Below are 115,343 nucleotides of genomic sequence, written 5' to 3' on the forward strand. Positions count from 1 at the left end.
AGGCTGTGCTCGACCAGCGTTCGCCCGTCGGGGCCGGAGGCGTCGGCAGGCGTGACCGACCACCGAACGGCGGGAGGCTCAGCGGGATCCTCGGCGGCTCGCGCCGGCGACGACGTCATGACGGCGAGCGCGAGCCCGCACATGAGCGCCAGCGCCAGGAGTGCGCGCAGGGATGCGCGCGGGCGAGAAAGCAGGTGAAGCACGGTGGGTCCAGACGTCGGGGTCGGGGCCGCCTACACGGCCCCGACCCGTTTCAACAGAGAATCAGCTGCCGGCCGATCAGTACGCGTCTTCCCACAGCGTGAGGGTCAGCGTAGCCGAGTACGCACCGGGGGCGACGTCCTTCGGAGTCTTCAGGAACAGGTCGGCGTCGGCCTGCCACTCGCCGACGGCGTGCGCCTCGCTCGAATCGAGCGCGAGCGCGAGCAACTCCTCGCCGACGAGACCGACGTTGTTCGCCGAATCGCCCGAGCCCTGCGTCGGCTCGTCGAGCGAGGTGACGACCTCGTCACCAGGAGCGACTTCGCCGTTGCCCTCGGTCAGCAACCGAGGCACCCAGCCGAGCTTGTCGGCACCGATGTCGGGCACGCCGGAGGCACTGAACGCCGACGACTGGCCGGTCACGTACCAATACACACCCGACGGCACGTCCTCACGATCGTCGGTGACGGTCACGGTCGGCAGCACGCCGTTGAACTGACGGAGCTCGGGGTCGGTGCTGGCGCCCTCGGTCAGACTCGTGGTGTTCTCGGCGACGCTCATCGTCAGCGCGCCCACGGGCGGCAGCGCGTCGATCTGCACGTCGACCGTGACATCCGAGCCGTCGATCTCGTCGGCGATCGCGGCTCCCGCTGCGCCGATGAGGAGCATCCCGCCCAACGCACCGGCTGCGGTGCGGGCGAGCAATCCCTTCGTGTTCATTCCATGTCTCCATTCCCGGCCGGCGCGATGTCCGAACCGACTGCGAGCGACCGGACCATCCGATCGTCGGGTCTCGCCGAGTTCAGCCGAAGGCGACTGTTCCTGGCATCCACTCCCACTGCCGTGCGGCGCGGGGTGAGGTATCGGCCACCGTCGCCCGCGCCGCGGATCGCGGCCGCAGCGGGCGGTTGGACATCGTGAGCATGTTGGCACCTTTGCTCTGGATCCCATGGTGGATCGACTGGCTCGAGTTCATGTTAGCGCGCACTGTTAGCGGAAACAAGAGTCTCAGTCGCAGGTGACGGCCGGGTACTCGACCGTGAGCGTGCGAGTCACGGGCGCCCCGTCGACCGTGGCACCGGCCGCGACCGAGACCGATCCCGCATCGATCGACGCGAGCCTCGTCATGAATGCCTGCGACGAACTCTTCCCCGCAGCGAGCGCCGTGACGTTCCGACTCCCGAACTGGCCGTCTACGGCGAAGTCCACCGTCACGTCGTCGACATTCGAGACGGTCGTCGTGACCACCGCCCTGCCCGCCACGCATCGAACGGCCGCGACCGCCGACACGTCGAGCGTTGCGACGTCGGCGCGCACGATCTCGATGCGATACGTCACTGTGGTCGTGTGATCCTGCGCGGCCGATCGCAGCGTCAGCACCGTCGGCTCGTCGCCTTCGGCGAGGGCGATCGTTCTGGGCAGCGTGTCGTCGATCAGCACATCATCCGCGTAGACGAGACCGCTCGGCACTGCCGGATCGGCATCGAACGTCGCCGCCGTCGCGTCGGCGGGCACCGTGGCGATGTACGCATACGTGTCGTCGGTCAGTTGCGGCGACAGCTGTCCGTCTGTGAACGACAACTTCGTCAGATCGGCGTCCGTCCCATACGTCGTCTTCGTCGTCGTGTAGACCCCGTAGACGCCTCCGACGTAGCTCGTGCCATTGCCCTGGAATCGCACGGTGACGACCGGGATCCTCTCACCGTCGTCGTCCAGAACGTACTCGCCGTTCTGGTCGCGCTTGTAGCTGTCGGCCGCGGGAATGCCTGCCAGGACCGACGCCGGGATCCGGTCGTACTGCACGTACCAGCTCGAAGCGCCTGCCGCGCCGGTGATGCGCTCGTGCTTCAGCAGCACATCGTTCACGAAGACGTCGAACGTCCGGCCGTTGTCGCCGCCGAAGTAGCGCGCGCCGAGGAAGTTCTCGGTCGCTGCCGGATCGACGATCATCTCGTACTGGAAGTACGCATCCGCAGCCCTCTGCCCGTCGCGGTATCCCTCCCCCAGGTGCACACCGACCGACGACTTGTTGTATGCGTAGTTCTTGTCGGCCTCGCTGTTGTTGTTGTCGAACGACGTGAGCGAATCGATCGTGGTCTCGGCGATGCGCAGTTGCTCTTTGCCCTTCAGGATCAGCTGCTGCGCCTCTTCCGAGTCCGGTTCAGTCAGGTTCATGTAGATGGCATAGCGGGCACCGTAGAGGCTGTAGTACGGCTCGAACGTCAGTGCGGCGGATGCAGGGTCAGCGCCTTGGAGCTTGAACCGCATCGTCTCGAGCCCGTTGGCGTTCTCACCGTCCGCCACCCGAACGAGATTGGCGCCGATGTCGGCCTTCCAGCTCACAGCGTCGTCGACCACGACGCTGTTGCTGACGGACTTGTCGGCGACGCTCATGCGCACGAGCACACCGGCCACGTACGTCGCGTCGACATTCGTGCGGTTGAGCTCCGTTGCCAGCAGCACCGGACCGTACTTGAACGCGACCCAGTTCGGGTTCTCGGTGTCGTCGTCGACGACGACCTCTGCGGTCAGCACGTACGTGATCTCGTCACCCGCGGCGACCGGCAGGTCGATATAGCCGTCGGACTGGAGGGACGCGACATCCGACGTCTCGCCGTTCACCGTGAGCGTCGGCGTCTCCGCCACCCAGTTCGGAATGCGCAGCCGCAACGACGTTCCATCAGCGAGTGCCCCGCCGTCGAGTGCCTCGACCGTGAGGGTCACGGTGTCGTCGGCGGGCACGTCGGCGACCTGCACGAGCCTCAGGTTGTGCTCACTCGACGTCAGCTCCGACGACCGGAACTGGTTGACGTAGACCGCCCGGTCCTTCGTGAAGTAGAACGAATCGCCGAGCTTCGTGAAACTCTCAGTGGCGGTGCCGTGGTCGCACCAGAACTCGTCGAAGGGACGCCCGAACACCTTCGCGTAGCCCGCGGTCATCGGCTGGAAGTACGTCATCATGCCGGTCTCCGGGTTCTGTGACGCGAGGATCGTATTGATGTAGGTGGATTCGTAGAAGTCGGCATACTTCACGTCGGGGTCGACCTGGAACAGCGCCCGCGAGAGCTTCAGCATGTTGTATTCGTTGCAGCCCTCCGACGTCGAGTTCTCGCCGTATCCCGAGGTCGTGCCGTTCGTGGCGTGCTCGTACAGCGTGCCCGGTTCGTGGAAGTGCTCGGAGTGGCTGTTGCCGCCGTTGGCATAGGAGTGGTCATCGACGACCATCTGCCAGAAGTTCTCGGCGGCATCGCGGTACATCCCGAGTTTCGCCTTCTCTGCCTCGGTGAGCGTCTCGAAGAGGTCGGGGTTCTCGGTGAAGACCGTGTACCGTTTGAGCGCGCCGATGAGCTTCGGGATCGTCGTGTTGGCGTGCTTGCCGTTCAAGACGTCGTCGCCGGCCGCGAGTTGCTCGAACAGCGACACCTCGTCGAAGTACTCGGCTGCGCCCTTGTGCACCGGATCCTCGGTGATGCTGTAAAGCTCGTACAGCGCCTCGTTCATGCCGCCGTACTCGGTGTTGAGGATGCTCGCGGGGTTCGCCTGCCGACCCGCCCAGTCGTGGACCCAGGTGCCGAATCCATCGGCGACCTCGAGCGCCTTCGCCGAGACCTCGGCCGGAGCCTGCTGATGGGCATCGAGCAGACCGGCGAGTACCTTGTGGAGGTTGTAGAACGGCACGAGCAGGCCGCTACCGCCGCTCGGGAGCAGGCTCACCGAGAAAGGTGAGACATATCCGGCGTTGGCCGGATCCTTCACCGCGTAGGCGTCTTGCGCACGGTCGAGTCCGTCGACCGCCGTCGTGAGCTTCGCAAGGAGCGCGGCCTTCGTCGGCTCATCCGTCGTCGTGGCGTACGCCTGCGACAGCGCGGAGATGTAGTGCCCGAAGAAGTGGCCCTGGAATCTCGTTCCGCTCGTGCGCTCCCAACCGCCGTACGGCTCGGCGCTCGTCGGCAGACCCGCCTCGGTGGCGAAGGCGTACAGGAACCGTTCGGGGTCGAGACTCAGGAGGTACTCGATCATCTTCTGGTTGCTGTTGACCAGGTACGGGTCCGCGAGGAGGACCTCGCTCAACTCCGTCTCCTCGAGGGAGATCGACGTCGACGCTCCGCTCCGCGGCACGGTGATCTCGAAGGTCTTCGACACAGGCTCGCTTCCGCCGTACGCGGCCGTCGCGGTGAGCGTGACCGCGGCCGCAGCGGACTCCGGGCGCGTCACGGCCGCCTGCCCGTCGTCGACGGAGATGATGTCGGGGTGCGACGACGACCAGTCGACGTGCGTGCCGTTCGCGGTCTCGGTCGGCAGTTGGAATGCAGTGGTTGCGCTCGAAGGGATCGACAGCGCCTCGAGCGCAGCCAGGGCCACGGCCTCGGGGGCGAACGACGGGTCGTTCCGCTTGGTGAGCTCGACCACATCGTCGATCGTCGCGACGGCCCTGTAGAGCTCGTAATCGTCGAGCAGTCCTCTGACGTGCGCACCGTCGTACAGCGGGCCGTTGTAGCCGAGGGTCTTGACGGTCGTGCTCTCGGATTCGATCACTCCCGTTGCCGTGCCCGTCGCCGGGTTCTTCACGGTGGCGACCTGGCGCACACCGTTGCGATAGAAGTCGACCTTCTTCGTGGCCTTGTCGAAGGTCACCACGACGTGCGTCCACTGCCCGGCCGGGAAGAACCCCGCGCGGGCGGTGTCGACGGCCACCTTGTACGGCTGCCCCGTCGCGGGCCCGACAGACAGGACGAGCGGAGAGGCATCGCTCTCGGAGGTGAGGTACCAGCCGGCCGAGTTGTAGGCCAGCTTGCTCCACGCGAAGACCTGCTCGCCGGTCATCGCCCCGTGCGGCTTGTACCAGAACGACACGGTCAGGTCGGCGGGCTGCAGAGCGGCGTCGGTGCCGAGCCGGACGGCGTTCGTCCCGTCGAAGTCGAAGGCCTCGCCGTCGATGCCGGCTCCGTAGGCTTCGCCGCCCTTCTGCATCGTGACGGATGCCGCGTTCGGCCCCGCATCCGAGAGGTTGCCGTCGAAGCTCAGGTCCAGCACCTTCGCCTCATCGATCGACAGCGGCGCAGCCACGGCCGCCGCCGGAACACCGATCGCGAGGGCACCGGCGGCGAGCGCCGCCGCCGTACCGAACGCCACCGCACTGCGGATGCTCTGCATGGGATGCCGATCTCTTCGGATCCTCGCGTCGGCCATGATCGCCATCATGAGTTCGATCAATCGCTTCTTCGCCATTGCTCCGTGGGCCCCTTTGCTCAGGTGATCTTCGTCACGTCGACGTCGTCATGTGGTTTCACTCATACGTCATGTGGTTTCACTCATACGCCGATTCTGTTACCGCTATCAGATTGAGCTCGTCCATTCTTGGAGCAATCCTCGTCAGGAGTCAAGGGTTTCGTCGCAAACCGCCTCCATCGACGACATCTCCGGATCCAATCGACCGAAGTGCTTGCCCATTCGAAATAGTGAGCGCTAACATGCTGTCGCGTGCACGCCACCGCGGCGTCCTGCCATCCGGCCGCGCCTCAGCAAAGGAGCTGGAGTGGATTCCACTGCTCACCAGATGCCCCATCATCAGATGCCCCGCAGGAACCGTCGCACCCGCGGCCTCCGCGGCGGGTTCGCCTCTGCCATCGGCGCGGCGCTCGTGCTCACCGCCATCGTTCCGGCACACCCCGTGGCCGCGGCGGAGCCGACCCCGCCGGCCGACGGGCTCGTGGCCGCGTATGACTTCGGGCAGACGACCGGCATCAGCGTCCCGAACTCCGCGACCGGCGCCGCCCCTGGCCCGGCCACAGTCGTCAACGGCTCCGATGCCCACTGGACCGGTTCGTCGCTCGAGCTGACCGGCGGGGCGAAGAACGGCGCCGGCAACTGGGTACGCCTGCCTGACGGCATCCTCGGCGGTGCGACCTCTGCGACCGTCACGATCGAGGCGAAGCTCGACGCCTCGATGAAGAACAACTGGAACTTCCTCTGGAACATCGGCAGCGACTCGACGAGCCAGTACTACTTCGCCTCCGTGCGCGACAACCCGCGCACCGCGATCACGACCTCGGGCGGCGGCGGCGAGGTCAACGCGCGCTCCGGTACGGCGCTCAGCGCCGACCGCTGGTACAGCCTCACTTCGGTGATCGACGCAGCGGCCGGGCGCATCACCTTCTATGTCGACGGCGTCGAGGTGGCCTCCACGCCGACGACGCTCACGCCCGCATCCATCACCGACCAGAGCCTGAACGCGATCGGCCGCGGGCCCTACCCCGACCCGCTCTACACGGGCGAGGTCTCGACCTTCCGCGTCTATGACCGCGCCCTCACCGCCGCTGAGGTCGACGACGTCTCGGTCGCCGACGCGGCGATCCACACGGAATCCCACGAGCAGGCCGCTGCTGCCATCCTCGACTCCGTCGAGCCGGTGACCATCGACGACACCGTGACCAGACTGCCCGACTACGGCGAGAAGGTGACGTGGGCCTCCGACGACCCGGCCCTGGTCATCGGTGACGACGGCCGCACCGTGATGGCCGAACAACCCGCCCCCGGTGCCGAGCCGATCTCGACGACGCTCACCGCGACCGCATCCGTGCGCGGTGCCAGCGCCTCGCGCGAGGTGGCCGTCACCGTGCAGCCGCAGGCCGAGGCCGGCGACCCCTACGGATACGCCATGGTGCACTTCATCGAGGACTCCGCCGGCTACGCCGAGAAGATCTATCTCGACGTGTCGCGCGGAAACAACCCCGAGCAGTGGGACCCGCTGAACGGCGGCGAGCCGATCCTCGCATCGGATCTCGGCACCACCGGCATTCGCGACCCCCACCTGAGCTACAACCCCGAGACCGAGACCTACTACATCATCGCCACCGACCTGCGGGTCTTCGGCGGCGACCGCGGCGCAGACGGATGCCTCGACTGGTGCCACTGGAGCTCGCAGGGCAGCACGAAGCTGAACGTCTGGGAGTCGAAAGACCTCGTCAGCTGGAGCGAACTGCGCCAGTTCGACGTCGCGACGTCGGTGGATGGCACCGAGCTCGTCGAGCTCGGCATGGCGTGGGCACCGGAGGCGACCTGGGTCGACGACTACCACGAAGACGGTCGCGGCGCGTTCGTTCTGTACTGGTCGTCGAACGTGTACGACGACGCGCAGCACTCCGGCGCGACGTACTCGCGCATCCTGTGGGGTGCGACGACCGACTTCACGCAGGAGACGTACGAGTACGGCGGGGTGTTCATCGACGCCGGCGGCAACACGATCGACACCACGATCGTGCAGAACGAGGGTACGACCTATCGCGTCACGAAGGACAACTCGCAGGGCAAGGGCATCTACATGGAGTCGTCGCCTGCCGCCCGCTGGTGGGAGCCCGCGGCCGCGTGGACGCAGGTCCAGGCGCGCATCGGTGCCGAGTGGGCGGGCGGCAACGCCGGCGGCGTCGAGGGCCCGGCGGCGTTCAAGGTACACGAAGAGGACGCGTGGTACCTCTACGTCGACGTGATCCCGTCGACCGGCTACCGCCCCATGCAGACCACCGATCTCGACACCGGGTGGTCGCAGCTGGAGAGCAGCGACTTCGCCATGGCGCCGAGCACCAAGCACGGCGGCATCGTCGGACTCACCCGCGACCAGTACGACACCGTGCGGGCCTCAGATGCGACGGGCGCCGTGGCGGACGACCTCGGTTCCGTCGAGGTGCCGGCCGGTGCCGACGAGTCGGCGGTGCGCGACGCGCTGCCCGACTCGGCCGAGGTGACGCTCGCGTACGATCGCGGCACCGCGACCCAGCCGGTGGACTGGGAGCTGTCGGATGTCGCGACCGACGATCCCGGCACCTACGAGGTGACCGGCACCGTGCGCACCATCGGCGCGAACCTCAACCAGTGGGTCGGCACAGGCGGATCAACGGCCTGGGATGCACCGGGCAAGCAGCAGTACAGCTCGACAGCGATCACTGTGACTGCCGAGGTGGTCGTCACGCCGGGAGAGCCGTCGCTGCCCGTGTCGGTCACGGCCGACACCCGGTGCGTCGCCGGCAAGGTCGTGCTGACCGTGCGCACGGAGAACGAGCACGACGCCGCCGTGCGTGCCGTGGTCGACACGGCCTACGGTTCCAAGACCATGACGGCGATCCAGCCAGGCAAGAGCACGTCGGCGGCATTCACGACGAGGCAGACCTCTATCGCCGAGGGAACGGTCGATGTGACCGTCACCGCGGGTGACGACAGCACCGAGGCATCCGCCACCTCTGCGGCGGCAACCTGCGGCTGATCCCGCCCCGCTCGAGCGCCCCGCCGGGTGTTTCACCGGTGGGGCGCTTCGCATGACGGCCAGCGGCCGGTTCAGCTCACCCGCAGGTGAGGATCGGATACGCGATCTGCTGCTCGGCTGTCACGGACTCGACGGTCGCGTTGACCCCGATCGTCCCGGCGGGGACCGCGGCGAGGCGGGTGGTGAACGAGGCCGAAGCGCTCTTGCCCGGTGCGAGCGCGGCGAACGTCTTCGCACCGTATGCCCCCATCGCGGTGACGGTCACCGGCACGTCGTCGGCGTTCGTCACGGTCAGCACCTGCACGACCTTCCCCGCGACGCAGCGGCTCGCCACCGTAGCCGTCACTTCGGGCCCGGCGGAGCCGGTGACCGTCACCGTCGCCGTCACCGTGCGGTTCGACGGCGCGAGCCACTCGGCATCCGTCATGTCGAGGACAGGGCTGTCGTCCTGGCGGAAGTACACCATCCTGGCGCCGGCGTCGCGGGTGCCGTTCTGGGTGAGTTTCGCGTGGAAGATGTTCAGCAGATTTCCGTCGTCGTCGTACGTGTACGAGTTGTGGCCCGGACCCCAGTTGTCGGTGAACGCTCCCTCGTAGTGCCAGATGGGATAGTCGCGGATCGCCCAGGTCGCCGGGTCGAGCAGATCGGCACCGGACGCCGCGGTCGCGAGGCCGACGGCATAGGTCCAGTCGATGTTCGAGCCGGAGAAGGTGATCATGATCTTGCCGTTGCGCTTGATCACGAAGGGGCCCTCCACCACCTCGGAGGTGTTGGCCGACCAGCCGCGGTCCGGGAACGCGATCGTCGAACGGTCGCCGATCAGCTGCCACGCTCCGGTCTTCGACGGTGCGACCTTCGCGATCTTCAGCACGGCCGGACCGTTGCCGCTCGAGGGGACGTTCCGCTCGGACCACACGACGTAGTCGGTGCCGTCGTCCTCGAAGTGCGTCATGTCGAGGGTGATTCCGGTGCCGTACGACGTCAGCGGCCGGCCCGCCGCGTCGACCACACGCTGCGGAGCCTCCCAGTCGGCGCGCACGATCGGGTTGCCACCCGGCTTCAGGCGCATCGTGTAGGACTGCACGCCGTTCCAGGCGTTGACGCTGTCGGCGTTCGCGGCGAACAGGATGTACAAGTCGCCGTCGACGAGGTGCAGTTCCGGTGCCCACAGCTGCGCGTTCGTCGCGGTTCCAGAGAGTCCGAAACCGAGGATCCGGTTGTCCGGGGCACTCGCGATCCCCGCGATCGTGTCAGCTTGTCTGATGAAGAACTCGTCCTGCCCGTTGTCGTCGGTGGCGATGAACAGCCACGTCTTCTCGCCGCTCGGTAGCGTGTACCGCAGCACATGCGGGTCGGCGCGGCGCGCGATCAGCGGGAAGATCGTCTCGGTGCGCTGGAGAGTGCCCGTCACGGTGTACTCCCCGGGCGTGGCGGTATCGACCGCCGAGGCGTCCCAGTCCACCCGGAAGTCGTGGGTGCCGCCGTCGGAGTAGTCGGCGGTGACCTTCTCGGGAAGCTCGAGCTCGCCACCGGCGGCGAGCGTGATGTCGTCGGGCGCCTGCAGACCGGTGTTGTGCACGCGGCCGAGCAACTGCTCGGCCGAACCAGCCTCAGCTGCCGTGACCGGAACGATCGTCGCAGTCTCGGCATATGCCACATCGATGCTGCCCGACCGGCCGCTGGGCTGCTGCCCGGCGCCGAGCACGTTCAGCGTCTGGAACTCCGTCGTGCTTCCGGTCAGTGCCGAGCCGGCCGGGCTGGTCCACACCACGCGGTAGGCGTCGATCCGGGAATCCCACTCGGCCGACACTGCACTGGTCGCGCCCTGGGCCGGAAGGGGCAGCAGGCCGATCTCGGTCCAGTTCACCAGGTCCGGTGACGTGAAGACGACTGCACCGGCCGTCTCCGCGGCGCCGGACGCAGTGGTGCGGCGTGCGATCAGACCGAAGCCCTCGTCGCCCTGCAGACGGAACAGGTACGGGCCGGCGAGGTAGCGCTTGGTGCCGTTGACCTGCTCGGTCATGCCGGTGACCGTGGGGAAGACGACCCCGGCGCCGGAGTTCAGCGCGGTGTACGAGGTGCCGTCGGAGCTGAGTGCGAGGTGCCCGGCGCGGGTGACCTCGGGGTCATCTCCGCCTCGGGTGTTCTTCGACGTGGTGTACGCGGCCAGTCTCGAGGCGCCGGCCTCGGCGATGCGCACCTCGATGTCGGTGGTCGCGGCATCCGTTCCGGCGCCGACGACGGCCCGGAGGGTCGCCGCCGCGAGCCCGTCGTCCGGGGCAGAGGCGATCGTGCCGCCGGAGACGGAGCCGGCCCCGGACACGTGCGACCAGACGACCGGCAGGCCCTGCGCGGTGGCCGGGAGGACGTAGCCCTCCTCGAGGACCGACGGCAGCAGCAGGGCTGCGGCGGCCTTGGCTGCCTGCTCGGCGCGACTCGGCGTCGGCACGACCGTGACCGTGAAGTCCTTCGTCGCGCTCTTGCCGCGCACGCTCGAAGCCGCGGTCAGGGTCACGGCGGTCGAGGTGGCCGGTCGGGTGACCTTGCCATCGGCTTCGACGATGCCCGACGGCGACGAGGTCCAGCTCACGCCGCCGTCGGTCGGCAGCACGAGGTCGGTCTCGACCGCATCGAGGTTCTGCGCGTTGAGCGCGGCCAGGTCGATGCCCGCCACGACCTCGGCCGCCACGGCCGTGGCGTCGCTGTCGGACGCCGCGGCGATGTCCTGCGCCGAGAGAGCCTCGTTGTAGACCCGGAACGACGAGACGCCGCCCTGGTAGCGGGAGTCGCCCGCGTAGGCGCTCCTGCCGATGAAGTTCATCGTGTGGGTGGTCAGATCGCTCAGATTCACCGTCGAGTCGATCTTCTGGGCGACCTGGGCGCCATCGATGTACAGCCGCAGGGTCGAGGTGGTGCCGTCGGCATTCTTCGCGATCGTGGCCGCAACCGACTGCCATCTGCCGTCGGCGAGCCTGGTCGCCGAGGTGACCGACTGCTCGCCGGACCAGTTGGTCTTCGAGATCGCCACGCGCGGGGCCACGGGCTGGAGGAAGAACTGGCCGGTCGACGAGTCGCCCGAACCGCCGATGTTCCACAGGAATTTCGCGCCCGTCAGCGCGACGGGGCTGGTCTCGATGACGATCGTCGCCGCGCTCTGCCCGGACAGCAGGTTGTCGGGCAGTTGCACATGGTTCGCGCCGTTGAACTGCATGGTGCCGCCGCGCCACGCCGCGCCGCCCACGACGGTGCCGTCGCGACCGGCGCCGGAGACGTCGTGCAGCACGGTGCCGCTCGTCTCGGAGAAGTCGTACGACGCCAGCAGCGATGCCGGCTCGGCAGCGCCGGCCGCCACGGGACCGGCCAGACCCGCGATCAGGGCGAAGCCCAGGGCACCGGAGAGCATCTTCGTCCACCGCGATCTCCGTGCGGCGTGCGGAGCCTGCGCGACCACTCTGTCTTTTCGATACATTGCGCTTCTCTTTCTGTTGGGCGTCTGCGCTCAGCCGCACACGACCGCGGGATGCGATGCCGACACGATCGGATGCGTCATCCGCAGCTCGCCGCCGCGAACTCCACGTTCCGCGTCGACGTGACTGGCTCGCCGTCGATCGTGGCCTGAGCCGACACCTCGACGGTCCCGGCGCCGATGGCGGGCCGACGGCTGCTGAGCGCGTGCGACACGCTCTTGCCTGCCGCGACCGATGCCGTCGTTCTGGTGCCGTACGGCGAGGTGCTCGTCACCGACATCGGCACGTCCTCACCGTTCGTCACCCTGACCGTCTGCACGACCTTGCCGGCCACGCAGCGGGACGCCACGACGGCCGAGACTTCCAGCGACTCATCCGGAGTCACGGTGACGGTGACCGACACCGTGCGGTTGTCGGGCGCGATCTCTTCGTCGGCCTCCATGTCGAACACCGGCAGGCCGTCGGCCGCCCAGTGCACGCGGCGCACGAACGTATCGCGACCCGTGAGTCCGTTGTCGTCGGTGCGGGCATGGAAGACGTAGAGCAGGTTGTCGTCTTCGTCGTGCGACCACATACCGTGGCCGGTGCCGAGCTGCCAGTCGCCGTTGAAGAGCCCCGACTTCTGGATCGGGTAGTTCAGCTTCGTCCAGACAGCGGGGTCGGTCAGGTCGACGCCCTCGCCCGCGGTCGCCGTCACCAGACCCGTGGTGTACGTGTCGCCGACGGTCGAGCCGGAGTAGATCAGGTGCAGCACGCCGTCACGTACATGCACGTTCGGCCCTTCGGCGATGGTGTTGTCCCACGCGTACTCGGGCACCGCGATGCGCACCGGGTCCGACGTGAGTCGCGTGGGGTTCTGCGGGTCCACCTTCGCGATGAAGATCGCGCCCAGCATCTGCCAGGAGTAGTACGCCTGGCCCGAGTCGACGAAGTAGGTCATGTCGAGCGAGATCTGCTGGATGGGGTTCAAGGTCGACCCGTCGGCGCGCAGCACCTTCTCGGCCTTCGACCAGTTCGACGGCACCGCAGGGTCGAGGTCGTCGCCCTGCGCGTTCTGTTGCAGCTGGATGATGCTCGCGCGCCCCGTCCACATGTCGGGCCGGCCGTTCGAGCCGTTGTAGCAGGGCATGAACATGATCGACAGCACGCCGTCGATCACATGGAACTCCGGCGCCCAGAAGCAGCCCGTCATCACGCCGCCGTCGGCGTCGGTGTCGCCCGCGACCAGCAGGTCGACCTCGACGTTGCGGCCGGCGGCGATCGCCTCATCCGACAGGTCTTCGATGTTGTCGGCGATGCGCATCGGCATGTGCGCGCCGTTCGCCGGATCGACCGGGTTGAGGTTCAGGTCCTCCGTCGCGATCATCAGGAACCTCGTCTGCCCGTTCCAGTCGAAGCGGAAGATCGACGGGTCGGCGCGCTCGTCGGCGAACGGGGTGGCGTACTCGGGTGCTTTGATCTGGCCGGTCACCTCGTAGGCACCCGGCGTCGACGTGTCGACGTCCGCCAGCGACTCGGCGCTCCACTCGATCGCGCGTGTCGCGGTCGATCCGTCGTTGTAGGCCAGTTCCGCCCGCTCGGGCAGGGCCTCGACCTCGAGCGCGGAGCCCGCTTCGACGCTGACGTCGTCGAGTGCGGCGACGCCGGTGTTGACGATGCGGCCGAATCGCACCTGCAGCGCGCCGGCGACCTCGTTCGAGACGGCCAGCGCGTTGCCGCTGCCGTAGTCGTCGACGCCTGCATCCTCGCTTCCGGCGGTCGCCGCGACCGCGCCGCGCTGCGCGTCGGTGCGGGTCGAGTCGTCGGCGAGGTCAGCGAAGGTCGTGTACATGGGCGCACCGGCATCCGAGGTCCACGTGACCATGTACCGGCCAGATGCCGAGTCGTAGACGGCGGCTGGCTCATTCACGCCGCTGGTGACACCGAGGTCGACGAGCCCGATCTCCTGGTACGTGCGCAGATCGTCGCTGCGCGCGTACAGCACGCTCGACGCCTGCGTTCCGTCGGATCCGCCGCCGCGCGCGGTGCGGGTGGCGACGACGCCGTACCCGCCGTCGGCGAGCGCGAACACGTGCGGGTCGCGCAGACTTCGGAGAATCCCGTCATTCGTGCCCGCCGCCGGCACCGGCTCGGAGGTCTGCGCGAAGAAGATGCCGTAGTTCTCGTTGAGCGGGGTCCACCCGTCGGCGCCATCGAGCGCGAGGTGCATACTGAGCGCGGCATCCGCATTGTTCGCCTCGGCCGCGGAAGTGGGCGTGCGGTGGTAGGCGAGGAGTTGCGACGTGGTCTCGCTCGGCAGAACGCGCACGTCGAAGGCGCGCAGCACTGCGACGTCGGTCGACGTGTCGGTGACACGCACCTCGATCGCGGCATCGATCGCGGTCGTCGATGACGAGAAGATGGTGCCGTCCACGACCTCGGCACCGCTCACCGCTGTGACGCTGACGGTGGTGCCGTCGGGCGCGGGCGGAAGCGCAGCGCCCGACTCGACCACCGGCTGGATGACGAAGCGCTCGGCGAGGCGTTGCGCGCGTTCATCGGCGGTTTCCGAGGAGGGCAGCACGGTCACCGTGATGGTCTGGCTCGAGCTGAAGCCCCGCACCGCGGCGGCCGCGGTCAATTGAACCTGCTCCGCGGGTTCACCGGTGAGCGGCGGAACGACCGTACCGTCGGCGGCGACGACAGTGGGATCGCTCGACGTCCAGATCACCCGGCCGCCGGCGGTCGGCAGGTCGACATGCGTGTCGGTATCCAGATCGGCCAGCCCGAGCTCGTCGAGGATCGCCTGGGCCCGCGCTCGCAATTCATCGGCGTGGACCTGGGCGTCCGCGGCGGACACGTCGGCGATCTCTTCGGCCGTCAACGCGCGGTCGTACACGCGGAACGCCGAGATCGCGCCCTGGAACAACGGGTCGGGCCACGGTGCCCGGCCGATGGTGTTCAGCGACTGGTCGATCACGTCTGCCGGCGTTGACCCGACCGGGCCGGAGCCGGCCGGCACGCCGTCGAGGTACAGCGATGCCGTGCCGGTCGCTCCGTCGACGACCGAGACGACGTTCACCCACTGATCGGCCATGACGCCGCACGAGCTCGCCTGCATCAGCTGCTCGACGCCACCGGCCTTGATGCCGACGAGCGGAGACCGGCCCGATGCGCAGTTCAGCGACGCGAAGAAGTATTCGGTCGCGGCCGACTCGTTTCCGATGTTCCAGAGGAAGTGGAACCCGTTCAGCATCGCGCTCGACGCCTTCACCTCGGCCACGACCGTGGCGGACTCCGCTCCGGCGAGAATCGCATCGGGAAGTTCCACCCAGTTTCCGGTCGAGGTCATGGCCCCGCCGCGCAATGTCAGCGAGGTGCCGGTCCAGTCGGATGCCTGCACGTTACGCACGGTTGCAGACCCGAACTGCCCGCCGGGCGCGCTGTTCGGCACCGAAGTGCCGCCGGACTCGTCGAAGACGTACTCCGCCACGAGCCCGGGTTCGGGAACCGCAGCGCCGGCGCCGCTCACCCCCAGCCCGAGGACCATCGCGCTGATCGCGGCGAGCGCCAGCGAGGCTGTTCGAGTCGGGGATGATTCGCGCATTCCACTCTCCATCAAGCGGGGCCGATCGGTGCCGGCCGGTGTCGTCGTTCATGTTAGCGCTATCGGAATTCCATCCACCACTTCCAATGTGAGCGCTAACGCTGTACATTGACGCTCGTCGCCCGCGCGCTTCCGCGTGGGCGCAAGCCGCAATGGAGAGGGTTGATATGACGAAGACGTCATGGCGGCGAGGCGGACTGGCGGGGGCTGCGATCGCAGCACTCGCGGCGGGTCTGCTCGCGCCGACGACAGCGTACGCGGATCCGGTTCCGGAGGATCCGAACCTCGTGCTGCACTACGACTTCAGCCAGTCGGGTGCAGTGACGGATGTCTCGGGCAACGGGAACGACGCAGCGATCGTGGGCACCGGGGCGAGTGTCGTCGACGGCGAGCTGACCCTGCCGGGCGGCGCATCGAACAGCGGCGCCGGATACGTGCGCCTGCCCGCCGGGATCTTCGACGGCGAGGACACGCTCACGATCTCCACCTGGCTGCGCAACGAGACCGCGGCCGGCAACTACGCGGCCATGTTCTTCGGCTCCGGCACCGGCACCACCCCGGCGCAGTACTGGCTCCTCAACCCGAAGAATCCCGCGGGCCGGTTCAAGTCGGTGATCACGAACGGCAACGCACCGAGCGCTCCCTGGAGCACCGAGTACGGCATCTCGCCGACGAACTCCGCACAGGGCGTGGCCGGGCCGGTCACCGGCACCGAGTGGGGGATGTACACGACCGTCATCACGCCGACGTCGATCTCCGGTTACCACAACGGCACCCTCGTGGGCGAGGTGGCGACGACCCGCACCGTCTCACAGTTCGGCACCGGCCTCGTCGGCTACATCGGCCGCTCGACCTACCCCGACATCTCCTACAAGGGCAGCGTCGACGACGTCATCGTCTCGGCCTCCGCCTACACCCCTGCCCAGGTCTCCGAGCTCTACCACCGGAGCGATCGGGTCTCACCCGAGCAGACGCTCGAGGCCCTGAACACGGATGCCGACGCGATCACGCTGCCCGGCGAGGCGATCGCCGATCTCGAGCTGCCGCTCGCCGGCGCGAACCACTCGAGCATCGCGTGGGAGTCGTCGCAGCCGTCCGTCATCGGCACCGACGGCGGTGTGACGCGCCCAGGGCAGGGTCAAGACGACGCGGTCGTCACGCTCACGGCGACCTTCGCCCTCGGCGGCGAGTCCGTCACGCGCAGGTACGAGGTGACCGTTCCGGCGGTCGACGCCCAGCGCGACCTCGAGCGCGCGGCCGCCGCATTCGACCTCGGAATCGAGGTCGTGACGGGCGACATCGCGCTCACAGGCGCACTCGACGACATCGCGGTCTCGTGGTCGTCGTCGCATGCCGACGTCATCGGCACGGATGGCGCGGTGACACGCCCAGTCGCCGACACCGACGTCGAGCTGACCGCGACGTTCACTCGCGACGGTCGCACCGCCACGCGCACCTTCGCCGTCCGAGCGCTCGGCCAGGACGCCGGCCAGCTCGTCTCGTACGTGCACACCGGTGACACCGCGAAGACCGAAGTGCTGCACCTCGCGGCCGCTGCCGACGGCGACCCGCTCGTCGCCCTCAACAACAACAAGGGGGTGCTCTACCCGACGTACGGCACGGGCACGTCGCGCTTCGCCAACCCGACGCTGTTCCGTCATCCCGACGGCAGCTACGGCATGGTCGCAACGGACAACGCCTCCAACGGACGGATCTTCGTCTACCGCTCCGACGACCTGGTGACCTTCAGCGAACAGCAGTGGGCGCTCACGAACGCCGAGGGCATCATCGTCTCCCGCGCGGACGTGACGTACGACAACGGCATCCGTGCCTACCGCGTCGTGCTGCGCACGCCTGCCGGCAATGCATACGAGGTCACCACGACCGACTTCTCGACCTTCAGTGCTCCGGTCGCCGTAGTGCCGCCCGCCGTGCCGAGCGTGACGGGCCTGCCGAGCGGTGCGATCGAGGCATCCGCATTTCGTGTCACGGCCGACGAGCTCGCCGGCCTGCAGCGCTCACTCGGCCGCATCGTGAACACCTCGGTGGACGCGGGTGACGACGTCGAGGTTCCCGTCGACGGGCAGCTCGAGCTGCCCGAGCGGGTCGCGCTCGGCTACTCCGACGGCTCGTCGAAGCAGCTCGGCGTCGAGTGGGACACGAGTGCCGTCGACCTGTCGACGCCGGGCACCTACGAGGTGACCGGCACGGTGAACCAGCCGGTGTACGGAGACGAGAAGGGAATCCTCGTGCCCGAGCGTGCGGACCCGTGGGTGTTCCGCGATGACGCGCGCACGGGCGAGGCCGAGTACTACCTCACCGGTTCGTACCCGACCACACAGGCGAACCCGGGCGTCGGCTACGACCGCATCGTGCTTCGCCGCGCGGATTCGATCAACGGACTGACCTCGGCGCAGGAGCAGGTGCTGCTCTGGTCTCGCAACTCGGCCGCCCCCGACACGTCCAACGGGTCGACGATCGCGCAGGGCGCGTACCGGTACTTCTGGGCTCCCGAGTTCCATCGGATCAACGGGGACTGGTACATCCTCTTCACCTCGAGCCGCAGCGGGAGCGTCTGGGACATCCGGCCGGCGATCATGCGAGCACCGGGCGACAGCGACCCGATGGTCGCGTCGAACTGGGAGGAGCTCGGTTACGTCGAGGCCGCGCCGGGCGACTCGGCCGCCTTCGCGAACTTCTCGCTCGACATGACGTACTTCGAGGCGAACGGCAAGCACTACATGGTGTGGGCCGAGAAGCCGGGCAGCTCCGATCTGCGCATGGCGGAGATCGACCCGACCGACCCGAGCCGGTTGATCTCGAAGTCCATCCAGCTGTCGACCCCGAACTACGCATGGGAGCGCACCGCCAGCCAGGTGATCAACGAGGGCCCGGCGGTCATCAAGAGCGACGACGAGGTGTTCGTGTTCTTCTCGGCTTCGGAGGTCAACGAGACGTACTCGATCGGGATGCTGCGAGCACCCCTCGATGGCGACCTGATGGATGCCGCGACGTGGACGAAGACGGGATACCCGCTGCTGACGTCCGACGACTTCGGCGGGCAACAGCAGGGACCCGGCCACAACTCGTTCACGCTCGACGCCGACGGCAACCCCGTCATCGTGTACCACGCCCGCCCCCCGTTCTCGGAGTGGGCACCTGGCGCCGACGGCGGCCTGAACGACCCGAGCCGGCACGCCAGGGTCAAGTCGGTCCACTTCGCGGCCGACGGCTCGGCGGTGCTCAACCAGACCCGTGAGGAGGAACTGGCGCCCGAGAATCGCACGGTGACCGTGCAGGTGACGGTCGTCGGCGAGCCCGATGAGTCGCTGGATGTCTCGGCGGTCGTCAGCGACCGGTGCGTCGCCGGCAAGGTCGTGCAGACCGTTTCGATCACCAACGACGAGGGATTCCCGGTCAAGGTCTCGACGGCCTCGCCGTACGGTTCGAAGACCGTGTCGGCGCTGGCATCCGGAAAGCGCGTGTCGCAGGCCTTCACCACCCGCGCCACGTCGATCGACGGAGGTTCGGTCACCGTGACGGCCGAAGCGACGGTCGGCGGCGAACCCGTGACCGACGTGCACGAGATCGCCTACGCGGGCGCGACGTGCGACTGAGATCGCGTCTGACCGTCGACGCGGTCTGAGGAGCAGCCGAATGCGCCGCCGGGGTCATCCCTGCGGCGCATTCGCGTTCCCATCCCCATCTGCATCTGCATCCCCATCCGCATCCCATCCGCATCCGCATCCCCATCTGCATCCCCATCCCCATCCCCATCCCCATCTGCATCCCCATCCCCATCCCCATCCCCATCCCCATCTGCGGATCGTAGGACGAAGGAGGAGTTGTAGGACGGCAGGCGCTGTGCTCGTCCTACCAAGGCGGCTTCGTCCTACATTCTCCAGATGCTGGAGCGTTCTACCGGTGCGCAGACGGATGCCGCGGCATCCTGACACGACGAACGGCGGATGCCGCAGCATCCGCCGTTCGTCGCCGACTTGCTACTGGCCGCCGGAGCGACGCTTGTTGTACACGTCGAAGGCGACGGCGAGCAGCAGCACGAGACCCTTCACGGCCTGCTGCCACTCGATGCCGATGCCCATGATCGACATGCCGTTGTTCAGCACACCGATGATCAGACCACCGATGATCGCGCCGCCGATCGTGCCGACGCCGCCCTGCACCGCCGCGCCGCCGATGAATGCCGCCGAGATCGCCTCGAGCTCGAAGCCGTCACCGGCCTTCGGACCGGCGAGGTTCAGCCGCGCGGTGAAGATGAGGCCGGCGAGCGCTGCCAGCACGCCCATGTTGACGAAGAGCCAGAAGTCGAGGCGACGCGTCTTGACGCCCGAGAGCTCGGCCGCGTGGCGGTTGCCGCCGATCGCGTAGATGTGGCGGCCGAACACGGTGCGGTTCATCACGACGCCGTACACGAGCACGAGCACCGCCAGGATGATGAGCGTGATCGGGATGCCCTTGTACGACGCGAGCGAGTAGGCGAAGAAGCCGATCGCCGCCGAGACGAGCACGAGCTTCGTGATGAACCACGGCATCGGCTCGACGTCCTGGCCGTACTTCTGGCGACCGCGGCGGCCACGCACCTGCTGCACGATGAGGATGACGATCGCGAGCGCCCCGATTCCGAGCGTGAGCGGATCGACCTCGAACTCTCCGAAGACGTCGGTGACGAACCCGTTGCCGAGTGCCCGGTACTCTGCGGGGAACGAGCCGATGTTCGCGTTGCCGAGCACGACGAGCGCAAGGCCGCGGAAGATGAGCATGCCCGCGAGGGTCACGATGAATGACGGTATGCCGACGAACGCGATCCAGAAGCCCTGCCATACGCCGACGAGTGCGCCGACGCCGAGCGAGAGGATGACCGACAACCACCACGGCAGCCCCATCTGCACGGCGAAGACACCGGAACAGGCGCCGACGAATGCGGCGACAGAACCGACCGACAGGTCGATGTGGCCGGCGATGATGAGCATCACCATGCCGATCGCCAGCACGAGGATGTAGCCGTTCTGCACGATGAGGTTCGAGATGTTCTGCGGTCGCAGCAGAATACCGTCGGTGAGGATCGAGAACAGCACGACCACCACGAGGAGCGCGATGAAGATGCCGTTCCTGCCGAGGTCGGAGAGCATGTGGCTGAGCCGGTCGGTGAACTTGTTCCGCACCGGGTTGACCGTGGCGCCGACGGCCTGCGAGTCGCCGGAGGGCGGAGTCTGGGTTGGTGTCTGATTCGACATGGGGTTCTCCTGGTGGTCCGCGCGCTAGCGGGGCTTTTCCATGGTCATGAGCTTGAGCATCGCCTCGGGGGTCGCCTCGGCGATCGGGAGCTCGCCCGTGATGCGGCCCTCGGAGAGCGCGTAGACGCGGTCGCAGATGCCGAGAAGCTCGGGCAGCTCCGACGAGATCACGATGATGCCCTTGCCCTGTGCTGCGAGGCGATTGATGATCGAGTAGATCTCGTACTTCGCGCCCACGTCGATGCCGCGGGTGGGTTCGTCGAGGATGAGCACGTCAGGGTCTGCGTAGATCCACTTCGAGAGCACGACCTTCTGCTGGTTGCCGCCCGAGAGCTTGCCGGTCTTCACGAGCACGCTCGGCGCCTTGATGTTCATCGACGTGCGGTACTCGTTGGCGACCTTGAACTCCTCGTTGTCGTGCACGAGGCCGAACCTCTCGAGCTTCTTCAGCGATGCCATCGAGATATTGCGCTTGATGTCCTCGATGAGGTTCAGCCCGTACGTCTTGCGGTCCTCGGTCGCGTACGCGATGCCGTGATCGATCGCCTCGGCGACCGTGCGCGTCTTGATCTCGGCGCCGCGAAGGAACACGCGGCCCGAGATCTTCGAACCGTACGACTGCCCGAACAGGCTCATCGCGAACTCCGTGCGCCCGGCACCCATGAGCCCCGCGATGCCGACGATCTCCCCGGCGCGCACGTTGAGGTTGACCTTGTCGACGACCACTCGCGACGTGTCCTGCGGGTGGTGCGCTGTCCAGTCCTCGACGCGCAACAGCTCTTCGCCGATGTGGGGCGTGTGGTCGGGGTAGCGATGCTCGAGGTCTCGGCCGACCATGTCCTTGATGATGCGGTCTTCGGTGACGTCGTTCTTCGCGATCGTCTCGATGGTCTTGCCGTCGCGGATGACCGTGACGGAGTCGGCGACCTTCTTGATCTCGTTGAGCTTGTGGCTGATGATGATCGACGTGATGCCCTGGCCCTTGAGGTGCAGGATCAGGTCCAGCAGGTGATCGGAGTCCTCGTCGTTGAGGGCGGCCGTCGGCTCGTCGAGGATCAGCAGCTTCACTTGCTTCGAGAGCGCCTTGGCGATCTCGACGAGCTGCTGCTTGCCGACGCCGATGTCCATGATCTTCGTCGTGGGGTTCTCACGGAGACCCACGCGGGCGAGCAGCTTGGATGCCTCGAAGTTCGTCTTGTTCCAGTCGATCAGGCCGCCGCGACCCTTCTGCTCATTGTTGAGGAAGATGTTCTCGGCGATCGAGAGGTACGGGCTCAACGCGAGTTCCTGGTGGATGATGACGATGCCCTTGGCCTCACTGTCGGTGAGGTCGCGGAACTCGACCGTCTCGTTCTCGAAGACGATATCGCCGTCGTAGGTGCCGTGCGGGTAGACGCCCGAGAGCACCTTCATGAGGGTCGACTTGCCGGCGCCGTTCTCGCCGCAGATCGCGTGCACCTCACCGCGCTCGACGGTGAGATTGACGTTCGCGAGGGCCTTCACGCCCGGGAACGTCTTCGTGATGCCGCGCATCTCGAGAATGTCAGTGGTCATCCTTGCTCCTGCTTCATTGCCGGGTGGGGGCGGCCGGTGACGGATGCCCCGGGCCGGGACCTGAGGCGAGAGTACTCCCGCCCGGGCCCCGGCACACGGGACATGGCGTCATCCGGCCGCCGTGAACCGGTAGTGACTAACCGTTGATCTCTTCTTCGGTCCAGTAGCCGCTGTCGACGAGGACCTCGGTGATGTTGTCCTTGACGACGATCTGCGACTCGAGGAGGTACGACGGCACGACCTTCACACCGTTGTCGTAGTCGGTGGTGTTGTTGACCTCGACCTCTTCGCCGTTCAGGATCGCGGCCGCCATGTCGACGGCGACCGATGCGAGCTCGCGCGTGTCCTTGAAGATGGTCGCGAACTGCTCACCCGAGTTGATCGCCTTGACGGAGTCGATCTCGGCGTCCTGGCCCGAGATGATCGGCCAATCGGCGCCGACGGCGTAGCCGGCGTCGGTGAGCGCCGAGATGATGCCGCGCGAGAGGCCGTCATAGGGCGAGAGCACGGCGTTCACGGTCGATCCGTCCGAGTAGGTCGACGTCAGCAGGTTCTCCATGCGCTCCTGCGCCACTTCGCCGTCCCAACGGAGGATGGCGGCCTGCTCGAAGTCGGTCTGACCCGACTTCACGACGAGCGTGCCCTCATCGATGTAGGGCTGCAGGGTGTCGATCGCGCCGTTCCAGAAGAACGTGGCGTTGTTGTCGTCGGGCGAACCGGCGAACAGCTCGATGTTGAACGGACCGGCCGGGGCGTCAGCGGTCGGCTCCCCCTCGAGATCGGTGAGTCCGAGACCGTTCAGGAGCGAGGTCGCCTGCTGCACGCCGACGATGTAGTTGTCGAACGACGCGTAGTAGTCGACGTTCTCCGTGTCGCGGATGAGGCGGTCGTAGGCGATGACGGGGATGTCGGCGTCGGCCGCGTCCTGCAGCACCTGCGAGAGCGTCGTGCCGTCGATCGAGGCGATGATGAGCGCTTCGGCGCCCTTCGTGATCATGTTCTCGATCTGCGAGACCTGGGTGGGGATGTCGTCTTCTGCGTACTGCAGGTCGACCTTGAACCCCTGCTCCTCGAGCTGCTCCTTGACGGCGTCGCCGTCTTGGATCCAGCGCTCCGAGCTCTTGGTCGGCATCGCAACGCCGATGAGGCCGCCCTCGCCGCCGTCGCTTCCGCCGGAGCCCCCCGAACATGCCGCGAGCGCGAGCATCGAGCCGGCCGCGAGGGTTGCGAGAAGCACCTTCTTCGTGTTCTTCACGGTGTTTCCTTTCACTGTGTCTTTCCTGGTGTCTTTCATTGGGACGTCATTGTCGTTCGACGGGAGTCCGTTGCCTGCCCGTAGACGTTCTGGTAGCGGTCGTAGAGCCGATCGATCGACTCCTGCGGAATCGGAATCAGCGCACCCGCCTCCCGCGCGAGATGCACGGTACGCGCGGCATCCTCGACCATGACGGCGGCCTTGACCGCGTCTTTCGCCGAGGTGCCGATAGTGAACGGACCGTGGTTCTGCATCAGCACGGCACGGCTCCGATGGTCGGTCAGCGTCTCGACGATGCCGCGACCGATCGAATCGTCGCCGATGATCGCGAACGGACCGACCGGGATCGGGCCGCCGAACTCATCGGCCATGGCTGTGGTCACGCACGGGATCTCTTCGCCGCACGTGGCCCACGCCGTGGCGTACGTCGAGTGCGTGTGCACCACCCCGCCCACGTCGGGCATGTTGCGGTAGACGTAGGCATGTGCCGCGGTATCGGATGACGGACTGCGCTCGGCGCCCGGAGTACCCTCGATCACGTTGCCGTCGAGGTCGCAGAGGATCATGTTCTCTGGAGCGAGGTCCTCGTACGGAACGCCCGAGGGCTTGATGACGAACAGGTCCGCGCCGGGCACGCGGCCCGAGACGTTGCCACCCGTCCACACGACCAGGCCGTAGCGCGACAGCTCGCCATGCAGCCGGGCGACGTCGGCACGCACCCTCGCGATGGCGACCTCGATCTGCGGTCCGTAGGTGATCATGCTCGCCCCGCCACCATCGTGGGTTCGTCGGCCGACTGCGCGAACGCATCGTTTCGCGTCGTCGGTGCGGCGGAGCGGTACACGGGTGACTCCTTCGTCAGGATGGTGTGGCGTGCCGAGATCCCGGAGTGATGTGACCGTTCACATGGCGCTGATCATGTTAGCCCCATGACGCAGATTCCTGTCAAGATCGGCAGGTCACGGAATCGTAACGACGGGAGATGACGGCGCGGCTCGGGCGGGATGGCGGCCCGGTTCCGCCGGAACACCGCGCTGGTCGGTCAGAACGCGGGCCGTCCGGTCGAGTCCCGCACGATCAGCTCGGGCGTGATCGTTTCGAGAGCTTGCGCCGCTTCCGGGTCGCGATCACCGAGCAACCGGGCGACGCAGCGACGTCCGAGCTCGGCGAAGTCCTGCCGAACGGTCGTCAGCGGCGGCCAGACGTGTGCCGCCTCGGGAATGTCATCGAAGCCGACGATCGAGACGTCCCCCGGAATGTCGAGACCCGCATCGCGCACGGCGTGCATGAGCCCGATCGCCATCTGGTCGTTCGACGCGAAGATCGCGGTGAAGTCACGCACCGTGAGCAGTTCGCGCCCAGCGTGGTAGCCGAAGTCCGCGGTCCAGTCGCCGAGGATCGGCGCGGTCGTCGCCACGTCCTGGGCGCTCATCTCTTCGAGGAACCCGCGCATCCTCGCCTCCGCCTCGATCCAGTCCTGCGGTCCTGCGAGATGGTAGATGTTTCGGTGGCCGAGTGAGATGAGGTGCCGGGTGGCCAGGCGCGCCCCCGCGATCTGATCGACCGAGAGGGTTCGCCCGGCCTCATGCCCGGCCGCCTGCATGGTCACGTACGGCACATCGATCGAGAGTTCGGAGAGCGTCTCGAAGACGCGTACCTGCGGCGCGATCACGACCAGCCCCTCGATGCCCTGGGCCGCGAGATGCGCGAGCCCGTCGGCGATCGAAGCAGCATCCGACGCCTCGATGTTCGCCGTCGTCACCCAGTAGCCGGCGACGCGGGCCGCCGCCTCGACCGCGGCGATGGTCGACGCCGCGCCGTACTGCGTGCTCGAGGCCGAGAGAACCCCGATCGTCCTCGAGCGGCTCGTGACGAGGGCCCGGGCCGCTCGGTTCGGCTTGTACTGCAGCTCGGCCATGACATCGAGCACGCGCTGCTTGGTCTCGGGGCGAATGCTGTGGTGGTGGTTGAGCACGCGCGAGACCGTCTGGTGCGACACGCCGGCCAGGCGCGCGACATCGCGGATGCTCGGTGCACGCCCGCGCTGCGCCTGCTCTTCGGACACTTCGGCCTCGATCATGTTCTCGGCATGTGTACGGTCACACGCGCCCGCGCCTCCATTATGCACATGCCGGCGCGGAATGTGACGGTCACATGTGTGACGGTCACATCGCGGTTCGGCCGCTGCGAACCGGAACGATCGTCCTCTGCGAGGGGCTGGGATACGGAAGTGGCGGTATCGTGCTGCAAGCACCGGATCGGTGCGTACGCCGAGCCTCGAGGACCGAAGTGGCCGACTTCATGCGATACCTCCCGCTCGGTCAGCGCGACCGCGGGCCTGAGCTCGACGTGTCGTCCGACTGCCGTGACGAGGTCGCCGACGTGATCGATCGCACCGCAGTGGCGCTCGACGCCGCAGAAGTCGACGACGCGGCCGCTGTCCGCCTCGCGGACCGGTTCCTCAGCGGCACAGGCACCCGGCGTCACCCCGTACCGGAGCACGCCGATTCCCCCGCAGCGGCCGCCTCGGCATCACCGGATGCACCCGCATCGCCGTCCGACCGCCTGCGCGCCTACGCCGTGGCGATCCGACTCGGCCGCCCCGCGCCGGTAAGCCTGCTCGCACGTGCCGTGGCGGGGTACCTTCTGCTGGCACGCGAGGTCGACGCCGCCCCCGCCCTTCCCGATCGCACGAGCGGCGCGGTGGCGCTCTACCTCGCGGCGAAGGCTCCAGCCCCGATCCGGGCGGTCATCTCGGGTCACGCGCTGCGCGCACTCGATGCCGAGTGGGACTTCGGGCGCGGTCCTGTGCTCGAGCAGCAGGCGATTCCGATGCTCGAGTTCCTCCTCGGCCGCGGCATCGAGGCGCCGGTCGCCCATCACCCGCGGTGACCCGCCCGAGCTGACCCCGCCTACGGCAATTCTGCCGATGGTGCAGCGCCCGGCAAGCGAGCCATTGGGCATCCATCAGTTGCAGGTCAGCCGCGGCTGCCGACCGGCCGCACGCGAGCCGCGAGCAGCACCGCGACGAGCGCGATCGCAACCGTGACGGCGAAGTCCGCCGCGAACATGCCGGTGCCCAGCGCGGTCGAGACGAGGGCCGTGACGGCGAGCGCGATGGCCGCGCCGAGCGATTCGGCGATGGTGAGGGCGGCGCTGTTGAAGCCCTGTGCAGACACCGGCGAGAGCGAGAGCACCGCGACCGAGAAGCGGGGGTACATGAAACCCATGGCCCCGCCCGCCAGCGTCCACGCCACGAAGGCGATCGCCGGAGCGAGCGTGAACAGCGCGACGACGAAGACGATCGTGAGCGCGATCACGAGCGCGGTCGTGCCGATCACGATGACCCGCGTGTTCGACACCCGCTCGACGAGTCGGCCCTGCAACCACGACGCCGCGGCCCACGAGACGCCGGCGCCGGTCAGCACCGCACCGGCGAGGCTCGGCGAGAAGTCGTAGCGCTCGATGAAGAGGTAGGGCAGGTAGATCTCGCTGCCGAAGAAGGCGCCCGCGACGATGAGCTTCAGCATGACCGTCGCCGGCATGCCGCGAGCGACGCGGAAGGCGCCCCTCGGCAGCAGCGGCCGGGCCGCCCAGGCCGCGAGCGCGATCGCCGCGACGGCGACGACCCAGCGCCAGGGGTCGTCGAGTTCCTTCGAGAGCGAGACCGAGAGCGCGGCGGTTGCCGTGAGGGTCGACCAGCCCACGCGGCTGATGCTCCACTGCACCGCGGGGTCGCCGCGCACCTGCTCGCGCACGCGCAGCACGGGCGGCAGCATCATCGCCGCGGCCGGCACCACGAGCACGATCACGCCGAGGAACACCCAGTGCCAGCTCAGCGCCTCGGCCACCATTCCCGCGAGCGCGGGGCCGACGATCGACGGGATCACCCACGCCGCGGCGAAGCCCGCGAACACGCGGGCTCGCAGCCGCTCGGGATAGACCCGGCCCACGATGACGTAGAGCGGCACGATGACCGCGGCGCCCGAGAGTCCGTGCAGGAATCGGCCGACGATGAACACCTCCATGTTCACCGCGGTGCCGGCGATCACGAGCCCGACGACGAAAAGCGCCGCCGAGACCAGCAGCGATGGGATCGGCCCGGAACGGTCGGTCCAGTTGCCCGCGATGACCATGCCGATGATGCCTGCGGCGAGCGGCACGGCGAAGGCGAGCGCGAAGAGCGCCGCACCGTCGAGCTGCTCGGCCACGAGCGGCATGATCGTCGTGACGGCCATCGCCTCGAACGCCGCGAGGAAGATCAGCGAGAACATGCCGATCGAGAGCCAGCGATAGGGCATCGACAACGGCCCCGGCGCCGGCCTCAGCGTCGGCCCCGACGCCGGCGTCGACGTCGGCGCAGCGGATGCTTCGGCTGCCGGCGTGCTCGCGCCGGCAGCGCCGCTCGCCGCCTCGTGGTCGGTCGCCGGCGTCGGAACAGAGGGGTCGGTCACTCTGCCGAGCCTACGACCTCAAGTGCGCTTGACCTCAAGCGGATCGGGGCGCCGCCGCGCCTCAGAACTCCTCGTGCGTGTCGGGGTCGCCGCCCCAGATGCGCCCTCGCGACAACGCGGAGATGGCATCGACCTCTTCGGTCGTGAGCGCGAACCCGAAGACGTCGAGGTTCTCGCGCCGGCGCGCGGCATCCGACGACTTCGGAATCGGCACCGCCTCGAGCTCGACGTGCCAGCGCAGCACCGTCTGTGCCGGGGAGACGCCGTGGGCGGCCGCGATCTCGGTGATGACCGGCTCCTGCAGCAGTTCGGTGCGCTTGGCGAGCGGACTCCAGCTCACGGTGCGGATGTCGTGTTCGTCGTGGAAGGCACGCAGTTCCGCTTGCGGGAAGTACGGGTGCAGCTCGACCTGGTTGACGACGGGCACGATGCCCGTGCTGTCGATGAGCCGGGTGAGCATCTCGGGCGTGAAGTTCGAGACGCCGATCGAGCGCACGAGGCCCTTCTCGCGAAGCGAGATCATCGCCCGCCAGCTGTCGAGGTACTTGCCGAGGCGCGGAAGCGGCCAGTGGATGAGGTACAGATCGACCCAGTCGAGATCGAGTCGCGATCGCGACTGCTCGAAGCTCGCGATCGTCTCGTCGAAGCCGTGGTGCTTGCCCGGCAGTTTGGTGGCGATCACGAGATCGCTGCGATCGACGTCGGTGCGGCGGACCGCCTCGCCCACGGCCTCTTCGTTGCCGTAGTTGAAGGCGGTGTCGATGAGGCGATAGCCGTCGGCGATGCTCGCGGTGATCGCGTCGATGCCCACCTGGTCGTCGAGTCCATACGTGCCGAGCCCGACCGCCGGAATCGAGTTGCCGTCGCGGAGGGAGTACGAAGGAGCGATCATCTGTCCATCCTCACGCACGCGAGCACCGGATGCCAGATGCGACGCCCCGGCGAATCGACGAACTCAGTCTGCGGCAGGCACCTCGGCGAACGCGCGCACCGGGAAGGTGCCGAAGCCGGCGACCCGCGGCGGCACGGCCGTGAAGCGGGCACCGCGTACCGGCACCTCTGCGAGCGCGGTCAGGTGCTCGACCACGTGGATGCCCGCCGCCAGCAAGATGGAGTGCGCCGGCCGGGTGCCGCCCGATTCGGTGTCGTCGATGTTGAGCGAGTCGATGCCGACGATCGCGACGCCGACGTCGGCGAGGTGCTGTGCACCGGCCTCGGTGAGGAACGGCGCGCCGTGCGCATACTCGGGTCGCCCGAAGTGACGGCTCCAGCCCGTGTGCAGCAGCACCGCGGTGCCCGCGAGCTCGCGGTCGAAGAAGACCGCTGCGGGAATACCGCGCTCCGCGGCATCCGTCAGTCTGAAGACCTCGGCGGGGATGCCGACGAGCGTGTCGAGCGACAGGCTCGCGAGGTCGCCCCCGCCTGCGTACCGGTGGAACGGGCTGTCGAGGTAGGTGCCGGTATTGCCCGCCATCGCGATGACGTCGATCTCGAACTCGGTGCCCGGCGCGTAGTGGTCGCGCGACGCCTCACGCGTCAGGTGCGGCGTGATCTGCGGCGCGGGCAGGCCGGGGTACGTCACGAGCCCCTCGCTGATCACGTGGCTGAGATCGACGAGTCGACCGCGCTGCGCAGTGTTCAGCGCAGCGGATGCCTCGGCGCCCGCGTCGGCGCCCCCGCTCGCGTCGGCGCCCCCGCCCGCGCCGGCCTCGGCGCCTGCGCCCCTCGATCCCCGGTGCGCCTCTTCGACGACCGAAAGGTTCGATAACTCGACGCTGCCGACGAGTGCGAGGCCGAGGTGGCGCACGAGCAGTTCGCCGATCTGCGCTTCGGTGAGCTGCGGTGACGGCAGGTCGAGCCGGAACGCCTCGGCGTGCAGCCCGCCGCCGTTGACGAAGGAGATATCGGCATCGAAGCGGGCGCGGTACTCGGTCACCGGAGCACCTCGGTAGCGGGGCGGTCGGTCGGCGCTGCGATCTGCGTGCTGCGACGGCGCGCCCGCACACGCCGCACGACGGTCACGAGCACTGCGGCGGCAGCGAGCAGGAGCGGCACGATGAGGTTCGCCCAGGCGAGCACGAGGAGCCCCGCGGTCATGACCGTCGCGATGACCGCGAGCCACCAGCCGAACGACCAGCGCCGCAGCAGCAGGGTCGCGGCGAGCATGCCCACCGCGTAGATGGCGACCATGTTGCTCGTGTGGATGAGGATGAAGCCCGTGAGGTCGAGGTCGTTCGCCAGCATGAGGCAGAAGTAGCCGATGACGAGCACGCCGGTGAGGGCGAGAGCGCGTCGCGGCACCTCGCCGTCGGCGGCACCCTTCGCGAAGAACCTCGGCAGGTCGCCGTCGCGTCCGAGTGCGGCGCCGAGCTTGGCGAAGGCAGGCAGGTAGGCGTTCATCACGCCGAGCGTGACGATCGCCGCGACGATCGCGACGAGCACAGGTCCGATGCCGGGCGCCGTGGTCTCGACGAGATCGAGCAGCGGTACCTGCCCCTCGCCGGCCCGGTCGCCGAGCACCGCGACCGTGACGACCTGCAGGGCGAGGTATCCGGCGCCGACCACGACGACGGCGATGCCGGTGGCGAGCGGGATGATCTTGCGCGGGTTCTTGAACTCGCCCGCGATGTGCGTGCCGACCTCCCAGCCGGCGAAGGCCCACACGAAGAGGCTGATCGCGACGCCGACCCCGCCCCAGCCGTTCGGCAGGAACGGCGCGAAGTTGGATGCCTCGGCGGCCGGGAATGCGACCGCGACCACGCCGACGACGACGGAGACCAGGAGCCCGGTGAGCACGAACTGCACCCAGCCCGCCACACGCACGCCGAACCAGTTGACGATGAACGGGGGCGCGAAGACCGCGAGGCTGATGATCGGCACGGCGGAACGATCGATGCCGAGCACCGCGACGACGTACTCGCCGCCGAGCACGGCGAGCACCGGGGCGCCGAAGCAGACGCCGAAGTAGAACCAGTACCCGGTCATGCGCGCCATCGTGTCGCCCAGCGCACGGCGTGCGAAGCTCGCCACACCCCCGGCATCGGGATACCGGGCGGCGAGCGACGCGAAGGTGCCCGCCAGCGGTATCGAGAGCACGAGCACCGCGGCGACCGCGACGACCGACGCCGGCCCCGCTGCGGAAGCCGCGAGCCCCGGCAATACGAGAATGCCCGAGCCGAGCACGCTCGCGATGTAGAGGGCGGTGCCCTGCACGAGGCCGAGGCGGCCACGATGCGGTGCGGGATCGGCGGTCGTCGAGGTGTCGGATGCTGCGGCGCTTGCGCTCACGAGCGGTGCCGCGCCACTCGCCACGACGGTCTGATTCGAGGTCACTCGCTCATTCTGGAACATCCCACCGACGTGCGCTCCTGGCAGGAATGCCACCTTTCGTCGAAATTCTGCCAGAGGCTCGGATGGGACGGCGAGACCGAAGTCGCGGCGGGTCGCGACCCTCGACGGATGCGCCGCGAGCCGGCGTCGCGTGGGCTGGACACATGACCACGAAACAGCTGGAAACCGACGCATCACCCGCCGCGGCGATCGGAACCGCGGCACTCGCCATCGTCACCGCTGCCGTCTCCCTCACGATCGGACCGACCGACGACTACGCACGGATCTTCCCACCCCGCTGGCTCACCTTCATCGCGGCGACTCTGCTCGTCGTGGCACTCCTGGCGGAGAGGTCCGCCGCCCCGCCCCGTCGCAGGCGAGGCGGGGGCGTGCTCGGCTGGGCCGCCGCGGTGTTCTTCTTCGGCGCCTCCGGCGGAGTGATCCTCGACGGCTTCCGGGCGTTCTTCCGGGCGACGGGGATTCCCGCCGGCGAGTTCGCCACCGTCGACTGGCCGGGCGCGCTCGCGCGGGCCGCGAGCCTGTTCGCCGCTCTCGCGACGGTTCTCTGGACATCCCGCCTCCGCGCGAGGAAGGAGCGCACCCCCGAGGGCACCCGCCCCGCGACATCCACGTTCATGCGAACCGCTCTCGCGTGGAGCGCCGTCGCCTTCACCGTTCCCTACCCACTGCTCAAGCTGGTGTGGTGGGCGCAGGATGCCTCGGGCCGCGCGGCCGCCGACCGCGCAGGTTTCCCGGTGATGGAACTCCTCGCCTTCGGCGCCGCACTCCTCCTCGTGCTCCTGCTGACCTCGTCACTGCCCCTGCCCCTCCCCGCGTGGCTGCTGATCACCGGCGGCTGGATCGCGTCGATGGCGCTGCTCAGCATGGGGTTCCTCATGGTCTTCGGGCTGCTCGCGCAGGCGACCGGCGTCGCGGCAGGTTCCGTCTCGTTCACGAGTGGTGGAGCGACGCTGTTGGTGTCGTGCGTCTACGCCACGTGGCTCCTTCTCGGACTCGTGACGCTCGTCGCGACGCTCGCGTTCGTCGACGATCGCCGCTCCCGTCGAGCACAACTCGTCGAGCGAGCGGATGCGATACGTGCCGGGGCACCTCCTACCGAGCGGACCGCCGCGGAATAGGTTGGACCCGTGACCCGGAAGCCGACCCGCCAGGACGTGCTCATCGCCGTGGCCGCGCTGATCGCGCTGCTCCCGTTGACGGCGGTCATCGCACTCAGCTCCATTCCCGCGCCCGCCGCGTGGATCGTGCTGGTGCTCGCGGTCGTCGCGCATGCCGCACTCGTGTGGCGCCGCGCGCACCCGCTCGGCGCGCTGCTCGTCATCTCGGCGGCGCTCGGAGGCGAGGTCGTCGTGACCGGCCTGTTTTTCCTGCTGCCCTCCTCGCTCGTGTTCGTGATCGCACTGTACGCGGCGACGGCCTACGGCACGCGCTGGCCGCCGCTCTCGATCGGGCTCGCCGGCTCCGCGGCTGCAGCCGCCCGGTACGCCGCCGACCCGAGCATCGTCGACTCCGGATTCGGACCGGCACCCTGGCTGCTGTTCCTGCTCTTCGCCGCGGTCGTGCTCTGCGCATGGACGATGGGCCTCCTTCGGCGAGCACAGCTGCTCGCGACCCGTGTCGCCGAAGAGCGCGCAGCAGCCGAACGTCGCGACCATGCGCAGCGCGAGGCGCTCGCGGCCTACGAGCAGCGCGCACGCATCTCGCGCGACATGCACGACGTGCTCGCACACTCGCTCTCGGTGATCATCGGTCAGGCGCGAGTGGCCCGGTTCGACGCGGCACGGGCGGGAGCGGCACTCGGCGTGATCGAAGACACCGCGCGCGATTCGCTGCACGAGATCAGGGGCCTGCTCCGAGACATCCGCGACGACGGGCCCGGTGCACGGCCGCGCCCGCAGCCCACCCTCGCCGAGCTTCCCGAGTTGATCGAACAGGCGCGCGCGCTCGGCAGCGACGTCACGCAATCGACACAGGGAACACCGGTGCCGATCGGCTCCGCAGCGCAGTTGGCGATCTACCGGTTCGTGCAGGAGTCGTTGACGAATGTGGCGAAGCACGCGCACGCCGGCGCCGCCGTCGCGGTCACGGTGCGGTGGGAGCGCGGGCAACTGACGGTGAACATCGCGAACGACCGGGTTCGGGCGCGACCCCGGCCCGATACCGTCGAGCCCGGAATGGGGCTGCAGGGCATGGGCGAACGGCTCCGTCCGATCGGCGGCACCGTCATCATCGACGACGCGAATGAGGGCGAGTACAGTGTGACCGCGATCGTTCCCTCGACCGTGGCGACCCAGCAGGAGTTCACCGAATGATCCGCGTGCTCGTCGCCGACGATCAACCCCTCGTGCGCGCCGGCATCGTGGCGAGCATCGGCGCCCAGCCCGACCTCGAGGTCGTCGCCGAAGCCGGGAACGGCGTCGACGCCGTGCGAGAGACGGCCCGCCACTCGCCCGATGTCGTGCTGATGGACATTCGGATGCCGCAGCTCGACGGCATCGACGCCACTCGCGAGATCCTCGAACTCCGAGGCGGTACGCGGGTGCTCGTGCTCACGACGTTCGACGCCGACGAGTACATGTTCGGGGCGCTCCGCGCCGGAGCATCCGGTTTCCTCGTGAAGGACGCCTCCGTCGACGAGCTCGCCGCCGCGATTCGCGCGGTGCATCGCGGCGACGCGGTGCTCGCCCCCTCGACGACGGGCCGGCTCCTCGCACTCATGCTCCCGGCGATGCCCGACCCCCGCCAGCGTGCCGCCGCCGAAGCGGCCCTGACCGGGCGCGAGCTCGAGATCGTGCGGCTCGTTGCGAGCGGCCTCGGCAACGCCGAGGTCGCTCGCGCCGTCCATCTCGCCGAGGCGACGGTCAAGACGCACATCGGTCACGTGCTCACCAAGCTGGCGCTGCGTGATCGCGTGCAGATCGCCATCTGGGCGTACCGGAACGGACTCGCGCCCGATCAGTGACGTACGTGCGCATCGAGCGCTGCGGTGCGGGCGCACTTCTCGTCGAGGCGCGCCGGAGAGGTGCGGAGCGCGAGAGCGGAGCGCGAGGGCGGAGGCCGCTACAGGCGGGCGAGCGCCCCGTCGATATCGGCGAGCAGGTCGGCGACATCCTCGATGCCGACCGACAGTCGCACGACCGACTCGGGCACCTCGGCGTCGGTGCCCTTCACCGAGGCGTGCGTCATCTCCGACGGGTAGTTGACGAGCGACTCGACGCCGCCGAGCGATTCTGCGAGCTGGAAGAGTTCGGTCGACTCGGCGAATCGGCGCGCGGCGTCGCCGCCGCCCGCGAGCGAGATCGACAGCATGCCGCCGAAGCCCGACATCTGCCGGGCGGCGAGCTCGTGACCGGGGTGCGACTCGAGGCCCGGGTAGTACACCCGCTCGATGCCGGGGTGCTCGTCGAGGCGCCGGGCGATCGCCAGCGCGTTGCTGCTGTGCCGTTCCATGCGCACGCCGAGCGTCTTGATGCCGCGCGAAGTGAGGAACGCGTCGAACGGGCCCGAGACCGCGCCCGCCGCGAACTGCGTGAACGTCACGCGTTCGGCGAGGTCGGCGAGTTCGGGGCGGGGCGATCCGCCGCTCGCGTCGAGTCCCGCCCCGAACACGAGCGCGCCGCCGACGACGTCGGAATGCCCGCCGAGGTACTTCGTCGTCGAGTGCACGATGACGTCGGCGCCGAGCGCGAGCGGCTGCTGCAGTGCGGGCGAGGCGAAGGTGTTGTCGACGACAACGAGCACGCCCGCGGTGCGGCCGAGTTCGGCGAGCGCCGCGACATCCGAGATCTTCATGAGGGGGTTCGACGGCGTCTCGATCCAGAGCACCTTCGTCGACGACTCGATCGCCGCGCGCACCGCGTCGAGGTCGCTCGTGTCGACGGTCGTGTGCCGCACGCCCCAGGCGCCGTGGACCTTTCGGATGAGCCGGTGCGTGCCGCCGTAGACGTCGTTGCCGATCACGACGTGGTCGCCGGGAGCGAGCACGGTGCGCAGCAGCGCGTCTTCGGCCGCGAGGCCCGAGGCGAACGAGAGGCCGAGCTCGCCGCCCTCGAGCGCAGCGAGCTGGGTCTCGAGCGCGGTGCGCGTGGGGTTGCCGCCGCGCGAGTACTCGTAACCGCCGCGAAGGCCGCCGATGCCGTCTTGCACGTAGGTGGAGGTCGCGTAGATCGGCGGGATGACCGCGCCGGTGGTCGGGTCGAACTCCTGCCCCGCGTGGATCGCACGAGTGTCAAACCCCATGCTCTTTTCAGGAGTATTCATGCGTTGCCGTCGCTTTCTGGGCGAAAGTTCAGCCCTGAGGGTTAATTGTTGATGAGAAACAGGACGTCCACGACATCCGTTCCTGAAAAAGGAATTAGGCGGAGAGGTAGGCGAGCAGGTCGGTGCGGGTGATCACGCCGAGCGCCTTGCCGCCGTCGGTCACGAGCATCGCGGGAGTTGCGGCGAAGGCCGAGCGAGCGGATGCCACGGGCTCATTGACCCCGATGAGCGACAGCGGCTCGCCCACCACGCCCGACACCTTGTCGGTGAGCTGCGCCTCGCCGGAGAACACGAGGTCGAGCAGGGCCTCCTCGTGCAGCGCGCCCAGCACCTCGCCGAGCACGACGGGCGGCTCGGCGGTGAGCACGAGGAGTTGCGAGACCCCGGTCTCGGCCATGCGGTCGATCGCCTCGCGCACCGTGTCGTTCGGGTGCACGTAGACGATCGGGGCGGTGCGGTCGGCCTTCGCCGCGAGCAACTCGGCGATCGTGTGGCCGGCCGGGGCGTTCGAGAAGCCGTACGCCCGCATCCACTTGTCGTTGAAGATCTTGCCGAGATAGCCGCGACCGCCGTCGGGCAGCAGCACCACGAACACATCGTCGGGGCCGGCGGATGCCGCGGCCTCGAGCGCCGCGACCACGGCCATGCCGCTCGATCCGCCCACCAGGATGCCCTCCTCGCGGGCGAGCCGCCGGGTCATGTCGAACGACGCCGCATCGGAGACGGCGATGATCTCGTGCGGCACGGCGGGGTCGTATGCCGCCGGCCAGAAGTCCTCGCCGACGCCCTCGACGAGGTACGGCCGCCCGGTGCCGCCCGAATACACCGAACCCTCGGGGTCGGCGCCGATGATGCGAACGCGATCGTCGGACACCTCACGCAGATACCGCCCGGTGCCGGAGATCGTGCCGCCCGTGCCGACGCCGGCCACGAAATGGGTGACGCGGCCCTCGGTGTCGCGCCAGATCTCGGGACCCGTGGTCTCGTAGTGCGAACGCGGCCCGTTGGGGTTCGAGTACTGGTCGGGCTTGAACGCGCCGGGAATCTCGCGGGCGAGCCGGTCGGAGACGCCGTAGTACGACTCCGGATTGTCGGGGGCGACGGCGGTCGGCGTCACGACGACCTCGGCGCCGTAGGCGGTGAGCACGTTGCGCTTGTCTTCACCGACCTTGTCGGGGCACACGAAGACGCACCTGTAGCCGCGCTGCTGGGCGATGAGCGCGAGCCCGACGCCGGTATTGCCGCTGGTCGGCTCGACGATGGTGCCGCCCGGCTTCAGCCGGCCCTCGCGTTCGGCCGCGTCGATGATGCGGCCCGCGATGCGGTCCTTCGATGAGCCGCCGGGGTTCAGGTACTCGAGCTTGACCAGCACCGTGGCATCCGTCACCCCTTTCGTGACATGGTGCAGCTTCACGAGCGGGGTGTCGCCGACGAGATCGACGATGGTGTCTGCGTACTTCATTTGCGGTGCCCTTGCTGTCGGCTCGTTCCGCCCGGTCGGCGGACGGGAGCGGCGAACGATCGTGCGTGCGGTGTCGGTCTTGTCGGCGTCAGCGACAAGAGTCGCGTCAGCGACAACGGTCGCGTCAGCGACAACACAGCGAGAGGATCACGAGGTCACTCTACTGTGCCTTCGACGGGCGATCAGCCGCAACGGATGCCTCGATCCGGTGTTCTCCCAGCCGAAACGCTCATAATATTGCAGCGACAACCATACGAGAGAGGGCCCACCTGTGAGCGCGACCCCGCCCGTTCCCCCCAAGGTGAAGCAGCAGCAGAAGGAGCTGTCGATCAAGCAGCAGCGCGCCGCTGAACGCGAACGCAAGCTCGCCGAGTTCAAGAAGCGCGAGGCCAAGGCCAAGCGCAACCGGCGCATCGGCCTCGGGGCGGCCATCGTCGGCGGCACCGCCGTGGTCGGCCTCATCATCGGGGCGGTCGTGCTGACCCCGCAGCCCGTCTCGTACAACGCCGGCAGCGACGGCGCTCAGATCGAGGGCGTCGAGACCTTCGACAACCCCGCCGGCCACGTCGACGGCGTCGTCGACTACCCGCAGACCCCGCCCGCCGGCGGTGAGCACAATCAGGCATGGCTGAACTGCGGCGTCTATGAAGAGCCCGTACCCAACGAGAACGCCGTGCACTCGCTCGAGCACGGCGCGATCTGGGTCACCTACGACCCCGAGCTGCCTGCTGCAGAGCTCGAGGCGCTGAAGAAGCACCTGCCCTCGAGCTACGTCGTGCTCTCGCCGTTCGAGGGACTTCCCTCACCGATCGTGCTGAGCGGCTGGAACTCGCAGCTCGCCCTCGACAGCGCCGACGACGAGCGCCTGCCCGCCTTCTTCGAGGAGTACTGGAAGAGCCAGAACGTGCCCGAGCCCGGCGCACTCTGCACCGGCGCGTTCGACGCCCCCGGCAAGGTGTCGTGACACCGAGCACGGTGACCCCCGGCGACGACTCCCCCGCCCACGATCGGCGACGGGGCGGGAGAGCCGCCGTCATCGCCGTGGCATCCATCGCCCTCGTCGTCGTGGCCGTCGCCGCGTTCTCGATCGGGCGGCTCTCGACGCTCACCGAGCCCACCCCGACGACGACGAGCGCCGAGGCCGGATTCGCCCGCGACATGCAGGTGCACCACCTGCAGGGCGTCGAGCTCGCGATGATCGTGCGCGATGCCACCGATGACGACGAGGTGCGCCTGCTCGGCTACGACATCGCGACGACCCAGGCGCAGCAGGCAGGCCAGATGTACGGATGGCTCGCCGAGTGGGGCCTGTCGCAGGCCGGTTCGGAGCCGTCGATGACGTGGATGACCCGCCCCGCGATCGACGGCGCGACCGGTCATGACGATCACGCGACCGCCGACCCCGATGCCCATACGCCGGGCGCGCCGATGCCCGGGCTCGCGACACCGGCTCAGGTGGAAGAGCTGCGCGGCCTCACCGGCGTGGCCGCAGAGCGCATGTTCCTCGAACTCATGATCACCCACCACCAGGGCGCGGTCGAGATGGCCGACGCGGTACTCGCGCGCTCGACGAACGATGTCGTCGTGGCGCTCGCACAGTCGATCGTCGACAGCCAGACGTCAGAGATCGACCTCATGACCCGGATGCTCGCCGCGCGCAGCTGAGACGGCACACGCGCACGGTGCTCAGGCCTCGAGCACGGTGCTCAGGCCTCGAGCACCGGTCGCTCCTCCTGCTGCCGGTAGAGCGATGCGTAGACGCCGTCGGCGCCGACGAGATCGGCGTGCGTGCCCTGCTCGACGATCTGCCCGGCCACCACCACGAAGATGACGTCGGCCGCGACCACGGTCGAGAGCCGGTGCGCGATCGCGATGGTCGTGCGGCCCCGCGCGGCGTCGTCGAGCGCCTGTTGCACGACCCGCTCTGAGATCGTGTCGAGCGCGCTCGTCGCCTCGTCGAGCACGAGCACGGCCGGGTCCTTCAGCAGCACCCGCGCGATCGCGATGCGCTGCTTCTCGCCGCCCGAGAGACGGTAGCCGCGTTCGCCGACGACCGTGTCGTAACCGTCGGGGAACGAGGCGATCGTCTCGTGGATGTTCGCCGCGCGGGCGGCCGCCTCGAGCTCGGCGTCACTCGCCTCGGGGCGCGCGTACCTCAGGTTCTCGCCGATGGAGGCGTGGAAGAGGTACGTCTCCTGGCTCACGATGCCGATGTGGGAGACCAACGATTCCTGCGCGAGATCACGCACGTCGACCCCCGCGAAGCGAACGACACCGCCGGATGCCTCGTACAGCCGCGGCACGAGGTACGACACCGTCGTCTTGCCCGCCCCCGACGGCCCGACGAAGGCTGCGAACTGGCCGGGCTCGATCGTGAAGCTCACCGCGTCGAGGGTCGGGCGCGACGCGTCGTCAGCGTCGGGGTAGCGGAACGACACCTCGTCGAACTCGACGCGCCCGAGCGCTGCCTCGCTCGACGAGCCCGACGACGGCACCTCGCGAGCACCCGGCGCGTCGACGATCGCCGGCTTCAGGTCGAGGTACTCGAAGATGCGCGCGAAGAGCGCGCTCGAGGTCTGAAGGTCGAGGGCGACGCGCATGAGCCCCATGAGGGGAAACAGCAGGCGCGCCTGCACGGTCGTGAATGCGACGATGGTGCCCGCCGTGACATCCGCTGCGCCGCCCGTGATCAGCAGGCCGGCGACCAGGTAGACGATCGCGGGGATCGACGACATGAAGATGTTGACCATCGCGAAGAACCACTGGCCCGTCATCTGCAGCTTGACCTGCAGCGCGATCTGGTTCCCGTTCTCGTCGGCGTACCGCTCGATCTCGCTGCGCTGCCGGGTGAAGCTCTTCGAGAGCAGGATGCCGGAGACGCTCAGGGTCTCCTGTGTGATCGCCGTCATCTCCGACAGCGACTCCTGGGTTCTGCCGGCGATGCGCGCCCGCACCTGGCCGACCCGGCGCTGGGCGATGACCATGAACGGCATGAGCAGCAGCGCGATGATCGTGAGCTGCCAGTTGAGGATGACCATCGCGATGAACGCCGAGATCACCGTCACGGTGTTGCCGAGCACGCTCGACACGGTGTTCGTCAGCACGCCCGCGACACCGCCGACATCGTTCTGCAGTCGCGACTGGATGACGCCCGTCTTCGTGCGGGTGAAGAAGCTCAGCTCCATCGCCTGCAGGTGCGTGAAGAGCCGCACGCGCAGGGCGCCCATGACGCTGTTGCCGATCGTCGCGGTCAGCCACGTCTGCCAGACCCCGAGCAGCGCCGACACGATGAACACCGCGATCATCGCGGCCACGAGCCACATGAGCACCGGCAGATTCGGGCCGGATGCCTCGCCGCCTGCGCCGACCGGGAAGAGCCCGTCGTCGAACGCCCGCTGGGTGAGCAGCGGCGGAATGATGGCGAGCGCCGCACCGATGAGCACGAGCACGACGGTCGTGACGAGGGCGACCCTGTGCCCGGCGAACAGCTCGGCGATGCGCCCGAGCAGGTTCGGTATCTTCGGCGCCTCGGCGTTCGCTGCGCGCTGGGCCTCGGCATCGGCGCCGAACACCCGGCGAGCACCGCCGCCTGTTGCAGCGCCGGCACGCCCACCGGCCGCGCTGCTGCTGCCTGCGGCGCCGCTGCCACGCCCGCCGCGAGGGGTTGCCCCGTGCATGCTCATGGGCTCAACCCTATGGGCCGAACCGGCACCCGCGGCCCGGCGCTACTTCTGCGAACCGGCGAGCAGTGCCTGCACGAAGTACCGCTGGAACGCGAAGAACACGATCAGCGGAACGATCATCGACAGGAAGGCACCCGTCGAGAGCACGTCGATGTTCGCACCGAACTGTCGCAACTGGCTCTGGATCGCGACGGTGAGCGGCTGAGACTGCGAGTTCGTGAAGATCAGCGCCACGAGCATGTCGTTCCACGTCCAGAGGAACTGGAAGATCGCGAGTGACGCGATCGCCGGCCCGCCGAGCGGGAGGATGACCTGGCGGAAGATGCGCCAGTCGCTCGCACCGTCGATGCGGGCCGCCTCGAGCAGCTCAGCGGGGATCTGCGTGAAGAAGTTGCGCAGCAGGAAGATCGCGAACGGCAACCCGAAGGCCGTATGGAACAGCACCACGCCGAACACCGAGCCGAAGATGCCCAGATCGCCGAACATGCGCGCGAGCGGGATGAACGCGACCTGCAGCGGCACCGCGAGCAGCACGATGACGGCGATGAGGAACCAGTCCCTGCCGGGGAAGTCGATCCAGGCGAACGCGTATCCGGCGAGCGCTCCGATCACCACGACCGCGATCGTGGTCGGCACCGCGATGATGATCGTGTTCCAGAACGATCCCATGATCGTGGGGTTCGCCAGCAGGTTCGCGTAGTTGTCGAGCGTGAGCTGCGCGGGCGCCGTGAAGACCGTCCACCAACCGGATGACGCGCTGTCGCCCGCGGACCGCAGCGAGGAGATGAACAGCCCGACGGTCGGCACGAGCCAGAACACCGCGACGACGACGAGGAGGATCGTGACGAACGAGTTGCCGAAGAACGCGAGGATCTTCTGCGCGACGGTCTTCTTGCCGCGAACGATGGTCAGCTCGCCGGCGGTCATCGTTTCCTCTCCTCGCGGAAGCGTCGTGCATTGATGATCATCGTCGGCAGCACGAGCACGAGCAGGAGGATCGCGAGCGCGCTGCCGAGCCCCTGATCGTTTCCGCCGCCGAACGAGACGGTCCACATCTCGACGGCGATCACGTTGGCCGCCGGTTTCGAGACTCCTGGCGGTATCACGTACACCAAGTCGAAGATCTTCAGCACGTTGATGATCAGGGTGACGAACACGACGACGAGCACCGGCGACAGCAGGGGCGCGGTGATGCGCGAGAACACCTGCCATTCGTTCGCGCCGTCCATCCGCGCCGCCTCCTGCAGCGAGCGATCCATGGCCGAGAGTCCCGCGGCGATCATCACCATCGAGAATCCGGCCCAGATCCAGATGTACGAGAGGATGACGACGACGTTGATCAGGGCGGGGCTGAGCCACGCCACGCCCTGCGCACCCTCGTCGAAGTTGGATGCCGGCAGTGCGACCGTGTACGAGCCGGATGGGAGGCCCTCGATCAGGTATCGGCCGGAGTCATCCGTCTGCGCGGTGCCGGCCACCGACCCGTCTTCGGCGACCGCGTCGACCTGGATGCCGGGCAGGCCCGACTCAGTGTCGTCGATCTCTCCGTTCGTGCCTCCGCCGCCGCGCACGACGTCGAGCCAGACAGTGCCTGCGAGTTGATCAGAGCCCGGCGACTCGGCCGGCTCCGCCTGTGCTGCGGAATCGGGGACGTCGTCGGCTCGGATGCCGATGAGCGGGAAGTTCTGCTCCGAGCCGGGCGAGATCGCCGCCTCGCCCGCGATGGTGCCGCGGTCGGCGATGAGACCGACTTCCTCGCGCGGCCGCGCACCGGGGTACGCCGTGTCTGCGCTGAAGGCGTCTTGCACGCCGACGATCACCGCGTTGACCACGCCGGTGTTCGGGTTCTCCTCGAACATGCCACGGAAGATGACGCCCGCCGCGAGCATCGAGATCGCCATCGGCATGAAGATGATGAGCTTCAGCGCGGTCGACCACCGGATGCGCTCGAGCAACACGGCGAAGACGAGGCCCAGCGTGGTGCAGGCGATGGGCGCGACGACGACCCAGATGACGTTGTTGCGGATGGCCGTGAACGTCGAGTCGTTCGTGAACATCGTGACGTAGTTCTCCCACCCGACGAACTCACCGCCCGACGCGCCGAAGAGTGAACGGATGGCGGTGTAGACGATCGGGTAGACGACGAGTGCGCCGAGGAGGATGGCGGCGGGCAGGAGGAAGATCAGGATGGTCCCGAACTTCCTCCAGCCGATCGTCGATCGGCGGGGACGGCCCCCTTGGCCGCCCCGCCTCTGATCGACGGTGACCGGAGCCACTGCTGACTGCGTCATTGGTGCACTCCGATCTCGGTGCGTCAGGAGCCGTATGCCGCTACTGCTGCGTCCTCGAGTTGCTGCTGCGTTCCTGCGATGTCCGTCGGGTTCTGCAGGAACGTGATCATGATCTGCCAGAAGCCCTGACCCGGGGTGCCGCCGAATGCGCTCGGCGTCAGGTCGGACATGTCGAAGCGGAACTCCTCGGCGCCGACGAGCGCCTCCGCGATCTGCTTCGAGGTGTCGTCGGGGTAGAGCGAGGTGTCGACCTGCTCGTTCGGCGAGGTCAGACCGCCGTTGGGCACCCAGACCTCGGCCGACTCGGGCGAGGCCAGGAACTCCATGAGCGCGGCCGTCGCGTCGTCGTCGGTGAAGGCCACCGCCACATCGCCGCCGCCGACGACGGAGGGAGCCGAGTCGTTGATCGACGGGAAGTTGTAGAACAGGGCATTCTCGCCGACCACGGAGTTGCCGTCTTCGGTGATGTTGCCGGCGACGAAGTCACCCTCGTAGACGGTGCCGGCCTGCGGGTCGGCGCCGAAGACCGCGGTCACGGACTCGGGGAAGGTGCGGGTCGCGGCGTCGGGCTGCATGAGCGCGGCGTTGCCCCACAGCGACGCGAGCACCTCGAGCGCCTCGGTGACCGACGGGTCGGTCCAGGGGATCTCGTGGTTGGTGAGCTGGTCGTACATGTCGCCGCCCGCGGTACGCAGGTAGACGTTCTCGAACCAGTCGGTGAGCGGCCAGCCGACGTCGGCGCCCACCGAGATGCCGGCGTAGCCCGAATCTGCGACCAGCTGGAGCTGCTCCAGGAATCCGTCCCAGTCTTCGGGAGCCTCCGCCCCGGCCTGATCGTAGATGTCTGCGTTGTACCAGACCGTCGACTTGTTGGACGCCTTGAACCAGACGCCGTACGTCGTGCCATCGACCGAGCCGAGGTCGACCCAGCTCTGCGAGTAGTTCTCCTCCACCGTGGCGAGGGTGTCGTCGGAGAGCGGAATGAGCACGCCATCGTCGGCGAACTGCTGCATGAGCGCCGGCTGGGCGAGCATGGCGACGTTGGGCGGGCTCCCGCCCTCGATCTGCCCGCCGAGCACGGTCGAAGCGTTGTCGCCGAAGCTGGAGTAGTTCACGGTCGCGCCGGTCTGGGATTCGAATTCGGCGAGAACCGCCTCGAAGTTCTCCTGCTCGGCACCCGACCAGGCCGCGGCCACCTCGAGGGTCTCCCCGGCGAAGTCACCTCCGCCACCGCCTTCGTCTCCGCCGGACGTGCATGCGGTGAGCGCGAGGGCAGCCGTGCCCGCGACCGCGATCGGCATCAGAATCCGAGTTCTGCGTGTGGATCTCATGGTGCGTCCTCCTAGACGTGCTGCTGTGTTCACAGGCGAGCATGCGTGCTGCGCAGTCCCCGAGAACCGGTTCAGTCCCACGCTAGGACAACCGCACGAACGGTCACAAGCAACCCGCCGTAACGAATCGAACACCAATTCCTCGACGTCGCCCGGTCGTGAGGAGTCGGTTTTCGACCTCCATCCGGCGAACCGGCACGCCGGATGCCGTGTGGCGTCGGCCCGTCAACCCCGTGCGCCCGCCGACCTCGTGTGCCTACGGTGGAAGCATGGATACGGGAAAGCTGGTATTGCGACTGTTCGTCGGCGGCCTCTTCATGGGGCACGGCCTGCAGAAACTCACAGGCTGGTTCGGTGGCCCCGGCATCGAGGGCACCGAGAAGATGATGGAGGGCACCGACATCCATCCGCCGAGGGCCAACGCCTATGCCGTGGCCCTGACCGAGACCGCAGGCGGTGCTGCGATCGCGGCCGGCGCGGCGACGCCGCTCGCCTCGGCCGGGCTGATCGCCACGATGCTCACGGCGATCGACAAGGTGCACTGGAAGAACGGGTTCTGGAACTCGAAGGGCGGCTGGGAGTTCAACGGCACGCTCATCGCGACCCTGTTCGCCCTGAGCGCCGACGGGCCGGGCAAGCTGTCGATCGACGCGGCCGCCGGCAGAACGCGCTGGGGCATCGGCTGGGGTGTGTTCGCACTGGTCGCGGGTGCGGCCGGCGCATACGGCGTGGTCAAGCTCGGCGAGCGCAACGCCCCTGCCGCGTCCGGCGACCGCTGACGGAGGGCTCGGCGATCGGCCGCTGAACGACGGATGCCCCGTGGCTCATGTCACCTCGAGCGAGTCGTGTTGAACGGCTGCAACACCAGTTCGTCGAATCGGCGGCCGATGTGGCGCTGTGCCGCCGCGCCGGGGTGCAGGTTGTCGGGAAGCGGCATGCGCGCGGCATCGGCCGGGCCGTAGAGTTCGAGGCCGTCGACGTAGTCGAGGTTCGCGTCGCTCGCACGTCGACGAGTCACGATCGACTGCAGCTCGCCGCGGACGGCGGTGAGCGAGAGCTTGCCCTGTGCGACCTCTTCGGCGGTACCGCCCGCGATCGACCACTCGTACGGCTTGGTCGGATCTTGCACGGTCGGGCCGGCCGCGTGCTCGACCGGCGCGCACCAGATCGGCGAGACGACGACGATCGGCGTCGTGGGGTGTCCGTCGCGGATCGTGTCGAGGAACCCGTGCACCGCAGGCCGGAACGCCCGCATGCGCATGACGTCGCCGTTGACGAGGTTGATGCCGATCTTCAGGCTGATGAGGTCGGCTTCGGCGTCCCGCATCGTGCGCGCCGTGAACGGGTCGAGCATCGCGTTGCCCGAGAAGGCGACGCTCGTGAGGTCGACATCGGCACGCAGGGCGGAGACGACCGGCCACGTTCCCGTCGTCGAGTCGGCGCGATAGCCATGGCTGATCGAGCTGCCGTGATGCAGCCAGCGAGGCCTCGGAACCGCCGCCGGCGGCGACACCGGTGCATCCGCCCGCAATGCGAGCACCTCGACCTCGTCGGTGAACGGCAGCCACAGTTCGAGTTCGCGCTCCCCCGCCGCTGCGCCGTCGAACTCGATTCGCACCGTCGACGGCGGCCCTCCGACGACGTACCCGAGCGGACGTTCGAACGAGAAGACGTACCGCGATCCGGCAACCACCGACGCCTGCCCCACCAGCTCGCCGTCGGAGGTGACGTCATAGTGGCTGGGCGGCAGCGCCACCGTCTCGTCGGCGGCCATCCGCGTCGCGCGCACGTCGAGTTCGAGCACGGATGCCGCGGTGCGGAACGAGAGTCGGATGCCGGCGCTCTCCGCCGTGGTCTGCACCATGAAGGAGTCGGGTACCTGCTCCCGCGCCCATGCCGGCAGCCGGCGCGGCAGCAGCCCCTCGGCGGTGCGTTCGATCGTGATGGCCCCGCGGATCTCGACCTCGTCGAGGGAGACATCTCGAAGGCCGGTCGCGTTCATCGCGCCGTCATCGCGTCCGGCCCGCCGACGTCGACCACGGCACCGTTCGCGTGCACATCGACGAGTCGGCCGCCGACCCTGAGACCGCGCAGCACGGCCTCGGCATCGAGCGCTCCGACGCATCCGCTCACCGTGCCGATGCCGTCGATCGACGGATCGACGCCGAAGAGCGACTCGATCACGAGCGCGACGTAGGCGCCCGACGCCGAGCAGGACCAGTCGATGATGTACGGCAGCTGCGGCGGTGCCTTGCGCGCGCCGCCGTTGATCGCGGGCTGCGCCTCCTCCTGGAAGTGCGCCTGGGCCGGCGGGCCCTGGTTCGTCGAACGGGCCAGACCCGGCAGCCAGTCGAGTGCCCGTTGCGGCTCACCGAGCGCAACAAGCGACCGCGCGGCATCCGCCGGCCACGCCGGGTACGCGCCGTTCCACTGATGATCGGGGCGCACGCTGTAGCTCGCGTCAGCGTCCCACGGCGAGAGCGACCGCAACCACGACGGAGTCTGCAGCTCGCGCACGAAGAAGTCGACCATCTCACGCCGGGTCGACTCATCGAGATCGGCGGCGATCGTCGTGCCGACGATGTTGAAGTCGTAGCAGTGGCGCACGGGCAGGCGTGAGCCGTCGGGCTGCTGCGCCGCGAAGAACCCCTGTCCGGGCAGGTACAGGTCGACGACGGAGGCCACGAGGGCGTCTGCCTCGGCGAGCAGCCCGGCAGCCTCCTTGCCGTCGCCTCGCGCCTCGAGGATCGCCGCCGTCGTGCGCAGGTTCCACACGTTCGCCGCGTTGAAGCTCGCGACCTCGTGGGTGTACGAGCTCACGCACTCGAGGAGGTTGTCGATCTCGCCGTAATCGGCGAGAGCCGAGTCACCGCGCAGCTCCTGCCACGCGAGCGACCAGTACCGCAGATGGTCGACGATCGGCCGCCCATCACCCGGCCGCTCGTCGAGGTAACCGGCATCGCCGGTGTATCGCACGTAATCGTCGACGAGCCGGGTCATCGCGTAGTCGTTCACCGAATACCAGCGTCCGACCGGCTCGCCAGTCAGCGAGGAGGTACCGAAATGCGAGTGCGTATCACTCGTGATCCAGTGGCTGAGCTGCCGCTTCATCGGCTCGGGGTCGAGCAATGCGTGCGTGATCGAACTCAGGCTGTAGTCCCAGATGAACGTCGTCGTCGCCCAGTAGTTCGGCATGAGGGTGTCGTAGCTGCGACCGAGCACGTTGCCCGCGAAATCACGGCGGAACCAGATGACGCCGAGCACCCCCCACCAGTACAGCGTGCGCAGCGCCTCCGACGAGGTCTCGAGCACCGGCAGATGGCCCGAGAACTCGGCGTTTCCGGGCGTGAAAGCCGCCTCGAGCTGGGCATTCCAGAACTGCTCGGATGCCGCGACGACGGCCGGCACGTCGAGCGCCGTCGCATCGAATGCGGCAAGGGCCGCCTGCCGCGTCGTGGCGATCGCGTGCACGTACCCGAATCGGGCGGTCTGCCCGGGCGCGATCTCGAGCACGACCGTCACGTCGCCGCCCCGCCCGGTGCCGCCGATTCCGACCTCGTACTCGTCGGGCGTCGGAGCGACTCCGCTCAGGCGCACGGATGCCTCGGTGTCGACGCCCTGCACGCTCCACGCGTCTCCCGCATCGTTCGAGAACACGAGCCTCGACGCATCCGACTCGACCGTATCGCGCTCGCTCGGCGCCTCGGCGTCGAGCCAGGCCCCCGCCGCCCGCGTCACGCGAGCGGCGAGCGTGAGCATCGCCGGCACCGAGCGGTGCGACGTGCCCGAGTTCGTGATTCGCACGTCGATCGCCACCGCGGTCTGCCCTGGTGCGCACACCGTGACGGCCTCGATCTCGAGCCCCGGCAGCGTCGCGCGCCGCACGACCCGGTCGGGGCGCCACTCGTGGGTGACCGGGGCGCCGTACGACTCGAAGATGCGCCCGTCGACGAAGAGCACAGCGGTCTTCGCAAGGCCCTGTGAGACCGGCGGGAACGTCGTCGCGCTCACCGCGGTGAGGTCGTGGTCGACGCGAACCGTACCGAGGAAGTTCGTCAGGCCCGATGGCGCGATCATGTCGTCGTAGTGGTGAGTGACGGGGTCGGCCGCGAGGTCGTCGACCGTGGGAATGAGGGACATCCGGTCTCCTAGTACTGCCCGAGCGCGAGGCCGCGAGCGAAGAACTTCTGGGTCAAGAGGAACAGCACGACCGTCGGCAGCGAGACGAGTACGCCCGCCGCGAGCACGGTCGACAACTGCGCACCGCCGTAGGTGCTCTGCATGCCGGCGAGGGTCGTGACGATCGGTCGCACGTTGTCGGACTGGCTGAGCGTGAGTCCGAGCAGCAGGTCGTTCCACACGAAGGTGGCCTGCAGGATGAAGATCGCCACGAGCGCGCTCGAGGCCATCGGCAGGTAGAGGCGGGCGAAGATGCGCCAGGTCGTTGCGCCGTCGAGCACGGCCGCCTCGAACACGTTGTGCGCGACCCCCGTGAAGAAGTTGCGCATCACGAACGCCGAGAACGGAATGGAGATCGCCGTGTACACGAGGATCATGCCGAGCTGCGTGTCGAAGAGGCCGACGCGCGAGTAGCCGTCGAAGAGCGGCAGCAGCACCATCTGCAGCGGGAACACGGTGCCCCCGAAGATCACCACGAACCAGGCGAAGCCGTGCTTCAGGCGCAGCGCGACGATCGCGAATCCGGCGGCGGCGCCGACGAGTACGGCGACGGCCGGCGACACGAGCGCGTAGATCAGGGTGCTCAGCACGCTGTCGCCGAGACCCGAGAGCTGCAGCGCCTCGGCGATGTTGCCGAGGAGCGAGAAGTCGGTCGGGACCCACGACTCGGTCGAGGTGAAGGTGAGCGGCGACTTCGCTGCGTTGACGATGAGCAGATAGACGGGCAGCAGCCAGATCACGCCGAAGACGACGAGCACGGAGGTTCGGAGGATTCTCGACATGACTAGAACTCGTGTTTCTTCGAGAGCTGCTGGCGCAGGTACAGGACGGCGGCGATCATCGTGACGATCGTCAGGAACACGGCGATCGCCGAACCGAGACCGTAGTCGCTGTTCACGAACGTCTCCTTGTACATCGTCAGGGCCAGCGTCTCCGATGCACCACCGGGGCCGCCCTTCGTCATTCCGAGCACGATGTCGAAGGTCTTCAGACTCGCCACGATCGACAACCCGACCACGACCGCGGTCAGCGGGCGCAGCATCGGCCAGAGGATGCTCGTGAAGAGGCGCCCTCCGGTCGCGCCATCGACCCGAGCTGCCTCGAGCGGCTCCTTCGGAATCGAATTGAGGCCGATCGTGAAGAGCAGCGCGTTGACGCCGACCCCCTGCCACGCCGCGGCGATGATCATGACGACCGTGTTGAGCGGTGCGTCGACGAGCCAGCGCGGGGTGTCGGCGATGCCGAAGGCGCCGAGCGCCTGGTCGAGCGCGCCGTTGCTCGAGAGGATGAACGACCAGATGAGGCCGACGCCGATGCCCGAGAGCGCATACGGGATGAGGAATGGCACACGCAGCCATACTCCGCCCGGGAGGTTCCAGGTGAGGAGCGCGAGCGCGAGGCCGATGCCGACGGGGATGAGCAGCGTGCCGACGACCCAGAGGAGGGTATTGAGCAGCGAGACGATGAAGCCCGGGTCTTCGAACATCTCGGCGAAATTGCCGAAGCCGATCCAGTCGGGGTCGCCGAGGCCGTTGTACTCGGTGAAGCTGAGGAAGGTGGTCCAGAGCAGGGGGAGATAGAGGAGGACGGCGACCAGGATCACGCCCGGGGCGATGAAGCCCCGGGCGGACCACTGGTACTGCGAACCGCGAGACGCCATACGCCGCTACTCCTGGTCGGCCCAGTACTTGTCGGCCTCGGCCTGGATGATCTCGAGGAACGGCAGCGGGTCACCGGGATTCGCGATGAAGGCGCCGAACTGCTCGAGCGCGACCGTGAGGATCGGCGTGGGAGTGGCTTCGTAGTAGCGGTCGTAGACGAGGTAGTCATCGCTGGCGACCGTGGTTCCGAGTTCGTCGAGCATCGGGTCGGAAACGGTTGCCTTCGGGTTGAAGGCCACGTCTCCGCGCGCTTCGCTCCAGGCGGTCTGCGCCTCCGGCGACATCCACCACTCCGAATAGGCGAGCCCGAGCGCCTTCTGCGCTGCGTTCTCGGCCACGCAGAGCGGGCCGGACTCGACCGCGACCGGGGTGCGCTCGAGATCGGGATTCGTCTTCGGGATCACGAACATGTCGTAGTCCTCGCCCGAGACCATGCCGGCCCCGTCGAGCGATCCATTGAAGAACGAACCGAAGTTGATCATGGCGTAGTCGCCCTGCTTCAGCCCGACGGCGGGGTCGACCGTGCTGCCGGCGTCGCTGAACCAGCCGGCCTCGTGCTGGTCGAGCCACATGTTCATGATGTCGACGATCTCAGGGTCGGTGTACTCGACCTCGCCGGTCGAGAGGCCCTCGTAGAGTTCGGGGTCGGTGCCCGCGACCATCTGCTGGAACCACTGGAACGTGAAGAGCGTCGACGTCTGGTAATACGGCGTGATGCCGGCTGACTTCAGCGTCTCGGCGGCTGCATCCAGTTCCTCCCAGGTCGTCGGCACCTCGATGCCCTGCTCCTCGAAGATCTTCGTGTTGTAGTACATGACCCAGTAGGCGATGTTCATCGGCACGCAGTACTGCTTGCCGTCGACCGTGTACGTCTCTCGCAGGTCTTCGGTCACCCAGCCCTCGTCGACCGCGTTCGACCAGATGTCGGTCGTCTCGGCGATGAGCCCCTCGTCCACCAGCTCGGTGAGCGAGCTGCCGGTCTGCCAGGTGAACAGGCCGGGGCTCTTCGATGTGCGGAACGACTGCTTGATGAACGCGTCGTACTGGTCGGCGTCCGAGTAGCCCGTCGTGTTCAACGAGATGTCGACGGATGTCTCGCTAGCCCCGTTGAGCTCGTCGAAATCTGGCTCCCATGCGGCCTTGTTGGTGTAGAAGTCGAGCGTGCCCGTGGTCTCCCCGGAGTCGGCCGCGCCGCCCCCCGAGCACGCTGCGAGCAGCATCGCGGATGCGGCCAGTGCGGCCACCGCGGCCCCGATCTTCGTTCGTCGTGAATTCACTGGAACTCCTTTGTTCTATTGGTATCGTTACCAACCGCTTCGCCAAGGTATCAACGATACCCAGTCGCCGCAAGGCAACGGTTTCGTGGTGTGGTGCTGGTCGGATCGATGCTGCGATCAGTGCTGTGGTGCTGTGCGTGGTGCCGATGTCATGGTTCGTGGTGGTGCTGGTGCTGCGCGGGTCGGGAAGTCGCGCCGGTTCGGAGGTCTCGCCGGTCAGTCGTCGCTCTCACGTGTGCCCCTCACATACGCCTTCACGGTGGCGAAGCGCTCGCTGCGCGAGCGTGCGCTGCGCCGGATCGAGTAGGGGCCCACCGCGGCAGGCACGATGAAGGTCTCGGCGTAGTGCACGACGAACGGTTCGAACGCCCCGTTCGGACTCACGACCTCGACCTCGTCGCCCTCGACGAGGTTGAGCACGTTGACGGTGCCGTCGGTGTCGTGCACCGCCTCGTCGTCGAACCAGTGCCGGCGCACCTCGATGAACTCGAGTTCGTGCAGCCCGGTGCGCTCCTCGACGAGTCCGGGCTCGCGACGGAGCTCCTCGACCTGCCCGATGAGGTGCTGCCCGACCCATTCCGTGTCGCGCTCCCACTGGATGTTGCGCTCACCGTGGTCGAGGTGCACCGGCCGAGGCACGCCGTCGAGGCCGACCCGGCCCCAGTCCCAGAGCTTGAAGGTGAAGATGAACGGCGTCGCCGAGATCTCGAGCACCATCGAATCGGTGCCGGAGCAGTGCACGGTGCCGGCCGGAATCGCGAAGTGGTCGTGCTTCTTCGCCGGATACATGTTGATGTAGCGTTCGGCATCGAACGGGTGCTCGCCGTCGGTCGCGGCCCGGAGCGCTCCGACCATCTCTTCGGGGTCGACACCGGTCTTCACACCGAGATAGACGACCGCGTCGTCGGCGGCATCCAACAGGTAGTAGCTCTCGTCCTGCGTGTACGCCATGCCGAAGGTGTCGCGGATGTAGTCGGTGAGCGGGTGCACCTGCAACGAGAGGTTGCCTCCGCCCATCGTGTCGAGGAAGTCGAAACGGATCGGGAACTCGGCGCCGAAGCGCGAGAAGGTCTTCTCACCGAGCAGCTCGCGCGGATGCATGAGCACGAGATCGAGCGCGGGGATCTCGACGACCCGGCCGTCGGCCTCGAGCAGCAGCGAGTTCTCCTCCGGAACGCAGTCGAAGCACCAGGCGTAGTTGCTGGCCGAGGGGTCGAGGTCGAGCGTGCTCTTCATCCACTGCCCGCCCCAGACACCCGGGTCGAAGAACGGCACGACCCTGAACGGCGCGGCGGATGCTGCGGCGAGCGCGCCCCGGAAGGCCCGGCCTTCCACCGCGCCCGCGGCGTCGGCAGCGGCGTTGCCGTCGACGAGGAGGTCGACCCGATCGAAGAGGGTGCGCTTGTGGCGGTCGGCGGTGCGCCACTCGACGAAGAAGCCGCGCTTGTACTTGCGCAGGGCGTCTTCTCCGCCGTTGTCTGCGCGCCAGTTCGTGCCCCCGGCCCGCTGCCGCTGCTGGATCTCCCAGCGGGCGAGGTCGACGAGCACGAGGGCGTCGGCCCCCTGCTGGAGCGCTGCATCGGCGCCCCAGCCGACGACGTAGGTCGGCCGCGTGCGCCGCCCGATCTCCGCGCGGAGCGCAGCCACGCGTTCGCGATCGTAGAACTCGTCGACCGTGAAGTGACTCATGACGCCGAAGACGCGGTCGTCGGTGAGGTTGCGCGCGATGAGCGCTTCGATCACGTCGTTCGGCAGGGCGGCGGCGCCTTCGAGATCGACGACGTCGGCCTCGGCAACCGCCTCGGCGATGCGTCGGCGGATCGCCGCGACATCCCCGCCTGGGTAGACGTCGACGGCGATGACCGGGGGGCGCCCGCCCGCCCGCGAGGCGGCGATCTCGCGAGCGCGACGCCAGGCCGTGTCGCCGACGAGGATCTCAGTGCCCGCCGGAAGCGGGATCGTGGGCAATTGCACATAGCTGCTGCCCCCACCCGCCATGTGCTCCTCGAGCGTGAGTTCGGCGCCGTGATCATCGTGCGTCATGGATATCCCTTGCTGGTGCGGAGTCGAGTGCGATGACGGCGAGCCCGCGCAGCACCGAGAGCGACGGCTCCTCGGGCGTCACGAACGTCGGCCGGAAGGATGAGGACCAGAGGTGCTCGTGCACGTAGTCGACGACGGCGGGCAGCACGACCTCTCGTGACCGCAGGACGCCGCCGGTGACGACGACGACCGTCGGATCGAATGCGTGGCACTGCGAGACGATGACCGCGCCCCAGATGCGCACGAAGCGCTCGAGGATCGCTGCGGATTCGGGTTCATGCCGCGTCTCGACGAGGTCGCGGATTCCGAGTTCGCCGGCGGATCCGAATCGGCGGGCGAGCTCTGGGCCGATCGCGACCGTTCCATGACCGACGGCCTCCCCCAGAGCCCACGTGCTCGCGAGTGCCTCGCCGCAGCCGAGGTTGCCGCACGGGCAGCGGGGGCCGTCGAGGTCGACGGTGACGTGCCCCGAGAGCACTCCGGCATGCCCGTGTGCTCCGCGGATCAGGCGACCGTCGAGCGCGGCAGCCGTGCCGATGCCGGTGCCCAGGGCGATCAACACCGCGTCGGGCACGTCGTGGGCGCTGCCGCCGGTCATCTCGCCGATGAGCGCGGCACGCGCGTCGTTCTCGACGACGGCCTGCGCACCGAATCGAGTCGCGGACCACGCGGCGAGGTCGACGCCGTGGAGTTCGGCGTACTTGCCATGCGCGGCGACGAGCCGGCGCGCGTCGGGGTCGACGATGCCCGGGACGGCGATGGCGACGCCGTCGGGGCGCGTACCCCGAAGCATCCCCTCGGCCGCGACAGCCACGTGCTCGAGCACGAGCCGACCATCGGCGGCGGGGAGTTCGCCGGAATCGACGAGTCGTCGCCCGTCGAACACACCCACCTTGACGGCCGTGCCGCCGAGGTCGATGGCGAGGTGCGTCATGCGTCCATCCTCCTCGTTGCGGCGATCATCGTTGGTATCGTTACCATAGCGAACGACGACACCCATTGGCAAGCGAGACGACCGCTTCAGTCGAGCGCCGCCGATTCCAACGCCGGAGACGGCACGAACGACACCGGCATCTCGACAAGGCGCGCCGGCGCCTGCCGCCCCCCTGCGCCGAGGCGGGATAGCAGCAGTCGGGCGGCCTCACGCCCGAGCTGTCGCGCGTCATGGTCGATCACCGCGACCGGCACGGGCATGAGCTCGGCGAGCTCGAAGTTGTCGAAGCTCACGATCGTCGGCAGCTCGGAGACATCCGCACCGCCGCGCAGCCTGCTGCCGATCTCCCGCAGAGCACCCACCGTGTTGCGGTTGTTCGCGCTGAAGACCGCCGTCGGCGCATCGGCGAGGTCGAGCAGGCGCCGCATCGCGTCGCGCGCCGAATCCACATCCTGCTGTTCACGCTGGACGAGCGCATCATCGGGCTCGATGCCGCGTTCGGTGAGAGCGCGCGTGAAGCCCTCGAAGCGCCGTTGCCCCGTGAAGACCGAGCGCATGTTGCCGAGGAACCCGATGCGAGTGTGGCCGGCATCCAGCAGCGACTTCGTGCCGCGATATGCTCCACCCACATCGTCGAGCAGCACGGCGTCGACATCGAGGCCGTAGACGCGGCGTGATGCGAGAACGATCGGAGTGTCGCCGAGTCGATCGGGTTGCAGGTGATCGGATGCACCGCCTGACGGCACGAGGACGAGACCCTCGACCTGGCGGCCGATGAAGTCGGCGATGAGCTGGCGCTCCCGCCCGGGGTCTTCTCCCGTGTTCCCGAGCACGATACGTCGGCCGTACTCGGCCGCCACCTCTTCGACGCCGAGCGCGAAGTTGCCGTAGTACGGGTTCCCGAGGTTGGTGATCGCGACCCCGATCAAGCCGCTTGCCTGCCCCGGGCGGAGACTACGCGCATTCTCGTTGCGGTGGTACCCGAGAGCACGCACGGCGGTCAACACCTTCTCCTGAAGGTCGGGCCGAACGTGGACGCCCCCCGCGAGCGTGCGCGAGACCGTCATCGGGCTGACGCCGGCGAATGCAGCGACCTCTCTGATCGTCGGCTGTCTGCCGCCGTTGCTCACCTCGGACATCCTGGCTGCATCCTCCCGAACTCGGCCGCCCGTCCGGCCGCTCTCACGCTACTACCGCGCCGCACGGGCGGCACTTGCGCCGCGCCCGCCGGCCCCTCGTGACGTGGGGCGCTGCTGACGATCGGCCGCTGATAACGTTAACAGGACTTTGCCGCATCCGAGCGATTCTCCATCCGGAGACGACGACTGAGGGCTCCACCACGCTTCGTCGAACGATCCCCCGATGACCATGGCGGCACCGCAGTGGCGGGCAGGACACTGGACGCCAAGCGCCCCCAACACTATTGTGATCGTTACCAACCGGCACGGCACCAACGAAGGAGCCACGCAATGCTTTCGAACTCCCGTCGAATCCTACGGCTGGGCATCCCGGCCGCACTACTGCTGAGCGGCGGTGCACTCGCAGCACCAGCTGCCGCCGCCGAACCCTCTCCCTCCGGCGCATCCGCGCATTCCTGCTCCCTCACCGAGGGCACGCTGACTGCCACCGCCGCGCCCACGTCTGAACGCAACGAGCGCTTCGCCGACTACGGCGACAGCGGCGTCGGTTGGACGGGCGGCGACAGCACGTACTCGCTCGAGCTCGCCGATGGTCGGCAGGCCTGGTTCTTCTCCGACACCTTCCTCGGTCCGGTCGAGGCCGACGGCAGCCGGCCGACCACCGCTCCGTTCCTCAACAACTCGATCGTCGTCGACGACGGCAGCTCGCTCGAGACGGTCACGGGCGGCACGCCCGACGCACCCGCCTCGATCGTCGGCCCGACCGGCGAGGGCCCGACCGGCGAGGCCCGCTGGCATTGGTTCGGCGATCCCGAGCGCACCCGTCGCGGCGACGTGCATGTGCCACTGCTGCAGTTCGAGAAGTTCGGCCCCGGGCCGTGGGACTTCCGCTGGTCGGCGAACCGCCTCGCGGTGCTCGACGGCGACACGCTCGAGCTCGAGCGGATCCGTGAGTTGCCCAGCTCCACCGGCATCAACTGGGGCGCGTGGACGATGACCGAGGGCTCGAAGACGTACGTCTACGGCATCGCCGATGTCGAGGGGGTTCGCAGCGCCTTCGTCGCCCGGGTCACCGGCAATGCGGGCCTGGCGGGCAACTGGAAGTTCTGGGACGGCAAGCGTTGGTCGCCGCGCGAGGCGGATGCGGTGCCGGTAGCCTCGCACGTCGCCAACGAGTTCAGTGTGGCGCGTTTCGAGGACGGCTATCTGCTGGTGACGGCGGACACGACGGTGCCCTTCGACACGCGCGTCGTGGCGCAGACCTCCTGCTCGCTCACCGGCGGCTTCGCCGTGGCGACCGAACTGTACCGAATGCCCGAGACCGGCCTGTGGGGCAGCTACGGCGACGAAGACGTCTACGGCTACAACGCGCACGAGCATCCGCAGCTGCGCGATGGCAACACGTTGCTCGTGACGCACAACGTCAACACCTTCGACAACGTGCACGACATCTTCGACGACGTCACGATCTACCGGCCACGCTTCTGGGAGGTCGAGCTGGCGCTCGATTGACAGTGACCTGAACGACGGATGCCCCGCGGCTCAGACGAGCCACGGGGCATCCGTGTATTCAGTGACGCACGTCACCTCGAGCTGCTGCCCTCTTCGAGGGCGGCGACTACTTGAGGGTGACGGTGGCGCCGGCCTCTTCGAGAGCGGCCTTGGCCTTGTCGGCGGCTTCCTTGTTCGCGCCCTCGAGCACGGCCTTGGGAGCACCGTCGACGACAGCCTTGGCCTCGCCGAGGCCGAGCGAGGTGAGCTCGCGCACGACCTTGATGACCTGGATCTTCTTGTCGCCGGCAGCCTCGAGGACGACGTCGAAGGAGTCCTTCTCCTCGACCTCTTCAGCAGCAGCGCCGCCGCCTGCGGCAGCGGGGCCGGCAACGGCGACGGGGGCGGCCGCGGTGACCTCGAAGGTCTCCTCGAACGCCTTGACGAACTCCGAGAGCTCGATGAGGGTCAGGCCCTTGAACTGCTCGAGCAGCTCTTCAGTGGACAGCTTCGCCATGATTCTTCTCCTTAGATTCTCTGGTAACTCACCGCTTGGCAGGCTCGCGCCTACGCAGCGGACTCCTGCTTCTCACGCAGCGCGTCGACCGTGCGAACGGCCTTCGACAGCGGTGCGTTGAACAGATATGCGGCTCCGAACAGCGAGGCCTTGAAGGCGCCGGCGAGCTTGGCCAGCAGCACTTCGCGGGACTCGAGGTCGGCGAGCTTGCCTACCTCTTCGGCGGTCAGGGGCTTGCCATCGAAATAGCCGCCCTTGACCACGAGGAGGGGGTTCGCCTTGGCGAAGGCACGCAGAGCCTTTGCGACGGCGACCGGGTCACCGTGCACGAAGGCGATCGCGGAAGGACCGGCGAGCTCGTCGTCGAACGACGAGATTCCGGCCTTGTTCGCTGCGATCTTGGTCAGCGTGTTCTTCACCACGGCGTAGCTCGCGTCCTCACTGATGGACTTGCGCAGCGTCTTGAGCTGGGCAACAGTGAGGCCGCGGTATTCGGTCAGCAGAACGGCGGTCGAGCTCTCGAACAGGTTCGTGAGTTCGGCAACCGAGGCTTCCTTGTTCGCCATGGCCACTCCTTGTATCTTCAACGCGCATCGCGGGAGCGATGCACGGCCTGGAGCGCTGGAAGCGGGTGGTCGAGAGAAAGAAAAAAGCTCCGGCGCAGTTGCGCGGAGCTCGGCCGGTCACCCGGAAGTCTTCGTCACACCTGCGCGGGCCCTTGCTTTCGCAAGACTTCGGTCGGGCTTCGATGCGATGAACATCGAGGCACACGACAACCAGCGGTCTTCGGCTCCGTACAGGCTAGTGGATGCCGCGGCATCCGCCAAATCGTCGACGACTCGTCGCCGTCGCGACCCGAAGCGGATGGCGGACGCCCGGGCCGAACCGTCGCCGATGTCGGCGGACGGGAGCAGACTCGCAGGCATGGAGATCACACACCTGAACCCACCGGCACTGCACTCGAACCCGGCGTTCAGCCAGGGGGTGCTCGTCAGCGGCGCGCACCGCACGCTGCACGTCGGCGGCCAGAACGGCACCGACCCCTCCGGCGCGATCGTACCCGGCGGCCTCGGCCCGCAGACCGAGCAGGCGATCAGGAACGTGCTCACGGTGCTGGCCGAAGTCGGCGCCGATCAGCGCAACGTCGTGCGCCTCGCCGTGTACCTGGCCGCCGGGCAATCGGTCGATGAGGGGTACGCGGCATCGGCGCGCGTCTGGGGAGCGCACCCGACCGCGCTCACCGTGCTGATCGTGGAGTCGCTCGGCCGCCAGGGCGCCCTCGTCGAGCTGGAGGCGACCGCCGTCATCGAGTGAGCCGGCGTGCGCACAGTAGTTGACATACGTCTACTACCTGTTTATAGTTGACGAAAATCAACCACTTTCAGGAGTCAGATGGCATTCGCCTCGCGCACTCGCGCGCCGAAGAAGTCCGCATCGTCGAAGAATCCGGATGCCGCGGCATCCGTCGAACTCTCCGAGAGCGGCATGACCCACCGAGAGGTGCTGACGGCGCTGTCCGGTCTGCTGCTCGGCATGTTCGTCTCGATGGTCGCGTCGACGGTGGTCGGCAGCTCGCTGCCCGTCATCATCGCCGACCTCGGCGGCGATCAGTCGGCGTTCACCTGGGTCGTCACGGCGACGCTGCTCGCAACCACCGTTTCGACGCCCATCTGGGGCAAGCTCGCCGACCTCTTCAACCGGAAGCTGCTCCTGCAGCTGGCGCTCGTGATCTTCGTCGTCGCCTCTGCCCTCGCAGGTTTCTCGCAAGACGCGGGCACGCTCATCACGATGCGGGTCCTGCAGGGCCTCGGTGCCGGCGGCCTCGCGGCCCTCAGCCAGATCGTGATGGCCGATATCATCAGCCCGCGCGAACGCGGCAAGTACGCCGGCCTCTTCGGAGCCGTCATGGCCGTCGCGACCGTCGGCGGCCCGCTCCTCGGCGGCGTGCTCACCGACACGCTCGGCTGGCGCTGGAACTTCTTCGTCGGCCTGCCCATCGCGGTCGCCGCGCTCATTCTGCTGCAGCGCACACTGCACCTGCCGAAGCGCCCGAAGACCAAGGTCTCGATCGACTACTTCGGCATCGTGCTGATCTCGGCGGGCGTCTCGCTCCTCCTGCTCTGGGTCACCTTCGCCGGCACCGAGTTCGACTGGATCTCCGCGCCGAGCCTCCTCATGGTCGGCGCCGCCGCCGTGCTGCTCATCGTCGCGGTCGTCGTCGAATTGAAGGTCGCAGAGCCGGTGATCCCGCTCGGCCTCTTCACGAGCCGCACCTTCACCCTCTCGGTCGTCGCCTCGATCTCGGTCGGCGTGGCGATGTTCGGCACCGCCGTCTTCCTCAGCCAGTACATGCAACTCGCGCGCGGGGCCACACCCACCGAGTCGGGTCTGCTCACGATCCCGATGATGGCGGGCGTGCTCATCTCATCCACCGTGATCGGCGCACTCGTGAGCCGCCGCGGCAAGTGGAAGGCGTTCATGGTCGTGGGCAGCGCGCTCATGGTCGTCGGCACGCTGTTGCTCACGCAACTGCATTACGACACGAACTACTGGTTCGTGGGCACCGCGATGTTCGTGCTCGGCGCGGGCGTCGGCATGGTGATGCAGAACCTCGTGCTCGTCGTGCAGAACACCACGGCGGTGAAGAACATGGGCGTCGCCACGAGCACCGTCACGTTCTTCCGCAGCCTCGGCGGCACGATCGGAGTCTCGGTGATGGGTGCGATCCTCGGCACCGTCGTCGCCAACGACATCAAGACCGGCATCGCATCGCTCCCGGCCGAGCAGCAGGCCGAGGCCGCGCAGACCCTCGGCTCCGGAGCGATCCCGCAGGTGTCCCAGCTCCCCGACTTCCTGCGTATCGTGGTCGAGTCGGCATACGGAACGGGCGTCGGCAGCGTCTTCATGGCCGCCGTGCCGCTCGCGATCGTCACCCTCCTCGCGGTGGTCTTCCTGCCCAATGCCGACCTCGGCACCCAGAGCGCGATCCAGCGCGCGAGGGCCGAGCAGCGGTCGGGCACCCCGCTGGAGCGCGAGCTCGAACAGGCGGGCGAAGAGATGTTCGAGGTGAGCGAGGGGTCGGTCGCGGTGCCGATCACCGGGTCGTTCGCGGCCGTCGATGCCGGCAGGAGCCCGAAGGGCGGTCGAGCCTAGGATGACCGGCATGACCGCCGAATCGGAGAACGACGCCGAGCGTGCCATCGCCGCCGTCGAGCAGCAGTTCGGCCGACTCTTCCATCGGGTGCGAGCGAACTGGAAGCGGTACGCGGCCGAGCTCCACCCCGATCTGCCGCCGCTCGGCTACAAGGTGGTCTCGAGCCTTGCGACCGCGGGGCCGGCGCACGCGAGTGCGCTCGCCGAGAAGCTGCACACCGATAAGAGCGTGCTGAGCCGCCAGATCCGTACGCTCGAGGAGCTCGGGCTGGTCGAGTCGAGCGTCGACGAGCACGACGCGCGCGTGCGGGTGCTCGCCGCGACATCCGAGGCGGCCGCCAGGGTGGCCGAGATCCGCGCCGGCAGCCAGGCGGAGCTGCGCGAACGGCTGCGCGAGTGGGAACCCCAGGAGATCGCGACGTTCGCCGAACTGCTCGGTCGCCTCGGCGACTGAGCACCGGCTCTCGACCGTCACGTCACGTGACGCCGCGGCCGGGCTCGGCGAAGTATCGTCGAAGCATGAAAGCCTTGCGTCTCGTCGTCGCCGCCCTCGCTCTCGTCGGGGTCACCGCGCTCGCGGCGCCCCTGCCCGCGACCGCGACCGAGGAGGAATCGCCCGTGACGTGGGCGGTGAGCCCCGCAGACGAGTCCGGCCCCGATGGCCGGTCGTGGGTCGAACTCGAACTCGACCCCGGCGAGGCCGCCACCGAGCACCTCGCCGTACGGAACTTCGGCAACCGCGAAGTCACGTTCGCGCTCACCGCGGCCGATGGGTACTTCACGCCCACGGGCCGGTTCAACATGCTCCCGTCCGACACGGAGTCGGTCGCCGCCGGCACCTGGATCACCGTGGCGGATCAGGTCACCGTCGCGCCCGGAGGCACCGCCGTGCTCCCATTCACGGTGCAGGCGCCCGAGGATGCGACTCCCGGTGATCATGCCGCGGGCATCGCCGCGTCGATCTACACCGAGAGCGCCGACGAGGGTGCCGGACTCGGCGTCGAGAGCCGCGTCGGATTCCGCGTGATGACCCGGGTGACCGGCACCGTTCAGCCCGGGCTCGACGTCGACACGAACCCGAACTACGTCATCTCGTGGAATCCGTTCGAGCCGGGGATGATCGAACTCGAGTACACCCTCGAGAACACCGGCAACGTGCGGCTCTCGGTGAGCGGTTCCGTCGAGCACGGCGGAAGCACCTACCCGGCACCCGACAGCGAACAGGCGCTGCCGATCGAGTTGCTGCCCGGCGATCGGCGATCGGTGAGCATTCAGGTGCCCGATGTGTGGCCGCTCGGACCCGTCACGCTCCCCCTGACGATCACGCAGGGGGTCATCGCGCCCGACGGAGAGACCGAGACGCTCGACCCCGTCGAGCTCGAGGTCACGGCCTGGGCCATCCCCTGGCCGCACCTCATCATCATCCTCGCGCTCGGCCTCGTGATCGCCGGCCTGTTCTGGGGCCGTCGCCGCCGCACGAAGCAGATCGAGCACCTCGTCGATGAGGCGCGCGAGGCCGGTCGTCGTGAGGCCGCGCAGGCCCCTCCCCGTGACGGCGCCGACCCCGTGGCGGATCCTCGGAGCTAGGCAGGCGCGGCGGGCACGGTCGGTGCAGCCGGCGCCGGCGCGGCCGGCAATCGCACGGTGAAGCGGGTGCTGCCGGGTTCGCTTTCGACGTCGGCCGTGCCGCCGTGCGCGAGGGTCACCGCCCTGACGATGGCGAGCCCGAGACCCGTGCTGCCGGCGAGTCTCGACCGCGAGGAGTCGCCGCGCGCGAAGCGCTCGAACAGCGAGTCGGCGAGCGCCGGCGGAATGCCGGGTCCGTCGTCCTCGATGCTCAGCACGATCTCGGCTCCGTCGCGCCGGACGGACGCCACGATGGAGGTGCCGTCGGGCGTGTGCACCCTGGCGTTGGCCAGCAGGTTCGTCACGACCTGCCGCAGGCGCGGCTCATCGCCGACGACGATCGCCGCGACATCCGGAACTCGCACCTCCCACTCGTGGCCGGGGCCCGCGGCCTGCGCGTCGCCGACCGCCTCGACGACCACCTCGCCGAGATCGACCGGCAGCGCCGCGAGCGCGCGGCCCTCGTCGAGCCGGGCGAGGAGCAGCAGATCCTCGACGAGATCGGTCATGCGCACCGACTCCGACTCGATGCGCCCGATCGCGTGCACCACATCGGGCGGCAGAGCGCCGCCGTGCAGCCTCGTGAGCTCTGCGTACCCTCGGATCGACGCGAGCGGGGTGCGCAGTTCGTGCGAGGCGTCGGCGACGAATCGGCGCACCTTCTGCTCACTCTCCTCGCGTGCAGACAGGGCGGATGCCACGTGCCCGAGCATGCGGTTGAACGCACCGCCGAGGCGGCCCACCTCGGTGCGTTCATCGTCGACGGGCACGCGCTCGGCGAGCGCGACATCTCCCCGGTCGAGCGGCAGCTCCGAGACGTGCAACGCCGTCTCAGTCATGCGCGAGAGCGGCACGAGGGCGCGCCGCACGATGAAGGAGCCGAATCCGAGTGCGATCACGAGGCCCGCGAGCGCGACCACGGCGATCGTCACGGCGAGCTCCCTCGCCGAGGCGTTGACCTCCGCGAGGGGCAGCGCCAGCACCACACGCGTGTCCGGAGCGACGTCCTTCCGTTCGGCGAGCGCGCGGAACTCGCCGAGCGTGCGACCCATGTCGATCGTGTGCGCCTGCCCGTCGTCGGGGACCGCGGCGAGACTCGCCGTCGATCCCGGGCCGAGGGTCAGGATGCCCTGCGCGCCTTCGGCGATATACGCGGCATCGGCGGGGCCGGAGTCGGGAACCACCGCGGCGAGTGTTCCAGCCGACTGGCCTGCGATATCGAGCAGCACATCGGCCGATTCCTCATCTCCGGAGAAGGGCAACGGCCCTTGGATGTTCAGCACGGCGCGGTCCATCGCCGAGCGCAGGTCGGTGTCGACGGCGGCGACCGAGGACGTGTGGAAGACGCTCACACTGACGACGCCGACGACCACGCTGACCGCTGCGAGGAGCGCGGCGACCACGAAGAGGAGGCGCCGCTGCAGCGTCCATTCCCGACGGCGCTTCCGCTGCGCCTCTGCAGCGGCCGGGAGTCCGAGCGAGTCGCCTGCGACGGGCATCACACCGGTCGCGTTCGCCCGAGCCGCCGCCGCGTAGCCGGTATCGCCCGGCTGAATCATCCGACCGCCTTGAGCATGTACCCGGCGCCGCGCACGGTGTGGATCATCGGCTCACGGCCTGCATCGAGCTTCTTTCGCAGATAGGAGATGTAGAGCTCGACGACCGACTCCTTGCCGCCGAAGTCGTAGCTCCACACGCGGTCGAGGATCTGCGCCTTCGAGAGCACCCGGCGAGGGTTGCGCATGAGGAAGCGCAGCAGCTCGAACTCGGTGGCGGTCAGCTCGACGGGTGCGCCCGCGCGTGCGACCTCGTACGAGTCCTCGTCGAGGGTCAGGTCGCCGACGACGAGCACCGGGTCCTTCGCCTGGGCGAGCATGAGGGTCGAGCGACGGATGAGTCCGCGCAGGCGCGCCACGACCTCTTCGAGGCTGAAGGGCTTGGTGACGTAGTCGTCGCCGCCCGCGGTGAGCCCGGCGATGCGGTCGTCGAGCGAGTCCTTCGCGGTGAGGAAGAGCACCGGCGTCTCCGAGCCGTCGGCCCGCACACGCTGCAGCACCTCGAGTCCGTCGATATCGGGAAGCATGATGTCGAGCACGATCGCGTCGGGCCGGAACTCGCGGGCGATCTTCACCGCGGACTGACCGTCGCTCGCGGTGCGAACGTCCCATCCCTCGTACTTGAGCGCCATCTTGAGCAGCTCGGTGAGGGAGTGCTCGTCGTCGACCACGAGCACGCGAACCATCGAGCCGTCGCCCTTGGCGATGGCTGGGGCGCGGTGCGGGGTCGCTTCGGCGTTCGTGCTCATACCTCCAGTATCCGGGTCGAGCTATGCGTTCCCTATGACTCTCTGGGCCGAATGCCGCACGTACTCCGAGACGACGACCCCAGACTCGTAGGCCGTCGTCTCGATCTCGTCGAAGCGCTGCGGATCGTACGCACCCGGCGTGAAGAGCGGGATTCCGTCACCGAACAGCACCGGGTTGCGCTTCAGTACGAGCCGGTCGATCTCATCGACGAGAGCGCCGGCCAGCGAGCCCCCGCCGCACAGCCAGATGGACCTGCCCGACTCTGCCTTCAGCCGCCGCACCGCATCGACCGGATCTTCATCGGTGACGGTGAGGTTCCGGGTCTCGCCCGGGATGTCGGACTCTGTGCGCGTTCGGGAGAAGACGATCTGCCGGAGGTGCCGATACGGACTGGCCGTCCTCCCGACCTCGTACGTGTTCCAGCCCATCAGGACGGAGTCGAACATCGAGCCGTCGCTCTGGATGCCGTAGGCGTCGGCGATGTCGGTCGGGATGGCGTCGGCGAACCGATCATTCAGGGCCGCCATGTGATCGCCCTCCACGGGGAAGGCGTCGAACTCGCCGGCCGGGCCGGCGATGAATCCGTCGAGGCTGACGGCGACGTAGTAGACGAGTTCTCGCATGGGTGCTCCAATCACAACTGTTGTAGTGATTGGAAGACTACATCATCTGTAGTGGTTGGGCTACCATCAAGCATGGCGAAAAACACTGAGCGACGACGGTTGCTCGCCGACGCGGGATTGCGCGTGCTCGCTCGCGAAGGTTCACGCGGGCTCACCCACCGCGCGATCGATGAGGCGGCCGGCGTCCCCGTTGGAACCGCGTCGAACTACTTCCGCAGCCGCGAGGCACTGGTCTCGGGTCTGGTCGAGCGCATCGGCGAGCGCCTCGCTCCCACGCCCGACGATCTCGAGCGTCGCAGCGCCGCGACACCGAGCCGGGCGCTGTTCGCCGACTACATCCGCGACATCGTGCGCCGACTCACGTCCGAGCGCGAGGTCACGCTCGCCCTGTTCGAGCTCCGCCTCGAGAGCTCCCGGCGCCCCGAGCTCGCCGCCGTGCTCGGTGCGTGGCGACGTGCGGGATTCGAGGCCGACGTCAAGTTCAACACCGCTGCCGGTCTTCCGGGCGGGCGCCGCGAGATCGCCCTGTTCCATTACGCCATCGACGGACTATTGCTCGACAGGCTCACCGACCCGCTCGACCCCGACTCGTCGGCCGATGAGGTCATCGACATGCTCATCGCAGGGCTCCTGCCCGAGCGCTGACGGTTCCTGGAGCGGGGCGCGCCGATCGGATTCGTCGACGCGTCAGATCAGCTCGTGGCGCAGCGCCCACGCCGCAGCCGCTGCGCGAGAGGGAACACCGAGCTTCGTACGGATGTTCGCGATGTGGCGATGCACAGTGTGCGGCGAGAGCAGGAAGTGAGCAGCGATCTCGACGTCGGTCTCACCGCGGGCGACACGCCGCAGCACGTCGCGCTCGCGCTCGGTGAGCCGGGCCGAACCGCCCGGCGCGCCGTGCGGCGGCGCTGGACCGAGGGGTGCGCCGAGGAAGGAGAGGGTCTCGCGCGTGACCGAGTCGGCGTCGCCCCGCCACGGAAAGTGGTCATCGCCCTCGAGCGCCACGAACCGGGCCGTGCGGATGCGGCCGGCCAGGTCTTTCCCGAGTGCGAACGGAATGGCTCGATCGTCACGTCGATGCAGCACGAGCGTCGGCGCGAGCACCTCACCGAGCTGGTCGGTGACATCGAAGTCGTACACCGCACGCAACGACGCGAGCGCGACCTCGCGCGACGCCGAGAGTCGCTGGAACTCGGCGAACTCGGCGCGCTCCTCTGCTGTCGCGTCGGGCAGGAACAGGTCGGCGAGCACCCGCGAGCCGAGGCCCCAGTGCTGATCGATGACGGCGATCATCGCCGCTCGCGCCGCGGGCGGCGCGAGGTCGGCTCCGCGGGCGTAGCCGCCGTACAGCACGAGTCGCGTGACGCGCTCGGGATGCCGCGCGGCGAAGAGGGCCGCGACACCACTCCCTGACGACCCGCCGAACAGCGCGATCGCGCCCGGCCCCGGCGCCGCCTCGTCGACGATCGCTTCGAGGGTCGCGAGTTCCTCTTCGAGCGTGCGGGCGGGAAGCGCCCGCCGGTCGGAAGCCCCGACGCCGGGCCGGTCGTAGCGGATGACCGTGCGATACCCGGCGAGCGAGCTCACGAACCGCCGAAATCCGGTGTTCCGCCAGTCGAGCTCGAGGTGGCTCGACCACCAGCCGCCGACGAAGAGTGGCGGGCCCTGGCCGACGGCAGACCACGCGATCGGCGACGAACCGTGCTGCGTGTACCGGACGACCTGATCCTCGGGATCCACTCCACAAGTCTGCGGCACCCCGCACCTCAATGAAAGACCGCGACCTCCTCGTCCAACTCCGCCAGCGCGGTCGGCAGCTCGGCGCGGTGCTCCGCGAGCAGCGCACGAGCGCCGTCGAACTCCGGCTCGTCGCCGCCGTCCAACAGAATCGGCACGTGCTCGCCGGGCAGCAGCAGCTCGGCGCGACCGCCCGCGGGCGCCGCGACCACCCGCAGCACCCCGGCGTCGAGCTGTTCGTCGAGCCAGGTGCATGCCTGTTGCTCACCCAGGCCCGTGAGCACGGCGAACGTGAGGGCATCCACGGGGCCAGCGTCGAACAGGACCCGGTAGTAGCCGCGCTCGCGGCCGATTCGGATCGACGCACGGATGGCGGCCGCTGCGGGGGTATGGAAGGCAGACATGATGACGCTCCTCGGATCGGGGCCCCGACGAGGGGCCTTCTGACACCTCCGATTCCAACGCGACCTTCGGCGCCGGGCATCGCGCGTCCGGGCCAGTCTTCGATGGCCGATTCGGGCCATCCGACCGCGATTCGGTGCTGCCGGCACCTGTGCTGCGCCAACTCGAGTCGGCCGCAACATTGGACAGATCGGTCGACGACCACCCACGGCATCCGGAGACGAAGGTGTACTACTGGAGCGTCGTGGACTGAGCCACCCGGGTGACGCACAGGCAACATCCATACGATCGAATGGATGCCCCACTCCACCGAGACCCGTGAGACCCGCCGCCGCCGTACCCTGATCGCCGCCGCGATCGCCGGTGTCGTGCTCGTCGCCGGAGGGGCGACCATCGCGTGGTCTGCCTGGCAGGGGGCGATCGGGTCTGCCGCCGAGTCCGCCTCGGGCTTCACGACGACCGAGGTCGATCGCGCCGAGGCATCCGGCACCGAGGTCGCCGACTTCTCGGCCTACTCCGACAGCGTCGCCGCCCAGCTCGCCTACGCACACGAGCACTGGGCCGACACCGAGAGCGAGACCTACGGCTACCTCGACGAGAACGACTGCGTGAACTTCACGAGCCAGACCCTGCTCGCCCGCGGCTGGGTCGAAGACGACGAGTGGTGGTTCGACGAGTCGGGCGACGCCTACAGCCATGCCGACGCCTGGATCAGCTCGACGGCGCTGCGCGACTACCTCGAGTCGCACCCCGAGCGGGCGACTGTGCTCACCGACGACGAGCGTTCATCGGTGAAGGTCGGCGACATCGTGCAGTTCGACTGGGACGACTCGGGCGACCGCGACCACACCGGCATCGTGACCGCGGTCGAGACCGACGCCGCGGGCGAGGTCACGATCCTCTACGCCGGCCACACCGACCCGACCTGGGACCGCTCCGTCGACTTCGCGATCACCGAGCTGCACCCCGGCGGCGTCGCCTACTACTGGAGCATCCCCGAGTGAACCGCGGCCGTCACGCGATCTCGTCCTTGCCGTCGCGCACCACGAACGCGCCCGTCTCGAGCTCGCCGAACTCGGTCTGACGCAGGGTCAACGAGACGGCGCCGGCACCGCCGGTCAGCACCTCGGACTCGGTGATCCGGTACCCGGCGGGTGCTGCCCCGTCGGCGAACAGCCGCTTGCCCTCGCCCACCACGACCGGGAACTGCAGGAGCCGGTAGGTGTCGACGAGACCGGCGTCGTGCAGGCTGCGCGCCAACTGCCAACTGCCGTGCACCTGCAGCTCGCGGCCTGGCTGCTCCTTCAACCGGCGCACCTGCTCGACGATGTCACCCCGAAGCACGGTCGTGTCGCCCCACGCTGCATCGGCGTCGGAGAGCGTGTCGCTGACGACGTACTTCTTCCAGGTGTTGAGCGCGGTGGCGACGTGGTTCTCGGGGTCGGTGACCTGCGACCAGTACTCGCGCATCATCTCGAAGGTGGTGCGCCCGAGCAGGAAGGCGTCGGCATTCCCGAACCATCCGTCGACCGGGTCGAGCTGCCCGTCGGCGGCGTTCGGCACGATCCATCCGCCGCGCGTGAAGCCGTTGCTGCGATCCTCGTCGGCGCCGCCGGGGCCCTGCATGACGCCGTCGAGGGTGATGAAGGTGTTGACGCTGAGTTCCATGGGTTGCTCCTTGCACGGGTAGGGAGCCGCGGTTCACGTGCGGCTCGATGATCTCCTACCTTGCGTACGAACGAGCCTCGCCCCGATCGACATGAGATCGGAATTCATGCGCCGACGTTCATCGATGCCCCGTGGGCTACTGATTCGAGAACGCGGCGTCGAACGACGTCTCGGGCTTCGGCCAGAGCAGCGAGCGGATGAATCCGACCGCCTCCGCCGCCCCGTGCAGACGATCCATGCCCGCGTCCTCCCATTCGACCGAGATCGGTCCGGCGTAGCCGATCGCGTCGAGCGCCCGGAAGGAGTCCTCCCACGGCACGTCGCCGTGGCCGGTCGAGACGAAGTCCCACCCCCGTCGCGGGTCGCCCCACGGCAGGTGCGAGCCGAGCACGCCGGCGCGGCCGTTGGCAGGCCGAAGACGCGTGTCTTTGCAGTCGACGTGGTAGATGCGGTCCTTGAAGTCCCAGATGAAGCCGACCGGGTCGATGTTCTGCCACATCATGTGCGAGGGGTCCCAGTTGAACCCGAACGCCTCCCGGTGCCCGATCGCCTCGAGTGCGCGCACCGAACTCCAGTAGTCGTACGCGATCTCAGACGGGTGCACCTCGTGTGCGAACCGCACACCCTCGGCGTCGAAGACATCGAGGATCGGGTTCCAGCGCGCAGCGAAGTCCTCGAATCCGGCCTCGATCACCGACGCGGCCACAGGCGGGAACATCGCGACGTAGGGCCAGATTGACGAGCCGGTGAAGCCCACGACCGTGTCGACGCCGAGCGCGCGGGCGACCCGCGCCGAGCGCTTCATGTCTTCGGCCGCGCGCCGGCGGACGCCCTCGGCGTCGCCGTCACCCCACGTATAGGGCCGCACGATGGCCTCGTGGCGGAAGTCGATGGGTGCGTCGCACACCGCCTGGCCGGTGAGATGGTTCGAGATCGCGTAGACCTTCAGCCCGTGACGGTCGAGGATCTCGCGGCGCTCGTCGAGGTAGCCCGGCTCCTCCTCGGCGAGCTTCAGGTCGAGATGGTCGCCCGAGCAGGCGATCTCGAGCCCGTCGTACCCCCACTCGGCGGCGAGTCTGGCGACCTCTGCGAACGGCAGGTCGGCCCATTGGCCCGTGAAGAGGGTGACGGGGCGGCGCGTGGTGGTCATCGTGTCTCCCGATCGTCTTGGAGAGCGGTCAGGTAGCGGATGCTCCGTGCCGCCAGTTCGTCTTGGGATGCGGCGAGCGGCCGCCACACCGATGCGGCGACCGCGATGGTGTCGTTGTCGCCCGTGAAGCTCTCGAGACCGAGGGGCCCGGCGTAGCCCACGTCATCGAGGGCATCGAGGAAGTCGGGCCAGTCGATGTGGTCGTCGCCCACCGCGCCGCGATCGTTGCCGCAGACCTGCACGTAGGCGAGGTGCTCGCCGGCGAGGCGGATGGCGTCGCCGACGCGCTGCTCCTCGATGTTCAGGTGATAGCTGTCGAGGGCGAGGCCGAGGCCGGGGCCGAGCAGCGGCCCGAGCACCTCGAGCGCCTGCTCGACGGTGTTGATGAGGCTCGTCTCGTACCGGTTCAGCGGCTCGATCGCGAGACGGATGCCGCTGCGCTCCGCCGCACGCACGACCGGGGCGAGGCTGTCGACAAGTTCACGGGAGCGGGCGGCCCGCTCCTCGGCGTCCATGCGCCAGGTGCGGCCGGTGGCGGCGGTGAACGGGCCGGCGACGATGCGGGAGCCGAGCTGCTCGGCGACGCCGACGCAGTGCACGAGGTAGTTCTGGGTGGCGACGATCTCGGAGGCGGGCGCCGCGATGAGGTTGCGGCCCGGGCCCATCGCACCGATCACCACGGGTGCGAGCCGGTGCTCGCGAAGCACCTCCGCCGCGGCATCCGGCGACCAGTCGCCCGGCGACTCGACGGGCAGTTCGATCGACCCGAACCCCATGCCCGCGGCCTTCGCGGCGAGTTCGGCGAGCGAGTCGTCGCGCAGCGGTGAGGTCCAGACCCAGGTGTTGACGCCGATGATGCGGCGCATGCTGCCTCCTTGGAACGTGCGGTCGAAGCGGTTGAACGTGCGAGGTCGGGCGGCCGTGGGTGACCCACCGCCGCCCGACCAGATCAGGCTGTCATACGATCACCCGTCACGGGATCACGCGGTCCTGCCAGACCTGCGGGTAACCGGGCAGGTCTTCTCCGCCGAACTTGGCGTAGTGGCCGTCGGGCATGCCCTCGTTCGCCGCAAGGTACTGGTCGAGCTCCTCAGCGGTGATCGGCGACTGCGGAAGCACCCATTCCTTGGGGATCTCCTCGCCCGCGAAGATCTTCTGCACCGCGAGCAGCGGCGTGCGCCACTGGAAGTTGGAGTACACCGGAGCAAGGCCGGTCAGGCCCGTGTCCTTCCACTTGCGCAGGAAGCTCATCTCGTCTTCACCCGTCATGACGGGGTAGTCGACGCCGGCGTCCTCGAAGGCCTCGATGGCGGCGACGGCGCCGTCACCGGCGTCCATCCAGATGCCGTCGACATCGCCCTTGGCGAGTTCGTCGGAGATGATCTTCTTGATCTCGGTGGGGTCGGCGCCCGTGAAGTAGTCGACCGCCTCGATGTCGTTCTCCTCGAAGAGCTTCTCGGCCGCGGCCCAGCGCTGCTCGAGCACGTCCACACCCGGGAGGATGCGGAGCGCGACGACCTTCGAGCCCGGCTCGAGCTCCTCGATCAGGAACTCAGCGGTGTCGATGCCCCACGCGAATCCGCCGATGGGGTGGATGAACGTGACGGGGCAGTCGGTCTGCACACCGCGGTCGAAGACCACGACGGGCTTGCCGGTGTCGCACGCGCGCTCGACGGCCGGGGTCATGGCCGCCGTGGAGTTCGGCGAGATGATGAAGAAGTCGCAGTTGCCTTCATTGATGAAGTAGTCGATGTCGGCGATCTGCGTGTCATCGGAGTCCTGCGCGTCGCGGGTCTCCATCTCGGAGATGACGCCGGCCTCCTGCAGCACCTGCAGTTGCTGGTTCATCGTGATCCAGCCGGTCTGGCGCCACGGGTTGGAGATCGACGCGTTCGCGAAGCATCCCTTCTTCGCGCCCGTCGCCGCGTACTGCGACGTGTCGATCATCTCGGCGTTGATGTGCTGCAGCCACGGCTGCCCCTCGGGCCCTTCGGGCACGACGGTCCGCTCGTCGTACTGCTTGTCGTAGAGCTCCTGGTCGAACCACTCGACCGCCTCTTCCGAGGCTGCGGCGTCATCCGTCGGTGCAGCCACGTTGGGGTCGGTCGTACATCCGGCCAGTGCCATCAGCGCGAGAGCGCCGACCATGGCGGATGCCACGGTGTACTTGCGTCGCATCACGAACCTCCATTGGTTTCGTTGTCAGCCCTCTGCGTCGAGGGAATGGGTGCAGGGCGAGCGGATGCCGCGGCATCCTGCTCCTCCGCCGGTGCCGGCGAAGTCTGGGTCGCCGGGTCCTCCGGCGAAGTGTGGGTGACGGGCGCCTCGAGGGCGCGGCCCTTGCGGCGGGCGCGAAGTGTGGTCGCCGAGTATGCGACGGCGAGGATGATGATCGCGCCCTGCACCGCATCGCGATAGGTCGACGGCACGCCCGCGAAGTTCAGCAGGGTGAAGAGCGCCTCGAGCGCGAAGGCACCGGCTGCAGCCGCGACCACCCAGCCGCGGCCGCCGCCGAGCACGACGCCGCCGAGCACGACCGCGGTGATCGCGATGAACTCGTAGCCGCGACCGACGCTCGGGTGCACGCCGGCGTATCCGACGAGCAGCACACCTGCCACGGTGGCCGAGAGCGAGGAGATCACGAACGTCGAGGTCTTCACCCACCAGTTGCGGGTGCCCGCGTAGCGCGCCGTCGTCGGGTTGTCGCCGAGGGCGATGATCGTGCGGCCGAACGGGCGACGCGAGAACCAGATCGCGACGACGAGCACGACCACGAGCACCACGACCGACCACGGCAGGATGTCGATGACGGGCAGGCCCCGGATGCCGCCGCGGCCGATCTCACGGAACTCCTCGGCCGGGTTTCCGGTCGCCGCGCCGCCGGTCCAGTAGAGCGTGGCTCCCAGCAGGGCGAGCATCATGCCGAGGGTGGCGATGAAGCTCGGCACCTTGAGCAGGGTGACGATCAGCCCGTTGACGAGGCCGATGAACGCGCCGAAGGCGAGCATGAACAAGAGGACGGGCACCGACTTCGACGCATCCTCGCCGATGAGGTTGCCGGCGATCACGACCTGCGTCGTCACGACCGAGCCCATCGAGAGATCGAACTCGCCGCCGACGATCACGAAGTACTGGCCGATCGCGACGATCGCGACGGGGGCGACTCGCTGGATGAACCGGATGAACTGCGACGGCTCGGCGAACGACGGATTCAGCACGGTGATCGAGACGAGCAGCACGATCAGCAGCAGGAAGACGGCGCCCTTGGGGCTGATGAGCGTGCGGCCGAATCCGGCGAGTCGCTCGCCCAGGGTGGGCTGCTCGGTGGTCACGGCGCTCATGCCCGATCCTCCTTCACGTGCGTTCCGGTCGCTTCGGCGGACCCTGGGGGCGATCCCCTGCCCGGCGAGCCCGCCGAAGCGACACCGACGGGCTCGGCGGCCGAGCCCCCGCCTGCCGAACTCGTCGACCCTGCGCCGAAGCGCGGGCGCCTGCGGTCGATCGAACGGCTCGTGTAGACGGCGACGGCCGCGACGATGACGATGCCGCGAACGACGTCTTTCAGGAAGGGGTTGACCTGCATGACGCTCATGACGCTGTCGACCACCGCGAAGATCGCGACGCCGCCGATGGTGCCCCAGATCGAGCCGCGGCCACCGAGCAGCAGGGTGCCGCCGAGCACGACTGCGGCGATCGAGAGCAGGTCGTAACCGCCCTGGATGCCGACGGTGGGGCTGCCGACGCCGAGACGGCTCGCGAGCAGCAGGCCCGCCAGGGCCGCCGAGATCGAGCACAGCACGTGCGCGACGATGATCGGTCGAGCGGTGCGGATGCCCGAGAGCCGTGCGACCTGCTCGTTGCCGCCGACGGCGAACATGTGGTTGCCGATGCGAGTGCGGGCCAGGAAGAAGGCACCGGCGAGGGCGACCACGAGCATCAGGAGGGTCGACACCGGTACCGGACCGATGCCGGTCGCGCCGATGAGCTGGAACTCCCACGGCACCTCGCCGCTCGTGCCCTTGTAGTTCGAGTCGAGGTAGCCCTTGACGATGAGGCCGGTGCCGAGCGTCGCGATGAACCCGTTGACCTTGAGCTTCGTGACGATGAGGCCGTTCGCGAGACCGAAGAGGCCGGCGACGACGAGCACGGCGAGCACGGCCATCGGGATGTTCGCCGGGTTGCCGGCCATCAGGTCGGCGGCGATGAGGCTCGAAAGGCTGATGACGTAGGGCACCGACAGGTCGAGCGAGGCGCAGAGGATCACGAACGTCTGGCCGATCGCGACGAAGCCGAGCACGCTCATGCCGGTCAGGATGTCGCGGATGTTGCCGTCGCTGAAGAAGTTGCGCCCGACGCTCGCGACGAGGATCGCACCGATGACGATGACGCCGACGAGGGCGATGCCGACGATGAGGCTCGCGTCGAGCGGGCGGCGCCGGCTGCGGCGAGCGGATGCTGCGGTGCTCATCGCCCTGCCTCCTCTTCTGGGGCATCCGCAGTGCCGACGACGCGCTCGCCGTCGACCTTGAGGGTGCCGGTGGCGGCCGAGAGGATCGTGGCCTCATCGCTGCGGGCGGGGAGTTCGGCCGAGGCCAGGCCGTCGTGCATGACCAGGATGCGATCAGACATGCCGATGACCTCAGGCAGTTCCGAGGAGATCATGAGGATGGCGACACCTTCCTTGGCGAGTCGGCGCATGAGTGTGTAGACGGCGACCTTCGCGCCGACGTCGATGCCTCGAGTCGGCTCGTCGAGCAGCACGACACGCGGCTTGGTGGCGAGCCACTTCGCGAGCACGACCTTCTGCTGATTGCCGCCGGAGAGGTACTGCACCTCTTGATCGACGCCCTGCGAGGCGACCTCGAGCGAGGAGAGCACGCCGGGCAGTTCGCGTCGCGCCTCCGTGGTGCGGCGCGCGAAGACCGAGCGGATGACGAGCAGCGCGTTGTCGAGGATCGACTGGTTGAGGGCGAGGCCCTGGGCCTTGCGGTCCTCGGTGATGAGCGCGACGCCGGCCTTCACGGCCTGTCGCGCAGACGTCATGTTCACCGGGCGGCCGTCGAGCAGCAGCTTGCCTCGCGTGAATGGGGCGATGCCGAAGACCGCCTCGACGAGTTCGGTGCGACCCGAGCCCTGCAGGCCCGCGACCCCGACGATCTCGCCGGCCCGGAGCTCGAGGTCGATGCCGTCGACGTAGGAGTTGCCCGCGCCGCGCAGCTCGAGGCGGGGCTCGCCCACGACCGTGCCCTCCTCGGCGGCTGGGAAGTAAGCCGAGATCGGGCGACCGACCATCCGGCGCACGAGCTCATCGGTGTCGAGCTCGGCTGCCGGCCCGCTCGAGACGAGCGCGCCGTCTTTCAGCACCGTGATCGTGTCGCAGAGGTCGAAGATCTCTTTGAGGCGGTGCGAGACGTAGAGGATCGCGACGCCGCGCTCGGAGAGCCGGCGGACGATCGTGTAGAGGAGCTCGACCTCGTGGTCGGCGAGCGCGGCGGTCGGCTCGTCCATCTGGATCACCCGCGCGTCGACCGAGAGTGCCTTCACGATCTCGACGATCTGCTGCTCGGCGACGGTCAGTGTGCGCACCGGGGCGTCCGCGTCGATCGAGTCGATGCCGAGGTCGGTGAGCAGCGTGCGCGTCTCGGCGATCATGGCCTTCTTGTCGACGAAGCCCCTGCGGCGCGGTTCGCGACCGAGGAAGACGTTCTGCGCGACGGTGCGCTCCGGCAGGAGGTTGAACTCCTGGAAGACGGTGGCGAGCCCTGCGTGCGCGGCCTGAACGGGGTGGCTGAAGGCCACTTCCTTGCCGCCGAGGGTGATGCTGCCGCCGTCGCGCTGGTAGACGCCGGCGAGGATCTTCATGAACGTCGACTTGCCGGCGCCGTTCTCGCCGACGAGGCCGTGCACCTCGCCGGGGCGGAGTGTGAGCCCGACCCCGTGCAGCACGGTGACGCCGAAGAACGACTTCTCGAGATCCGTTGCGACGAGCACGGGCTCGCCGTCGAGCACGGCACCGCGACCGGCTCCGGTCTGTGACTGTTCCGCGGTCATCCCGCCACCTCCACCCAGTTGCCGCTCGCTGCTGAGGCGAGCACTGCCTCGGTCACGCGCACCGCGCGCAGTCCGTCGTCGAATCGCGGGAGCCCCTCCGGTGCCTGCCCGTCGATCGCGGCGTAGGCGTCGGCGACGAACGCGTTGAATGCGTCCTGGTAGCCCATCGGATGCCCCGGGGGCACCTTGGAGAGTCGCGCCGCGTCGGGGGCGAGCCGTGCGGGGTCGCGGTCGATGATGCTCGACGCGTCGGTGCGTCCGAGCCAGAGGGTCTCCGGGCGCTCCTGCTCGAAGCGCACGCTCGCGTCGGTGCCCGAGAGTTCGATCGACAGGGCGTTCTTGCGCCCGGGCGCGACCTGCGACACGAGCAGGGTGCCGACGGCACCCGAGGCGAGCTCGACGACGACGGCGACGAGGTCTTCGGTGGCGATGTCGTCGTGCTTCGCGCGCGCCTCGTACACGGTGCGCGTCGAGGCGTTCAGTCGCGTGATGCGCTCGCCCGAGACGAACTCGAGCAGGTCGACGAGGTGCGAGCCGATGTCGGCGAAGGCTCGCGACGGGCCGCCGAGCGCGGCGTCGACCCGCCAGTCGTCGTCGCGGGGGCCTGCGAGCCAGTCCTGCAGGTAGGCCCCCTGCACGCTCAGCAGGCGGCCGGTCTCGCCCCGGGCGACGCGGGCCCTGGCCTCGCGCGCCATCGGGTGGAAGCGGTAGACGAACGGCACCGCGGCCACGAGACCGCGATCGGCGGCGAGCGCGGCCAGCGCCGCGGCATCCGACACCGAGGTGGCCAGCGGCTTCTCGCAGATGACGTGCTTGCCGGCCTCGAGCGCCGCTCGGGCGATCGGCGCGTGCGTCGCGTTCGGCGTGCACACGTGCACGACGTCGATGTCGGGGTCGGCGAGCAGCTCGTCGAGCGAATCGAAGGCAGTGGCGAATCCGAGGCGTTGCGCGGCGTCGCGAGCACGAGGCGCCGTCGAGGATGCACCGCCGGTGAGCTCGGCCCTGGCCGCGCGGGCGGCTCGGGAATGCACTGTGGCCATGAATCCGCCTCCGACGAAGCCGGCACGTATCGTGCGGGCTGGGGCGATGACGTCCGTTGTCATGGTCGCCATGTTTACACACGTGCGGCACCTTTTGCCAGTGTTTCGGCAAAAGTTGCCAAAGTCGTTACATCTTCGAGATTTGTCGACAGAACAAGCATGCGCAGGTATATCGACAAGCTCGTGTGCTTTACTCAGTGCATGTTCGACATCAGTCGCGGCTCGGCACTCAGCGCTTCGGGTGCGAGCGAGCTCTTTCAACTGCTCCGCGACGGCGCGCCGCGCACCCGGGCAGCGCTCGCCGCAAGCACCGGTCTCGCCCGCTCGACGATCGCCGCACGCGTCGACGAGCTCATGGAACTCGGCCTCGTCTCCCCGGTCGCCGACGCGGCCTCGACCGGCGGACGCCCGCCGTCGCAGTTCGCGCTCAATCCCGGCGCCCCGCATCGTGCTCGCCGCCGACCTCGGCGCCTCGCACGCGACGATCGCAGTCACCGACCTCGCGGGCACCGTGCTCGCCGAACACGGCGAGCCGATCGACATCGCGAACGGGCCGGAAGCCGTGCTCGGCTGGATGGTCGACGCCGGGCTCTCCCTCATCGAGCGCATCGGCCGCGACCGTCGCGAGCTCGTCGCGATCGGCGTCGGCGTGCCCGGCCCCGGTCGAGTACTCCACCGGGCGACCGGTCAACCCGCCGATCATGCCCGGCTGGGACCGCTTCGACGTGCCCGGCTGGGTGCAGCAGCACCTCGAGGTGCCCGTGCTCGTCGACAACGACGTGAACATCATGGCCCTCGGCGAGCGCGCCGTCGCCTGGCCGCAGGTCGAGCACCTCATGTTCGTGAAGGTCGCCACCGGCATCGGCTCGGGCATCATCTCCGGCGGACTCCTGCAGCGCGGCGCACAGGGCATCGCCGGCGACATCGGCCACGTTCGCGTCGCGCGCGGCAGCGACGTGCCCTGCCACTGCGGCAACCGCGGATGCCTCGAAGCCCTCGCCTCCGGCCCGGCCATCGCCCGCGCGCTTCGCGAACAGGGCATCGAGGCGAACTCCGGCAACGACGTCATCGAACTCGTCAAGCACGGCGACATCGACACGATCCAGGCCGTGCGGCAGGCAGGCCGCGACATCGGCGAGGTGCTGACCGCGTGCGTCAGCCTCGTGAACCCCTCGGTCGTCGCGATCGGCGGCTCCATGGCCAGGGCCGGAGAGCACCTCATCGCCGGCGTGCGCGAGGTCGTCTACACCCGCTCGATGCCGCTCGCCACGGAGCACCTCACGATCGTGCAGTCGGCCGCCGCTGCGAACGCCGCGGTGCTCGGGGCGAGCATGCTCGCGATCCACCACGTGCTCTCGCCCGAAGGCATCGACGCGCTCGCGGCCCGCTGAGACGGCATCCGGCCGCGCCGGTTCCCTCCGCCTGTGCACGCGCGCCGCACCGCCCGCCGGCGAGTCGTGCGGGTACGCTCAGAAGATGCCCGACACCCCGTTCGCCCTCTTCGATCTCGAGGGCGCGGCACCGGTGGTCGCGGTCGACGAACGCCCGCGGCATCCGTGCCATTCGCGTGTCGTCGCCGACTCGAGCGACCGGGTCGCCTGGCTTCGCGCCCGATCGCGAGGCATCACCGCGACGGATGCCGCGAAGCTCGCCTCGCTCGCCTCGGTGCGCTCCGCGGCGTGGGAGAAGCGGCACGGCAGTTCGTTCGGCGGCAGCCGCTACACCGACCACGGCAGGGCGCGCGAGCCCGTCATCGCCGAGTGGGCCCGGGGCGCGCATGAGATCGAGCCGTCCAGCCTGCTCTTCCACGCCGAGCACGAGCGCCGCCATCTCGCGACGCCCGACGGGCTGCGGGTGACCCCGGCGGGCGTGCTCGAGCTCTGTGAGATCAAGACGACGTCTCGTGCGTGGCGCGGCATACCCCGCAGCTACCTGCGCCAGGTGTGGTGGCAGCAGTACGTGCTCGGGGCCGAGCGTACGCTCGTCGTGTGGGAACAACACGACGACTTCATTCCCATTCGCGACGAGCCGGAGTACCGTTGGGTCGACCGCGACGACGACCAGATCGCGGTTCTCGTGCGGCTGGCCGACGAACTTATCGCCGAACTCGGCGGGCGCCGCGTGTGAGCCCCGAGCCCGACCGTACGTTGCATTCCCAGCACCACCGCGCACCGCCCCCGCATCCCCCTCTGCCGGGAGGTTTCCCCCGATGACGACCGTTCTGCTGCACGGGCTCGGCGCCGATCGACGCCAGCCGCTCGATCTCTTCACGCCCGCCGTGCACGCCGCGGTCGGCGGCGACGAGCTCATCGTCGCGCCCGACATCCGCGCCCACGGGGGGTTCCTGTCGGTCGGCTCGCCCGCGGACTTCCGATTCGACCGGCTCGCGGCCGAGCTCGCCGCGTCGGTGCGCGAGGCGATCGACGAGGCGGGCGCACCGCAGCCCGAGGCATCCGGCCCGCTCATGATCATGGGCATCTCGCTCGGCGCCGCGCTCGCACTGCGCATCGCGCTCGACGGGCTGCTGCCCATCGAACGCGCCGTCTTCGTGCGCCCGTCGTTCAGCGATCGCTCGCTGCCGGAGCACCTCCGCGTCTTCCCGGTGATCGGGCAGATCCTCGCCGAGGCAGGTCCGGCGGGCATCGGCGAGTTCCGCGAGCGGTCGATCTTCGAGCAGGTCGCCGCGGTCTCACCTGCGGGAGCTCGCGGGCTCCTGACCCAGTTCACGGCGCCGGATGCCGCGCGGCGCGCGATGCGGCTCGTCGAGATCCCGCGCAACCGCGCGTTCGACCACGACGCCGAGCTCACGGCACTCGAGGGCCGCGGCATCCGTTCGCTCGTGATCGGGGCGCCGCGCGACCCCGTGCACCCGTACGCGCTCGCCGAGCGCTGGGCCGCCGCCCTGAAGGCGCCGCTCGTCGAGCTGCCGCCCCGTGACGACGGGTTGCCGGTGCAGACGGCGCTGCTGCGCGAGGGCATCGCGCGCTGGTTGCAGCACACCCGCGCCTGAGTCGGCGCTTCGCTGCGCTCAGCGAGGGATCGACTCGGACGCCTCCGCCGCCGGCGCCTCCGCCGCCTCCGCCGCACCACGATACGGCCACGCCGCCCAGCTGATGCCGAGGATGCCGGTGCCGACGAGCAGGATGAACGCGGCGATCGCGATGACGTAGACGGTGACGCCGTCATAGCCGACGCCCGGCGCGATGTCGGGGTTCAGGAACGGGTAGGGGTACCAGCCGACGGCCGCACCGCGGATCATCGTGTAGACGACCCAGACGATCGGGAAGATCGCGATCACCCAGATGCGCTGCCATTCGATCGGCCGGCGCCCCGGGGCGAGCACCCAGTCGAGCACCACGTACAGCGGCGCCCAGACGTGCAGGATCTCGTTGGACCACGGCAGTGTGGCCGCCTGGTCGAGCGAAATGTCGCGCAGCAGCAGGTTGTAGACGACGAACGTCGTCGCCATGTAGGTCACGATCGAGGCGCGCGCGAGGTTGTACCAGGTGGGGTCGCTCGGCGAGCGGACGGCGTACCAGGCGCCGATGAGCAGCACGATCGCTGCGAGCGCGTTCGAGAGGATCGTGAAGAAGCTCAGGAAGTTGACGACGAAGAAGGCGGGATCGGGCACCATCGACAGGCTCTTCGCGAACTGCCCGACGATCGCGATGACGACGGCGGCGGCCGCCGCCACCCTGATGACGCCCCAGACAGTGCGCATGCGTCCTCCGCTGTCAGTGATCTCCCCGTCGCTCGACGGTCGGTGAGATCATAGCGAGGTCGGATACAGTGCGAAGGACGAACTCGGGAGGGTGTGTCGATGCGGGCTTTGGTGATCGATCAGACGGGCGGGGCCGACGAGCTCCACATCGCCGAGGTACCCGACCCCATCCGCATCAACGACGAGGTGATCGTGCGGGTCGTTGCGGCGGGCGTGAACCCGATCGACGCGAAGACGCGTGCCGGGCGCGGCGTCGCCGCGGCCATCCCCTCCTACCCCGCCGTGCTCGGCGCCGATTTCGCCGGAGTCGTCGAGTCGGTGCCGTACTCGGCCCATCCCCTGCAGCCGGGCGACCGCGTCTACGGCATGGGCCGGGTGCCGCGCGTGGGCGGCAGCTACGCCGAGCTCATCGCCGTGAGCTCGCTGGGCGTCACCCGCATGCCGACCACGCTGTCGTTCGCCGAGGCGGCCGCGGTGCCGCTCGCTGCCCTCACCGCATGGGGAGCCGTCGTCGACACGGCGCGCGTCCACGACGGACAGCGGATGCTCGTGCACGCCGGCGCGGGCGGCGTCGGCCACTTCGCCGTGCAGTTCGCGGCGTACTTCGGTGCGATCGTGACGGCCACCTGCTCGGCGAGCAACGCCGAGTTCCTGCACGAGCTCGGTGCCCGCCGCGTCGTCGACTACACGAGCGAGCGCTTCGACGAGGTCGTCAGCGAACAAGACGTCGTCATCGACCTCATCGGCAACGTGAAGGATGCCACGGGCAGCCGCTCGCTCGACGTGCTGCGGCCGGCCGGGCTCATCGTGTCGGTACCGACCGGCGCCTGGCCCGCCATGGCCGAGGAGGCCGCGGAGCGGGGCATCCGCTCGACCGGCTACACCGTCGCGCCCGACGCGCGAACCCTCTCGGTCATCACGCGCCTGATCGACGACGGCGCCGTGCGTGTGCAACTCGATCGCGAACTCCCGCTCGAAGCCGGCGCCGAGGCTCACCGCCTGATCGAGGCCGGCCACGTGCGCGGCAAGGTCGTGCTGCGGGTCGCCCCCGACCCGGCCTGAGCGTCAGCCGGCGCGAGCGTCGAGCAGGGCGCTGCCGAGTTCGCTCCTCAGGTAGAGCACGCTATGGCCGTACCGCGTCGAGACGAGGAGTCCGGCGTCGCGGAGCGCTCGCAGGTGCTGGTTCACCGCCGACGGGGTCACGCCGAACCGCACCCCGAGCTCGGTCGACGACGCCGGGTCGCCGAGCGCTGAGAGCAGGCTCGCCCGGGTCTCGCCGAGGATCGCAGCGACCGCTGCGGGGTTCGCCACCCGCTCGGTCTCCCAGAGCGCACCCTGGCCCCTCGCCGGGTACATGATCATCGGCGGGCCTTCTCCCACCGGCGTCGAGCCCCGGCTCGTGAACATCGTGGGCACGAGGGTCAGCCCGAGTCCGCCGATCGGCTGCACCCGATCGACAGGCTGGCGCAGCCGCACCTCGACGACGCCGTCGGTGTACCCGACGGTGCCCGAGATGCCGTTCAGCATGGTGGAGAGCCCGCTCTGCGCGATCTGGCGGCCGCGGTACACGACATCGGCCTCGAGCACCGCCCGCATGCGTGGCCAATACGGGGCGAACGAGGCATCCCAGAGCTCATGGAGCGCCCGCACGATGCGACGGAGGGCCGCGCGCGGCGACCCCTCGAACACCGCGGGCACATGCCCGTGCACCGCGACGAGGTCGCCGATGAACGTCTCGGCCGGGGTCGCCAGCAGTTGTTCGAATTCGTCGTCGAGCCGGGTCAGCGGCGACTCGGGTCGCGGGTTCAGAAAGTCGGGGGTCCAGAGCCGGTCGTCGATGAGCCCGCGCAGGGCTTCGGCATCGAGGTCGGCCCGCGCCGCCTCGGTGCGGCGCAGCCACGGCAACTGCAGCGGGTAGCGCGCCGGGTCGTCGATCGCGCGCAGCGACAGGCCGAGCTCGCAGAGCGGGGAGATGCCGAAGCGCACGGCCGCGACGTCGCCCTCGTTCAGCACGTATCGCAACATGTAGCGAAACGCTACATCAATTTCTCGCGCCGGACCGATCTGCCAGAACTGTACGAGTGAGCCATTCCTCCCCCGCGACACCTGACACCGGCACGGGTGCCGGCACCGCGCCGACGCCCGACCCCGAGCGCCCGGGCAAGCCGTCGTTGGGCGCCCGCCTCGCGGCATCCGTCGCAGACCCGGTGCTCCGCATCCTCGTCGGCGCCACCCTGATCTCGCGGGTCGGGCGCGGCATCTTCCTCACGGTGACCGTGCTCTACTTCACCTTCATCGTCGGACTCGCGCCGCATGAGATCGCGATCGTGCTCGCCGCGGCGAGCGCTGCGGGCGTCGTGGCGTCGCTCGCCGGGGGCCTCCTCGCCGACCGGTTCAGCGCCAAGCGCCTGCTCATCCTCTTCACGGCGATCGAGGGCGTCGCGCTCATCGCCTATGTCTTCGCCGGCGACTTCGTCACCGCGCTCGTGATCGCCGTCGTCTGCGGGCTCTTCGAGCAGGGCGCCAACTCGACCCGATCGGCGATCATCGCCCGCGCCTTCACGGGCGAGAGCCGGGTGCACGCCCGCGCGGTGCTGCGCACCGTCACGAACGGCGCCATCGCCGTCGGCTCCGGACTCGGAGCGCTCGCCCTCGCGATCGGCACCGCCGACGCGTACCGCATCCTCATCGCCGGCGCCGGCGCGCTCTACCTGCTCGGCATCATCCAGATGGTTCGCCTGCCATCGCGGGTCGATGCTCCGGCGCGCACGGCGGCAGCCCCGGTGACGACCGCAACCGGCTCCGTCGACGCCGCGGCCAGCGCCAAGGCCACCGCCGCCGAACGGCGCGTGTGGCGCCGGCATTCACCGTGGCGCGACCCGCGGTACCTCGTGCTCACCGCGCTCAGCGCCGTGTTCGGCATGCAGTTCGGCGTCGCAGAGCTCGGCGTGCCGCTCTGGATCGCCCGCGAGACGACGGCACCGGAGTCCGTCGTCGCCGCCCTTCTCATTCTCAACACGATCATCGTCGTGATCTTCCAGGTGCCGCTCTCACGCGGCACGCACGACCTGCGCATCGCCGCACGGGTGTCGGGCATCGCGGCGTGGCTCATGGCTGCGGCCTGCCTCGTGTACGCCTCGGCGGCGGGCCTTCCCATCGGATTCGCGATCACCGTGCTCATCATCGCTGCGATCGTGCATGCCTTCGCCGAGGTGTTCTCGCAAGCCGGCGGCTGGGGGCTCAGCTTCGAGCTCGCGGACCCGGTGCGGGCGGGCAGCTACCAGGGTGTCTACGGCATGGGCTACTCGGTCGGCGCCCTCGCCTCTCCGCTCGTCGTCAACGCGACCGCGATCTCGCACGGCTTCTCGGGCTGGGCCGTGCTCGCGGCGATCTTCCTCGCCTCGGGCCTCGGCACCTGGTGGCTCGCGCGGCGCGCTGCGCGCACGGCTGCTCGCGTGGCATGATCGGCGCATGACCGAGCACAGCGCGCAGCTTTCGGCTCACTCCGAAGACGGACGATCGTTCACGGTTCGGGATGCCACGGGCACGCCCTTCATCGCGGGCACGCTGTTGCTCGTCGCGAACGCCGAAGGGCGCCAGCTCGCGCTCGTCGAGGAGCGCGAGACGAACACTCGGGGCGAACCCGAGGCATTGCGCGGGCGCCTCCTCGGCGCGATCGACGACGCCGTCTTCGACCCGCGCGGCGGGCACGCCTTCACCGCGGCCGACGTCAGGGCGGCCGACGCAGCGACGATCGACCTCGTGCACTCGGCCATGGGCGCGACCCTCGAGATCGGGGTCAACCTCAGCCCGCCGAGCCGGCCCGCCCGCCTTCTCGCCCACCGCTTCAACCGTCACACGTTCTGGTGCGGGCAGAGCGGCTCCGGCAAGACGTATGCACTCGGGGTCGTGCTCGAGCAGCTCATCGCGCACACGGCGCTGCCGGTGGTCGTGTTCGACCCCAATTCCGACTTCGTGCGACTCGGCGAGCTGAATCCCGATGCCGACGGGCCCACCGCCGAGCTGCTGGCGCAGCGCGACATCCGGGTGCTCCGACCGAACACGCCGGGAGCCGCGCCCCTGCGCGCACGCCTCACCGCGATGACGATGGAGGCGAAGGCCGCGGTGCTGCGGCTCGACCCTGTGGCCGACCGCGAGGAGTTCAACGCCGCGTTGCACCTTCGCGAGTTGCTCAGCTCGGTCGACACCGCGGAGTTGCTGCCCCGACTGCTCGGCTCAGACGATCCGGCGCAGCGCGCGCTCGGCCTCCGCGTCGAGAACATGGGGCTGTTGGGGTGGGAGGTCTGGGCACGCCGCGACCGCGAGGCGACCGCGGTCATCGATGAGCGAGCGGATGCCACGGTGCTCGACCTCGGCGGATTCTCGACGCCCGATCAGCACCTCGTCGTCGCACTCTCGGTGCTCGATGAGCTGTGGGCCCGCCGCGAGGAACGACGACCCGTGCTGCTCGTCATCGACGAGGCGCACAACCTCTGTTCGCCGATGCTGACCTCGCCGCTCGCCGTCGCGGTGCGCGAGCGCATCGTGCAGATCGCGGCCGAGGGCCGCAAGTTCGGGCTCTGGCTCCTGCTCTCGACGCAGCGACCGTCGAAGGTGGCCCCCGGCATCATCTCGCAGTGCGACAACCTCGCCCTCATGAAGATGACCTCGCCCGTCGACCTCGAGGGGCTCGCGACCTACTTCGGCTACGCCCCGGCAGCGCTCATCGCACGCTCGCCGTGGTTCCGGCAGGGCGAGGCGCTCTTCGCCGGCGGCTTCGTGCCCGCGCCGACGCTGCTCGCGATGAACGCGAGACTCACGCCCGAGGGCGGCAGCGACGTGAGCGTGCCGCTGCGCTGATTCGTGACACCGCTCAACTCGGGCGCTCGGCGAGCGGGTGCTCGAGCACCCAATCGTCTTCGACCCGGCCGCCGACCGTGAAGTGCTTCCGGCCGACCTTCGCGAACCCGTGGCGTTCGTAGAACGCGATCGCCCGGGCATTCTGCTCGTTGACGCCGAGCCAGGCGGTCGCAGCCCCGGCCGCGCGCGCCGCATCGAGGGACGCGTGCATGAGCGCAGAACCCGCGCCGGTGCCATGCGACTCGGCGAGCACGTAGACCTTGCTGAACTCGATCGCGGGCCTCGCCGTGACGGCGCGAGCGGCGTCGGCGTCGGCGGGCTCGCCGGCGATCAGCATCGTGTAGCCGAGGAGGGGCGGCTCCTCGGCAAGCTTCGTCGTCGGCGCCTCGGCGACGAGCAGGATGCGCCCGGCATCGGCGAGGTACCGCTCGAAATGGCCCACCGTGAAGTTGCGATCGATGAAGTCGGCGATCGCCTCGGCCGTCGTGTGCGGCGGGCACGCGAGCGGGAACGTTTCGGCGGCGAGCGACGCGAGCGCAGCGGCATCCGTCATCTCTGCGGGGCGGATGCGCACGGCGCTGGCGGTCGACTGGATCACGGGCACGATTCTGGCAGACGCGGCGAGCGCGACGAAGGGGCCGCCCCGGCCGTGGCACCTCCGGGATCACCGGACGCGGTCGGGGCGGCCCCTTCGGGCCCTGTCTCAGAGGAAGCGCGCGTAGGCGCCGACGGTGAGGAAGGTCGGGAACTCGGGCTCGAGCGCGACGCTGCGGAACACGGAGATCGCGTCGTCGAAGCGGTCGCCGTCGAAGCGCGGCAGTTCGGCGACTGCCGCCGCCATGAGGCGCACGATCGAGGTCTGATCGATGCGAGTGCCCTCGGCAGTGACCGTGTTCTCGTTCAGCCACTGCCAGAGCTGCGATCGTGAGATCTCGGCGGTCGCGGCATCCTCCATGAGGTTGTCGATCGCCGCGGCGCCCGTGCCGCGCAGCCACGACTCGATGTAGCGGATCGCGATCGAGATGTTGCCCCGCACACCGGCCTCGGTGACTTCGCCGCCGATCGACGGGATGTCGAGCAGGTCGGCTGCGGTCACGTGCACGTCGTCGCGGAGCCGATCGACCTGGTTCGGCCGGTCGCCGAGCACGGCGTCGAACTCCGCGCGCGCGGTCGGGATGAGGTCGGGGTGCGCGACCCACGTACCGTCGAACCCGTCGCCGGCCTCGCGGCGCTTGTCGGCGGAGACCGCGGCGAGCGCGCGTTCGGTCACCTCGGGGTCGCGGCGATTCGGGATGAACGCGCTCATGCCGCCGATGGCATGGGCCCCGCGCTTGTGGCACGTGGCCACGAGCAGCTCGGTGTACGCGCGCATGAACGGCACCGTCATGGTGATCGCCGTGCGGTCGGGCATGACCCAGCGGCGGCCGCGCGAGCGGAACGTCTTCACGATCGAGAAGATGTAGTCCCAGCGGCCGGCGTTCAGGCCCGCGCAGTGGTCGCGGAGCTCGTAGAGGATCTCGTCCATCTGGAACGCGGCCTGAATCGTCTCGATGAGCACCGTCGCACGCACCGTGCCCTGCGGGATGCCGAGCCGGTCCTGCGCGTAGACGAAGATGTCGTTCCAGAGCTTCGCCTCGCGATGCGACTCGAGCTTCGGCAGATAGAAGTAGGGGCCGCGGCCCGCGGCGATGAGCGCCTGCGCGTTGTGGAAGAAGTAGAGCCCGAAGTCGACGAGCGAGCCCGAGGCGTGCATGGCTCGCCCGGCCCGGTCGTGGAACTTCAGGTGCTTCTCGACGAGGTGCCAGCCGCGCGGACGCATCACGATCGTCGGCGTCTGCTCGGCCGTGACGCGGTACTGCTTGCCCTCGGGGCTCGTGTATTCGAGGCGATCGCGCACCCCATCGAAGAGGCTCAGCTGGCCCTCGATGACATTCGCCCAGGTGGGGCTCGTGGCATCCTCTTGGTCGGCGAGCCAGACCTTCGCACCCGAGTTCAGCGCGTTGATGGCCATCTTGCGGTCGGTCGGACCGGTGATCTCGACCCGTCGGTCATCGAGGCCCGGGCCCGCGCCGGCGACGCGCCAGCTCGGGTCGTTCCTGATCGACTCGGTCTCGGGCAGGAACTTCGGGTCGCGCCCGTTCGCCGCGTCGACCCGGGTCTGCAGGCGCTCGGCGAGCAACTCGTGCCGTGTGTGCGCGAAGCGATCGTGCAACTCGGCGAGGAAGCCGAGCGCGTCGGGCGTGAGGATCTCGTCGTACCGCTCGTCGAGCGGTGCCGTGATCTCGATGCGCGGAGCGACGGTCTGGAAACTGCCGGTGGCGGGCTTCGGCTCGAATCGGGTGGCGGATGCTGCCGCTGCGCCTCGCTCGAGTGTCATGGCCGGTGCAGTGTTCATTATCTCTCTCCTTCACTGCACTCTTTTCAGGAGAAATTCGTGTCGGGGTCGCGTATGCGGCCCGAAACTCCTGAGAAGGGTGCGATTCCGGCCCACTCTTCCTGAAAAGAGTTGGGGGGATGGGTCAGTGGTTGAACTGGTCTTCCTCGGTCGATCCGACGAGGGCGAGGGTGGCGCTGTTGGGGTTCAGCGCGGTGGCGATCTGGTCGAAGTAGCCGGTGCCGACCTCGCGCTGGTGGCGCGTTGCGGTGTATCCGGATGCCTCCGAGGCGAATTCCGCCTCCTGGAGTTCGACGTATGCCGACATGTGGCGCTCACTGTAGTCCTTCGCGAGCGTGAACATGCCGTGGTTCAGGGAATGGAAGCCGGCGAGGGTGATGAACTGGAACGCGTACCCCATCGACGCGAGCTCGCGCTGGAACTTCGCGATCTGGTCGTCGTCGAGGTGACGCTTCCAGTTGAACGAGGGAGAGCAGTTGTACGAGAGTCGCTTGCCCGGGAACTTCGCGTGGACGGCCTCGGCGAACCGGCGCGCGAGGTCGAGGTCGGGCTCGGCCGACTCGACCCAGAGCAGGTCGGCGTACTCGGCGTAGGCGAGGCCGCGGGCGATCACCGGCTCGATGCCGTTCGCCACCTCGTAGAAGCCCTCGGCGGTGCGCTCGCCGGTGACGAACTGCCGGTCGCGCTCGTCGTGGTCGCTCGTGAGCAGCGTCGCCGCGAGGGCGTCGGTGCGGGCGATGATGATCGACGGCACGCCGGCGACATCCGAGGCCAGGCGTGCGGCGTTGATCGTGCGGATGTGCTGCGACGTCGGCACGAGCACCTTGCCGCCCATGTGGCCGCACTTCTTCTCGCTCGCGAGCTGGTCCTCCCAGTGCACGCCGGCGGCACCGGCCTCGATCATCTGGTGCATGAGTTCGTAGGCGTTCAGCGGGCCGCCGAAGCCGGCCTCGGCGTCGGCGACGATGGGCGCCATCCAGTCGCGGTCGTCCTTCGCGTCGGATGCCTCGATCTGACCGGCGCGCAGCAGTGCATTGTTGATGCGGCGCACGACCGCCGGAACCGAGTTCGCGGGGTAGAGCGACTGGTCGGGGTACGTCTGGCCGCTGAGGTTCGCGTCGGCCGCGACCTGCCAGCCGCTCAGGTAGATCGCCTTCAGCCCGGCGCGCACCTGCTGCACGGCCTGATTTCCGGTGAGGGCGCCGAGCGCGGCCGACCACTGCGGATCCTCCTGCGGGGCGAACGCCGTGCCGGTGTTCTGTTGAATGTCCTCCCAGAGCTTCTCGGCGCCGCGCCTTGCGAGCGTGCGCTCCTCACGCACCGGGCCGCGCAGGGCGATGACGTCGTCGGCGGTGTAGTCGCGGCTGATGTCATCCCACCGCGGGTTCGCGTCCCACTCGAGCTGCAGCTCGGCTGCGGTCTGGGTCTGGTCGCCTGGGCGGTTCGTGCTCATGGTGTTGCTCCTTCATTGCAGCGGGCGGATGCCTCGTGGTGCTCCGTTCGGCGTCTCACTCGGCGACGTCGGGGTGGCTGTGTCTCCACTCTGCGCCTGCTCGCCACCCCGAACCGACGATTCAGGGGGTGAACTTCCAGCTAATTTCCGCGCACCGGAAGATTGCGTGCTCCACGGCACCCTGATCGTCTTCGCATCCCGCATTCGGACGGAGTGTGTCGGGCGGCTGCCGCCCGCCGTGGCCTGAACGGCGGAACGCACGACGACGTGCGATCGAACCCGGAGGTCCACGTGACCTCCGCGACGACTGCGGCGACTACCGGCCCGACGCCGGGCGGGGAAGAGGCGAAAGGCGCGGTGTTGCTCGACGGCGTCACCAAGCGCTACGTGCCGGCCCCGGCGGTCGATCGGTCGTGAAGGCCGTTCCGCGGGTCGCCTCGCGACGCCTGGCAGTACCCGCTCGGCGACCTGCTGCGTTCAGGAGCGGTGCTCGCCGCGGGCAGCGACTGGGCGAGCGCGTGTACGCGGCGTCCGAGGCGTGATGCGCGCGTCGGGCGCTACACGCCCGACGCGCGCCGGTGTCAGGCCGCGCAGGCCTCGGAGAGGCCGGCGATGCCCGCCTGCAGCGAGGTGGCCTGCTCGGTCATCTTCGTCATGTCGGCGTTCGCGGGGTCGGCGACGACGGAGTCGAGGAACGCGACGTACCCGGTCATCGCGGCCGCGGCGCCGTTCGCGGCGTCGGTGACGTCGGCATTGGTCACCTGGGCGGCGGCGTCGCGCATGCTCACCTCGGTCGTCTTGAGAGCTGCAACCGCAGCGCTCGGGTCGCCCGACAGAGCTGCGGCGTTCTCGCCGCTCGCGAGGGCGACGAGCTCGTCGAGACTGCCCTTCATGAGGTCGCAGGCTTCTGCAGCGGACTGGTCGGCGGCGGGCTTCGACTCGGACTTGGAGTCGGACTTGGAGTCGGACTTCGGCTCGGCGGCCGAGTCGGCGCTCGATGCGCCCGAGGCGCAGCCGGTGAGCAGCAGGGCGAACAGGGCGAGTGACGCCGCGGCGATCGGGCGGATTGCAGTCATGGTGTGGTGTCCCCTTCAGATCCGGGCCGGTCCGGCCCCCGGGCGATCCAACCATCCACCGTGGCGTCACGACATGGGGAGCGCTCCCCATTGACGCCTTCTCCGCCGTATGTCGCAGCGCTTCCCGCACAGAACTTTCGCCGTTCTTCCGTTTGCGGCATCCGTTCGCCCGTGTGACCATCGAAGCATGATCACCGCGGATCGCAGCGCGAACCCCTCCCCCGACGCCGCCGAGCCTCACGCCGCCGAGCCTCTCGCCGACGAGGTCGACGCGCTCACGCTCGGCCGCCGCATCCGCGACCGTCGCACCGCCCGGGGCCTGACCCTCGGCGAACTCGCTGCTGCGATCGACCGGGCGCCGTCGCAGGTCTCCGCGATCGAGAACGGCAAGCGCGAGCCCCGGCTCTCGATGTTGCGCACGATCGCACTCGCGCTCGGCACGACCGTCGACGAACTGCTGAGAGCGGATGCCCCGTCGGAACGAGCCGGCCTCGAGATCGCCGTCGAACGCGCACTGCGCGGCCCGGTGTTCGCGGCGCTCGGGCTGCCGTCGTTCCGCGTGGCCAAGGGCATGAACGACCAGACCCTGCAGACGATCCTCACCCTGCACAATGAGATCGACCGGCTGCACCGCGAGCGTGCGGCGACACCTGAGGAGGCGCGGCGGGCGAACGCGCAGCTGCGCGACGAGATGCGAGCCCGCGACAACTTCTATCCCGAGCTCGAGGCGAAGGCCGCCGAGCTGCTCGAGGCCGTCGGGCATGCGGGCGGCCCGGTGTCGCACCAGCTCGTCGCCGACATGGCGAGCCACCTCGGCTACTCGTTGCACTATGTCGGCGACCTGCCGCACTCGACCCGTTCGGTGACCGACAAGCGCAACGGGCGCGTCTACCTGCCGACGCAGCAGTCGCCGTCGCGTGACTCGCGCTCACCCATCTTGCAGGCGCTGACGAGCCATCTGCTCGGCCATGAGGAGCCGGGCGGATACGCCGACTTCCTGCGCCAGCGCATCGAAACGAACTACCTGACGGCCGCGATCCTGCTGCCCGAGCAGGCGGCGGTGCGCTTCCTCACGGAGGCGAAGAACCTGCGCCGCATCTCGATGGAGGAGCTGCGTGACGCCTTCGCCGTCTCATACGAGACCGCCGCGCACCGGTTCACGAACCTCGCGACGGCGAGGCTCGGCATCCCGGTTCACTTCACGAAGGTGCACGAGTCGGGCACGATCATCAAGGCCTACGAGAACGATCGCGTGCGCTTCCCCTCCGACGCGCTGGGCGCCATCGAGGGCACCACGATGTGCCGCAACTGGACCGCCCGCACCGTCTTCGACGTCGAGGACCGCTTCAGCCCCTGGTATCAGTACACCGACACGCCCGCCGGCACGTTCTGGTGCACCTCTCGCATCGAGAAGGCGAAGGAAGGCGAGTACTCGGTCTCGGTCGGCGTGCCGTTCGAGCACGTCAAGTGGTTCCGCGGTCGCGAGACACCGCATCGTGCGGTTTCACGGTGCCCCGACCCCGCATGCTGCCAGGCGCCGAGCGGACTCGCCGATCGATGGGCGGATGCCTCGTGGCCCGCCGCGCGCACGCCGACCTCGCTGCTCGCGGCGCTGCCGACCGGAACGTTCCCCGGCGTCGACCAGACCGAGGTCTACCAGTTTCTCGAGGCGCACGCACCGCGCACCTGACGCGACTCACGTGTTGATGCGTGGCGCGCATCAACGACAGAGTCACCCGACGCGACTCATATGTTGATGCATGCCACGCATCAACACGTGAGTCGACCGGGTCGGGTTCGGACTCGGCCAGCATGTCCGGCGCCGGGCGGATGTCGGGACACCACGGTCTGGTGTGCGGCATACGCGGCGCGGGAGGATGGAACCACCACAACCCGCATCGGAGTGACCCCGTGGGAACGACCGTCTTCGAACGACAGCCGCCGGCGGCATCCGTCATCGAGCATGCGCTCGCCGGCACACGGCGCTCGGTCTTCTGGCTCGACGACCTGCCCGACGGCGCCGTCGGCGGGCGACCGAAGCTGACCGGCGACCACGTCGCCGATCTCGTGATCGTCGGCGGCGGCTACACGGGCCTCTGGTCGGCGGTGCTGGCCAAGCGCCGCGCCCCCGGCGCCCGCGTCGTGCTCATCGAGGCGAAGAGCATCGGCTGGGCGGCATCCGGCCGCAACGGCGGCTTCTGCGAGGCGAGCCTCACCCACGGCCACGAGAACGGCATGGCCCGCTGGCCGAAGGAGATGGCGACGCTCGAACGACTCGGCATGGCGAACCTCGACGCGATCGGAGCTGCCGAGGCCGAGTACGGCATGGACTTCCACTTCGAGCGCACCGGGCAGCTCGCGCCGGCGATCGAAGAGCACCAGGTCGAATGGCTGCGCGAGTGGCACGCCGAGTCCGTCGAGCGCGGTGAAGAGGGCGTGGTCCTCCTCGACGAAGCGGAGATGCGGGCATCGATCGCATCGCCGACCTACCTCGCCGGTGTCTGGGAACGACACACGAACGCCATGGTGCATCCCGCGCGCCTGGCCTCCGAACTCGCCCGCGTCGCCGAAGACCTCGGTGTCGAGATCTTCGAGCACTCGCCCGTGATGCGCCTCGACACCCCGGGATCGACCGGCGCCGTCTCGGCCATCACGAGCAGCGGTCGTGTCGACGCCGCCCACGCGGTGCTGGCCACGAATGTGTTCCCGTCGCTCCTGAAACGCAACCGCCTCATGACCGTGCCCGTCTACGACTACGTGCTCATGACCGAGCCGCTCTCGGCGCAGCAGCTCGCCGACATCGGCTGGAAGGATCGCCAGGGCATCGCCGACCTGGCCAACCAGTTCCACTACTACCGGCTCTCGAAGGACAACCGCATCCTGTTCGGCGGCTACGACGCGATCTACCACTACGGTCGCACGATGCGCTCGGCCTACGAGAACCGGCCCGAGAGTTGGCAGACGCTCGCGAGCCACTTCTTCACGACCTTCCCGCAGCTCGAGGGGCTGCAGTTCAGCCACCAGTGGGCCGGTGCGGTCGACACGAGCACCCAGTTCACGGCGTTCTTCGGCACCGCCCGCGACGATCGCGTCGCCTACGCCGCCGGCTTCACCGGCCTCGGCGTCGGATCGACGCGCTTCGCGGCGGAGGTCATGCTCGACCTGCTCGAGGGCCGAGACAACGAGCGCACCTCGCTCGAGATGGTGCGGAAGCGCCCGCTGCCCTTCCCTCCCGAGCCCGCCGCGTCACTGGGCATCAACGCGACCCGCTGGTCGCTCGACCGCGCCGACCACAACCGCGGCAGGCGCAACATCCTTCTGAAGACCCTCGACGCCCTCGGGCTGGGGTTCGACTCATGAACGATGGGCTTCGCCTGCCCGCCGGCACGGTGACGGATGCCTCGGGCTCAACGCGTCGGACGCCGGCGAGATCGGCGTATGGGAGATGACCCCCGGCGCAACACGCGATGTCGAGGTCGACGAGGTCTTCGTCGTGCTCGCAGGCGCCGCGACCGTCGAGTTCGAGCACGTGCCGTCGACGGGTCGGCCCGCCGATCCGATCATCCTCGCCCCGGGGCCGTCGTGCGCCTCGAGGCGGGCATGAAGACGATCTGGACCGTGCGCGAGACGCTCCGCAAGATGTTCATCTCGGGCCGAGCATGCCCGCGATTCGGCAGCTGCTCAGGAGCACCACTCCTTCGGCGGGTCGGCCTGACCCGGTGCGCCGATCAGCGTGACGAGGTCGTCATCGACCACGAAACTCACCTGGTCGTCGCCCTCGTCAGGTGTCGCGAAGACCCACGTGTTCGACCCGCGCTGAACGATGGTCTCGAGGCCCGGATATGCCGCGGTCAGATCAGCGGTCGACGCTCCGAGGCGAATACCCGCCTCCGTCGCCGGCGAAGCGGAACCATCGCCCGACTGCCCCATGATCCAGATCTCGTCGACGAGCGAGCCGTCGTCACTGAGATCGAGCACCATGGTCATACCGGCGTCGTCGAGACTCATCCGAGCGATACCCGCGCACCACTCCACGACTTCGAACGGGAGCCCCTCGACAACGGCGGGGTACGCTGCCCCACGCGAGATCGGGCCGATCCCGTTTTGTGCGACCACCCATGTCGATACATCGGCCGGATCGATCGGGGCGGGCGACGGGGTCGTCGTCGATTCGTCGGGCGCCGGCTCCGATGCCGGCGGCGGTGTCGTCGCCTCGGCACCATCGGCGTCCGGAACGGCGCATGCGCTGAGTGTCAGGCCCACGAGCAGGAACATCGCAGCCGCGGCTGCCGGTCGGGTCGTGCTGATGCGGGGCATGCGTCTCCTCGAGTCGGGCCGTCGTCGACGGTGAGTCGCCCCACACTATCGACTGCGCGCCGGGAGAACGCGAAGCCCCGGTACCGATCCGATAACGTGCGACGCCGAAGCGACGGGTGCCGTCGTGCGCCTCGAGGCGGGCATGAAGACGATCTGGACCGTGCGCGAGACGCTCCGCAAGGTGTGTTCATCTCGCGCTAGCCTCGAACCATGGCCATTCTCGACGAGCTGTTCTGGGCGCCCGCGTCGGTCGTCTCGGTGTCGCGCGACGACGAGCATCGGTTCAGCAAGCCGACACGCGATGAGATCCGGCTCGTCACCGGGCTCGGGGTCGAGGGCGACGCCCACTTCGGCCGCACGGTGCAGCACCTCTCGCGGGTGAAGCGCGACCCGTCGACGCCCAACCTGCGACAGGTGCACCTCATTCATGCTGAGCTGCTCGACGAGCTCTCGGCCGAGGGCTACGAGGTTGCGCCGGGCGGCCTCGGCGAGAACGTGCTGACGCGTGGCGTCGACCTGCTCGGCCTGCCACGCGGCAGCCGAGTGCAACTCGGCGACACCGCAGAACTCGAGATCACGGGGCTCCGAAACCCCTGCGCGCAGATCGACCAGCTCGGCGCCGGCCTCATGAAGCGCCTGGTCTCGCGCGGCGACGACGGCGAGATCGTGCGGCTCGCCGGCATCATGGCGGTCGTGCTCCACGACGGCGTCGTCAGCCCCGGCGACCCGATCGCGGTGACGTTGCCCGAGGGCGAACACGAAGCGCTCCAGACGGTCTGACGATCCGCCGTACTGACGGTCTGAGCGCCGCGGCCTTGCAGACCGGCAGACCGGCGGACCGGCCGACCTCCGGCCCCCGTCACGACGCGATCTCAGGCGGCTGCCGCGTCACCCGCGGCGGTCGCCTCTTCGGTCGGCGGCACCGCCGGTTCGATGCGGAAGGTCAGCCCGAACCGCTCGAGCAGTTCGGCGCCGCCGGCGAGCACGATCGCCCGGCCGGCATCGCCCGCGAGCAGGTCATGGAGCGCCGCGGGCGTCACCTCGAGCTCGAGCACGGCCGACGGCACGGGTTCGAACGCCGAGCGTCGCCGGGGCTGCGGCAGCGCTCCGGCGCCGACAGGCACGATGTCGAGCGTGCTGCCGACGACGATCGCCGAGACCGAGACGTCGCCCACGTGGAGCAAATACTCGGTCGGGGGCAGCGACGCCGCGGCATCCGCTCGGAATGCGGCTCGCAGCGCGACGGCGAGCGCGTCGGCACCGATCGTCTCGTCTTCGCCGGGCTCGCCGAGCACCGACCACCCCCATCGCTCGAGGGCGATGACGACGGGCTCGAGGCCGAGGCCGAGCGGCGTGAGTTCGTAGCCGCCCCGCACGGTGGGCACGCGCCGCACGACGCCCGACTCCTGCAGTTCTCGGAGCCGATCGCTCAGGATGTTGGTCGGGATGCGCGGCAGCCCCGACTTCAGGTCGCCGTACCGGCGCGCACCGACGAGCAGGTCGCGGACGATGAGCAGCGCCCATCGGTCCCCGACCCGCTCGAGCGCACGAGCCACCCCGCCGTACTGGCCGAAGCCGCGCGCGCCGCGTGTCGCCATGCGGTCGCGCGTCAGGCCGAAGCCGGCGTGGCCGCGCCCTGCTGGGCCATGTACGCCTCGGGCCCCTGCTCGGATGCCGCGGGCTCCATGAAGAGGAAGGAGAGGTTGTTGCCGTCGGGGTCGTCGAGATCGCGCGAGTACATGAAGCCGTAGTCTTGCGCCTCGCGCGGTTCGCTGCCGCCGGCGGCGAGGCCCTTCGCGAGCACGTCGTCGACCGACTCACGCGAGTCGCGGCTGAGCGCGATGGACACCTGGGCCTGCGTCTTCGGATCGATGATCTGCTTGTCGGTGAAGGTGCCGAGGTACTCACGAGTGAGCACCATGAAGTAGATCGTGTCGCTGAGCACGACGCATGCGGCGTTCTCGTCGGTGAAGAGCGGGTTGATGCTGAACCCGAGCGCCTCGTAGAAGCTCTTGGAGCGCTCGAGGTCGGTGGTGGGCAGGTTCACGAAAATACTGGTCGCGGTCATGATCGCCTCCGGGTGATCGTCACTGGTCTATTGGATGTTGCACCCTTAGCTTGCTCTTTGCAAGTGCACTTGTCAATAGCAAGTACGAGATCGAAGGAGCGGGTGGCCGGCGCATGCCAAGGCGGGCGAGCGGGCGAAGACAAAGGGCGAAGACAGCGCGCGAAGATGAAGGCAGCGCGCGAAGATGAAGGCAGGCAGTGGATTTGTAGGACTTCGGGCGCTGTGTAGGACAGCGAGAGCTCGCATCGTCCTACGAACGAAGCATCGTCCTACAAACCCGGATGCCGTGGGGTCGCTCAGCACCGGGTGCCGCGGGGTCGGCTAGCGAAGGGCGCTGCGGCGCACGAGCAGCGCGAGGTGCAGCGCCGTCAGGGTCTCGCCGTCGTCGAGGTCGACGCCCAGGAGATCGCCGATGAGCGCGAGCCGTTGATAGAACACCGAACGAGACAGATGCGAAGCGGATGCCGCGGCGGTGCGGTTGCCAGGATGGGCGAGCACCGCGCCGAGCACCTCGAGCAGGTCGCCTCGGCGCGCCAGGTCGTAGTCGATGAGCGGCTCGAGCATGCGCTCCCCGTGCTCGAGCAGCCGGTGGTCGTCGCGGAGCGCGGTCACGAGTCGCACGAGCGGGCGATCGTCGGCACGCCGCACCACCGGGCCGCGCGCAGCGCGGGGTGCCGGGCCCCTCGCCAGGTCGGTCGCCTCCTGCACCGAGCCGAGCAGGGCGTCGAGCCCGTTCGCCTCGGAGCCGATCGACAGCACGAGTCGGTCGCGCATCGCCGCGTCTCCCGTGGCCAGCGCAGCGGCGAAGCCATGCGATGCGGCATCGTCGAAGACGCGCGAGGCCGGCAGCGAGAGCACGACGATCGTCGGAGCACCGATGCTCTCGGGCGCGGCCCCGGCGAGCGCCCGCCCGCCGAGCTCGCGAGCCGCGGCATCCGCTGCAGCTGCCGTGATCGCGGAGCCGGTGACCGCGATGCCGAAGAGTCGCGCGCCCTCGAGCGGCAGGCCGGCGGCCTCGATGCGCGCGGATGCCGCGGTCAGCCCCGCGAACCGCCCCGCGAGCAGTCCGTCGACCAGTTGCTGGCGGCCGATGCGCGTCCACTCGTCGACGCCGCCGTCGGCGAGCCGGCCGAGCGCGAGCGCGATCGCACCCTGTTCGAGCACGCTCGTGCGGCCGGCCGGGTGCGCGGGGCCGGGAAGCGCGATGAGATGGCCCCAGCGGATGCCGCGCGCCTCGACCGGCACGATGAGCCACTCGCCGGGAGCGCCGGTGGGCCTGGTCCCGCGCTGCCGTTCGGCCCGCCGATGCGCCGCCCGCGACTGCGCCTCCCACCGGGTGAACAGCTCCTCCTCCGCAGCGATCGGCACCTCGGCGGCCACGACCTCGTGCGCGAGGTTCTCGAGCACGACCGCGGCGCCGAGGGTCTCGGCGAGCTGCCGCACGATGAAGTCGGCGGGCGAACCTCGCAGGGCCAGCGCCGTGAACCGCTCGCGCACTTCATCGCGGGCCCGCAGCGCCGCCGTCTGTTCGGAGATGATGCGGCGGTGCACGGCCTCGGTGAGCGCGACGAACTTCACCTCGCGATGCAGCGCGACGAGGGCGAGGCCGTGCTCGCGCGCCGCCGACTCGACGATGGCCGGCACGTAGCGGTAGTGCGCGCCGAGCTCGAGCACGAGACCGGCGAGTCCGGCGTCGACGAGCCCTCCGATGAACGCCGAGAGCTCCGACGGATCGGTCGGCCAGCCCGATCCCGTCGAGAGGAGCAGCTCGCCGCCGTTGAGCAGCCGGGCGACGCCCGCGCTGTCGGAGACATGAGCCCATCGCACGTGCGCATCGAGCGCTTCCTCGGTGCCGGAGAGTACCTCGGGCAGGCCCTGCGCCACGGCCGGGATCGCGAGGATCTCGCGCACCGTCGGAAGCCCGTCATCGGCCGGGTCCGGTATCGGACGATTCGTTCGAATCGCCTCATCTTCGCGACGATCTGCCACCGGGGCCGCCTCTCTTCCTCTGTCATGCTGGAATCATCAGATCTTAGACGATCAATCGTTCTCTGGGCCTTCTGGAAGAAGCTCACCTCACGGCCCAGTCGCCACGCTCAGAGAGCACCATCGGGCAATCTGTCCGGACAATCGCGAAAGGGAGCTCCATGAGCGTCATCCGCCACTTCATCGCAGGCCACGAGACCGCACTCGCCGAGCGCACCGGCCCCGTCTTCAACCCGGCGACCGGCGCGCAGCAGCACGAGGTGGCCTTCGCCTCCGTCGACGAGGTCGAGCAGGCGATCGCCGCTGCCGAGGCCGCACTGCCCGGGTGGCGCGCGACGGGCCTGATCAAGCGGGCCGACGTGTTCTTCCGCCTTCGCCAGCTGCTCGCCGAGCGCAAGTCGGAGCTCGCCGCGATCGTCACGAGCGAGCACGGCAAGGTGCTGTCGGATGCCGCGGGCGAGGTCTCGCGGGGCATCGAGAACGTCGAGTTCGCCGCGGGGCTCGTGCACCTCCTGAAGGGCGAGCACTCCGAGCAGGTCGCCCGCGGCGTCGACGTGCACTCCCTGAAGCAGCCGGTCGGCGTCGTCGGCGCGATCACCCCGTTCAACTTCCCCGTCATGGTGCCGCTCTGGATGGTCGCCTCGGCGATCGCGTGCGGCAACACCGTCGTGCTGAAGCCCTCCGAGAAGGATCCGAGCGCCGCGGTCTTCATCGCGAAGCTGTTCCAGGAGGCGGGGCTTCCCGACGGCGTGCTGAACGTCGTGCACGGCGACAAGGTCGCCGTCGACACCATCCTCGACTCCCCTACGGTGCGCGCGATCAGCTTCGTCGGCTCCACGCCGATCGCGAAGTCGATCTACGAGCGCGCTTCGCAGAACGGCAAGCGCGTGCAGGCCCTCGGCGGTGCGAAGAACCACATGGTCGTGATGCCCGATGCCGACCTCGACGGCGCGGCCGACGCCGCGGTCTCCGCCGCGTACGGCTCGGCCGGCGAGCGCTGCATGGCCGTGTCGGTGCTCGTCGCCGTCGGTGACGAGGTCGCCGACCAGATCGTCGCGAAGGTCGCCGAGCGGATGTCGAAGCTCACGATCGGCGACGGCACCGACGACGCGAGCGAAATGGGCCCGCTGATCACCCGCGAGCACCGTGACCGGGTCGCGTCGTATGTGACCGGCGCGGCCGCAGAGGGCGCGACCGTCGTCGTCGACGGCACCGCCGCCGAGTTCGAGGGCGGCGGATTCTTCGTCGGCACGTCGCTCCTCGACCACGTCGAGCCGGGCATGAAGGTGTACGAAGACGAGATCTTCGGCCCCGTGCTCGCGGTCGTGCGCGTCGCGAACTACGACGAGGCCGTCGCGCTCATCAACGCCAACCGGTTCGCGAACGGCGTGGCCGTGTTCACCCGCGACGGCGGCACCGCGCGGCAGTTCGAGTTCGACATCGAGGTCGGCATGGTCGGCGTCAACGTGCCGATCCCCGTTCCGGTCGGCGCGTACTCGTTCGGCGGGTGGAAGGATTCGCTCTTCGGCGATTCCCACATCTACGGCCCCGAGTCGATCCACTTCTACACCCGATCGAAGGTCGTGACCTCGCGGTGGCCGCAGCCCTCCGAGTCGCAGATCAACCTCGGCTTCCCGTCCAACCACTGAACCCGCCCGTTCCCCGACCGAGACGACTGCCCCGAGGAGCATCATGAGCGACACCATCACCGCCGCGCCCGCGGCCGCCTACGCCGACCGGTTCGGCACGCGGCATCCGCTGCCCGACGCCGTTGCCGGGGCGAAGGTGCGCGCCGACGACCGCGCGCACGTGTTCCACTCGTGGAGCGCGCAGGCGCTCATCGACCCGCTGCCGATCGCCGCGGGCGAGGGCTCGACCTTCTGGGACTACGAGGGCAACGCGTACCTCGACTTCTCGTCGCAGCTCGTGAACCTGAACCTCGGCCACCAGCACCCCGACCTCGTCGCCGCGATCCAGCGGCAGGCGGGCCGGCTCGCGACCATCCAGCCGTCGATGGCGTCGGATGTCCGCGGCGACCTCGCCCGCCGCATCGCCGACGTCGCCCCGGGCGACCTCGACCGGGTGTTCTTCACCAACGGCGGTGCCGACGCGAACGAGTACGCCGTGCGCATGGCCAGGGCCGTCACCGGTCGCCGCAAGGTGCTGTCGATGTACCGCAGCTACCACGGTGGCACGGCGACGGCGATCTCGCTCACGGGCGACCCGCGCCGCTGGGCCAACGAGTCGAGCGACGGCAGCGTCGCGCACTTCATGGGCCCGTATGCGTACCGTTCGTCGTTCCACTCGGAGACCCCCGAGCAGGAGGCCGAGCGCGCCCTCGCCCACCTCGAGCAGGTCATCGTGCTCGAGGGCGCCTCGACGGTCGCGGCGATCATCATCGAGACGGTCGTCGGCACCAACGGCGTGCTCGTGCCTCCGCCCGGGTACCTGCAGGGCGTGCGCACGCTGTGCGACAAGTACGGCATCGTCTACATCGCCGACGAGGTCATGACCGGCTTCGGCCGCATCGGCGAGTGGTTCGCGGTGAACGCGTTCGACGTCGTGCCCGACCTCATCACCTTCGCGAAGGGCGTGAACTCGGGCTACGTGCCGCTCGGCGGCGTGGTCATCTCGCAGCGCATCGCCTCGCACTTCGACACGGTCGCGTTCGCCGGCGGGCTGACGTATTCGGGGCATCCGCTCGCCTGCGCGGCGGGTGTGGCGACGTTCGAGGTGTTCGAGCGCGATGGCATCCTCGAACGGGTTCGCGACCTCGGGTCGCGGGTGGTCGGCCCGCGCCTCCGCGAGATCGCCGCGAAGCACCCGTCGGTCGGCGAAGTTCGCGGTGCCGGACTGTTCTGGGCGATCGAGCTCGTGCGCGACCCTGCGACCCGCGAACCGCTCGTTCCGTTCAACGCGGGCGGGGCGGATGCCGCGCCGATGGCGGCCGTGGCATCGGCGTGCAAGCAGGCGGGGCTCTGGCCGTTCATCCACTTCAACCGGATGCACGTCGCACCGCCGCTCGTGATCACCGAGCACGAACTGGAGCGGGGGCTCGACATCATCGACGAGGCGCTGAGCATCGCCGACGGCCACGTCGCCTGACACGCTGCACGCGCCGACCCGTCGGCTAGCCTGAATCCCATGGAGTCAGGGGCGGCCCCCGAGGGCATCGGACGGCGAACCTTCCTCGCCGCCTCGCTCTCGGGCATCACGACGCTCGCACTCGCGAGCTGCACGTGGTCGGAGCCGAGCCCGAGCCCGCCGCCCACCACGGTGCCGCCGGCCACGACACCGCCCGCCCCGACGAACGGCGTTCCGCTGCCGACCGCCATGAGCCGTTCGAGCTGGGGCGACGATGCGTTCTCGCGCGGGGCGCTCAGTTTCGACGCCGTCGGAAGCACCCCCGACCTCAGACGTGCACTGGCAGAACCCGTCGGCGATCGCCTCATCATCGCGGGCGAGGCGACCGACCCCGAACGGCCGGGCACCCTGGCCGGTGCCAGGGAATCGGGCCTCCGTGCCGCTGCCGATGTCACGCGACTCGGCACGAGCGGTGAACGCGTCGCCGTCATCGGCGCGGGCCTCGCGGGGCTGACGGCGGCACGCGAACTCGTCGACGCGGGCTTCGAGGTGCTCGTGATCGAGGCGCGCGATCGATTGGGCGGCCGGATCCAGAGCGTGGATGCCTCGGGCTTCGACACCTCGATCGAGATGGGGGCCGTCTTCACCGGCGACGATGCCGCCGTCATCGACGCGCTGCGCGACGCATCCGTCGACACCGTGCCGTTCGTCGCCGAGGTCTCTGCGACGACGACCGCGGGCCTCAGCGTGCCCATTCCGCCGACCGGCCCCGATGCCGTCGCGATCGCGCAGCAGTGGGCGGCCGGCCGGCCCGCCGATGTGTCGCTCGCGACGGCGCTCGCCGGCTCGGGTGCGACTCCGCTGTCGGCGGTGCCGGATGAATCCGGCGTGAGCCCCGCCGATTGGCTCGCGCACACGATCAACAGCGGCGTCGCCCCATCGACCGGCGCCGCCACGTCTACCGTCTCCGCCGAGCGATACGATCCCGACCGGCTCGGAGGCCTCGGGGAACTCGTCACCGGTCGGCTCGCGGACTACGTCGACGCCCTCGCCGAGCCGCTCGAGATCGCGGTGTCGAGCGTCGTCACGCGCATCGCCTACGACGACGCTCGGGTGAGCCTTCGGCTCGACTCGGGCGAATCGCTGAACGTCGACCGGGCGGTCGTCACCGTGCCGCTCGGCGTGCTGAAGACCGACACCGTGGAGTTCTCTCCGGCGCTGCCGCTCATGCACCAGCGTGCGATCTCGGTGCTCGGCATGGGCGTGGTCGACACGGTCTGGCTGCGCTTCGACGAGGCGTTCTGGCGAGCGGATGCCGCGGGCGAGCCCGATGACCCGGACGACACCGCCGACGCCGCGGCGCCCTCGCCCGCGAACGTCCTCACGGTCGTCGGCGCCCCGACGCCGGTCGCCCTGTGGATCGACGCGGGCCTCACCTCGGGCGAGCCCCTCCTTCTCGGCCTCATCGCTGCAGCACGGGCGACTCGGCTCGAGGCTCTCGACGATGAGGAGTTCCAGGCAGAGGTGCTCGATTCGCTTGCGCCCTTCGCCACAGCAACCGGTTGATCGAGACGAGCCCCGCCGTCAACGAGACGAAGATCGCGAGCACGAGCAGACAGTAGAAGGCGACGCCGAGAGCGCTTCCGACCTGCGCCTCGTCGAGGAAGAAGTACGGATACCAGCCGACATCCGCACCTCGAACCAGCGTGTAGACGAGCCACAGCGACGGGTACACGAGCACCCATCCCACGGTCGACCACGGCACCCGCGGGTTGACCGCGAGCACGGCATCGGTGGACCAGGCCGCCACCGCGAGCGCGGGCACCACGAAATGGAGGAGCGTGTCCGACCACGGCACGTCGACCCGGTAGTCGCGCGTCGACGCCTGCGCGACGATGACGGCGAAGACGATTCCCGAGACGAGCAGGTACACCGTGACCATCGTGCGCAGAACGCCGAGCCACGCGGGGTCGCGGGGCCGGCGCAGCGCGAACCATCCCGCGATGCCGAGCGTGACGACCGCGGCGAACGCCGACTGCACGGTGAAGTAGCTGAAGAAGTTCGCGGTCGCGAAGAAGCGGAATCCGAGCACGTACTGGAAGTTGCCGACGATCGCCACGATCTCGAGCACCGCCACCAGCAGGCGGAACACGCCGAGGGCCCGCCGCGCCTCGGCCCCGCGAGTGGAGTTCGCCGGACCGACCATGCCTCAACGCTAGCCGCACCCGATCCGCCCTCCGTTCCCTCGCAAGTGGTGCTCGAGAGGCCGAGACTCGTAGAGTGGACGAACGGCTCGCAACGTCGCGGCGTTCTGCCGCGAGCACGAGGAGGACGATGGCCGAAGATCACGTGAGTCGCCTTGCCGCCACCCGCGAGCGGATGCGCGCACACGGCTTCGATGCACTCGTGGTCGTCGATCCCGCGAACCTCCACTACCTCACCGGCTACGACGCCTGGTCGTTCTACATGCCGCAACTGCTGTTCGTGCCGCTCGAGGGCGACGTGCTGTTCGTCACCCGGCACATGGACGCGGTCGGGGCGCACCGCACCGCCGACCTCCCGCCCGACCAGATTCTCGGGTACCCCGAAGACCTGATCCATCGCCGTGACCGCCACCCGTTCGACTGGGCGGCGACGCAGCTGCGTGATCGCGGCCATGCGACCGCGATGCGGGTCGGCTATGAGGGCGAGGCGCATTTCTTCAGCCCTCGCTCGTTCGCGGCGCTCGCGCAGGGCCTGCCCGAGTGGACGATGGTCGACGATCACGACCTCGTCGGGTGGGTACGGCTCGTGAAGTCGCCCGCCGAGCTCGAGCTCATGCGCGGCGCGGGCCGCATCGCGAGCGCCGTGATGGCCGCCGGCATCGATGCCATCCGGGTCGGCGTTCCGCAGCACGAGCTCGCCGCGGTCATCCAGGCCGCCCAGGCACGCGGCGTCGACGGCGCGGCCGGCGATTACCCGTCGATCGTGCCGCTGCTGCCCACCGCAGAGGCCGCCGACACTCCCCACCTCACCTGGAGCGCACGGCGACTCGTCGCCGACGAGGGCGTCTCGCTCGAACTCGCCGGCGTGCACCGCCGGTACCACGCGCCGCTCGCCCGCACCGTCTCGCTCGGGCGACCGTCGCGTGAGCTCGACCGAATCGCCGGGGTCACCGCTGACGGCCTCGAACTCGTGCTCGGCGCGATGCGACCGGGCGTACCGGTGCGCGAGGTGGTCAGCGGCTGGACGAGCCTGCTGGCACGTGCCGGACTCGAGAAGGAGTCGCGGCTCGGCTACTCGGTCGGCATCGGCTACCCGCCCGACTGGGGAGAACGCACCGTGAGCATCCGCGACGACGACGAGACGGTGCTCGAAGCGGGCATGTGCTTCCATGTCATCGCCGGCATGTGGATGCGGGACTACGGTTGCGAGATCAGCGAGACGGTGGCGGTCGCCGACGCCGGCATCGAAGTGCTCACGAGCGCACCCCGGCAGCTCATCGTGAAGGAGGCCGCATGAGTACGCACCTCTCCGAAGCGCTGGCGCTCATCGACGAGGCGACCGTCGTCGCCGACACGTCGTCGCTCATCGTCGCCGCCAGCGAGAATCCGGGCGGCACCGAGATCCTGTCGGTGCGCATGCTCGAGGGCATCGCCTCGCGGCTCGGGATGCGCACGAAGCGCCAGAACGTCGCACCCGGACGCCCCAACCTCTCGATCACGGCCGGCCCCGATGCGCCGGGCATCCTCTTCCTCGGCCACTCCGACGTGGTGCCCGGGGGTGAGGGTTGGACCGGTGGCCCGTTCACCCCCCGGGTCATCGACGGTGCGATCGTCGGCCGCGGCGCCGCTGACATGAAGGGCGGTCTCGCGGCCGTGCTGCAGGCGATGGGCGCCGTCACCGCGGTTCGCCCCGACATCCCGATGGAGCTGCTCGTCACCGTCGACGAAGAGGATCTCGCCACCGGCGCACTCGCCCACCTCGAATCCGTCCCGCCGAGGCCGTACTGGGCGTGCGTGGTCGCCGAGCCCACGAACCTGGCGGCCGTCGTCGCGTGCCGCGGAGCTGCGAACTTCGAGATCGAGGTGCAGGGCAGGGCTGCGCACGCCGGCCGCCCCGAAGAAGGCCTCAACGCCATCCTGATCGCCACTCGCATCATCGAGGCGATCGATGAGGACCACCGGAACATGCGCGCCTCCGCCTCCGGCAGGCTCGGCTCGGGCACCTGGAACATCGGCCGGATCGACGGCGGTCACGGAACCTCGATCGTGCCCGACCGATGCACGCTGCTGCTCGATCGGCGCCTCATGCCGGGCGAACGAGCCGCAGACGTGCTGACGTGGCTCGAACAGGCGACGGCCCTCGAATGCCCCGAGGGCGCCACCGTCACCGTGCGAACGCTCATGGAGATGCCCGGGTTCGACGTGCCCGACACGCATCCCCTCGTGACCCACGTCGTCGATTCCCTCGTCGCGGAGCAGCACGAAGCGATCGTCGAAGCGTGGTCGGCAGCCTGCGAAGGGGGTTTCATGCATTCCCACCACGGCATGCCCACCGTCGTCTTCGGCCCCGGCGACATCCTCGGCCAAGCGCACCAACCCGACGAATCGGTGCCGATCGCCGATCTCGCAGTCGCCTCACGTGCCTACGCGCGCCTCGCGATCGCCGTCGCCGACGACCCGGAATGCACGCGCGGTCGCACTCGCGACCGTCCATCCACCACCCGGCCGGCTCGAACCACCTCGGCCACCTCAGCCACCCCCGCCACCGACCCTCAGGAGGTCCCGAAATGACCGAAACCACCGACACCGGTGAGCACCGCACTCCACCGCCCATCACGCGCGAGATCGACCTCAGTCCGATCCAGCGCAAGACCGTCAAGAAGTCGGTGATGGGTGCGATGGCCGGCAACGCCATCGAGTGGTTCGACTACGGCATCTACGGGTACCTCACCGTGTACCTGAGCGTGCACATCTTCGGCGGCACCGAGGAGGCCCTGCTCTGGGCACTCTTCGGCTTCGCCGTGTCGTTCCTCGTGCGCCCGCTCGGCGGCATCATCCTCGGCCCGCTCGGCGACCGCATCGGCCGGCAGAAGGTGCTCGTCTTCACGATCACGCTCATCTCGATCTCGACCGCCTGCATCGGCCTGCTGCCGACGTACGACATGATCGGCTGGTGGTCGCCGGTGCTGCTCTTCGCGCTGCGCATCATCCAGGGCTTCTCGGCCGGCGGTGAGTACGCCGGCGCCGCCGTGTTCATGGCCGAGCACGCGCCAGACAACCGGCGCGGATTCTGGGGCTCGTTCCTCGAGTTCGGCACGCTGCTCGGCTTCTCGGCGGCGGCCGTCCTGGTCACCGTGATGCAGCTCACCCTCGGCGATGCGTTCATGCAGGAGTGGGGATGGCGCATCCCGTTCCTGCTCACGCTGCCCCTCGGCGCGGTCGCGCTGTACATGCGCAAGTCGCTCCACGAGTCCGACACCTTCGAGGAGTCGCACGCGCAGGACAAGAACACGAGCGCCTGGCAGACCCTCGGCGACCTCATCCGCAACCAGCCGAAGCAGCTGCTCAAGATCATGGGCATCGTGATCCTCATCAACGTGGCCTTCTACGTGGTGCTGACGTACATGCCGACGTACCTGACGGTCTCCCTCGAGATGGACGCGACGACGTCCGGGCTCATGCTCGTGGGCGTGCAGCTCGTGATGATGGCGGTGATCGTGCCCCTCGGCGCGCTCACCGATCGCATCGGTCGGAGGCCGCTGCTCATCACCGCGTCGATCGGGTTCGTCGTGCTGTCGGTTCCGGCGGTCATGCTGCTCGACACGGGCGTCCTGGCGCTGCAGATCCTCGGCATCTCGATCTTCGGACTCATGCTCGTGATGCTGCTGTGCAACATCTCGGCGACGCTGCCGGCGCTCTTCCCGACTCCGGTGCGCCTCGCGGGATTCGCGCTCGGCTACAACATCGCCACGTCGCTGCTCGGCGGCACCGCGGGTCTCGCGAACCAGGCCCTCATCGACGCCACCGGCTCGACCCTCATCCCGGGGTTCTACCTCACGATCGCCGGCATCATCGGCCTGGTGGCGGTGCTGACCTTCAACGAGACGGCCGGCCGGTCGCTGCGCGGCGACGTCGTGCCCGGCGACGACGACCAGGAGCGGCTCGAGCTCGGCGAGGAGCTGATCGGCAAGGTGCACGCCTAGCTCGAATGCACTACTCCCCTGAAGGGCGCCTCCCCTGCGGGGGCGCTCTTCAGTCGAGCGGGCGCAGGATCCGGTCGAGGAATCGCCGGGTGCGTTCGTGCGTCGGGTTCGTGAAGATCTCGCCGGGCGCCCCGCGCTCGACCACGACGCCGTCGTCCATGAAGAGCACCTCATCGGCCGCCTGCCGCGCGAAGCTCAGCTCGTGGGTGACGACGACCATCGTCCAGCCCTCGTCGGCGAGCTCCTTGATGACCTGCAGCACCTCCCCCACGAGTTCGGGGTCGAGCGCACTCGTCGGCTCGTCGAAGAGCAGCAGTTGCGGCTTCAGTGCGAGCGCACGAACGATGCCCACGCGCTGCTGCTGCCCGCCCGAGAGCTCGAACGGGTAGGCGTCGCGCTTCTCGGCGAGTCCCACCCGGTCGAGCAGAGCGGATGCCTCGGCGACCGCCCGCGCCTTGGGTACGCGCTGCACGCGCAGCGGCCCCTCGATGACGTTCTCGATGACCGTCATGTGCGGAAACAGGTTGTGCTGCTGGAAGACCATCGCCGAACGATCGCGCAGGGCGAGGCGCTCGGCCTTCGAGACGCCCGAGGCGAAGTCGATGACGGGGCCTCCGGCGAAGTCGATGGTGCCGGCGCTCGGCGTCTCGAGCCCGTTCAGCGAACGCAGCACGGTCGTCTTGCCCGAGCCGCTCGGCCCGATGAGCACGACGACCTCGCCGCGCCGCACCTCGAGGTCGATCGAGCGCAGCACCTCGTTGTCGCCGAACGACTTGCGGATGCCTCGTGCCGCGAGCAGCACCGAGTCGTCGGGCGCCGCGGCGGGGCTGAGCGGATCAGTGTGCGACATGACGGTCCAATCTCTTCTCGAGAAGGCCCTGCCCGCTCGAGAGCACGAGGCAGAAGAGCCAGTAGATGAGCGCGGCCTCGAGGTAGAGCAGCATGAACTCCTGGCTGAATGCGGCGATCTGCTGCGAGACCCGGAACAGCTCGGTCACGAGAATGAGCGAGGCGAGCGACGTGTCCTTCACCAGGGAGATGAACGTGTTCGAGAGCGGCGGCACCGAGACGCGAGCCGCCTGCGGCAGGATGACCCGGCGCAACGTCGTTGTGCTCGACATGCCGATCGTGTACCCGGCCTCCCACTGCCCCTTCGGCACCGAGAGGATCGCCGCGCGGATCACCTCGGCACCGTAGCCGCCGACGTTGAGCGAGAACGCGATGATCGCGCTCGGCCACGGGTCGATGACGAGGCCGAGCGACGGCAGGCCGTAGAAGATGACGAAGAGCTGCACGAGCAGCGGCGTGCCGCGGATCACCGAGATGTAGAACCGGGCGATGCCCGAGACCACCCGGTTCTTCGAGAGCCGCATGAGCGCGACGCCGAGCGCGAGCACGAGACCGATCGCGAATGAGGCGAGCGCGAGCGGAATGGTGCCGCTCAGCCCGCCCCAGACGATCGGCCAGAAGGAATCGAGGAACAGCTGCCAGCCGCTCATCGCCTCACCGCCTTTCGGGCTGAGCCGGCCGAGGGACTATTCGGAGACGTCTTCGCCGAAGTACTTCTCGCCCAGTTCGGCGAGAACGCCCTCTGCGCCGAGCTCGGCGAGGGCGGCGTCGACGGCCTTCACGAGGTCGGCCTTGTCTTCGGTGAACGTCAGCGCACTCTCGCTCGGGTCGGTCTCGGCCACCACGGCGAGCTTCGCTCCCGGAGTCTGCTTCACGTAGTCGAGGTAGGTGAGGCGGTCGTTCACGGTCGCATCGACGCGGCCCTGCTCGAGGAGTGCGACGGCCTGCGCCCAGCCCTCGACGGCCTCGACGTTCGCGCCGGCGTCGACGGCGAGCTCGTAGAAGTTGCTGGTGAGCGACTGGGCGGTCGTCTTGCCCTGCAGATCGTCGAAGCTCGAGATCGAGGTGTCGCCGTCGTTCACCACGACGACGCTCGGCGACACCGTGTAGGGCGTCGAGAAGAGGTAGCTCTCTTCGCGTTCGGGGTTGATCGACACCTGGTTCGCGATGACGTCGAACCGGCCCGCATCGAGGCCCGCGAAGATCGCGTCCCACTGGGTCTCCTGGAACTCGACCTCGAGGCCGAGCTTGTCGGCGACTGCTTCGGCAACCTCGACGTCGTAGCCTGCGAGGTCGCCCGAGCCGTCTTCGTGGAAGCTGAACGGGCGGTAGGTGCCCTCGGTCGCGACGGTGAGCGTTCCCGCCTTCACGAGCCCGTACTCGTCGCCGGTCGCTGCATCGCCGGACGCGGGCTCGCCGCTCGAGCAGGCGGCGAGGGCGACGACGGCTGCGGATGCGGCGGCCAGGCCGAGCAGGGTGCGAACGCGGGGTGCGCGAGACATGTGGGCTCCGTTCACGGGGGTGAAGAACGTTCAAAGGGGTGAAGTACGGCGACGTGGTGCGTGCCGTGCGGTCGAGTCCATCACGACCTCACCCCGCGAAGAAAACGGCATTACTCCGCGTTTCATTCCGAACCCGCCGGTCGGCGACGAACGCCGCGAACCGCGCTCGGCTCACGATGTCAGAACGCGTTCAGCCCCGTGAGCGCGCGTCCGAGGATCAGCTGGTGGATCTCGTCGGTACCCTCGTAGGTGCGTACCGACTCGAGGTTCGCGGCGTGCCGCATGACCGGCCACTCGTTCGTGATGCCGTCTCCGGCGAGGATCGCCCTGGCCTCGTGCGCGATCGCGAGCGCCTCGCGCACGCTGTTGAGCTTGCCGGCGGAGATCTGTGGGGCGGTGAGGGCGCCGCGCTCCTTGAGGCGCCCGAGGTGCAGGGCGAGGAGGATGCCCTTCTCGACCTCGACGAACATGTCGGCGAGCTTCGCCTGGATGAGCTGGTTCGCACCGATCGGCTTGCCGAACACCTCGCGGGAGGTCGAGCGCGAGATCGCGGCATCGAGGCACGCGCGCGCGGCGCCCATGGCACCCCACACGATGCCGTAGCGCGCCTCGTTCAGGCACTCGAACGGCCCCGAGAGTCCCCTCGCACCAGGCAGGATCGCGTCGCCGTCGACCCGCACGCCGTCGAGTGAGACGTCGCACTGCACCGAGGCGCGCATCGAGAGCTTGCCGTCGATCGGCGTCGCCGTGAAGCCCGGGGTCGACGTCGGCACGAGGAATCCGCGCACCGCGCGGCCGCCGTCGCCCCCGCCGAACGACGGGTCGTCGATCTTCGCCCACACGACGGCGACGTCGGCGAGCGAGGCGAGCCCGATCCACCGCTTGGCGCCGTCGAGCACCCAGCCGTCGCCGTCGCGGCGTGCGGTCGTCGTCATGGCCGCGGGGTCGGAGCCGCCCTGCGGCTCGGTGAGCGCGAAGCATCCGACGAGGTCGCCGGCGACCATGCCCGGCAGCCACTGCTGTTTCTGCTCTTCGGAACCGTACTTGTGGATGGCGCTCATGGCGAGCGAGCCCTGCACCGACACGAAGGTGCGCCAGCCGCTGTCGGCCGCCTCGAGCTCGAGGCACGCGAGGCCGTACGAGACGGCGCCCGCGCCGGCGCATCCGTACCCCTGCAGGTGCATGCCGAGGAATCCCGCGTCGCCGAGTTGCTTCACCAGCTCGAGGCGGAAGTGCTTCGCCTCGAAGTCCGCCTCGATCACCGGGAGGATGCGCTCCTGTGCGAACGCGCGAGCCCGCTGCTGCCACTCGCGCTCCTCGGCGCTGAGCAGGGCGTCGAGGTCGAACACGGCGTCGATCATGGGGGCGTGGGTCATGTCTGCGGTCCTCTCAAGGGGGAAGGATGCCAGTTGGCGCCGGCGTGCTCGTCGAGCGCGGGCGGTGAGCTGCGGTAGACGGCGGGCGTCGCCGAGAGGCCGATCGGGCTGGCTATCGTGCGACTCGAACGCGGACCGTCGTCGATCTCGGCGACGGGCTCGAGACCGAGCGCCTCGCCGAACGCGATCGCCTCGGCCACGTCGTTCACGAGTCCGGCGGGCACGCCGACCCTGCCCAGCCGTGAGACCCAGTGCGCAGCGGATGCCGCGGCGACCCGCTCCTCGATCACCGCCGTGAGTTCGGCACGGTGCGCGACCCGGTCGACGTTGCGAGTGAACCGCGGATCGTCGGCGAAGGTTGGCTCGCCGAGTGACGCGGCGAGCGCTCGGAACTGCTTGTCGTTGCCGACGGCGATCACGAGTTCGCGGTCGGCCGCGTGGAAGACGGCGTAGGGAGCGATGCTCGGGTGCGCGTTGCCGAGGCGGCGCGGCGGCTCTCCGGTGGCGAGCGTCGACGCGGCCTGGTTCGTGAGTGCCGAGAGCAGGCCGTGCAGGAGGTCGACCTCGACGCGCTGGCCGAGCCCCGTGCGGTCTCGCTCGCGAAGGGCGAGCAGGATGCCGGCGACGGCGTTCTGCCCGGTGAGCACGTCGACGAGGGCGACGCCGGCCTTCGCGGGCTCGCCGTCGGTGGCGCCCGTGATCGACATGAGCCCGCCGACCGCCTGCACGAGCAGGTCGTAGCCGGCGAGCGTTGCGCCCTTCCCCGTGCCGAAGCCCGTGATCGAGCAGTAGACGACGCCCGGGTTCGACGCCCGCACCGCGTCGTAGGAGAGTCCGAAACGATCCATCACGCCGGGGCGGAAGTTCTCGACGACGACGTCGGCGGATGCCGCGAGCCGCCGCGCCTCGGCGAGCCCCGCGGCATCCCGCAGGTCGAGGGCGACCGATCGCTTGTTGCGGTTGACGCTGCCGAAGTAGGTGGCCTGCCCGCTCGCATCGACCGGCGGGCGCCAGTGCCGAGTGTCGTCACCGGCCGGCGACTCGATCTTCACGACGTCGGCGCCGAAGTCGGCGAGCGTCATCGTGGCGTACGGGCCGGCGAGCACCCGCGAGAAGTCGGCGACGCGCACGCCGTCCAAGGCTCCCGGGGTCATCCGCCCTCCTCGGGTCGATGCACGCCACGATACCGAGATCAGCCGGTCTCGTGGTTGTACGCGCTGTCGATCGGCACCCGCGGAACCGACGCCGCGTCGATATGGCGGCCGAGTTCCGAGGCATAGGCTTGACGCAGGTGTGCATCGTCGCCGACCGGCGCGTGAGAACGTGCACCGTCGAGAAGGAGCCCAATGAGCTACGCAGTGGTCAACCCGGCGACCGGGGAGACGATCAAGACATACCCGACGATCACCGACGCCGATCTGCAGGCGGCCATCGCCTCGGCCGACGAGACGCATCGCGGCTGGTCGCGTTCGTCCACCGTCGCCGAACGGGCCGCTCTCATCCGCCGCGTGAGTGAGCTGCACACCGAGCGCCGCCGGGAGCTCGCCGAGATCATCGTGCGCGAGATGGGCAAGACCATCGAGCAGGCCTACGCCGAGGCCGACTTCGCAGCCGACATCTACGGCTATTACGCGGATCACGCGGCCGACTTCCTGAAGGACGAGCCGGTGCCGCTGCTCGCGGGCGAGGGCTCGGCGGTCATCCGTCGCTCGTCGCTCGGCGTGCTGGTCGGGGTCATGCCGTGGAACTTCCCGTACTACCAGGTCGCCCGCTTCGCAGGCCCCAACATCATCATCGGCAACACGATCCTCCTGAAGCACGCCGAGCAGTGCCCCGAGTCGGCGGCCGCGATCGAGCGCATCTTCCTCGACGCCGGCTTCCCCGAGGGTGCCTACGTCAACCTCTACGCCACGCACGACCAGATCGCGACCGTCATCGCAGACCCGCGCGTGCAGGGCGTCTCGCTCACCGGCTCCGAGCGCGCCGGCGCCGCGGTCGCCGAGGTCGCCGGTCGCCACCTCAAGAAGGTCGTGCTCGAACTCGGCGGCTCCGACCCCTTCATCCTGCTGTCGACCGACGACCTCGACGGCGCGGCGCAGGCCGCAGTCGATGCGCGCCTCGACAACAACGGCCAGTCGTGCAATGCGGCCAAGCGCTTCATCGTGGCCGACGAGTACTACGAGCCCTTCCTCGAGAAGTTCACGGCGAAGCTCGCCGAGGTCGAGACCGGCGACCCGACGTCGGCAGAGACGCTGCTCGGCCCGCTGTCGTCGTTGAAGGCGGCCGAGGGACTCGACGAGCAGGTCAAGCGTGCGGTCGAGCACGGGGCGACCCTCGTGCACGGCGGCGCTCGCGACGGCGCGTTCTTCCAGACCACCGTGCTCACCGACATCTCGCCCGAGAATCCCGCGTCGAAGGAGGAGTTCTTCGGCCCGGTGGCGCAGGTCTACCGCGCGAGCGACGAGGCCGACGCCCTTCGCATCGCCAACGACATCCCGTTCGGACTCGGCTCCTACGTCTACACGACCGACGCCGAACAGGCCATGCGCGTGGCCGACCAGATCGAAGCCGGCATGGTCTTCGTGAACGGCGTGCTCATGGATGGCGCCGAGCTGCCCTTCGGCGGCGTCAAGCGGTCGGGCACGGGCCGCGAGATGGGCCGTCTGGGCGCCGACGAGTTCGTGAACAAGAAGCTGATCCGCGTCGGCTGAACAGGGACGTCGCGCCTCGCGGCGTCAGCGCGCCTTCGCCGCGTCGATCTCGTCGCGGCGCAGCAGGATGATTCGCTCCACGAGCGAATCGGGCAACGGATGCTCGGCGGTGAACCGGATGGTGCCCTTCGCCCAGGAGTACCCGTCGAGTTCGCCCGATACCGCGCTCACCACCTCGGGACTGAACGGGTACAGGCCGATGTGGTCCTTCGCCGACATGACGCTGACGAGCGGAGACTCACGATATCGGAGCGCCGGCATTCCGTAGCTCCTCCCCTCGACGGCCTCGGGCACCAGCGACATCGCCTGAGCTCGCATGCGTTCGACGAGGTCGCGCTCTGGTGCCTCGAGCCC

93 protein-coding genes and 1 pseudogene (2 of these 94 only partly in view) are annotated in these 115,343 nt (G+C 68.9%); 34 read left to right on the forward strand and 60 right to left on the reverse strand.

Annotation, left to right across the window (positions count from 1 at the left end; all coding sequences use genetic code 11):
* The 3 genes from FHG54_RS15325 to FHG54_RS15335 form a co-directional block, all read right to left on the reverse strand.
* Window positions 1-203 carry the 5' end (the start) of a WxL protein peptidoglycan domain-containing protein gene (locus tag FHG54_RS15325; protein WP_232331512.1) on the reverse strand. The gene continues 874 nt to the left of window position 1, outside the view, so the window shows 203 of its 1,077 coding nt (coding positions 1-203); the start codon lies at window positions 201-203; its stop codon lies beyond the left edge, outside the window.
* A 76-nt stretch (window positions 204-279) separates the two neighbouring features.
* A complete protein-coding gene (locus FHG54_RS15330) occupies window positions 280-921 on the reverse strand; it encodes a hypothetical protein (RefSeq protein WP_139418036.1) in 642 nt (213 codons plus the stop codon).
* 288 nt (window positions 922-1,209) lie between these two features.
* Window positions 1,210-5,430, reverse strand: coding sequence for a beta-L-arabinofuranosidase domain-containing protein (locus FHG54_RS15335; RefSeq protein ID WP_139418037.1), 4,221 nt, complete (start codon window positions 5,428-5,430; stop codon window positions 1,210-1,212).
* Window positions 5,431-5,773: 343 nt separating this feature from the next.
* On the opposite strand from FHG54_RS15335, the gene FHG54_RS15340 reads away from it, so the two are divergent.
* Window positions 5,774-8,458, forward strand: a complete 2,685-nt coding sequence (locus tag FHG54_RS15340; RefSeq protein WP_168197203.1) for a LamG-like jellyroll fold domain-containing protein — start codon at window positions 5,774-5,776, stop codon at window positions 8,456-8,458.
* A 76-nt stretch (window positions 8,459-8,534) separates the two neighbouring features.
* Here FHG54_RS15340 and FHG54_RS15345 read toward each other — a convergent pair whose 3' ends face one another.
* Window positions 8,535-11,861, reverse strand: a complete 3,327-nt coding sequence (locus FHG54_RS15345; protein WP_168197204.1) for a family 43 glycosylhydrolase — start codon at window positions 11,859-11,861, stop codon at window positions 8,535-8,537.
* Between the two features lie 143 nt (window positions 11,862-12,004).
* Window positions 12,005-15,511, reverse strand: coding sequence for a LamG-like jellyroll fold domain-containing protein (locus FHG54_RS15350; RefSeq protein WP_168197205.1), 3,507 nt, complete (start codon window positions 15,509-15,511; stop codon window positions 12,005-12,007).
* Window positions 15,512-15,678: 167 nt separating this feature from the next.
* Here FHG54_RS15350 and FHG54_RS15355 point away from each other — a divergent pair, with 167 nt between their 5' ends.
* A complete protein-coding gene (locus FHG54_RS15355) occupies window positions 15,679-19,128 on the forward strand; it encodes a family 43 glycosylhydrolase (protein ID WP_168197206.1) in 3,450 nt (1,149 codons plus the stop codon).
* Window positions 19,129-19,512: 384 nt separating this feature from the next.
* On the opposite strand, the gene mmsB is transcribed toward FHG54_RS15355, so the two are convergent.
* The 5 genes from mmsB to FHG54_RS15385 all read right to left on the reverse strand — a co-directional run bounded on the left by mmsB (window position 19,513) and on the right by FHG54_RS15385 (window position 25,655).
* On the reverse strand, window positions 19,513-20,766 hold the full coding sequence (gene mmsB, locus FHG54_RS15365; protein ID WP_139418043.1) for a multiple monosaccharide ABC transporter permease: 1,254 nt from the start codon (window positions 20,764-20,766) through the stop codon (window positions 19,513-19,515).
* Between the two features lie 24 nt (window positions 20,767-20,790).
* A complete protein-coding gene (gene mmsA / locus FHG54_RS15370; RefSeq protein ID WP_139418044.1) occupies window positions 20,791-22,320 on the reverse strand; it encodes a multiple monosaccharide ABC transporter ATP-binding protein in 1,530 nt (509 codons plus the stop codon).
* A 136-nt stretch (window positions 22,321-22,456) separates the two neighbouring features.
* The gene (gene chvE / locus FHG54_RS15375; RefSeq protein WP_198165922.1) at window positions 22,457-23,527 is read right to left on the reverse strand and encodes a multiple monosaccharide ABC transporter substrate-binding protein; all 1,071 of its coding nucleotides are present in this window, start codon (window positions 23,525-23,527) and stop codon (window positions 22,457-22,459) included.
* An 83-nt stretch (window positions 23,528-23,610) separates the two neighbouring features.
* On the reverse strand, window positions 23,611-24,336 hold the full coding sequence (locus FHG54_RS15380) for an L-ribulose-5-phosphate 4-epimerase (protein WP_139418046.1): 726 nt from the start codon (window positions 24,334-24,336) through the stop codon (window positions 23,611-23,613).
* A 281-nt stretch (window positions 24,337-24,617) separates the two neighbouring features.
* Entirely contained in the window at window positions 24,618-25,655 is a 1,038-nt protein-coding gene (locus tag FHG54_RS15385) for a LacI family DNA-binding transcriptional regulator (protein WP_168197235.1), read from the reverse strand.
* A 209-nt stretch (window positions 25,656-25,864) separates the two neighbouring features.
* Between FHG54_RS15385 and FHG54_RS15390 the strand changes: the two genes are divergently transcribed.
* On the forward strand, window positions 25,865-26,467 hold the full coding sequence (locus tag FHG54_RS15390; RefSeq protein WP_139418047.1) for a hypothetical protein: 603 nt from the start codon (window positions 25,865-25,867) through the stop codon (window positions 26,465-26,467).
* A gap of 86 nt (window positions 26,468-26,553) precedes the next feature.
* On the opposite strand, the gene FHG54_RS15395 is transcribed toward FHG54_RS15390, so the two are convergent.
* The 4 genes from FHG54_RS15395 to FHG54_RS15410 form a co-directional block, all read right to left on the reverse strand.
* Window positions 26,554-28,029 carry an MFS transporter gene (locus FHG54_RS15395; protein ID WP_139418048.1) on the reverse strand — a complete coding sequence of 492 codons (1,476 nt, stop codon included), beginning with the start codon at window positions 28,027-28,029 and terminating at the stop codon, window positions 26,554-26,556.
* Window positions 28,030-28,090: 61 nt separating this feature from the next.
* Window positions 28,091-28,921 (reverse strand): aldo/keto reductase, encoded by an 831-nt coding sequence (locus FHG54_RS15400; protein ID WP_139418049.1) that lies wholly within the window; start codon window positions 28,919-28,921, stop codon window positions 28,091-28,093.
* 63 nt (window positions 28,922-28,984) lie between these two features.
* Window positions 28,985-29,965, reverse strand: a complete 981-nt coding sequence (locus FHG54_RS15405; RefSeq protein WP_139418050.1) for a cyclase family protein — start codon at window positions 29,963-29,965, stop codon at window positions 28,985-28,987.
* Window positions 29,962-31,362: an APC family permease gene (locus FHG54_RS15410; protein WP_232331378.1), complete on the reverse strand. Its 1,401-nt coding sequence runs from the start codon at window positions 31,360-31,362 to the stop codon at window positions 29,962-29,964. Before FHG54_RS15410 ends, FHG54_RS15405 begins: the two co-directional genes overlap by 4 nt.
* Before the next feature lie 161 nt (window positions 31,363-31,523).
* Between FHG54_RS15410 and FHG54_RS15415 the strand changes: the two genes are divergently transcribed.
* Genes FHG54_RS15415 through FHG54_RS15425 form a run of 3 tightly spaced genes read left to right on the forward strand, consistent with a single transcriptional unit; the run spans window position 31,524 to window position 34,342 of the window.
* Entirely contained in the window at window positions 31,524-32,498 is a 975-nt protein-coding gene (locus FHG54_RS15415) for a hypothetical protein (protein WP_139418051.1), read from the forward strand.
* Between the two features lie 9 nt (window positions 32,499-32,507).
* A complete protein-coding gene (locus tag FHG54_RS15420) occupies window positions 32,508-33,692 on the forward strand; it encodes a sensor histidine kinase (protein ID WP_139418052.1) in 1,185 nt (394 codons plus the stop codon).
* A complete protein-coding gene (locus tag FHG54_RS15425; protein ID WP_139418053.1) occupies window positions 33,689-34,342 on the forward strand; it encodes a response regulator in 654 nt (217 codons plus the stop codon). Before FHG54_RS15420 ends, FHG54_RS15425 begins: the two co-directional genes overlap by 4 nt.
* A 98-nt stretch (window positions 34,343-34,440) precedes the next feature.
* On the opposite strand, the gene FHG54_RS15430 is transcribed toward FHG54_RS15425, so the two are convergent.
* Both FHG54_RS15430 and FHG54_RS15435 read right to left on the reverse strand, forming a co-directional pair.
* A complete protein-coding gene (locus FHG54_RS15430) occupies window positions 34,441-35,640 on the reverse strand; it encodes a cystathionine gamma-synthase (protein WP_139418054.1) in 1,200 nt (399 codons plus the stop codon).
* A gap of 94 nt (window positions 35,641-35,734) precedes the next feature.
* Entirely contained in the window at window positions 35,735-37,102 is a 1,368-nt protein-coding gene (locus tag FHG54_RS15435) for a cystathionine beta-synthase (protein WP_139418055.1), read from the reverse strand.
* A 271-nt stretch (window positions 37,103-37,373) separates the two neighbouring features.
* On the opposite strand from FHG54_RS15435, the gene FHG54_RS15440 reads away from it, so the two are divergent.
* Window positions 37,374-38,066 carry a DUF3105 domain-containing protein gene (locus FHG54_RS15440; RefSeq protein WP_139418056.1) on the forward strand — a complete coding sequence of 231 codons (693 nt, stop codon included), beginning with the start codon at window positions 37,374-37,376 and terminating at the stop codon, window positions 38,064-38,066.
* Window positions 38,063-38,767 (forward strand): DUF305 domain-containing protein, encoded by a 705-nt coding sequence (locus tag FHG54_RS15445; protein WP_233437804.1) that lies wholly within the window; start codon window positions 38,063-38,065, stop codon window positions 38,765-38,767. The genes FHG54_RS15440 and FHG54_RS15445 overlap by 4 nt, the downstream gene beginning before the upstream one ends.
* A gap of 41 nt (window positions 38,768-38,808) precedes the next feature.
* On the opposite strand, the gene FHG54_RS15450 is transcribed toward FHG54_RS15445, so the two are convergent.
* The 4 genes from FHG54_RS15450 to FHG54_RS15465 are packed head-to-tail and all read right to left on the reverse strand — an operon-like array spanning window position 38,809 to window position 44,377.
* Window positions 38,809-40,785 carry an ABC transporter ATP-binding protein gene (locus FHG54_RS15450; protein WP_232331375.1) on the reverse strand — a complete coding sequence of 659 codons (1,977 nt, stop codon included), beginning with the start codon at window positions 40,783-40,785 and terminating at the stop codon, window positions 38,809-38,811.
* 42 nt (window positions 40,786-40,827) lie between these two features.
* On the reverse strand, window positions 40,828-41,712 hold the full coding sequence (locus FHG54_RS15455) for a carbohydrate ABC transporter permease (protein ID WP_139418057.1): 885 nt from the start codon (window positions 41,710-41,712) through the stop codon (window positions 40,828-40,830).
* A complete protein-coding gene (locus FHG54_RS15460; protein WP_139418058.1) occupies window positions 41,709-43,076 on the reverse strand; it encodes an ABC transporter permease in 1,368 nt (455 codons plus the stop codon). The genes FHG54_RS15455 and FHG54_RS15460 overlap by 4 nt, the downstream gene beginning before the upstream one ends.
* 23 nt (window positions 43,077-43,099) lie before the next feature.
* Window positions 43,100-44,377, reverse strand: a complete 1,278-nt coding sequence (locus FHG54_RS15465) for an ABC transporter substrate-binding protein (RefSeq protein WP_232331374.1) — start codon at window positions 44,375-44,377, stop codon at window positions 43,100-43,102.
* 299 nt (window positions 44,378-44,676) lie between these two features.
* Here FHG54_RS15465 and FHG54_RS15470 point away from each other — a divergent pair, with 299 nt between their 5' ends.
* Window positions 44,677-45,186 (forward strand): DoxX family protein, encoded by a 510-nt coding sequence (locus FHG54_RS15470; protein ID WP_139418060.1) that lies wholly within the window; start codon window positions 44,677-44,679, stop codon window positions 45,184-45,186.
* 50 nt (window positions 45,187-45,236) lie between these two features.
* Here FHG54_RS15470 and FHG54_RS15475 read toward each other — a convergent pair whose 3' ends face one another.
* The 8 genes from FHG54_RS15475 to FHG54_RS15510 all read right to left on the reverse strand — a co-directional run bounded on the left by FHG54_RS15475 (window position 45,237) and on the right by FHG54_RS15510 (window position 55,640).
* Complete coding sequence (locus FHG54_RS15475; RefSeq protein WP_139418061.1) at window positions 45,237-46,409, reverse strand: SGNH/GDSL hydrolase family protein; 1,173 nt, start codon at window positions 46,407-46,409, stop codon at window positions 45,237-45,239.
* Entirely contained in the window at window positions 46,406-48,547 is a 2,142-nt protein-coding gene (locus FHG54_RS15480) for a glucosidase family protein (protein ID WP_139418062.1), read from the reverse strand. Before FHG54_RS15480 ends, FHG54_RS15475 begins: the two co-directional genes overlap by 4 nt.
* An 8-nt stretch (window positions 48,548-48,555) precedes the next feature.
* On the reverse strand, window positions 48,556-49,368 hold the full coding sequence (locus FHG54_RS15485) for a carbohydrate ABC transporter permease (RefSeq protein ID WP_139418063.1): 813 nt from the start codon (window positions 49,366-49,368) through the stop codon (window positions 48,556-48,558).
* 2 nt (window positions 49,369-49,370) lie between these two features.
* Window positions 49,371-50,246, reverse strand: coding sequence for a carbohydrate ABC transporter permease (locus tag FHG54_RS15490; protein WP_139418064.1), 876 nt, complete (start codon window positions 50,244-50,246; stop codon window positions 49,371-49,373).
* 6 nt (window positions 50,247-50,252) lie between these two features.
* A complete protein-coding gene (locus FHG54_RS15495) occupies window positions 50,253-51,524 on the reverse strand; it encodes an ABC transporter substrate-binding protein (protein WP_210415440.1) in 1,272 nt (423 codons plus the stop codon).
* Window positions 51,525-51,740: 216 nt separating this feature from the next.
* Entirely contained in the window at window positions 51,741-53,567 is a 1,827-nt protein-coding gene (locus FHG54_RS15500) for a class I mannose-6-phosphate isomerase (RefSeq protein WP_210415441.1), read from the reverse strand.
* Window positions 53,554-54,501 (reverse strand): ROK family protein, encoded by a 948-nt coding sequence (locus tag FHG54_RS15505; RefSeq protein ID WP_168197207.1) that lies wholly within the window; start codon window positions 54,499-54,501, stop codon window positions 53,554-53,556. Before FHG54_RS15505 ends, FHG54_RS15500 begins: the two co-directional genes overlap by 14 nt.
* A gap of 86 nt (window positions 54,502-54,587) precedes the next feature.
* Window positions 54,588-55,640: a LacI family DNA-binding transcriptional regulator gene (locus tag FHG54_RS15510; RefSeq protein WP_139418066.1), complete on the reverse strand. Its 1,053-nt coding sequence runs from the start codon at window positions 55,638-55,640 to the stop codon at window positions 54,588-54,590.
* 330 nt (window positions 55,641-55,970) lie between these two features.
* On the opposite strand from FHG54_RS15510, the gene FHG54_RS15515 reads away from it, so the two are divergent.
* A complete protein-coding gene (locus FHG54_RS15515) occupies window positions 55,971-57,152 on the forward strand; it encodes a DUF4185 domain-containing protein (RefSeq protein ID WP_139418067.1) in 1,182 nt (393 codons plus the stop codon).
* Between the two features lie 106 nt (window positions 57,153-57,258).
* Here the strand turns inward: FHG54_RS15515 and rplL are convergent, their stop codons facing one another.
* Both rplL and rplJ read right to left on the reverse strand, forming a co-directional pair.
* Entirely contained in the window at window positions 57,259-57,648 is a 390-nt protein-coding gene (rplL, locus tag FHG54_RS15520) for a 50S ribosomal protein L7/L12 (protein WP_139418068.1), read from the reverse strand.
* 50 nt (window positions 57,649-57,698) lie between these two features.
* Window positions 57,699-58,214, reverse strand: a complete 516-nt coding sequence (gene rplJ / locus FHG54_RS15525; protein WP_139418069.1) for a 50S ribosomal protein L10 — start codon at window positions 58,212-58,214, stop codon at window positions 57,699-57,701.
* A gap of 358 nt (window positions 58,215-58,572) precedes the next feature.
* On the opposite strand from rplJ, the gene FHG54_RS15530 reads away from it, so the two are divergent.
* The 4 genes from FHG54_RS15530 to FHG54_RS15545 all read left to right on the forward strand — a co-directional run bounded on the left by FHG54_RS15530 (window position 58,573) and on the right by FHG54_RS15545 (window position 62,388).
* Window positions 58,573-58,962 (forward strand): RidA family protein, encoded by a 390-nt coding sequence (locus FHG54_RS15530; RefSeq protein WP_139418070.1) that lies wholly within the window; start codon window positions 58,573-58,575, stop codon window positions 58,960-58,962.
* A 171-nt stretch (window positions 58,963-59,133) separates the two neighbouring features.
* Window positions 59,134-60,801, forward strand: coding sequence for an MDR family MFS transporter (locus FHG54_RS15535; RefSeq protein ID WP_139418519.1), 1,668 nt, complete (start codon window positions 59,134-59,136; stop codon window positions 60,799-60,801).
* A gap of 10 nt (window positions 60,802-60,811) precedes the next feature.
* Window positions 60,812-61,255, forward strand: coding sequence for a MarR family winged helix-turn-helix transcriptional regulator (locus tag FHG54_RS15540; protein WP_168197208.1), 444 nt, complete (start codon window positions 60,812-60,814; stop codon window positions 61,253-61,255).
* Between the two features lie 65 nt (window positions 61,256-61,320).
* Window positions 61,321-62,388 (forward strand): COG1361 family protein, encoded by a 1,068-nt coding sequence (locus tag FHG54_RS15545; protein WP_139418072.1) that lies wholly within the window; start codon window positions 61,321-61,323, stop codon window positions 62,386-62,388.
* Here the strand turns inward: FHG54_RS15545 and FHG54_RS15550 are convergent.
* The 3 genes from FHG54_RS15550 to FHG54_RS15560 are packed head-to-tail and all read right to left on the reverse strand — an operon-like array spanning window position 62,385 to window position 65,356.
* The gene (locus FHG54_RS15550; protein WP_233437805.1) at window positions 62,385-63,986 is read right to left on the reverse strand and encodes a sensor histidine kinase; all 1,602 of its coding nucleotides are present in this window, start codon (window positions 63,984-63,986) and stop codon (window positions 62,385-62,387) included. The two genes, FHG54_RS15545 and FHG54_RS15550, sit on opposite strands and share 4 nt — an antisense overlap.
* Window positions 63,983-64,732 carry a response regulator transcription factor gene (locus tag FHG54_RS15555; protein ID WP_139418073.1) on the reverse strand — a complete coding sequence of 250 codons (750 nt, stop codon included), beginning with the start codon at window positions 64,730-64,732 and terminating at the stop codon, window positions 63,983-63,985. Before FHG54_RS15555 ends, FHG54_RS15550 begins: the two co-directional genes overlap by 4 nt.
* Before the next feature lie 21 nt (window positions 64,733-64,753).
* Window positions 64,754-65,356 carry a dihydrofolate reductase family protein gene (locus FHG54_RS15560; RefSeq protein WP_139418074.1) on the reverse strand — a complete coding sequence of 201 codons (603 nt, stop codon included), beginning with the start codon at window positions 65,354-65,356 and terminating at the stop codon, window positions 64,754-64,756.
* 72 nt (window positions 65,357-65,428) lie between these two features.
* Between FHG54_RS15560 and FHG54_RS15565 the strand changes: the two genes are divergently transcribed.
* Entirely contained in the window at window positions 65,429-66,001 is a 573-nt protein-coding gene (locus tag FHG54_RS15565; RefSeq protein WP_139418075.1) for a TetR/AcrR family transcriptional regulator, read from the forward strand.
* Window positions 66,002-66,043: 42 nt separating this feature from the next.
* Here the strand turns inward: FHG54_RS15565 and FHG54_RS15570 are convergent, their stop codons facing one another.
* Entirely contained in the window at window positions 66,044-67,096 is a 1,053-nt protein-coding gene (locus tag FHG54_RS15570) for an alpha/beta fold hydrolase (protein ID WP_139418076.1), read from the reverse strand.
* A 26-nt stretch (window positions 67,097-67,122) separates the two neighbouring features.
* Entirely contained in the window at window positions 67,123-67,497 is a 375-nt protein-coding gene (locus FHG54_RS15575) for a hypothetical protein (RefSeq protein ID WP_139418077.1), read from the reverse strand.
* Window positions 67,498-67,791: 294 nt separating this feature from the next.
* Between FHG54_RS15575 and FHG54_RS15580 the strand changes: the two genes are divergently transcribed.
* Window positions 67,792-68,499, forward strand: coding sequence for an amidase domain-containing protein (locus FHG54_RS15580; protein ID WP_139418078.1), 708 nt, complete (start codon window positions 67,792-67,794; stop codon window positions 68,497-68,499).
* A gap of 10 nt (window positions 68,500-68,509) precedes the next feature.
* Here the strand turns inward: FHG54_RS15580 and FHG54_RS15585 are convergent, their stop codons facing one another.
* The 8 genes from FHG54_RS15585 to FHG54_RS15620 form a co-directional block, all read right to left on the reverse strand.
* Window positions 68,510-69,163, reverse strand: a complete 654-nt coding sequence (locus tag FHG54_RS15585; RefSeq protein WP_139418079.1) for a dihydrofolate reductase family protein — start codon at window positions 69,161-69,163, stop codon at window positions 68,510-68,512.
* 136 nt (window positions 69,164-69,299) lie between these two features.
* Window positions 69,300-70,313 carry a sugar phosphate isomerase/epimerase family protein gene (locus tag FHG54_RS15590; protein ID WP_139418080.1) on the reverse strand — a complete coding sequence of 338 codons (1,014 nt, stop codon included), beginning with the start codon at window positions 70,311-70,313 and terminating at the stop codon, window positions 69,300-69,302.
* Window positions 70,310-71,179 carry a sugar phosphate isomerase/epimerase family protein gene (locus FHG54_RS15595; protein WP_139418081.1) on the reverse strand — a complete coding sequence of 290 codons (870 nt, stop codon included), beginning with the start codon at window positions 71,177-71,179 and terminating at the stop codon, window positions 70,310-70,312. Before FHG54_RS15595 ends, FHG54_RS15590 begins: the two co-directional genes overlap by 4 nt.
* Window positions 71,180-71,285: 106 nt before the next feature.
* Entirely contained in the window at window positions 71,286-72,491 is a 1,206-nt protein-coding gene (locus tag FHG54_RS15600) for a substrate-binding domain-containing protein (protein WP_139418082.1), read from the reverse strand.
* Window positions 72,491-73,654 carry an ABC transporter permease gene (locus FHG54_RS15605; RefSeq protein ID WP_139418083.1) on the reverse strand — a complete coding sequence of 388 codons (1,164 nt, stop codon included), beginning with the start codon at window positions 73,652-73,654 and terminating at the stop codon, window positions 72,491-72,493. The genes FHG54_RS15600 and FHG54_RS15605 overlap by 1 nt, the downstream gene beginning before the upstream one ends.
* Window positions 73,651-74,781, reverse strand: coding sequence for an ABC transporter permease (locus tag FHG54_RS15610; protein WP_139418084.1), 1,131 nt, complete (start codon window positions 74,779-74,781; stop codon window positions 73,651-73,653). The genes FHG54_RS15605 and FHG54_RS15610 overlap by 4 nt, the downstream gene beginning before the upstream one ends.
* Entirely contained in the window at window positions 74,778-76,364 is a 1,587-nt protein-coding gene (locus tag FHG54_RS15615) for a sugar ABC transporter ATP-binding protein (protein WP_139418085.1), read from the reverse strand. Before FHG54_RS15615 ends, FHG54_RS15610 begins: the two co-directional genes overlap by 4 nt.
* A complete protein-coding gene (locus FHG54_RS15620) occupies window positions 76,361-77,467 on the reverse strand; it encodes a Gfo/Idh/MocA family protein (RefSeq protein WP_139418086.1) in 1,107 nt (368 codons plus the stop codon). Before FHG54_RS15620 ends, FHG54_RS15615 begins: the two co-directional genes overlap by 4 nt.
* 138 nt (window positions 77,468-77,605) lie before the next feature.
* Between FHG54_RS15620 and FHG54_RS15625 the strand changes: the two are divergent.
* The 3 genes and pseudogenes from FHG54_RS15625 to FHG54_RS15635 all read left to right on the forward strand — a co-directional run bounded on the left by FHG54_RS15625 (window position 77,606) and on the right by FHG54_RS15635 (window position 80,414).
* A pseudogene (locus tag FHG54_RS15625) lies at window positions 77,606-78,795 on the forward strand (ROK family transcriptional regulator).
* Between the two features lie 85 nt (window positions 78,796-78,880).
* Entirely contained in the window at window positions 78,881-79,531 is a 651-nt protein-coding gene (locus tag FHG54_RS15630; protein ID WP_139418087.1) for a YqaJ viral recombinase family protein, read from the forward strand.
* 82 nt (window positions 79,532-79,613) lie between these two features.
* Window positions 79,614-80,414, forward strand: a complete 801-nt coding sequence (locus FHG54_RS15635; protein ID WP_139418088.1) for an alpha/beta fold hydrolase — start codon at window positions 79,614-79,616, stop codon at window positions 80,412-80,414.
* Window positions 80,415-80,432: 18 nt separating this feature from the next.
* On the opposite strand, the gene FHG54_RS15640 is transcribed toward FHG54_RS15635, so the two are convergent.
* A complete protein-coding gene (locus FHG54_RS15640) occupies window positions 80,433-81,125 on the reverse strand; it encodes a Pr6Pr family membrane protein (RefSeq protein ID WP_168197209.1) in 693 nt (230 codons plus the stop codon).
* Window positions 81,126-81,236: 111 nt separating this feature from the next.
* On the opposite strand from FHG54_RS15640, the gene FHG54_RS15645 reads away from it, so the two are divergent.
* Window positions 81,237-82,187, forward strand: coding sequence for an NADP-dependent oxidoreductase (locus tag FHG54_RS15645; protein ID WP_232331372.1), 951 nt, complete (start codon window positions 81,237-81,239; stop codon window positions 82,185-82,187).
* A gap of 3 nt (window positions 82,188-82,190) precedes the next feature.
* On the opposite strand, the gene FHG54_RS15650 is transcribed toward FHG54_RS15645, so the two are convergent.
* Entirely contained in the window at window positions 82,191-83,150 is a 960-nt protein-coding gene (locus tag FHG54_RS15650) for an ArsR/SmtB family transcription factor (protein ID WP_139418090.1), read from the reverse strand.
* 56 nt (window positions 83,151-83,206) lie between these two features.
* Here FHG54_RS15650 and FHG54_RS15655 point away from each other — a divergent pair, with 56 nt between their 5' ends.
* Both FHG54_RS15655 and FHG54_RS15660 read left to right on the forward strand, forming a co-directional pair.
* Window positions 83,207-84,589, forward strand: a complete 1,383-nt coding sequence (locus FHG54_RS15655) for an MFS transporter (RefSeq protein ID WP_233437806.1) — start codon at window positions 83,207-83,209, stop codon at window positions 84,587-84,589.
* A 7-nt stretch (window positions 84,590-84,596) separates the two neighbouring features.
* Complete coding sequence (locus FHG54_RS15660; protein WP_139418091.1) at window positions 84,597-85,985, forward strand: ATP-binding protein; 1,389 nt, start codon at window positions 84,597-84,599, stop codon at window positions 85,983-85,985.
* 13 nt (window positions 85,986-85,998) lie between these two features.
* Here FHG54_RS15660 and FHG54_RS15665 read toward each other — a convergent pair whose 3' ends face one another.
* From FHG54_RS15665 to aceA, 3 genes are all read right to left on the reverse strand, one after another.
* On the reverse strand, window positions 85,999-86,583 hold the full coding sequence (locus FHG54_RS15665; RefSeq protein WP_232333653.1) for a GNAT family N-acetyltransferase: 585 nt from the start codon (window positions 86,581-86,583) through the stop codon (window positions 85,999-86,001).
* A gap of 105 nt (window positions 86,584-86,688) precedes the next feature.
* Window positions 86,689-88,362 carry a malate synthase A gene (gene aceB / locus FHG54_RS15670; RefSeq protein WP_139418523.1) on the reverse strand — a complete coding sequence of 558 codons (1,674 nt, stop codon included), beginning with the start codon at window positions 88,360-88,362 and terminating at the stop codon, window positions 86,689-86,691.
* A gap of 142 nt (window positions 88,363-88,504) precedes the next feature.
* Window positions 88,505-89,833 carry an isocitrate lyase gene (gene aceA / locus FHG54_RS15675; protein WP_139418092.1) on the reverse strand — a complete coding sequence of 443 codons (1,329 nt, stop codon included), beginning with the start codon at window positions 89,831-89,833 and terminating at the stop codon, window positions 88,505-88,507.
* Between the two features lie 291 nt (window positions 89,834-90,124).
* Here aceA and FHG54_RS16985 point away from each other — a divergent pair, with 291 nt between their 5' ends.
* A complete protein-coding gene (locus FHG54_RS16985; protein ID WP_267898504.1) occupies window positions 90,125-90,250 on the forward strand; it encodes a hypothetical protein in 126 nt (41 codons plus the stop codon).
* Between the two features lie 164 nt (window positions 90,251-90,414).
* Here the strand turns inward: FHG54_RS16985 and FHG54_RS15680 are convergent, their stop codons facing one another.
* Window positions 90,415-90,909 carry a hypothetical protein gene (locus tag FHG54_RS15680; protein WP_139418093.1) on the reverse strand — a complete coding sequence of 165 codons (495 nt, stop codon included), beginning with the start codon at window positions 90,907-90,909 and terminating at the stop codon, window positions 90,415-90,417.
* 187 nt (window positions 90,910-91,096) lie between these two features.
* Between FHG54_RS15680 and FHG54_RS15685 the strand changes: the two genes are divergently transcribed.
* The 3 genes from FHG54_RS15685 to FHG54_RS16855 all read left to right on the forward strand — a co-directional run bounded on the left by FHG54_RS15685 (window position 91,097) and on the right by FHG54_RS16855 (window position 94,513).
* Window positions 91,097-92,599: a helix-turn-helix transcriptional regulator gene (locus FHG54_RS15685; protein ID WP_139418094.1), complete on the forward strand. Its 1,503-nt coding sequence runs from the start codon at window positions 91,097-91,099 to the stop codon at window positions 92,597-92,599.
* 221 nt (window positions 92,600-92,820) lie between these two features.
* Window positions 92,821-94,269 (forward strand): NAD(P)/FAD-dependent oxidoreductase, encoded by a 1,449-nt coding sequence (locus tag FHG54_RS15690; protein ID WP_139418095.1) that lies wholly within the window; start codon window positions 92,821-92,823, stop codon window positions 94,267-94,269.
* Between the two features lie 85 nt (window positions 94,270-94,354).
* Window positions 94,355-94,513 (forward strand): hypothetical protein, encoded by a 159-nt coding sequence (locus FHG54_RS16855; protein ID WP_232333651.1) that lies wholly within the window; start codon window positions 94,355-94,357, stop codon window positions 94,511-94,513.
* A 77-nt stretch (window positions 94,514-94,590) separates the two neighbouring features.
* Here FHG54_RS16855 and FHG54_RS16860 read toward each other — a convergent pair whose 3' ends face one another.
* Entirely contained in the window at window positions 94,591-95,226 is a 636-nt protein-coding gene (locus FHG54_RS16860) for a hypothetical protein (protein WP_139418096.1), read from the reverse strand.
* 210 nt (window positions 95,227-95,436) lie between these two features.
* Between FHG54_RS16860 and FHG54_RS15705 the strand changes: the two genes are divergently transcribed.
* Window positions 95,437-96,006, forward strand: coding sequence for an MOSC domain-containing protein (locus tag FHG54_RS15705; RefSeq protein WP_139418097.1), 570 nt, complete (start codon window positions 95,437-95,439; stop codon window positions 96,004-96,006).
* A gap of 92 nt (window positions 96,007-96,098) precedes the next feature.
* On the opposite strand, the gene FHG54_RS15710 is transcribed toward FHG54_RS15705, so the two are convergent.
* From FHG54_RS15710 to FHG54_RS15720, 3 genes are all read right to left on the reverse strand, one after another.
* Window positions 96,099-96,824, reverse strand: coding sequence for a winged helix-turn-helix transcriptional regulator (locus tag FHG54_RS15710; protein ID WP_139418098.1), 726 nt, complete (start codon window positions 96,822-96,824; stop codon window positions 96,099-96,101).
* Window positions 96,825-96,835: 11 nt separating this feature from the next.
* Window positions 96,836-97,294: a VOC family protein gene (locus tag FHG54_RS15715; protein WP_139418099.1), complete on the reverse strand. Its 459-nt coding sequence runs from the start codon at window positions 97,292-97,294 to the stop codon at window positions 96,836-96,838.
* A gap of 321 nt (window positions 97,295-97,615) precedes the next feature.
* On the reverse strand, window positions 97,616-99,283 hold the full coding sequence (locus FHG54_RS15720) for a PucR family transcriptional regulator (protein WP_233437807.1): 1,668 nt from the start codon (window positions 99,281-99,283) through the stop codon (window positions 97,616-97,618).
* A 158-nt stretch (window positions 99,284-99,441) separates the two neighbouring features.
* Between FHG54_RS15720 and FHG54_RS15725 the strand changes: the two genes are divergently transcribed.
* Genes FHG54_RS15725 through FHG54_RS15735 form a run of 3 tightly spaced genes read left to right on the forward strand, consistent with a single transcriptional unit; the run spans window position 99,442 to window position 103,930 of the window.
* A complete protein-coding gene (locus FHG54_RS15725; RefSeq protein ID WP_139418100.1) occupies window positions 99,442-100,929 on the forward strand; it encodes a CoA-acylating methylmalonate-semialdehyde dehydrogenase in 1,488 nt (495 codons plus the stop codon).
* Window positions 100,930-100,972: 43 nt separating this feature from the next.
* Entirely contained in the window at window positions 100,973-102,385 is a 1,413-nt protein-coding gene (locus FHG54_RS15730; protein WP_139418101.1) for an aspartate aminotransferase family protein, read from the forward strand.
* 39 nt (window positions 102,386-102,424) lie between these two features.
* On the forward strand, window positions 102,425-103,930 hold the full coding sequence (locus FHG54_RS15735; protein ID WP_139418102.1) for a flavin monoamine oxidase family protein: 1,506 nt from the start codon (window positions 102,425-102,427) through the stop codon (window positions 103,928-103,930).
* Here FHG54_RS15735 and FHG54_RS15740 read toward each other — a convergent pair.
* On the reverse strand, window positions 103,827-104,570 hold the full coding sequence (locus FHG54_RS15740; protein WP_139418103.1) for a Pr6Pr family membrane protein: 744 nt from the start codon (window positions 104,568-104,570) through the stop codon (window positions 103,827-103,829). The two genes, FHG54_RS15735 and FHG54_RS15740, sit on opposite strands and share 104 nt — an antisense overlap.
* A 128-nt stretch (window positions 104,571-104,698) precedes the next feature.
* Between FHG54_RS15740 and FHG54_RS15745 the strand changes: the two genes are divergently transcribed.
* From FHG54_RS15745 to FHG54_RS15755, 3 genes are read left to right on the forward strand one after another with little or no spacing between them, the layout of a single operon-like run.
* A complete protein-coding gene (locus FHG54_RS15745; protein WP_139418104.1) occupies window positions 104,699-105,865 on the forward strand; it encodes a M24 family metallopeptidase in 1,167 nt (388 codons plus the stop codon).
* Window positions 105,862-107,139 carry a M20 family metallopeptidase gene (locus FHG54_RS15750; protein ID WP_139418105.1) on the forward strand — a complete coding sequence of 426 codons (1,278 nt, stop codon included), beginning with the start codon at window positions 105,862-105,864 and terminating at the stop codon, window positions 107,137-107,139. The genes FHG54_RS15745 and FHG54_RS15750 overlap by 4 nt, the downstream gene beginning before the upstream one ends.
* Window positions 107,136-108,551 carry an MFS transporter gene (locus tag FHG54_RS15755; protein WP_139418106.1) on the forward strand — a complete coding sequence of 472 codons (1,416 nt, stop codon included), beginning with the start codon at window positions 107,136-107,138 and terminating at the stop codon, window positions 108,549-108,551. The genes FHG54_RS15750 and FHG54_RS15755 overlap by 4 nt, the downstream gene beginning before the upstream one ends.
* Window positions 108,552-108,600: 49 nt before the next feature.
* Here FHG54_RS15755 and FHG54_RS15760 read toward each other — a convergent pair whose 3' ends face one another.
* The 5 genes from FHG54_RS15760 to FHG54_RS15780 form a co-directional block, all read right to left on the reverse strand.
* Window positions 108,601-109,401, reverse strand: coding sequence for an amino acid ABC transporter ATP-binding protein (locus FHG54_RS15760; RefSeq protein ID WP_139418107.1), 801 nt, complete (start codon window positions 109,399-109,401; stop codon window positions 108,601-108,603).
* On the reverse strand, window positions 109,388-110,050 hold the full coding sequence (locus tag FHG54_RS15765) for an amino acid ABC transporter permease (protein WP_139418108.1): 663 nt from the start codon (window positions 110,048-110,050) through the stop codon (window positions 109,388-109,390). The genes FHG54_RS15760 and FHG54_RS15765 overlap by 14 nt, the downstream gene beginning before the upstream one ends.
* Before the next feature lie 36 nt (window positions 110,051-110,086).
* Window positions 110,087-110,902, reverse strand: coding sequence for an amino acid ABC transporter substrate-binding protein (locus FHG54_RS15770; protein WP_139418109.1), 816 nt, complete (start codon window positions 110,900-110,902; stop codon window positions 110,087-110,089).
* 179 nt (window positions 110,903-111,081) lie between these two features.
* On the reverse strand, window positions 111,082-112,278 hold the full coding sequence (locus FHG54_RS15775) for an acyl-CoA dehydrogenase family protein (RefSeq protein WP_139418110.1): 1,197 nt from the start codon (window positions 112,276-112,278) through the stop codon (window positions 111,082-111,084).
* On the reverse strand, window positions 112,275-113,432 hold the full coding sequence (locus FHG54_RS15780) for a CaiB/BaiF CoA transferase family protein (RefSeq protein WP_139418112.1): 1,158 nt from the start codon (window positions 113,430-113,432) through the stop codon (window positions 112,275-112,277). Before FHG54_RS15780 ends, FHG54_RS15775 begins: the two co-directional genes overlap by 4 nt.
* Window positions 113,433-113,624: 192 nt before the next feature.
* Here FHG54_RS15780 and FHG54_RS15785 point away from each other — a divergent pair, with 192 nt between their 5' ends.
* Entirely contained in the window at window positions 113,625-114,989 is a 1,365-nt protein-coding gene (locus FHG54_RS15785) for an NAD-dependent succinate-semialdehyde dehydrogenase (protein WP_139418113.1), read from the forward strand.
* A 24-nt stretch (window positions 114,990-115,013) separates the two neighbouring features.
* Here the strand turns inward: FHG54_RS15785 and FHG54_RS15790 are convergent, their stop codons facing one another.
* Window positions 115,014-115,343: the 3' portion of an iron chaperone gene (locus FHG54_RS15790; protein ID WP_139418115.1), read on the reverse strand. The gene runs 27 nt beyond the window's last position; the window shows 330 of its 357 coding nt (coding positions 28-357); its start codon lies off the right edge, out of view; it ends in the stop codon at window positions 115,014-115,016.

This window comes from Agromyces laixinhei (assembly GCF_006337065.1).
Lineage (GTDB): Bacteria > Actinomycetota > Actinomycetes > Actinomycetales > Microbacteriaceae > Agromyces > Agromyces laixinhei.

What these genes read in the sequence shown, in the direction of transcription:
- FHG54_RS15755 (WP_139418106.1), top strand. Translation starts at nt 107,136, where the DNA reads ATGACCGAAACCACCGACACCGGTGAGCACCGCACTCCACCGCCCATC.
- FHG54_RS15450 (WP_232331375.1), bottom strand. Translation starts at nt 40,785, where the DNA reads ATGAGCATGCACGGGGCAACCCCTCGCGGCGGGCGTGGCAGCGGCGCC.
- FHG54_RS15745 (WP_139418104.1), top strand. Translation starts at nt 104,699, where the DNA reads ATGGCCGAAGATCACGTGAGTCGCCTTGCCGCCACCCGCGAGCGGATG.
- FHG54_RS15490 (WP_139418064.1), bottom strand. Translation starts at nt 50,246, where the DNA reads ATGGCGTCTCGCGGTTCGCAGTACCAGTGGTCCGCCCGGGGCTTCATC.
- FHG54_RS15725 (WP_139418100.1), top strand. Translation starts at nt 99,442, where the DNA reads ATGAGCGTCATCCGCCACTTCATCGCAGGCCACGAGACCGCACTCGCC.
- FHG54_RS15775 (WP_139418110.1), bottom strand. Translation starts at nt 112,278, where the DNA reads ATGACCCACGCCCCCATGATCGACGCCGTGTTCGACCTCGACGCCCTG.
- chvE (WP_198165922.1), bottom strand. Translation starts at nt 23,527, where the DNA reads ATGCTCGCGCTCGCGGCATGTTCGGGGGGCTCCGGCGGAAGCGACGGC.
- FHG54_RS15715 (WP_139418099.1), bottom strand. Translation starts at nt 97,294, where the DNA reads ATGACCGCGACCAGTATTTTCGTGAACCTGCCCACCACCGACCTCGAG.
- FHG54_RS15585 (WP_139418079.1), bottom strand. Translation starts at nt 69,163, where the DNA reads ATGGAACTCAGCGTCAACACCTTCATCACCCTCGACGGCGTCATGCAG.
- FHG54_RS15500 (WP_210415441.1), bottom strand. Translation starts at nt 53,567, where the DNA reads ATGACGCACGATGATCACGGCGCCGAACTCACGCTCGAGGAGCACATG.
- FHG54_RS15400 (WP_139418049.1), bottom strand. Translation starts at nt 28,921, where the DNA reads ATGATCGCTCCTTCGTACTCCCTCCGCGACGGCAACTCGATTCCGGCG.
- FHG54_RS15380 (WP_139418046.1), bottom strand. Translation starts at nt 24,336, where the DNA reads ATGATCACCTACGGACCGCAGATCGAGGTCGCCATCGCGAGGGTGCGT.
- FHG54_RS15575 (WP_139418077.1), bottom strand. Translation starts at nt 67,497, where the DNA reads ATGTCTGCCTTCCATACCCCCGCAGCGGCCGCCATCCGTGCGTCGATC.
- FHG54_RS15785 (WP_139418113.1), top strand. Translation starts at nt 113,625, where the DNA reads ATGAGCTACGCAGTGGTCAACCCGGCGACCGGGGAGACGATCAAGACA.
- FHG54_RS15460 (WP_139418058.1), bottom strand. Translation starts at nt 43,076, where the DNA reads ATGACGCAGTCAGCAGTGGCTCCGGTCACCGTCGATCAGAGGCGGGGC.
- FHG54_RS15765 (WP_139418108.1), bottom strand. Translation starts at nt 110,050, where the DNA reads ATGAGCGGCTGGCAGCTGTTCCTCGATTCCTTCTGGCCGATCGTCTGG.
- FHG54_RS15760 (WP_139418107.1), bottom strand. Translation starts at nt 109,401, where the DNA reads ATGTCGCACACTGATCCGCTCAGCCCCGCCGCGGCGCCCGACGACTCG.
- FHG54_RS15740 (WP_139418103.1), bottom strand. Translation starts at nt 104,570, where the DNA reads ATGGTCGGTCCGGCGAACTCCACTCGCGGGGCCGAGGCGCGGCGGGCC.
- FHG54_RS15510 (WP_139418066.1), bottom strand. Translation starts at nt 55,640, where the DNA reads ATGTCCGAGGTGAGCAACGGCGGCAGACAGCCGACGATCAGAGAGGTC.
- FHG54_RS15430 (WP_139418054.1), bottom strand. Translation starts at nt 35,640, where the DNA reads ATGAATACTCCTGAAAAGAGCATGGGGTTTGACACTCGTGCGATCCAC.
- FHG54_RS15630 (WP_139418087.1), top strand. Translation starts at nt 78,881, where the DNA reads ATGCCCGACACCCCGTTCGCCCTCTTCGATCTCGAGGGCGCGGCACCG.
- FHG54_RS15505 (WP_168197207.1), bottom strand. Translation starts at nt 54,501, where the DNA reads ATGACGCACCTCGCCATCGACCTCGGCGGCACGGCCGTCAAGGTGGGT.
- FHG54_RS15615 (WP_139418085.1), bottom strand. Translation starts at nt 76,364, where the DNA reads ATGACCGCGGAACAGTCACAGACCGGAGCCGGTCGCGGTGCCGTGCTC.
- FHG54_RS15480 (WP_139418062.1), bottom strand. Translation starts at nt 48,547, where the DNA reads ATGTCCCTCATTCCCACGGTCGACGACCTCGCGGCCGACCCCGTCACT.
- FHG54_RS15355 (WP_168197206.1), top strand. Translation starts at nt 15,679, where the DNA reads ATGACGAAGACGTCATGGCGGCGAGGCGGACTGGCGGGGGCTGCGATC.
- FHG54_RS15730 (WP_139418101.1), top strand. Translation starts at nt 100,973, where the DNA reads ATGAGCGACACCATCACCGCCGCGCCCGCGGCCGCCTACGCCGACCGG.
- FHG54_RS15600 (WP_139418082.1), bottom strand. Translation starts at nt 72,491, where the DNA reads ATGCGACGCAAGTACACCGTGGCATCCGCCATGGTCGGCGCTCTCGCG.
- FHG54_RS15340 (WP_168197203.1), top strand. Translation starts at nt 5,774, where the DNA reads ATGCCCCGCAGGAACCGTCGCACCCGCGGCCTCCGCGGCGGGTTCGCC.
- aceB (WP_139418523.1), bottom strand. Translation starts at nt 88,362, where the DNA reads ATGACACTCGAGCGAGGCGCAGCGGCAGCATCCGCCACCCGATTCGAG.
- FHG54_RS15560 (WP_139418074.1), bottom strand. Translation starts at nt 65,356, where the DNA reads ATGCGAGAACTCGTCTACTACGTCGCCGTCAGCCTCGACGGATTCATC.
- FHG54_RS16860 (WP_139418096.1), bottom strand. Translation starts at nt 95,226, where the DNA reads ATGCCCCGCATCAGCACGACCCGACCGGCAGCCGCGGCTGCGATGTTC.
- rplJ (WP_139418069.1), bottom strand. Translation starts at nt 58,214, where the DNA reads ATGGCGAACAAGGAAGCCTCGGTTGCCGAACTCACGAACCTGTTCGAG.
- FHG54_RS15475 (WP_139418061.1), bottom strand. Translation starts at nt 46,409, where the DNA reads ATGAACGCGACCGGCCTTCGAGATGTCTCCCTCGACGAGGTCGAGATC.
- FHG54_RS15350 (WP_168197205.1), bottom strand. Translation starts at nt 15,511, where the DNA reads ATGCGCGAATCATCCCCGACTCGAACAGCCTCGCTGGCGCTCGCCGCG.
- FHG54_RS15685 (WP_139418094.1), top strand. Translation starts at nt 91,097, where the DNA reads ATGATCACCGCGGATCGCAGCGCGAACCCCTCCCCCGACGCCGCCGAG.
- FHG54_RS15545 (WP_139418072.1), top strand. Translation starts at nt 61,321, where the DNA reads ATGAAAGCCTTGCGTCTCGTCGTCGCCGCCCTCGCTCTCGTCGGGGTC.
- FHG54_RS15650 (WP_139418090.1), bottom strand. Translation starts at nt 83,150, where the DNA reads ATGTTGCGATACGTGCTGAACGAGGGCGACGTCGCGGCCGTGCGCTTC.
- FHG54_RS15590 (WP_139418080.1), bottom strand. Translation starts at nt 70,313, where the DNA reads ATGACCACCACGCGCCGCCCCGTCACCCTCTTCACGGGCCAATGGGCC.
- FHG54_RS15620 (WP_139418086.1), bottom strand. Translation starts at nt 77,467, where the DNA reads ATGACAACGGACGTCATCGCCCCAGCCCGCACGATACGTGCCGGCTTC.
- FHG54_RS15640 (WP_168197209.1), bottom strand. Translation starts at nt 81,125, where the DNA reads ATGCGCACTGTCTGGGGCGTCATCAGGGTGGCGGCGGCCGCCGCCGTC.
- FHG54_RS15345 (WP_168197204.1), bottom strand. Translation starts at nt 11,861, where the DNA reads ATGCTCTCCGGTGCCCTGGGCTTCGCCCTGATCGCGGGTCTGGCCGGT.
- FHG54_RS15735 (WP_139418102.1), top strand. Translation starts at nt 102,425, where the DNA reads ATGGAGTCAGGGGCGGCCCCCGAGGGCATCGGACGGCGAACCTTCCTC.
- mmsB (WP_139418043.1), bottom strand. Translation starts at nt 20,766, where the DNA reads ATGTCGAATCAGACACCAACCCAGACTCCGCCCTCCGGCGACTCGCAG.
- mmsA (WP_139418044.1), bottom strand. Translation starts at nt 22,320, where the DNA reads ATGACCACTGACATTCTCGAGATGCGCGGCATCACGAAGACGTTCCCG.
- FHG54_RS15535 (WP_139418519.1), top strand. Translation starts at nt 59,134, where the DNA reads ATGACCCACCGAGAGGTGCTGACGGCGCTGTCCGGTCTGCTGCTCGGC.
- FHG54_RS15705 (WP_139418097.1), top strand. Translation starts at nt 95,437, where the DNA reads ATGGCCATTCTCGACGAGCTGTTCTGGGCGCCCGCGTCGGTCGTCTCG.
- FHG54_RS15435 (WP_139418055.1), bottom strand. Translation starts at nt 37,102, where the DNA reads ATGAAGTACGCAGACACCATCGTCGATCTCGTCGGCGACACCCCGCTC.
- FHG54_RS15550 (WP_233437805.1), bottom strand. Translation starts at nt 63,986, where the DNA reads ATGATTCAGCCGGGCGATACCGGCTACGCGGCGGCGGCTCGGGCGAAC.
- FHG54_RS15465 (WP_232331374.1), bottom strand. Translation starts at nt 44,377, where the DNA reads ATGCCGATCGCGGTCGCGGGCACGGCTGCCCTCGCGCTCACCGCATGC.
- FHG54_RS15515 (WP_139418067.1), top strand. Translation starts at nt 55,971, where the DNA reads ATGCTTTCGAACTCCCGTCGAATCCTACGGCTGGGCATCCCGGCCGCA.
- rplL (WP_139418068.1), bottom strand. Translation starts at nt 57,648, where the DNA reads ATGGCGAAGCTGTCCACTGAAGAGCTGCTCGAGCAGTTCAAGGGCCTG.
- FHG54_RS16855 (WP_232333651.1), top strand. Translation starts at nt 94,355, where the DNA reads ATGACCCCCGGCGCAACACGCGATGTCGAGGTCGACGAGGTCTTCGTC.
- FHG54_RS15555 (WP_139418073.1), bottom strand. Translation starts at nt 64,732, where the DNA reads ATGAGCACGAACGCCGAAGCGACCCCGCACCGCGCCCCAGCCATCGCC.
- FHG54_RS15710 (WP_139418098.1), bottom strand. Translation starts at nt 96,824, where the DNA reads ATGGCGACACGCGGCGCGCGCGGCTTCGGCCAGTACGGCGGGGTGGCT.
- FHG54_RS15635 (WP_139418088.1), top strand. Translation starts at nt 79,614, where the DNA reads ATGACGACCGTTCTGCTGCACGGGCTCGGCGCCGATCGACGCCAGCCG.
- aceA (WP_139418092.1), bottom strand. Translation starts at nt 89,833, where the DNA reads ATGAGCACGAACCGCCCAGGCGACCAGACCCAGACCGCAGCCGAGCTG.
- FHG54_RS15540 (WP_168197208.1), top strand. Translation starts at nt 60,812, where the DNA reads ATGACCGCCGAATCGGAGAACGACGCCGAGCGTGCCATCGCCGCCGTC.
- FHG54_RS15470 (WP_139418060.1), top strand. Translation starts at nt 44,677, where the DNA reads ATGGATACGGGAAAGCTGGTATTGCGACTGTTCGTCGGCGGCCTCTTC.
- FHG54_RS15385 (WP_168197235.1), bottom strand. Translation starts at nt 25,655, where the DNA reads ATGATCGAGGCCGAAGTGTCCGAAGAGCAGGCGCAGCGCGGGCGTGCA.
- FHG54_RS15610 (WP_139418084.1), bottom strand. Translation starts at nt 74,781, where the DNA reads ATGAGCACCGCAGCATCCGCTCGCCGCAGCCGGCGCCGCCCGCTCGAC.
- FHG54_RS15530 (WP_139418070.1), top strand. Translation starts at nt 58,573, where the DNA reads ATGGAGATCACACACCTGAACCCACCGGCACTGCACTCGAACCCGGCG.
- FHG54_RS15770 (WP_139418109.1), bottom strand. Translation starts at nt 110,902, where the DNA reads ATGTCTCGCGCACCCCGCGTTCGCACCCTGCTCGGCCTGGCCGCCGCA.
- FHG54_RS15485 (WP_139418063.1), bottom strand. Translation starts at nt 49,368, where the DNA reads ATGTCGAGAATCCTCCGAACCTCCGTGCTCGTCGTCTTCGGCGTGATC.
- FHG54_RS15605 (WP_139418083.1), bottom strand. Translation starts at nt 73,654, where the DNA reads ATGAGCGCCGTGACCACCGAGCAGCCCACCCTGGGCGAGCGACTCGCC.
- FHG54_RS15415 (WP_139418051.1), top strand. Translation starts at nt 31,524, where the DNA reads ATGACCACGAAACAGCTGGAAACCGACGCATCACCCGCCGCGGCGATC.
- FHG54_RS15680 (WP_139418093.1), bottom strand. Translation starts at nt 90,909, where the DNA reads ATGACTGCAATCCGCCCGATCGCCGCGGCGTCACTCGCCCTGTTCGCC.
- FHG54_RS15750 (WP_139418105.1), top strand. Translation starts at nt 105,862, where the DNA reads ATGAGTACGCACCTCTCCGAAGCGCTGGCGCTCATCGACGAGGCGACC.
- FHG54_RS15425 (WP_139418053.1), top strand. Translation starts at nt 33,689, where the DNA reads ATGATCCGCGTGCTCGTCGCCGACGATCAACCCCTCGTGCGCGCCGGC.
- FHG54_RS15330 (WP_139418036.1), bottom strand. Translation starts at nt 921, where the DNA reads ATGAACACGAAGGGATTGCTCGCCCGCACCGCAGCCGGTGCGTTGGGC.
- FHG54_RS15780 (WP_139418112.1), bottom strand. Translation starts at nt 113,432, where the DNA reads ATGACCCCGGGAGCCTTGGACGGCGTGCGCGTCGCCGACTTCTCGCGG.
- FHG54_RS15580 (WP_139418078.1), top strand. Translation starts at nt 67,792, where the DNA reads ATGCCCCACTCCACCGAGACCCGTGAGACCCGCCGCCGCCGTACCCTG.
- FHG54_RS15660 (WP_139418091.1), top strand. Translation starts at nt 84,597, where the DNA reads ATGACCGAGCACAGCGCGCAGCTTTCGGCTCACTCCGAAGACGGACGA.
- FHG54_RS15335 (WP_139418037.1), bottom strand. Translation starts at nt 5,430, where the DNA reads ATGGCGAAGAAGCGATTGATCGAACTCATGATGGCGATCATGGCCGAC.
- FHG54_RS15565 (WP_139418075.1), top strand. Translation starts at nt 65,429, where the DNA reads ATGGCGAAAAACACTGAGCGACGACGGTTGCTCGCCGACGCGGGATTG.
- FHG54_RS15455 (WP_139418057.1), bottom strand. Translation starts at nt 41,712, where the DNA reads ATGACCGCCGGCGAGCTGACCATCGTTCGCGGCAAGAAGACCGTCGCG.
- FHG54_RS15595 (WP_139418081.1), bottom strand. Translation starts at nt 71,179, where the DNA reads ATGCGCCGCATCATCGGCGTCAACACCTGGGTCTGGACCTCACCGCTG.